Below are 80,884 nucleotides of genomic sequence, written 5' to 3' on the forward strand. Positions count from 1 at the left end.
ACGCAGCGGGGTGCAGCTGCCCGCCGTCTCACTCGGTCTCTGGCACAACTTCGGGGACACCCAGCCGCTGGAGGTGCAGCGCGCGGTGCTGCGCCGCGCCTTCGACCGCGGCATCACCCACTTCGACCTGGCGAACAACTACGGCCCGCCGTACGGCAGCGCGGAGCGCAACTTCGGCACGCTGTTCGCCCAGGACCTGCGCCCGTACCGGGACGAGCTGTTCATCGCCTCCAAGGCCGGCTACGACATGTGGCCGGGCCCGTACGGCGACGGCGGCTCCCGCAAGTACCTGCTGGCCAGCCTGGACCAGTCGCTGGAGCGGATGGGCCTGGAGTACGTCGACGTCTTCTACTCGCACCGGTACGACCCCGAGACCCCGCTCGAGGAGACCATGGGTGCGCTGGACACGGCGGTGCGCTCCGGCCGCGCGCTGTACGCGGCGATCTCCAACTACCCGGCCGAGCAGCACCGCGAGGCGGTGGCGTTCCTGCGCGAGCTGGGCACGCCGATGCTGCTCAACCAGGCCAGCTACTCGATCCTGAACCGGGCGCCCGAGGACGAGGGCCTGCTGACCGCCGTCGGCGACACCCAGACCAGCCTGATCGCCTACTCCCCGCTCGCCCAGGGCCTGTTGACCGACCGGTACCTCACCGGGGAGGTACCGGTCGGCTCGCGGATGTCGGTCGGCCACTTCCTCAAGGAGCAGGCGCTGACCGGCGGCAAGCTGCGGCAGCTGCGCGCGCTGAACAAGGTGGCCGAGCAGCGCGGCCAGAGCCTCGCCCAGCTGGCGCTGGCCTGGGTGCTGCGCGACCCGCGGGTGGTGTCGGTCATCGTGGGAGCCAGCAGCGTCGCCCAGCTCGACCAGAACATCGACGCGCTGGACGGCGCTCCGCTGACCGCGGAGGAGCTGGCGGAGATCGACCGGCTCAGCCGCTAGGGCCTGTCCGGCGGATCTCGTCGGATCAGCGTGCGGCGTCGGGCGCCCGTCTGGGCGTGCGCCCGAGTCGGCCTCGTACTGGACGTACTTGGGCGATTCGGGCGTGCGTCCAGACGGGATGATCCGTCGTCGCACGCCCGGCAAGATCCGCCGGACAGGCCCTAGTACGGGTACGGTCCGGGGGGCGGGCGCCGCGGCCCCGCCCCCCGGACCGCGCCGACCGGGCGGGCCGGACCGGGCGCCGCCGGCCTCAGTTCACCGGCGTGTACTTGTAGCCGACCCGACGCACCGTCACGATGCTGTCCCGGTAGGGCGCGCCGAGCTTGCGGCGCAGCCGGGCCACGTGGACGTCGACCGTCCGGCCGTCGCCGACGTGGCCGTAGCCCCAGACGGCGGACACCAGGTGGTCGCGGGTGTGCACCCGGTGCGGGTGCCGGGTGAGATGGGCGAGCAGCTCGAACTCCAGGTAGGTGAGGTCGAGTTGGGCGCCGTCCACGTACGCGTTGCGGCGGTCCGGGTCGACGCTGATCCCGTTCGCGGCAGGCACCGCGGCGGGCACCGCGGCAGGCGCCGCCACCGGTGCGGACCGGACCGGGGCCGGGGCGGGCTGCTCCGGCTCGGGCGCCGGGACCAGCAGCAGGTAGCCGATCAGCGGGTGCCCGGGGGCGGCGCCCAGCTGGGCGCCGTACTGGGCGAGCAGCGCCTGCGGGAGCGCGGACTGCGGCAGTGCCGCGACCAGCGCCCCCTCGGGCAGACCGGTCAGCTGGGCCAGCGCGGCCGGTACGGCGGCGGGCTGCTGGGACGGCGCCGGGCGGGGCGGATGGACGGGCTCGCGCCAGCGGTCGCCGCCCGAAGGGACGGACCGGACCGCACGCAGGTGCGGGGTGGAGGAGGGGACGGGCAGGGTGGCCGTGGAAGAAGACATGGTGCCGCTCTTTCGCGCGTGACGACGGGGTGGAAGCGTCTGCGCGTCGAACCGGGGCCGTGCGGGCGGAACTGACGGGAGGTCAGGCCGCGGAGCGCCGGGACGCGCGAGGCGAACCCGGACACGTCTGGTCGAAGAGGTGCGGCTGTCGGGACGGCCAGAACGGCTCAAGGTCGTGGCGACCCTCAGCGCTGTCCTCGACAAGATTCATGAGCCCATTGAATCAGATGAACGCGGTGCTGCGCCCCAACGGGCCCCACCGCCTTGGATTGCGTCCCATTTCGCCGGATCCGTCCCCGGCGGTCAGCCGCGCGCGGCCCTGACCCGGTCCGCGGCGTGCTCGACCAGCCGGATCAGCAGCTCCTTGCCGTCCTCCCGGCTGCGGGCGTCGCAGAGCAGCACCGGCACCTGCGGGTCGAGGTCCAGGGCGGCCCGGACGTCCTCGGGTGCGTGCACCTCGGTGCCCTCGAAGCAGTTCACCGCGACCACGAACGGGATCCCGCGCCGCTCGAAGAAGTCGACCGACGGGAAGCAGTCGGCCAGCCGCCGGGTGTCGGCGAGCACCACCGCGCCCAGCGAACCGCGCGCCAGCTCGTCCCAGACGAACCAGAACCGGTCCTGGCCCGGGGTGCCGAACAGGTACAGCGCGAGGCCCGGCCGCAGGTCGATCCGGCCGAAGTCCATCGCGACCGTGGTGGTCCGCTTGGCCTCCACCCCGTGGGTGTCGTCGACCGGCCGGCCCAGCTCGCTCAGCTGCTCCTCGGTTCGCAGCGGCCGGATCTCGCTGACCGCGCCGACCAGCGTGGTCTTGCCGACGCCGAAACCGCCCGCCACCAGGATCTTCAGCGCCGCGTTGCCCCAAGGTCCCTGGCGCGAGGATTCGGTGGCCGTCGGAGCGTCGGTGCCCGTGGGGACGTCGGCGCCGGTCGGGGCGGAGGTCTCAGAGTGCGCGGAGGCCATTGATCACATCTCGCAGCAGGCGCTCGTCCGGAAGCTGGGCGAGCTGGACGGGTCGGGTGACGTCGACGAGCCGGGCGTCGTTCAGGTCGCCGAGCAGCACCCGCACGACGCTGACCGGCAGGTCGGTGTACGAGCCGAGCTCCGCGACGCTCAGCGGCTCGTCCCGGCACAGGGCCAGGATCGCGTGGTGCTCGGGCGCCAACGGATGGTCGGTGGCCGCCTGTTCGGCCCCGGCCACCGCGGTCACCAGGGAGATCAGGTCGAACAGACCGTCGTCGGCGGGCCTGGCCCGGCCTCCGGTCATCGAGAACAGCCGCACCACCGGGCCCGCGTCGTCGTCGAACCAGCGGTCGTCCACGGGCGTGCGGGGCGCGAACAGGTCGGGCACGGGCTCGGTGGCGGCGTCCTCGGTGCTCATCGGCTCAGTCATCTCCCCGGCGGAGCGGGCTCGGTGCGCGGCTCGGCGGACAGGTGCTCGCCGACCCGCTTCACCAGCAGGGCCATCTCGTAGGCGATCTGGCCGACGTCCGACTCGGCGTCGGCGAGCACCGCCAGGCAGCTGCCGTCACCGGCGGCCGTGATGAACAGGAAGGCCTCGTCCAGCTCGACCATGGTCTGCCGGACCCCGCCGACCTGGAAGTGCCGGCCGGCGCCCTTGGCCAGGCTGTGGAAGCCGGCCGCGACCGCCGCCAGGTGTTCGGCGTCCTCGCGGCCGAGGCCGCTGGACACCCCGGTGGCCAGGCCGTCGCTGGACAGGATCACCGCGTGCCTCAGGGTGGCCACCCGGCCGACCAGTTCGTCCAGGAGCCAGTCGAGGTCTCCGGACGACTGTGCTGCTGCGGTCATGATTCGGTTCCTTCCGCCGGTGCGGACTGTACGGGTGCCACGGGCTTTGCGTCTGCTGCCGGTGCTGCTGTCTTCTCTGGAACTGCGGGTGCTGCGGGTGCTGCGGGTCGTGCCGGTCCTGCGGGTGTTGCCGGTGCTGCGGATGCTACGGGTTCTGCGGGTCGCGCGGATGCTGTGGGTCGCGCGGGGGCCGCGGGCAGCGGCACCGGCCGGGCGGGGGCCGCCGGGAGGGCGTGCGGCACGGGGGCGGAGGGCAGCGCGATCCGCAGCCGGGCCGGACCGGGGATCCGCTCCGGCGGCCGGGCGGGCCGGCCCTCGCGGGCGCCGCCGGGCGGCTCGGGCTGCTCGCGGACCACGGTGAGCGAGGCCGGCTGGAGCCGGTCGCCGCGGCCGCGCTGGAACCCCCGCTGGAACGAAGCGAAGGTGGCCCTGGCCTCCTCCGGCGACCGCTCGCGGACCTGCTCGGACTGCTCGCCGCGGTCCGCGGCCGCGGCCTCCTTCAACTGCGGCGCCAGGCTGGCCTGCCGGATCCGGCGCGGCAGCAGGCCGCCCGCCACCGGCGGGGCGGCGTGCGCGGGGTTGGTCGGCACCACCCGTTCCTCGGGCGGGCTGTCCGCCCGCCGGTGCCGGCCGGTGCCGCCGTCGGCGGGGACCAGGACCGGGCCGCCGCCGGCGCGCCGGCGCGGCAGGCCGCCCGGGGTGCTGGCCGGCTGGACCGCCGAGGGCTTGGGGCCGCCGCCGACCCGGCGAGGGCCGGAGCGGACCGGTTCGTCGGCGCCCAGCGGGGCCGCCGCCGGCCGGCCGTGGCCGCCGTCACCGGCCGGTGCGGCCGCGGCCGCCGGACCTGCGGACTGGTCGCCGCCCACGTCCATCGCCGCGGCGAGCAGTTCGCGCGGGATCAGCACCACGGCGGAGGTGCCGCCGTACGGCGAGGGCCGCAGGTGCACCCGGATGCCGTGCCGCCGGGCGAGCCGGCTGACCACGAACAGGCCGAGCCGGTCGGTGTCGGCGAGGTCGAACTCCTGCTCCACCGCGAGCCGCTGGTTGATGTCCTCCAGCGCCTGCTCGCTGAGCCCGAGACCGCGGTCGTCGATCTCCAGGCAGAAGCCGTGCGCGACCACCTCGCCCTGCACCGTGACCTGGGTGTGCGGCGGGGAGAACACCGCGGCGTTCTCCACCAGCTCGGCGATCAGGTGGGTGACGTCGGCCACCGCGCTGCCCAGCAGCCCGGTGCCGGGGAACGGCCGGACGATCACCCGGGCGTAGTCCTCGACCTCGCCGACCGCGGCCCGCACCACGTCCACCATCCGCACCGGCTTGCGCCAGGCGCGCCCGGGCGAACCGCCGGAGAGGATGATCAGGCCCTCGGAGTGGCGCCGCATCCGGGTGGTCAGGTGGTCCAGCCGGAACAGGTCCTCCAGCTCGGCCGGGTCCTCGGTGCGCCGCTCCATCGCGTCCAGCAGGGTCAGCTGGCGGTGCAGCAGCACCTGGCTGCGCCGGGCCAGGTTGACGAAGACCGCGGAGACGCCGCGCCGCAGTTCGGCCTGCTCGACCGCCGCCTCGACGGCCACCCGCTGCACCTCGTTGAAGGCGCGGCCGACCTGCCCGATCTCGGCCGGGCCGAAGTTCAGCTCGGGCACCTCGGCGGCGGTGTCGACGGCCTCGCCGCGGCGCAGCCGCAGCATCACCGAGGGCAGCCTGGCGCCGGACATCTCCAGCGCCGCGTTGCGCAGCGAGACCAGCTCGCGGGCGAGCTTGCGGCCGATCCGGAAGGAGATGACGATCGACAGCACCACCGCGGCGAGGCCGACGGCGCCGGCGATGCCGCCGCGCACCAGCGAGTTCACCGCGTACGACCGGGCCCGGTCGGCGTTGGCCGCGTCCACCCGGGTGTTCAGCGTGGCGAGGTCGGCCAGCACCCGGTCGGCGGTGTCGTGCCAGGAGTCTCCCGCACTGCCCTTGGCCTCGGCGACACGGTTGTCGGCCTGGTCGAAGGCGCGTTCGGCGCGGGCCAGCGCGCTCCAGTCGACGCCGCTCTGCAGGTTCAGGTAGTCGCCGCGGTCCTGCGCGTTCAGTTCGGGCAGGTAGATCCGGAACAGCGCCTGCTGGCTGTGCATGCTGTCCAGGGTCGCCTGGACCTTGCGGTCGTCGGGGTCCCTGGTGAGCTGCAGCGCCTCCATGGCGGCGGCCTCGCGGGACAGGTACTCCCGGGCCCGGGACAGCTCGATCAGGACGGTGTCCTGCCGGGACAGGTCGCCGGTCTGGCCGGAGCCGAAGGCGGCCCGGAAGGTGAAGACCGGCTGGACCAGGTCGCCGTAGTCGGTGATGACCGTCTCCCAGCCGTCCTTGCCCTGGCCGGCCCGGCTGCGGATGCCGGCCAGCTGGTCCGCCATCGCCAGCACCTCGTGGAACTTGACCCGCTGGTCGGTGTCGAGCTTGCCGGCCTCGGCACTGCCCGACTGGTAGCGCAGCAGCTGCAGGTCCCGGTCGGTGACGGCCTGGGCCTGGAGGTAGGAGTCGGCGGCGGTCCGCGAGCCGGGGTCGGCGACCCGCAGGACGGCGGCCCAGCGCTCGGCCTGCAGGTCGCGGGCGTACTGGTCGGAGGGTGCGCCGAAGGCCCGGTAGGTGGAGGTGACGTCGAGCTGGCCCCAGACGTTCCAGGTGGTCACCAGCGTTGCGTACACCCACAGCCCGGTCAGTGCCGCGATGGGCACCATGAGCAGCGCGATGATCCTCGCGCGGATCGAGCTGCTGCGCAGACGCATGGGGTCCTCGGATGGGGTGGGCCAGGCGCGGACAGGGTGCGGGCGGGACGGCCGGAGGACGCCTCGCGGGGCAGGTGGGGACGGTCCGCCGTGGGGGCCGGGCCGCTGGATCTGCGTGAGCTTACTACTCCCTGACCACCTGTTCGAAGGGTGATTTGGCAATGTCACCGATGCTGCCGCGATCATCCGGATTTGCCTGTGATGTCCGATCCGTCCGGCCGGGCACCGGAGGCCGCCACAAGTGCCGTTCACCGGTTGGCACATGCCGATCACGATCAGGTCGGCGGCAGCTCTGGGCAGCGATCCGGCGATCGGGTAACTTCGCAGCAGTCCGCCCCCCGGCCGACCCCTGGCCCACCCCTGGGGGCCGTGGAACCGCTCGGACACCGGATCGGGGGCAGCGTGCGCGAGTTCAGCAGCCCGGCCCTGGCCGGGTCGGCGGCCGGCGGTCTCGCCGACACCGTGTACGACTCCGCGGAACGCACCCCGAGCCTGGTGCAGCTGTCCCGCTGGAGCGAGGGCCGCTGGCAGCCGGTGACGGCGCTGGAGTTCCGCGACGAGGTGCTGGCGCTGGCCAAGGGGCTGCTCACCCGCGGGGTCCGGTACGGCGACCGGGTCGCGGTGATGTCCGCGACCCGCTACGAGTGGACCCTCTTCGACTACGCGCTCTGGTCGATCGGCGCGATCCCGGTGCCGGTCTACCCGACCGCCGCCGCCGAGCAGGTCCGCTGGATCCTCGCCGAGACCCAGGCCGTCGCCTGCGTGGTGGAGGACGAGGACCACGCCATGACGATCGGGGCGATCTGCGACGCACTGCCCGACCTGAACGGCATCTGGCAGCTGGACCGCGGCTGCGTGGCGGCGCTGATGGAGGACGGCCGCAGCGTGCCGGACGCGCTGGTGCACCGGCAGCGCCTCGGCGTCGGCCCGGAGAACCTGGCGACCGTCATCTACACCTCCGGCACCACCGGCCGGCCCAAGGGCTGTCTGCTCACCCACGGCAACTTCGCCGCCGAGGCGGACACCCTGCTCGCGGGCTGGAGCGAGGTGTTCCGGGACAGCGGGAGCGTCCCGCCGGCGGTCCTGCTGTTCCTGCCGCTGGCCCACGTCTACGGGCGGGTGGTCCAGGTCGCGGCGGTCCGCGGCGGGATCCGGCTCGGCCACCACGCCAAGCTGACCACCGACTCGCTGCTGCCGGCCCTGGCCGCGTTCCGGCCGAGCTTCCTGCACGCCGTGCCGTACATCTTCGAGAAGATCCACCAGCGCGCCCGGGAGGCGGCCGAGAGCGACGGGCGCCTCGAACTCTTCGAGCAGGCCGCCGAGGTGGCGGTGGAGTGGGCCGCCGCCCGGGAGCAGCGCGCACTCGGCCACGGACCCGGCCCGAGCGCCCGGCTCAGGCTGCGGCACAGCGCCTACGACCGGATGGTGTACCAGCGGCTGCGGGCCGTGCTCGGCGGCCGGGTGCGCAGCGCGATGTCCGGCGGCTCCAGCCTGAGCCGGGAGCTCGGCCTCTTCTTCGCCGGGGTCGGCATCACCGTGTACGAGGGGTACGGGCTGACCGAGAGCACCGCCGCGGTGACCGTCAACCCGCCGGGGAAGCCGAAGTTCGGCACGGTCGGACCGCCCATCCCCGGCACCTCGGTCGCCATCGGCGAGGACGGCGAGGTCTGGGTCCGCGGCGCCACCGTCTTCGCCGGCTACCTCAACCACCCGGTCTGCACCGGGCAGGCGCTGTACGACGGATGGCTGGGCACCGGCGACCTGGGCGCGCTGGACGAGGACGGCTACCTCACCATCACCGGCCGCAAGAAGGAGCTGATCGTCACCAGCAGCGGGAAGAACCTGGCCCCCTTCGCCCTGGAGGAACGGGTCCGGGCGCACCCGCTGGTGGCCCAGTGCCTGGTGGTCGGCGACAACCGGCCGTACGTGGCCGCGCTGATCACCCTGGACCCGCAGGCACTGGCGCACTGGCTGAAGACCCGCGGCCGGGAGCAGCTCGACCCCTGGGCCGCCCTGGTCGACCCGGAGCTGCACGCCGAGGTGCAGCGGGCGGTGGCGGGCGCCAACACCACGGTGTCCCGGGCCGAGTCGATCCGCGCCTTCCGGCTGCTGCCCAAGGAGTTCGCGGTCGAGGACGGTCTGCTGACCCCGTCGCTGAAGCTCCGCAGGCATGCCATCGTGCAGCGCTACGCCGAGGACATCGAGGAGCTCTACGCCGGGTGACGGCCGTGACGTGGGGTGTCCCGGGGGCGTCTTGACGGGGCGTCCGGTGCGGTCCATTGTTTGCCCTCGGTCCGGGTGCGGCCTCACCGATCCCTTCCTCCCGCCCCTCCGGGAGCAACGATCTCTCCTCCCCCACACAGGAGTTGCTCCGTGTCCACAGTTCTGCGCCGCGCCGCGGCCTGCGCGGCGGGCGCCGCCCTGGCCGTCCTCGGGCTCACCGCCCCGGCCGCCCGGGCGGATCAGCCGCCCGCCGTCGATCCGGCCGCCGTCGACCTGCCCGCCGTCGACCTGGCCACCAATCCCGGGTTCGAGATCCCCACCCTGCCGCTGGGCGACTGGGGTTCGATCCCCGGCTGGACCTGCGGGGCGGGCGAGGCGACCGTGACCGGCGCCGCCCGCAGCGGGTCCTCGGCCCTGTCCGTGACACCGGCGGCCGAGGACTCCACCGGCGAGTGCGCCCAGACCGTCTCGGTCAGGCCCGGCTCCCACTACACCCTGTCCGCCTGGGTGCGCGGCTCCTACGTCTTCCTGGGCGCCACCGGCACCGGCCACGACGTCGCCCCGTCCTGGACGCCCGGCACCGGCGACGGCTGGCAGCGGCTCACCACCGCCTTCACCACCGGCGCGGACACCACCAGCGTCCGGCTGTACCTGCACGGCTGGTACGGCCAGGGGACGTTCGCGGCCGACGACGTCTCGCTGTCCGGCGCCGCCCCGGCGCCCGCGGTGGCCACCTGGAACGCGCCCACCACGGACCGGGTGGTCTTCTTCACCGTCGACGACGGCTGGCAGCCCACCGCGGACGCGGCCCGGCTGATCGCCGACCGCGCGCTGCCGGTGACCGCCTTCCCGCTCCCGATGGCGGCCGGCAACCAGCCCGACTACTTCCGGGCGGTCACGGCGGCGGCCGGGTCCTCGATCCAGGACCACAGCGTCTCGCACCGCGACCTGACCACCCTGAGCGCCGCCGAGCAGCAGGCCGAGATCTGCTCCGCCCGGGACGCCCAGGTGCAGCGGTTCGGCTCCGCCCCGACCATCTTCCGGCCGCCCTACCTGGCCTGGAACGCCGACACCCTGCAGGCCGCCGCCGACTGCGGGATCCGGTACGTGCTGACCGCGACGGCCGACTTCAGCTGGGGACAGTCCACCGTCTACCACGGCGGCCCGCTCCAGCCCGGCGACGTGGTGCTGCTGCACTTCACCGACACCCTCGCCACCGACCTGCAGCGGGCCCTGGACGCGGCCGACGCGGCCGGGCTGAGGCCGGCCGGGCTGGTCGACTACCTGCGCTGACCTTCCCCGGAACACGCGGACGGGTACGGGCCCGCCGTGGCAGTCGCTGCCGCGGCGGGCCCGCACCCACGGAACCGGGCGGATCAGACCCCGGCGGTGAAGGCCGGCAGGTAGCCGCCCGACTGGCCGGCCGCCTTCGGGTGGTAGCTCTCGTCGACCGGGAGCGTGGTGCTGTTCAGCCACACCGTGCCGCTGGCGCAGATCTCGTGGCCGGTGAAGAGACCTCTGACGTCCTCGAAGGTGAAGCCCGCGTTGGCCGCCCGCTTGGCGATCACGTCGTCCAGGGTGTCGGCGGCGCCGTTGATGGCGGCCCGCTTGGTGTCCCCGATGCCGAAGATGCAGCTTCCGCCGATCTTGTAGAGGTGGGGGTATCCGAGCACCACCACGTGCGCGTTCGGGGCCTTGCTGTGGATCGCCGTGTAGACCTGGTCGAGCTTGCCGGGCAGCGTGGTGGTGGCGTAGTTCTTCGCGGCGGCGACCGCGCTCAGGCAGGCGCTCTCGCTGTTCAGCACACAGGTCTGCATGGTGTCCGCGAAGCCCGCGTCGTTGCCGCCGATGGTGATGCTGACCAGGGTGGTCGAGGAGTCCAGCACCGACAGCTGGTTGTTGAGCACGTCACCGGTGCGCGCGCCCGAGCAGGCCACGAAGGAGAAGGCCGACGGCCCGTGGGCGTTCTTCCAGAGATAGGGGTACGCGTTGGTGCTGCGCTTGCAGCTGCCACTGTCGCTCAGGTAGCTGCCGGCGCCGACACCGGACGAGTACGAGTCACCGAGTGCCGCGTACCGGGCGGCCGCCGCGCTGGCGTCGGTGGCGGCGGTCAGCGTGACGAGGGAGAGGAGCACCGCCGCAAGGGTTGCGGGCAGGGCACGGCTACGGACATGGCGCATGAGCACCTCCGGTGGAGTGACGTGGGTCACATTCTGGATACCAGCCAGTAGCCCAACCGGATAGTGGTCATGCCAAAGTTGCCGCCGGGCGGAGCATGAATTTTCCCCTGGAGAACCTGGGAGTCGCCGAGTTGACGCTGTGGCGGAGTGGCGGTGCGTCAGCCGGACGGTCCCGGGCCGGTCCCGGGCCGGGGCCGCCGGACGGGTTCAGCCGAGCACGATCTCCAGCTCGAAGCCCTGACCGTCGATCAGGTGCACCGCCGTACCGGTGTCCACCCGCAGCTCCCACCCCGCCGCCAGCGCAGCCTCCACCGCCGCCCGCGAACCGTGCACCGCCAGGTGGTTCAGCCCGGCGCGCAGCCGCTGGTGCCCGCCGGGGAGCAGCGCCGGCGACTGCTCCACCACCAGGTACGCCGGGCCGAGCCGCCAGCTGCGACCGTGCTCCCAGCGCTGGAACGGCTCGCAGCCCAGCGCCAGCAGCACCGGGCCCCACTGCGCCTCGGTCAGCGCCAGATCATCGACCCAGAGCTCGACGTGGTGGAACAGCCCCGGGGCGGGGGCGGGGGCGGGGGTCGTCGGGGCGGGGACGGGAGTCGCGGGGGTGGGCAGGGACGCGGGCGTGGGCGCGGGGGTGGGGGTGGTCACGGCGGTCGGCTCCCGGGTCGGGCGGGGCTGGGCGTACGGGGGGTGATGGGGCGCGCGACGGGACGTCAGGGCCTGGGGCCGGGCCGGGTCTCGGCGAAACGGCAGCCGGCTGCGGGCAGTTCCTCGATGACCTCGTTCGCGAAGGCCGGTACACCCAGTCCGGCCACCGCGCAGGCTACCGCCGCCCGTGCCTGCCGCAGACCCGGCGCGCCCCAGCCGAGCAGCTCGACCGCCAGCCCGGGGGCGACCAGCAGCCTGCGGTAGTGGCGGCCGGACGCCGGATCGGGCACGGTCGGGCCGACCCGGCGCAGCGCGGCCGCCATCCGCACCCGAGCGCACTCGTGACCGCCGTTGGCCGAGCCGACCCGGTCGTAGAGGTAGCCCAGGTACAGCGGGCGGCCGATCTCCGCCTGTGCCTCCTCCGCCGACTCACGGGCCAGCGCGGCACCCGGATCCCCGCGATCCTCCGGTTCCAGCGAGCCACCGGGGAGGCTGACGATCCCGTCCTTCGGGTTGACCAGGGTGAGCACCCGGCCGTCGGGCGCGAACAGCCAGCCCCAGGACTGCTTCACCGGCAGCCCCGCCGGGACCGGCTCCCCCGGCCGCCAGGGCCAGCCCGCGGTGGGGCGACGCCGTACGCGGCCGAGCAGGTCGGAGATCTCCGCGCTGAACTCGATGCGTCCCATGCGTCTCCCTTCGGGGTGGGGTCGCGGGCGCTCCGGCCGGCGGTCGTCGGTCGTCGGGGGCCACGACCGGCGCCGGGCCACGGAGCCGGGTCGGTGGGGGCCGCCGCGCGCTCTGCCTGTTGATCTTCCCCGAACAGGCGGTCGATGAACAGCCCTGGACCGCCGCCCGGGGCACGGGCCGCACCACCCGGGACCGGCCGTGACCGGCCGCCACCGGACCGACGGCCGGGCCACCCGGGCCACCCGCCCCGCCCGCCCCGGCACCCGGCCGTCGCCGCCGCCCGCGGGCGCGCCGAGCAGAACCTCCGCCCGGTCCCGAGGTGCCACGACGCCCGGGCCCGCCGAAGCCACACCCGCCGGGCTCCACCGGCCCCGCCCCTGCCGGGACGCAGGTCGGCGCGACCACGGGCGTCGGCGGACCGGAGGCAGCCCGCCGGACTCAGCCGCCCCGCAACGCCCCCATGCCCCACCTGCACCGGAGACCGGCGTACCCGGCCGACCGCCGACGGGCCGACAGGCCTCCGCCGAAGGCGAGCCCCACCGGGCCTTCGGACCTCCGGCCGCGGCACCCCGCGGTACGCCGGCGGCGCCCGCAGGCCGAGGACAGCTCACCGGACACCGCCACTCCCACCCCGGCCGATCCCGCCGCACTCCCCGAGCGCAGCCGGAGGCCGAACCGCAGCCGGAGGTCCGGCCAGGAGGGGTCATCGCACCGGGCCACCGCCGCCCCCGATCGAATCGCCGGTGCAGGGGCGGCCGGGCCGACAAGTGGACGTGCGCTCGTTCCGCCGGAGCCGGCTCCGGTGCCCGGGCCGCACCGCCCACCGACCGCACGGACCGGATCCGATCGCCCGCCGATCGGGTCGGATCGGGCCGGCCCGGATCCGATCGGCGGGCGACCAGGGGCTTCCCCCACCGTTCGCGCGCCGCCGTGCGCCGCACGGACCCCGCCGCCGCGCACTCCCCCGGCTCCGGCGCGAGGCGCCGGTCACGGCGGCGCCTGGCCGGGGCCCGGCGGCGGGACGGGGAGCCGGAAGCCCGGGCGGACCCGCCCGGCCACGGCCGGCGCCGCCCGGGCCGGCGGCAGCGCCATCGGCCGCAGCGCGCCCCCGGCCACCGCCCAGCCCAGCACCTCCGCCCCGACGCCCGACGCCCCGCCCGCCCCACCCGCCGTGGCCGCCGCGCCCGCCCCGCCCGCCGACGGCACCCGGTACAGCAGCAACTCCCCCTCCGCCGGCCCGGCCAGCGCGGCCGCGAGCGTCACGCAGAACGCCTCCGTGGGCCGCCCCGCCACCGACAGCCGGCCCGGCGCCACCGACAGCTCCGTCTCCGCCGCCAGCTCCCCGGCCGCCCGGGACGCCGCTCGCAGCACGAGCCGGTGCCGCCCCGGGCCGGCCCCCGCCGCCACCGCCAGCAGCACCTCACCCGCGTACCCGAGCGCCGCGGACGCCCGGCCCGGCGCCCCGGCACCGCCGTCGGCCCGCCCGGCGGCGGCCAGCAGCGCGCTGCACCCGGCGAGCATCCGCAGCCGGTCGTCGTGGTCGGCGACCAGCGCCGGCAGCAGCTCGGCCAGCGGCTCGCCCCGGTAGACGAACGGCTCCCCCGGATGGTCCGGGTCGGCCGCGTACGCCGTCCGGGCGCCCGGCTCCGCCGGGTCGAGCAGGCGCTCGGCGCAGAAGTCCTGGTACCCGGCGGCGTCCAGCAGCCGCAGGTGGACCTCGAGGCCGAGGCCGCCGAGTGCCCGCAGCTGGCGCTCGGTACGGCAGAGGTACTGCGGGTGCGCTGCGGGCGGGTGCCCGGCGGCACCGAACACCGCCAGCGCCCGCAGCTGCTCGAAGTCCGCCGCCCGCGCGGCCACCGCGAGCGCGACGGGCTGCCGGAACGGCGCTCCGCACCGGCCCCGGCGGCGCCCGGCCCGCCCCGGGCCACCCCTGACCCGGTGCGCCGAACGGAACGGTCCGCTGCCGCGCTGCCTGGACATGGCCACTCCCTCCGTACCGCGCGGGCCGCCCCCGCACGGGTCGTCGCCGGACGGCCCGCGACGGCACCGCCCACGTCCGGGAACATACACAGCGTCACTGACAGTCCACGCTCCGCGAGCACCGGCGGGCCCGCGGGTGCCCGCCGCCCATATAACCCACGCCCCCGGCGGGCGGGGGCGGATCCGGCACAACGGCCGCGTTGTCGGTGGTTCCTGTGATACTCGGTGCTGGCCGGCCCTGTCCCGTCGGCCCCGCCGGACGGCGGCGACGCACAGGGAGCGGACGTGGCGAGCATGCGGGTGGTGGCCCGGTCGTGAGACTGCTGCACACCTCGGACTGGCACCTCGGGCGCTCGTTCCACCGCGAGAGCCTGCACGACGCCCAGCGCGCGTTCCTCGACCACCTGGTCGAGGTGGTCCGCACCGAGCGGGTGGACGCCGTCCTGGTCGCGGGCGACGTCTACGACCGCGCGCTGCCCGGCCTGGAGGCCGTCGCGCTCTTCGACGACGTGCTGTTCCGGCTGGCCGGACTCGGCGTCCCCACCGTCTTCATCAGCGGCAACCACGACTCGGCCCGCCGCCTGGGCGTCGGCTCCCGGCTGATCGACCGGGCCGGCATCCATCTGCGCACCGACCCCGACGGCTGCGCCCGGCCCGTCCTGCTCTCCGACGCGCACGGCCCGGTCGCCGTGTACGGGCTGCCCTACCTGGAGCCCGCGCTGGTGCGCGAGCGCTTCGGCCTGGACCGCGGCGGACACGACCGGGTGCTCGGCGCCGCGATGGACGCCGTCCGGGCCGACCTGGCCGCCCGCCCGGCCGGGACCAGGGCGGTGGTGCTGGCGCACGCCTTCGTCACCGGCGGCGAGCCCAGCGACAGCGAGCGCGACATCACGGTCGGCGGGGTGGCGAGTGTCCCCGCCTCGGTCTTCGACGGCGTCCACTACGCCGCCCTGGGCCATCTGCACGGCAGCCAGACCCTCGCCCCGCACCTGCGCTACAGCGGCTCCCCGCTGGCGTACTCCTTCTCCGAGGAGCACCACCGCAAGTCCATGTGGCTGGTCGACCTCGCCGCCGACGGCTCGGTCGAGGCCGCGCGCGTCGACTGCCCGGTGCCGCGCCCGCTGGCCCGGCTCCGCGGCACCCTCGCCGACCTGCTGGCCGACCCCCGGCACACCCCGCACGAGGGGTCGTGGGTGCAGGCCACCCTGACCGACCCGGCCCGCCCGGCCAACCCGATGGAGGAGCTGCGCCGGCGCTTCCCGCACACCCTGCAGCTGCTGTTCGACCCCGAGGGCGGCACCGGTGACGGCGAGGCCTCGTACGCGGCCCGGGTCAGCGGCCGGAGCGACCTGGAGGTCGCCGAGGGGTTCGTCCGGCACGTCCGGCCGGGCCGGGACGTCGACGCGGTCGAGCACGCCTGGCTGGTGGAGGGCCTGGAGGCGGTCCGGCGGAGCACCGAACGCGCTGCGGAGGACGCCCGATGAGGCTGCACCACCTGACGGTCACCGCCTTCGGCCCGTTCGCCGGTACCGAGCAGGTCGACTTCGACCGGCTCGCCGACAGCGGCCTGTTCCTGCTGCGCGGCGCCACCGGGGCCGGCAAGAGCAGCGTCCTGGACGCGGTCTGCTTCGCCCTGTACGGCGAGGTGCCCGGTGCCCGCAAGGGCAATCCGCTGCGCAGCGACCACGCCGCCCCCGACCGGCTGACCGAGGTCCGGCTGGAACTGACCCTCGGCGGCCGGCGGCTGGAGATCACCCGCAGCCCCGAGCAGCGCCGTCCCAAGCGCCGCGGCACCGGCTGGACGGTGGAGAAGCCGCAGACCCTGCTGCGGGAGGCGGTCGCCGACCCGGCCGGCGGGGCGCCCGCCTGGCGGGCGCTCAGCAAGTCCCACCAGGAGGCCGGTGAGGAGATCCGGCACCTGGTCGGGATGAGCCGGGACCAGTTCTGCCAGGTGGTGCTGCTCCCGCAGGGCGACTTCGCGCGCTTCCTGCGGGCCGACTCCAAGCAGCGTGCCGAACTGCTCGGCAGGCTCTTCGACACCCGCCGGTTCGAGCTGCTGGAGCGCTGGCTCGGTGACCAGCGCCAGCAGCAGGAGGCCGCCGTCCGCGAGGGCCGGCGACGGCTGCGCGAGCTGGCGGCCCGGGCCGAGGAGGCGGCCGGCCCGCTGGCCGAGCCCGCCGAGCAGTGGCTCCCGGCCGAGGACGGCCCGGCCGCCGGCTCGGCCGGCCTCGCCGACGCCGTCCTCGGCTGGGCCGCGATCCTGCGGGTCGGCGCCGCCGAACAGCTCGCCGTCGCGTCCGCCGCGCTGACCGGGGCCGAGCAGCAGCACGGCGAGGCCCAGCACCGGCGGCAGCGCGCCGCCGAGCTGGCCGACCGGCAGCGCCGCCACCGCGAGGCGGCGCTCGCCGCCGCCTCGCTGGCCGGGCGGGCCGAGGCGCTGGCCGGCGAACAGGACCGGCTGGCCGCGGCCCAGGCCGCGGTCGGGGTGGAGAGCCTGCTCCGGCTTCGGGCGGGCGCCGCCGCCGCGCACCGCACGGCCGCCGCGGGTGAGCAGCGGCTGCGCGCGCTGCTCACCGAGGAGGCGCTGCGCGCGGCGCCGGCCGCCGCGCTGGCCGAGGCCGAGCACGGTCTGCGGGCCACCCTCGGCCGCCTCGAGGCCGCGCAGGCGGACGAGGTCCGCCGCTGCCGGCTCGCCCGTGAACGCTCCGAGCTGGCCGAGGAGCGGGCCCGGGCCGAGGACCTCGCCGAGGACGCCCAGGAGTGGCTGGTCGACTACGACGGCCGCTTCAAAGTGCTGCAGGAGGAGCAGGCCGCCGCCCGGGCGGCCGAGGCCCGGGTCGAGCAGCTGGACCTGCGCCGGGCCGAGCTGACCGGCCGGCTCACCGCGGCCCGGCGGCGCGACGCGCTGCTGACCGGGCTCGCCGACGCCGAGCGCACCGCCCTCGACCTGCGCGGCCGTGCCCAGGACGCCCGGGCCCGGACCCTGGACCTGCAGGAACGGCGGCTGGCCGGGATGGCCGCCGAGCTGGCCGGTCAGCTGGCCCCGGGCGAGGCCTGCCGGGTGTGCGGCTCGGCCGAGCACCCGGCGCCGGCCCGGCCGGCCGGCACCCCGGTGACGGCGGCGGACGAGCGGCAGGCCAGGGCGGCCCAGCAGCAGGCGGAGACGGCGGCCGAGGCCGCCGAGGCCGCCCTGACGGCGCTGCGGGTGGAGGAGGCGGAGGCCGCCGGCACGGCCGGTACCCGCGCCGTGGCGGAGCTGGCCGCCGAGCTGGCCGGGGTCGAGCACGGCCGGGCCGAGGCGCTGCGGGCCGCCGACGGGCTCGGTCAGCTCGGGCAGCGGATCGACCAGCTGGCCGCCGAGCAGCGCACCCGGCAGGAGCGGCTGCGGGAGGCCGGCGAGCGGACCGCCGCGCTGTCCGCCCGGCTCCAGGCGCTCACCGCGGAGGGCGAGGAGCTGGACCGGCGGCTGGCCGAGGCCCGGGGTGACGCCCCGTCGGTCGCCGCCCGGGCGGCCGCGCTGGCGGGCCTTGCCGATGCGGTGGCGGCCGCGCTGGCCGCGGCGCACACCACCGAACGGGCCGCGGCCCGGCTGGCCGAGGCCGAGCTGGAGCTGGGTACGGCGGCGCTGGCGGCCGGGTTCGCCGGTGCCGGCGCCGCGGAGGCGGCCGTGCTGCCCGCCGCCGAGCGCGCCGCGCTGCGCGAGCGCCTGGAGCGGCTGGCGGCGGAGCGGTCCGCCGCCGAGGCCAGGCTGGCCGATCCCGAGCTGATGGCCGCCGCCGCGCAGCCGCCGGTCGACCAGGAGCTGGCGCAGGCCGTGCTCGGGCGGGCGACGGAGCGGCTGCGCGGGGCCGCCGCCGAGGAGAGTGCCGCCCGGGAGCGCACGGCCGCGCTGGCCCGGCTGGGTGCCTCGCTCACCGCGCTGGCCGCCGACCTGGCGCCCGCGCTGGACCGGTACGGCCGGATCAGCCGGCTGGCGGCGCTGGTGGCGGGCGCGCCCGCGGACAACGCGCTGCGGATGCGGCTGGAGTCGTACGTCCTCGCGGCCCGGCTGGAGCAGGTCGCCGCGGCGGCCAGCGACCGGCTGGTGAAGATGTCGGGCGGCCGCTACACCCTGGTCCACAGCGACGGGCTGGTCTCGGGCAACAAGCGTTCGGGGTTGTCGCTGCGGGTGGTCGACGCCTGGACGGGCAGCGAGCGGGACACCGCCACCCTCTCCGGCGGGGAGAGCTTCTTCGCCTCGCTGGCCCTCGCTCTGGGTCTGGCCGACGTGGTGACGGACGAGGCCGGCGGCATGCCGTTGGACACCCTCTTCATCGACGAGGGGTTCGGGAGCCTCGACGAGCAGACCCTGGAGGAGGTGATGGACGTGCTGGACGGCCTGCGGGAGCGCGACCGGGCGGTCGGCATCGTCAGTCACGTCGCCGATCTGCGCAGCCGGATCCCGGCCCAGCTGCTGGTGCGCAAGCACCGGCACGGTTCGACCCTCCGGCTGGCCGGGCGCGAGGACGCCTGAGCGGATCCCCGGCCCTGCGGACCGGGCCGGGTGGGCGGCCCGGGTGGGCGGACCGGGTGGAGCGGTCAGCCCGAGCAGGCGATCCGCTGGGCCTGCTGCCAGGTGCAGACCGGGCAGAGCGTGCTGCCCGGGTGGTCGGCGGGGTACTCGGTGGGCTCGCCGCACAGCACGCAGTCGGCGCGCGGGCCGGTGGGTGCCGGGTCGGAGGTCAGGCCTGCGGTCGGGTCACCGGCGGGCGCGAGTTCGCAGGCCGCGGCGCCGTCCGGGCGGGCGGTCGGCTCGGGGGTGTCCGGATCCGTCATACCGCCTTCCTACCCGCCGGGCCCGGCTGCCCGCAAGGAGCGGCCGGGCCCGGGCGGTCAGCCGGTCAACTGGTCAGCCGGTCAGCCGGTCAGCCGGTCAGCCGAGGAAGGACAGCCGGACCGAGCGGCGGGGGTTGTCACCGTTGGTGTCGATCAGCACCACGGACTGCCAGATCCCGAGCGCGAGCTGGCCGCCGATCACCGGGAGGGTGGCGTGCGGTGCGACCAGGCCGGGCAGCACGTGGTCCCGGCCGTGGCCGGGGCTGCCGTGCCGGTGCAGCCAGCGGTCGTCGGAGGGCAGGAGTCGGCGCAGCGCGTGCAGCAGGTCCTGGTCGCTGCCCGCGCCGGTCTCGATCACGGCCACACCGGCGGTGGCGTGCGGGACGAAGACGTTCAGCAGACCGTCCCGCCCGGCGGCCGCCCCGGCCAGGAAGGAGGTGCAGCGTTCGGTGATGTCGACGGCAGCCTCGTCGGAGCCGGTGGTGATCTCGAAGACGATGGAGTGGAAGGTGTCTGCCATGGCGCCATCCTGACGGATCGTCGTCCGGGCGGGCGGCGGTGTCCGCGGCGTGGCGCCCGGCCCGACCGGACCCGGGTACGACCGGGAGGGGGATGGCTGCGTCCTGCTGCCATCCCCCTGGACCTGCGGCGCGCCCGGCGCCGAGGCCTGGTCTAGCCGCGGCTGCCGAAGAGGCTGCGGCGGAGCCGGCGCAGCGGCGTCAGCAGCCGCACCCGGGCTGTCCGCCGACGCGCGGTGGAGGTGCCGGCGCCGCGCGGCGTCAGCTCCCTTATCAGCCCGAGGGCCTCCGCGGTGTCCACCGCCGAGAGTGCGGGCGCGCCCAGCACGGCGAGGTGACGCTCGATCCGGCGGCCGGTCGTGCCGACACCGCACTGGATCGCCGGCACTCGCGCCCGGGTCCGTGCTTGCATGTGTTCCATCAATTTCCCACCCCTACGAGGCGCCAGGGCCGTGAGGCGAAGACTATCCGTGTGAGACGGAGTCCGTGCAACCGTCCTGGTGTTCTGCCACCGTATCGTGCGACAGGAACTGACACATCACCAGGTGTCCGTGGCCTGGGTCACGAGTAGGCATCGAAGCCGGCCGGCCGCGCTCCGGCCGCGCGCTCTCTTCGCAGGTCGCGCCGGGCGCACCCGGGTGTCGCGGGTCCGCGGCGCGCGCCGGAGGCCCTCTTCCCTTTACCCCCGGGCACCTGGTAATGCTCCGGTTGTCACCGGATCTCCACTACTGGAGCTGCACCTCCGGACCGTCCGGGAGCTCCGGGGGGTCCAGCAGGGCGGAGACCCCCACCCCGGAGAGGCCGAGCCCGGTGAAGCCGGCCAGCACCAGGACCACCAGCCAGGCGCCCGGGCCGTCCCAGTCGACCTGGCCGCCGTGCAGGACCAGCCCGGTCAGGCCGAGCAGTCCGCTGACGACCAGCGCGGCCATCCCGTTGCGCACCCGGCGCAGCTCCGCCTCGCGCCAGCCGAGCAGCAGGGCGACCCCGAAGGCGACGCACCAGGCGCCGAGCGCCCGGACGTCCAGCGGCCGGGCGGCCCACGGCCAGTGCCGGGCCGCGGGGTCCGGCAGGACGTACAGCAGCAGTCCGGTGACCGTGACGGCGAGGCCGCTGGTGACGATCGGACCGGCCACCCACCAGGGCAGCCGGGGCGCGCGCGGCGGCTTGGGGCCGGCCGTCCGCCACTGCGCGCCGAGCGCGACCAGGCCGATCAGCGGCGCCAGCAGATGGACGCCGAGCCAGGTCCAGGCGGCGGCGAAGGCGGGCAGCGTGCCGCCGGTGAGGTGCAGGGTGCGGCGGCCGAGCAGGCTGGCGCCGAGCATGAGCAGCATGAACAGGGCGCTCGCGGCGGTGGCGACCCGGACCTTCTCCCAGGTCCTGGCCCGCAGCGCGAGCACCAGCATGGCGCAGGAGCCGCCGTACCCGGCCCCCAGCAGCGCGGCGGTGACCGGTGACATCCGCCAGGCGAACAGGGCGTCGGTGGACCCGCCGAAGAAGGTGAGGGCGAGGAAGACCGCGCCGGCGGCGACCGCCAGCGGCCCGAGCATCAGCAGCCTCAGCACCGGGCTGACCGGCCTGGCGGGCAGCGGCGGCCGGCCCATGGGCGCTCCTTTATGAGACTTCGCGTCAATATAGGAGGGTGGGGACACCTGCGGCAATGGTTGGGACATCATTCAGAAACTGAACACATCCGAGGGATTGACTCCACCGAAACCTCCAAGCAGTATCTGTATCAGCACCGTTTCGAGGGACATCACCCCAAGATCCGGAAGTAATGTGTTCGACATATGAATAGTCTTCCGACACTGCAGTGAGTCACTGCTTGGCCGTCTCGACGCTGCGACGGTTCGACTCTCCCGCAGTGAACGGGACCGGCGGTCGGCCGTTGAGGGTCGGCCGGACCGCCACACCGGACTGCCGGTGCCGCCGCTCGCACGGCGCGGCACCGGCGGTCGCGTTTCGCGTTCCCCCGACCGCCGCGTCCGCGGTGATCGAACGCGCAGCCGGGCTCGCTAGAGTTGGCCGTACCGGCGCACCTGCCGACAGCCACCTGCACCCGTCGCGGAGAACCCACGCGTGAGCCCCCTGTTGAGCATCGTCCTGCCGGTCCACGGGGTCGAGCGCTACCTGCCCGGCTGCCTCGACTCGCTCTCCGCCACGGCCGCCCGGCCCGGCGAGGTCGAGGTGATCGCGGTCGACGACCTCTCCCCCGACGGCTGCGGCGCGATCCTGGACGCCCACGCCGCCGGCGACGACCGCTTCCAGGTCCTGCACCTCACCGAGAACCAGGGCCTCGGCGGCGCCCGCACCGTCGGCCTCGCCGAGGCCTCGGGCCACTACGTCTGGTTCGTGGACAGCGACGACTCGCTGCCGCCGGGCAGCCTGGACGCCGTCCTCACCGAGCTCCGCCGCGAGCAGGAGACCGAACGGGCCGGCGGCCGGCCCGCCGACGTCCTGCTCACCGACTTCACCCACGTCTACCAGGACGGCAGCACCGAGCCCAACCCCTGGCGGCACCTGCTCGCCGGCTCCCCGCTGGTCGAGGGCTGCACGCTGGCCGAGCACCCCGCCCTGCTCACCGCCGTGATGTCGGTCTGGAACAAGGTCTTCCGCCGCGACTTCCTGGAGGGCCTCGGCGTCTCCTTCGGCCGCGGCTACTACGAGGACATCTCGGTCACCTACCCCGCGCTGCTCGCCGCCGGACGGCTGCGCTACCTCGACCGCCCCTGCTACGCCTACCGGCGCGGCCGCCCGGGCGCCATCACCGCGACCGCCTCCCCCAAGCACGCGGACGCCTTCGCCCAGTACGACGCGATCTTCGCCTTCCTCGGCCGGCACCCCGAGGTGGGCCCGCAGCTGCGCACGCTGGTGTTCGACCGCACCGTCAAGCAGGCCCTCACCGTCCACGACACCCCCGGGCTGGTGCCGACCGGGATGCGCGCGGAGTTCTTCCGCCGGATCGGCGAGCACTTCGAGCGCCACCGCCCCGACGGCTACCGCTTCCCCGGCGGGGTGCGCGGCCTGCAGTACCGGCTGGTGGCCCGCGGCGCCCGCCGCTCGTACGAGGAGCTGCGGCGCGGCGGCCGGCTGCCCGGGTCGGTCCGGCGCGGCACCCGCGCGGTGGCGCCGGCGGTCCGCAAGGCGGTCCGCGGCAGTGCCCGCTTCACCGCCTACAACACCTTCCGCCGGCTGCCCGTGGACCGGAACCTGGCCGTGTACGCGGCCTACTGGCACCGCGGGTACGCCTGCAACCCGGCCGCCATCTACGAGAAGGCGCGCGAGCTGGCGCCGCAGGTGCGCGGCGTGTGGGTGGTGGAGAACCGCGCCCGGGCGGCCACCCTGCCGGCCGGCGTGCCGTACGTCATCCTCAACACCCCGGCGTACCTGCGGGCGATGGCCACCGCCAAGTACTTCGTCAACAACGTCAACTTCCCGCACACCATGGCCAAGCGGCCCGGCACGGTGCACCTGCAGACCCAGCACGGCACCCCGCTCAAGACCATGGGCATGGACCTGCGGGACTACCCGGTCGCGGCCGACGGCATGGACTTCGAGCGGCTGCAGGAGGCGGTCGACCGCTGGGACTTCCTGGTCTCCTCCAACCCGCACACCAGCGAGCACTTCGCCCGCGCCTTCCCCGGCCGCTACGAGATGCTGGACACCGGCTACCCGCGCAACGACCGGCTGGCGCTCGCCACCCCCGAGGAGTGCGCCGCGCTGCGCGAGCGGCTCGGCATCGAGCCGGGCAGCACAGCCGTGCTGTACGCCCCCACCCACCGCGAGGCGCAGGGCGGCTACGTACCGCTGGCCGACCTGCGCGAACTCGCCCGGCAGCTCGGCCCGGGCTTCACCCTGCTGGTGCGCACCCACTACTTCCACGACGGCGGCGCGGGCGACCTGACGGCCGGTCCCGAGGACGCCAGGATCCTGGACGTCTCCGACCACCCGGTGGTGGAGGACCTCTTCCTCGCCTCGGACGCCCTGGTCACCGACTACTCGTCGATGATGTTCGACTACGCGGTGCTGGACCGTCCGATCGTGGTGTTCGCCCCGGACTGGGACGAGTACCGGCGGGCCCGCGGCGTCTACTTCGACCTGATGGCCGAGCCGCCGGGCGCGGTCGCCACCGACCAGGAGCAGCTGGTGGCGGCGGTGCGGGCCGGCGACCCGGAGCCGGACGCGCGGGCGGCGTTCCGCAAGCGGTTCTGCCCCTGGGACGACGGCCGGGCGGCGGAGCGGGTGGTGCGACGGGTGTTCCCGGTCCGGGACTGACGGTCCGGGACCGACCGTCCGGGGTCAGGCCTACGGGCCGAGTTCGAGGTACTCGGCGACCAGGCCGTCCGGGTGCCGCAGCTGCCGCCCCCGGCCGTGCGGCTTCGCCGGCAGCTCCCGGACCAGCTCGGCACCCTGGGCCAGCAGCAGTTCGGTGGTCCCGGCCAGCGAGTCGACCGTGAACACCACGCCGACCTCGCGTTCGGCGGCGAGCGCCTCCTCGGCGCCGCTCAGCACCAGCACCGGTCCGACCACCGTGACGGTCAGGCCGGTGGCCTCGACGGTCCGGGTCGGGCCCGCCGCGGCACCGGTGACGGACTGGTAGAGACGGACCGTCTCGGTGTGCCGGTCGGGCGCGGTGCGGACCGGGACCAGGGCAGTACGGATCGGCATGGCCACCCCCCGTGGCTCGGCGCGGTTCGGTGCTCCGCCGGTACACGCTAACCCGCCACGGGCCCGCCCGGTCCGGCTTCCGCCGGATCCGGCACCCGCCGGCCCGGGCGGTGCCGACGGCACGTCACGGCCCGCGCCGTGGGCGCCGCGTGGCCGGCCCTGTGCGGGGCGTGACGGGAATCGCACCGGTCCACCGGCCGGAAGGAGTGGACGGGCCCGGGGGGCGGTGTCGTAATCTGCCAGCTGACCTCGGTCCGGGTACGGCCGAGCCCATGTGTCGGCCGGCCGGGGAGGGCCCATGATCAACCTCATCACCAAGCTCGTGCTCAAGCCGCTGGCGAGGACGGTGTACCGCCCCGTCATCGAGGGGCTGGAGAACGTGCCGCGCAAGGGTGGGGTGATCCTGGCCAGCAACCACCTCTCGTTCATCGACAGCGTGGTGATCCCGCTGACCGCGCCGCGCCAGGTGTTCTTCCTGGCCAAGGCCGAGTACTTCACCGGCACCGGGCTCAAGGGCGCCATCGTCCGGTCCTTCTTCACCAGCGTCATCAACGCCGTCCCGGTCGAGCGCGGCACCTACCGGTCGGCGGCCGCCTCGCTGGAGCAGGCGCTGGACATCCTGAAGGACGGCAAGGCCTTCGGCATCTACCCGGAGGGCACCCGGTCGCTGGACGGCCGGCTCTACCGCGGCAAGACCGGGGTGGCCTGGCTGGCGCTGACGGCGGGCGTCCCGGTGGTGCCGGTGGCGTTGGAGGGACCGCAGGACATCCTGCCGGTCGGCCGGCGGATCCCGCGGGTCCGGCAGGTGACGGTCCGTTTCGGCGAGCCGCTGGACTTCTCCGCCCTGCACGGCCAGGCCCGCTCGGCCAAGGCCCGCCGGCAGGTCACCGACGAGGTGATGGCCGCCATCCAGGAGCTGTCCGGCCAGCAGACCGCCGACAGCTACAACGAACTGCCCAAGGCGGCCTGAGCCGGCGCCGCCCCGCCGCCCAGGAACTCCCGCAGCAGCGCGCCGACCTCCCCGGCGCCCGCGGCGGGCAGCGAGTGGTGCGAGGCCCCGGACAGCGTCGCCAGCCGGACGTCCGGCAGCGCCCGGGCGCCCGCGGCGACCTTCCCGAGATGGTGTGCGCGGCTCCGCCCGGCCAGCAGCACCAGGGTCGGCACGTCCAGCGCCCGCAGCGCCGCCGGGCCCGGCCGCCGGCCGATCACCGGCTTCGGGCGCGGCAGTTCGACGGCGCCCAGGGCGAACTGGCGCTGCCAGTCCTCGTCGACCACGGCACCCGCGCACTCCCAGGCCAGGAACGCGCGGACCCGCTCCGCGCTCGGGCGGGCCAGCCTCGGCAGGGCGTGCAGCAGGTAGCCGGGCCGCAGTCCGGCGAAGCAGCGGGTCGGGTCGAGCAGCACCAGCCGGCCGATCCGCCCGGGGTCGTGCAGGGCGTGGCCCAGCGCCTGCCAGGCGCCGTAGGAGTGGCCGCCGAGGTTGGTGCGGTGCAGGCCGAGGCCGTCGAGCACGGAGGCCAGCCAGGCCGTCAGGTCCGCGGGCCGGGCGAGCGGACGGTCCCCGGCCACGCCGCGGCCGGCGTCGCCGGGCGGGTCGACGGCGTACACCCGGTACCGGCCGCCGAGTTCGGCGGCCAGCGCGCCCCAGACGGTGGCCCCGGCGCCGCCGCCGGGCAGCAGCACCAGCGGCTCACCGTCCTGCGGGCCGTGCGCCAGCACCCGGGTGGTGCCGTACGGCGAGCGGAGGTCGAGCGCGGCGGTGCCGGCCGGCCACTTGGCGAGCACGACCTCGTACGCGGTGTGGAAGTCGTCCACGGACATGGGGTCCCCGTTCCCTCGGTCGGCTTTCCCTCGTTGGCCGATACTCTCGGCGGCACATACTCTTGCTGGCCGATATTCTTGCTGACCAATACCTTCGATCACCAATACTCTCGCCGGGCGAGATACTTGGCAAGCGACAGAACGGACGGAAGGCGGGGCGGATGGACGACGGGAGCCGGGCGATGGGGCTGGTGCACCTGCTGCGCGCCCTGACCGTGGAGCTGGACCGGTTCGGCGGCGAGTTCGCCGCCCTGCACGGTCTGCACCCGACCGATCTGCGGGCCCTGATCGAGCTGCTGGACGCCGACCGGGCCGGCACGGCGGTCACCCCGGGCCTGCTGGGCGAGCGGCTCGGCCTCAACTCGGCCGGCACCACCGCCCTGGTCGACCGGCTGGAGCGGCTCGGGCTGATCCGCCGCAGCCGGGACACCGCCGACCGGCGGCGGGTGCTGCTGACCGTCGACGAGCGGGCGGTCGAGCTGGGCCGGTCCTTCTTCGGGCCGGTGATCGGTGAACTGGTCACCGCGATGGCGGGGTTCGACCCGGCCGAACTGGACACCGCCCGCCGGTTCCTCGGGGCGATGGGCGAGGCGGTGGCCCGGGCCCGCCGGGCGGACGGCGCCGCCGGGGCGCCCGGGTCAGGCTGAGACCGGGGCGCCCTCGCGGCGCAGCAGCGCGGCGTAGCGCCCGCCGAGCGCCAGCAGCTCGTCGTGGGTGCCGAGTTCGGCGATCCGGCCGCGGTCGAGCACGGCGATCTGGTCGGCGTCGCGGACGGTCGAGAGGCGGTGCGCGATGGTGATGGTGGTGCGGCCGGCCGCGAGGGCGTCGATGGCCTGCTGGACGGCGAGCTCGGTCCGGTTGTCCAGGGCGCTGGTGGCCTCGTCGAGGATCAGCACCGGCGGGTTGCGCAGGATGGTGCGGGCGATGGCGAGCCGCTGCTTCTCGCCGCCGGAGAACCGGTAGCCGCGCTCGCCGACCAGGGTGTCGTAGCCGTCCGGCAGGGCCGCGATCATGTCGTGGACCTGGGCGGCGCGGGCCGCCTCGACCAGTTCGGCGTCGGTGGCGTCCGGTTTGGCGAAGCGCAGGTTGTCGGCGACCGAGGCGTGGAAGAGGTAGGTCTCCTGGGAGACCACGCCGACCGTGTCGGCCAGGGTCGCGAAGGAGAGGTCGCGGACGTCGGTGCCGTCGATGGTGACCCGGCCGTCGGTCACGTCGTACAGCCGCGGGACCAGGTAGCTGAGGGTGGTCTTGCCGGAACCGGTCTCGCCGACCACCGCCAGCGAGCCGCCCGCCGGGATCTTGAGGTCGATGCCGGCCAGGGTGGGCCGCTCCTGGTCCGGGTGGTAGCGGAAGTCGACGCCGTCGAAGGCGACGTCGCCGCGGACCGCGGCCGGGCGGACCGGGTGCGCGGGTTCGGCGATCTCCACCGGCAGGTCGAGGTACTCGAAGATGCGGTGGAACAGCGCCAGCGAGGTCTGCACCTGCACGCCGGTGGAGAGCAGGCTGACGGTGGGCCGGAACAGTCCCTGCTGGAGCGAGACGAAGGCGACCAGGGTGCCGATCGAGACGATCGGGGCGCCGCCCGCGGCGGTCAGCCCGGCCGCCCAGTAGATCAGTGCGGGCATCGCGGCCATCACCACGCCGATGGTGGACATCCGCCAGCGTCCGGCCATGCTGGAGCGCACCTCCAGGTCGGCCAGCCGGTCGGACTGCCCGGTGAACTCGCGGGAGAGCGAGTCGGAGCGGCCCATGGTGCGGCCGAGCAGGATGCCGCTGACCGAGAGCGACTCCTGGACCGCCGAGCTCATCGCGGCGAGCTGCTTCTGCCGCTCGGTGGTGATCTTCTTGCGCTCGTTGCCGACCCTGCGGCTGATCCAGACGAACAGCGGGAGCAGGAGCAGCGAGACCACGGTCAGCCGCCAGTCCAGCGCGACCATGGCGGCCACACTGGCCACCACGGCGGTCAGGTTGGACACCAGCGAGGTGGCGGTGGAGGTGACGGTGGACTGCATCCCGCCGATGTCGTTGGCGATCCGGGACTGCACCTCGCCGGTGCGGGTGCGGGTGAAGAAGGCCAGCGACATCCGCTGCAGGTGGCTGTAGACGGCGGTGCGCAGGTCGTGCATGACGCGCTGGCCGACGGTGGTGGAGATCAGCGTCTGCAGCACGCCGAAGACGCTGTTCACCACGGCGGCCGCGATCATGCCGAGCACCAGCAGGGTGAGCAGGCCGGTGCGGCCCTGCGGGATCGCGGTGTCGAGCACGGCGCGCAGCAGGAACGGGGTGGCCACCGAGACCACGGCGGAGGCGGCGACCAGCAGCCCGACGACGGCGAGCTGCCAGCGGTAGGGGCGGAAGAGTGCGGCGATGCGGCGCAGCTGGGCGGGTGGCGCGGGCTCGCCCTTGGTGCGTTCGGGCGGGGTCCAGTCGGTTCCTCGGTCGGGTCGCAAGGGCAGCCTCCGTCGGGCGCGGGCGGGTGGGGAGCCAGCATACCGAGCTTGGCTCATGGTTAGCCAAACTAATAATGAGCTCCTGCCTATTCCGGCCGACCCCGGCCCCGCCCGCGCCTCCGCCCGCGCCCGTCCGCCTCAGTCGGTGCGGTAGGTGCGTGCCGCCTTGGCGGAGACGCCGCCGAGACCGCCGCTGGGCAGCAGCCGGGCCACCGCGACCGCCAGCTTGTAGCGCTTGCCGGGGACGGAGAGCGAGCGGCCGCGCGCGAGGTCGCGCAGCGACTCGTCGACCACCCGCTCCGCCGACAGCCAGCCCCAGGACGGCACGTTGCCGGTGCCCATCCCGGCCCGCTGGTGGAACTCGGTGCGGGTGAAGCCGGGGCACAGCGCCTGCAGCCGGACCCCGCTGCCGCCGAGGTCGCGGGCGATGCCCTGGGTGAAGCTCACCACCCACGCCTTGGTCGCCCCGTAGGTGCCGCGCGGCAGGAAGGCGGCGACCGAGGCGACGTTGACGATGCCGCCGCGGCCGCGCTCGCGCATCCCGGGCAGGGCGGCGGTGGTGGTCCGCAGCACCGCCTCGACGTGCACCTTCAGCATGTCCAGCTCGTCCTGGACCGGAACGTCGAGGAAGGCGCCGCGGTTGCCGAAGCCGGCGTTGTTGATCAGGATGTCGACCGGCCGTCCGCCGTCGCGCAGCCGCTCCTCGACGGCGCCGATGCCCTGGTCGGTGGCGAGGTCCGCGGGGAGCGTCTCGACCTGGACGCCGTACTTCTTGGCGAGTTCCTCCGCGGTGGCGGCCAGGCGCTCGCGGTCGCGGGCGACCAGGACCAGGTCGCGGCCGTCCCTGGCCAGGCGGCGGGCGAAGGCGGCGCCGATGCCGGCGGTGGCGCCGGTGATGAGAGCTGTCGTCATGGGGAGACCGTACTGGCTGGTAGCCGCGCCGCGCACCGGTGCGCCGACGCGGGCCGGCGCCGGACCACGGGGAGCGGTCCGGCGCCGGCCTGCGCGTACCCACCTGGGGTCAGGCGCGGTACGAGGCCCAGGAGTTGGTCATCCGGGTGACCTGGCCCGGGGTGAACTGGGTCATGCAGGAGTCGTAGGTGTAGTCCATGAAGTTGTGGATCGGGTCCACACCGGTGGAGCTGCAGGTGTTGCGGCCGGTCGGGCACTCGAAGGCCGCGCTGGCCTCGGCGGGGGTGTCGGCGACCGAGTCGCCGCTGCCGCTGCAGCCGCCCTGGAAGGTGTGGTAGAGCCCGAGCCAGTGGCCGATCTCGTGGGTGGCGGTGTCGCCCTCGTTGTAGTTGGCCGCCGAGCCGCCGGGCAGCGAGGTGTCCAGGATGACCACGCCGTCCATGGTCGGCTGCGAGCGGTAGGAGCTCGGGAAGGTGGCCCAGCCGAGCAGGCCGTCGCCGAGGCTGGCGGTGTACAGGTTGAGGGCGTTCGCCCCGCCCTTGTGCAGCGCGGTCTTCATCGCCTTCTCGGCGCTGGTGCCGTCGGTGATGCCGTTGTACCAGGCGGCCTTGTCGGTGTAGTCGGTGGCGGCCAGCTGGAACTTGAACGGCGTCGCGGTGTTGCCCGAGCCCTGGCCGCCGTAGGCCGCGTTGAGGACGGCGATCTGGCTGTTGATGGCGCTGGCGCTGAGCTTCCCGGTGGAGCCGCTGTGGATCACGTGGAAGTAGACCGGGATGGTGGTCGCGGCCAGGCCGCCGTCCACCATGCTCCGGGAGTCGGAGGAGCGGCGAAGCTGCTCGACGGTGGACTTCAGGTCCGCGTCCATCGCCTTGACCTGGCCGGCCGTCAGCGAGTTGGGGTCGTGCGCGGTGGAGCCCTCGGCCTGGCGCGCCGCGGCGTCGGTGTGCCCGGCCGGCTGGCCGTCCACGCAGGTGGACGCGGCGGCGGGTGCGGCGGTGGCCGCGGAGAAGGTGGCGGGCACGGCGAACTGGGCGGTGCCGAGCGCGGCGGCCAGCGCGGTGACGCCGAGGATCCGGTTGGCGATGCGCATGGCGGAGCGGGCAGGACGAGACATCTGCTCTCCCGTGGGGGTGTGGGGGGTGGCGGATTGGGGCCGCCGAGCAGAGGTTAAGCACTGCCGCCGTGTACGCGTCAGATCCGTTCCGGCCGCGAAATACTCCGGACAAATCCCCCAACTACCATAGGTTTACCGGCCATTGGGTCACCCCAGATGGAGGCTTTACATCCGGGCAACCCCACCGGAACATCGCCACCGTGGCCGGAAAACGCCCCCCGGACAGCACGGCGGGGTGCGGGGAGCCGGTCCCCGCACCCCGCCGCGCCGATCAGCTGCGGCGCACCGCCGAGTCGGCCTCGCCCCCGGCACCCACCGGGCGCAGCCGGTCCCCCGCCGTGGCCTTCAACTCCGGTGCCAGCCGGGCCACGTCACGCGCACCGACCGCCGCGATCAGGCTCGGCAGCACCCAGCGGACCGGCTGCATCCCGCGCAGCCAGGCCTGCGCGTAGACGTGCGCGGAACGCCGGGCGATACCGGCCACCAGCCGGTCGACCGCCGGGCCGAGCGGGTACGTCTTGCTGGCCGGCCAGGGCAGCCGGGCCCGCATCTGCCGCAGCACGGTGTCCTGGTCCGCACCGCGCACCATGTCGGTGTCGGTCCAGCTCAGGTAGCCGACGCCGACCTTGACGCCCTGGTGGGCGACCTCGGCGCGCAGCGAGTGGGCGAAGGCCTCGACCCCCGCCTTGCTCGCGCAGTACGCGGCCATCAGCGGCGCCGGGGTGATGGCGGCCAGCGAGGCGATCTGCAGCAGGTAGCCGCGGCTCTCCGCCAGCGCGGGCAGGAACGCCCGGGCGGTGGCCACGCTGCCCAGCAGGTTGACCTCGATCACCCGGGTGAACGCCCGGTGGTCGCTGTCCAGCAGCGGGCCGCCGATGGCGATCCCGGCGTTGGCCACCACGGTGTCGATCCGCCCGTACCGGTCCTTGATCTGCCCGGCGACGGCGGTCAGCGCCTCCAGGTCGGTGACGTCGGCCTCCCAGGACGAGGCCTCGGGCCCGCACTGCGCGGCGACCGCCTTCAGCTCCTCGGGCTCCAGGCCCACCAGCGCGACCCTGGCCCCCTGCTGCGCCAGCTTGCGGGCGGTCAGCGCGCCGACGCCACGGGCGGCGCCGGTCACCACGACCACCTGGTTCGCGATCGACGGGCTCATCCGACATCACTCCTCTGGTCCACGGAGACGAGATTGACGATCCGCCGGATCTCGCCGGCCACCTCGGCCGGCCGCTCGACCGGCGCCATGTGCCCGACCCCGGGCAGCTCCAGCAGGCCGCGCGGGTCGGGCAGGGCGGCCAGCATCCGGCGGGAGTGCACCGGCGGGGTGAGCCGGTCCCGGCTGCCCACCACCACGGCGGTCGGCACGGCCAACGCGGCCAGTCCGGCGGTGAGTTCGACCGTACCGAGCACCTGCGACCAGCTGTGCCGGGTGCTGGTCGGGCAGGCGTGCACCACCTCGGCGCAGGCCGCCACCTGGTCGGCGGTCGCGCCCGGGCCCATGGTGGCGTACTTCAGCACCGCCTTGCTGAGTCCGTTGACCGGGCCGAGCGGCAGCCTCGACTCCAGCACCAGCCGGTGCAGCGCCCGGCGCAGCCGCACCGGCCGGACGGCGGCCGGCACCAGGTCCAGCTCCGCCACCAGGTCGCTCGGGCCGGTGCTGACCAGCACCGCGCCGGCGGTCCGGGCGGCGACCTGCGCGCGGTCGGCGGCGGCCATCACGGTCATGCCCCCCATGCTGTGCCCGGCCAGCACGGCCCGCCGTCCGGCGGGCACCAGCTCGGTGAGCACCGCCTCCAGGTCGTCGGCCAGCTTGCCGGTGGAGTACCCGGCCGGGGTGGCGGGCCGGTCGCTGCCGCCGTGGCCGCGCTGGTCGTAGGCGATCACCCGGTGGTCGCCGGCCAGCCGGTGGATCACCGGCGCCCAGAACGCCACCGAGCAGGTCCAGCCGTGCGCCAGCACCACCACGGGGGCGCCGGCGGGGCCGTACGACTCGGTGTGCAGCCGGGTGCCGTCGGCGGAGCGCACCAGCCGGCTGTCGGCGGGGTCGGGCAGCGCGTACGGGTCGGCGGGCAGGTGCGGGCCGGCGGGGGTGTGCGGGCCGGCGCTCATGCCCGGGCCTCCTCGACGGCGGGGGACGTGGCCACGGCCGCGGCCGGACGCTTGATCAGCTCGTACTCGGCCAGGTCCACCCGGCGGGTGGCGCGCCGGAACGCACTGGTGGAGCCGGGCCACAGCACGGTGTTGCGGCCGGAGGCGTCCAGGTACCAGCTCTTGCAGCCGCCGGTGCTCCACACCGTGCGGTCCATCCGGTGCTGGAGCTCGAGGTTCCAGTGCCGCTGGGCCCGGGCGGTCGGCTGGAGGGCGGCGGCGCCGACGGCGTCCAGTGCGGCCAGCGCGTCGATCAGGTAGTTCAGCTGGGACTCGATCATCAGGATCATCGAGCTGTTGCCGAGGCCGGTGTTGGGGCCGATCACGAAGAACAGGTTGGGGAAGCCGCGGACGGTCGAGCCGCGCAGCGCCTCCATGCCGTCCTTCCACTCCTCGGCGAGCGCCCGGCCGCCGACGCCGAACACCCGCTGGGCGATGGGCATGTCGGTGACGTGGAAGCCGGTGCCGAAGACGATCGCGTCCACCTCGTGCTCGCTGCCGTCGGCGGCCACCAGGGTGGAGCCGCGCAGCTCGCGCAGGCCGGACGCGACCACCTCGGCGTTGGGGGCGGCGAGCGCCGGGTAGTAGGTGTTGCTGAGCAGGATCCGCTTGCAGCCGATCCGGTAGTCCGGGGTGAGCTTGGCGCGCAGCGCCGGGTCGGCGATCGAGCGGGCGATGTGCCGCACGGCCATCTGCTGGACCAGCCGCAGCGCGCCGGGGCGGCGGACGAAGGCGTCCACCTGCAGCTCGCGCAGCGCGAACAGGGTGGCCCGGCGCAGCCGGCCGGTCGGCGGGATCCGGGTGTGCAGCCACTTCTCCAGGGCGGAGATCTCCCGGTCGGCGCGCGGCAGCACCCAGCCGGGGGTGCGCTGGAAGACGGTCAGCCGGCCGACCTTCGGCTGGATCGCCGGGACGATCTGGGCGGCGGAGGCGCCGGTGCCGACCACCGCGACGCTCTTGCCGGTGAGGTCGTAGTCGTGGTCCCAGCGGGAGGAGTGGAAGACCTTGCCGGGGAAGTCCGCGAGACCGGGCAGGTCCGGGATCTGCGGGTCGGCGAGCGGACCGGCCGCGGAGACCACCGCGTCCGCGGTCCACTCGCCCCGGGTGGTGCGGATCCGCCAGCGGGTCCGCTCCTCCTCCCAGCGCAGTTCCTGCACCTCGGTGTCGAAGCGCAGGTGCGGGCGCAGCCCGAAGACGTCGGTGACCTTCTCCAGGTAGGCGCGGATGTCGGGCTGGCCGGAGAAGCTGCGAGGCCACTCGGGGTTGGGTGCGAAGGAGAAGGAGTAGAGGTGGGAGGGGACGTCGCAGGCGCAGCCGGGGTAGCTGTTGTCGCGCCAGGTGCCGCCGACCGAGGAGGCGCGCTCCAGGATGACGAAGTCGGTGATGCCGGCCCGGCGCAGCCGGACGCCGGCCCCGAGCCCGCCGAAGCCCGAGCCGACCACGGCGACCCTGACGTGCGGGGTCGTGGCGGGCGGCGGCGTGGCGGGCTGCTTGGTGCGAGGAACCATGCGGGCGGACCTCCTGGGCGAGGTGGGGGGTGCATGACCGGGGTGCATGACGGGATGCATGACCATTAGAACCTTGCCAGTAATCACTGGCACGATTGGCAGGGTAGTCCTTGCTGACAGTTCATGGAAGAAGCCCGACCGCACCGGTTCCGCCGCCGGCCCGCCCTATGCTGGCGGCGTGGCGGACATGGAGATCGAACGGGAGGGCTCGGCGGCGCGCCGGTTCCGGGTCGGGGAGCTGGCCGAGGCGGCCGGCATCACCGTGCGCACGCTGCGCTTCTACCGCGAGCGCAAGCTGCTCCAGCCGCCCCGCAAGGAGGGCCGGATCGCCTGGTACGGCGAGGAGCACCTGGCCCGGCTGCGGGTGATCGCCGAACTGCTGGAACGCGGGCACGCCCTCGGCGGCATCGCCGAGCTGATCGGCGCCGGGGAGAGCGGCCGCGACGTGGCCGAGCTGATCGGACTGCAGGACGCGATCACCGCCCCCTGGTCCGACGAGACCCCGGTCCACCTCGACTGGGCCGAGCTGAAGGCCTCCTTCGGCGACCAGCTGACCGAGGAGAACACCGCCGAGTCCATCGCCCAGGGCTACATCACGGTCGAGGACGACGGCATCACCCACATCAGCCGGCGGCTGATGGACGCCACCATCGCCCTGGTCGACGAAGGGGTGCCGCTCGCGGCCGTGCTCGCGGCCAGCCGCACCGCGCAGGAGCACGCCGACGCCATCGCCGAGTCCTTCATCACGCTGATCGCCGACCAGCTGCTGCAGCCGCTCGACCAGGTGGACCGGCTGACCCCGGCGGAGGCGGCCCGGCTGCGCGACCAGGTGCTGCGGATCCGGCCGCTGGCCCGGGCGGTCGCGGACACCCAGTTCACCCTGGCGATGGACCGCCGGGTGCGGGCCGAGTACGAGCGGCTCAGCGGCCACTGAACGGCCCGGCGCGGGAGCTTGCCGCGCGACGGCCCATCAAGTTAGGCTTACCTAAGCTCGGCCGGCCGGAGCCTCGCGGCCCCGGTCCAACGGCATCGGCGTCCGCGCGAGGGGTCTCGCGGGCGCCGGCGATCCCACGGCCCCGTCCGCCCGGTGACGGTCCATCAGGGCGGGCGGGGCCGTGGGCGTTTCGCACAGTCCCGGTTGGCTGCTCCTCCAAGCCGCCCTCGGACGACGCCCCGCCGCCGCTGGGCGATCCGACGCTTCCGGCCGCACCCGCCGCACCCGTACGGTCGAGGCTCACCCGCAGCTGCCGGACCAGCCAGGGCCGACGGACGGGAGGCGGGCACCCCGACGCGGCCGAGCCCGGGGGGTGGCGGCCGTGGCCGCTGTCGCAACGTTCCGCACCGCAGTCCGCCTGACCGGCCGCCGCGTCCTGCTCTGGTCGCTGCTCGGCCGGCTGCCCAACGCGATGTGCCCGATCGGCAGCCTGCTCCTGGTCAGCCACGACTCCGGCAGCGTGTGGCGGGGTTCGGCCGCCGCCGGCACGCTGGCGGTGGCCCAGGCGGCGGCCGGTCCGCTGGTCGGCCGGCTGGCCGACCGCCGCGGCCAGCGTCCGGTCGGCCTCACCGCCGCCGCCGTCAACGCACTGGCGATCCTCGCCCTGGTCGCCGCCTCCCGGAGCGGACTGCCGCTCTGGCTCCAGCTGGTGCCCGCCGCACTGATCGGCCTGTCGGTTCCGCTGGTCGGACCGCTCTCGCGCAGCCGCTGGGTCCGGCTGGCGGGCGGCGACCGGGCGGCCACCGGCGCCGCGATCTCGCTCGACGGCATCATGGACGAGATCAGCTTCACCGCGGGGCCGGCCGTGATCGGCGTCCTGGCGGCGCTGGCCGACCCCGCCGCCGGACTGCTGCTGGCCGCCGCCCTGGTCGGCATCTGCGGGACCCTGTTCGCCCGCCACCCCACCGCGCCGCCCGGTACCCCGCCCGCCCGCCGGCACGGCGGCGCCCCCCTGCTGACCGCACCCTTCGTGCTGCTGCTGGCCGGGATGGCCCTGCTCGGCGCCTGCTTCGGCTCGGTCCAGGTCGGCGTCACCGCCACCGCCGAGCGGCTCGGCCACCCCGGCGCGGCCGGCCTGCTGTACGGCCTGATCGGCCTGACCAGCTCGTTCGCCGGGGTGGCCACCGCGGCCCTGCCGGCCGGGTTCGCACTCGCGGCTCGGTTGAGGGCCGCCACCGTCCTGCTGCTCGCCTCCTCGCTGCTGCTGCCCGGCGCCGCCGGGATGACCGGACTCGCCGTCGGCGTCGGCTGCCTCGGGGTGGCCATCGCGCCGCAGATGATCACGATGTTCGGTCTGACCGAACGCGCCGTCCCCGCCGACCGCCTCGGCGAGGCGATGGCGGCGCTGGTCAGCAGCATCACGCTGGCCCAGTCCGCGGGCACCCTGCTGGCCGGATGGCTCGCCGACCGGTCCGGGGCCTCGGCACCGTTCCTGGTCACCTGCGCGGCGGCCGCCCTCGCCGCGGTGCTCGCCCTGACCACCGCCACCGAGGCCCGCTACCGGCGGCGCCCCGAGGCGGCACACCGCCCGCTGACCGGGGCCCGGTCGGGCTGAGGCCCGGCCGGCCGCCCCGGCCGCAGGTGGATGGCGGAAACCCGCTGTTCAGGGCCGGGCCGCCGCCGTAGGTTGGCCGGATGGCTCTCTCCGACTCCGTGCCCGCCACCGCCCGACCCGACCGCAGAGCGCTCGCCGCGGCGACCACCACGGTGGTGCTGTGGGCCTCCGCGTTCGTCGCGATCCGCGGCGCCGGGACGCACTTCGGCCCGGGCGCGCTCGCCCTCGGGCGGCTGCTGGCCGGGTCGGTGGCGCTGGTCGCGCTGCTGCTGCACCGGCGCGAGGGGCTGCCGCCGCGCGCGGCCTGGCCGGGGATCGCGGTCAGCGGGCTGCTCTGGTTCGGCGCGTACATGGTGGTGCTCAACTGGGGCGAGCAGCAGGTCGACGCGGGCACCGCGGCGATGGTGGTGAACATCGGCCCCGTGCTGATCGCCCTGCTCGGCGGCAAGCTGCTCGGCGAGGGTTTCCCGCCGCGGCTGCTCGCCGGGATGGCGGTCTCGTTCGCCGGCGCGGTGGTGGTCGGCCTGTCGACCTCGGGCGGCGGCTCCAGCTCGCTGCTCGGCATCGTCCTGTGCCTGCTGGCCGCGGTCAGCTACGCCGGCGGGGTGGTGGCCCAGAAGCCCGCGCTGCGGCACGCGTCCCCGCTGCAGACCACCACCTTCGGCTGCCTGGTCGGCACGGCGGCGTGCCTGCCGTTCACCCCGCAGCTGGTCGCCGAGGTCGGCACCGCCCCGCTGTCGGCCACCCTCGGCGTGGTGTACCTCGGCCTGTTCCCGACCGCGCTCGCCTTCACCACCTGGGCGTACGCCCTGGCCCGCACCACCGCCGGACGGATGGGCGCCACCACGTACGCGGTGCCCGCGCTGGTGGTGCTGATGGCCTGGGCCGTGCTCGGCGAGGTGCCGGCCCCGCTCGCGCTGGCCGGCGGTGCGCTGTGCCTGGCGGGCGTCGCCGTCTCCCGCCGCCGCTGAGCATCCCCGCGCCGGGTACCGGCGGATCACTCAGGCCTCCGGCGGGGCGCTCAGGCCTCCAGTCGGCGCACCCGCTCCTCGTCGGCGGTGCGCGGGCAGGTGACGCAGGCGTCGTCCGGGCGGATCGCGTAGTAGAGGCAGCAGCCGGCCCTGGTCCTGGTCCAGTGGGTGCGCCCGGCCGTGCCGGTCAGCCGGCGGAAGGCCCCGGCGCCCGGGAACGGCGGGGTGCCGCCCGGCAGGACGGCCTCGGCCGCCTCCACCGCCCGGTCCTCCTCCCCCAGCAGCCGGCCGAGGTACCAGATCCCGGAGACCAGGTCGTCGGCGGCCATCCCCCACAGGGCCCGCGGCCCGCGCCGGACGTACGGCTGGAAGGCCGCCAGGACCGGGCCGAGGTGCTCGGCCACGGCCGTGCGCAGCTCGGCCTCGCCGCCGGCCGCCCACTCGCCCGGACTCAGCGCGAGGCGGCCGTCGGACGGGTCCACCCACAGGTCCGTGGCGCGCAGGCGCGGCACCCGGCCCTCCAGGTACCAGGGGCCGCTGATCAGCAGGCAGGCGGCCCAGAGGTAGGTGTGCAGGGCGCGGGAGGCGGCGACGTGCTCGCGGGGGGTGCGGCCGTGCTCGGCGGCGATCCTCGCGCTCTCGGCGGCGACCATCTCCTCGGCCGCGCAGGCGAGGGTGTCGGCTCTGCGCCAGTTCCCGCCCGCCATCGGCCGCCGGGCGAGTTCGACCCGCAGCACGCCGTCGCAGGCGGCGAACAACAGCCGGTAGGTCTCGGCCAGTTCGTCCGTCCGGCAGGGCTGACCGGCCGTCAGTTGGAGCATCGGGACTCCCCATGAGCGCTAAGGTGAGGCTCACCTTAGTTCATATTCGACGGTCCATCGATCGCGCATCCGGGTGATGTCGCGATCAGGGTGTGCCGAAGGCCCGTTCCGGCCAGGATCCACGGGCCGTCCCACCCCTTCGGACCAGCAGCGAGGATCACCCATGCGGCTCTATCTGCTCGCGGTCAACCCGACCGACTCCGTCACCCTCGGCTTCCTCCCGGCCGCCGCCCGGCTGGGACTGGACGTCACCGTGCTCACCGACTGCCCGCGGCAGCACCGCGAGGCGTACGCGGACCTCGCGCACCCGCCCCAGGTGCTGGAGTGCGCGGTGCAGGACTTCCGCGAGGTGGTGGCGCTGATCTCGCGGCACCCGGCGCCCGACGCGGTGTTCAGCAACAGCGACCACCTGCAGACCCAGACCGCCCTGGCCGCCGCCTACTTCGGCCTGCCCGCCAAGGACTGGCGGGCCACCCTGCGGGCCAAGAACAAGGCCGAGCTGCGCCGGCACCTGGCCGCCGCCGGACTGGACGCCGTCCGGTCCGCCGAACTCGCCCCCGGCCAGGACCCGGCCGAACTCGACCTGCCGTTCCCGTGCGTCGTCAAACCCCGCGAGGGGGTCGCCAGCGAGGACGTGGCCCTGGTCGCCGACCACGCCGAACTCGCCGCCCGCTGCGCGCAGATCAGGCAGCGCCGGGGCCCGGCGGCCACCCTGCTGGTCGAGGAGTATCTGACCGGCGCCCTGCACACCCTGGAGACCCTCGGCGACGGCGACACCCGCCTGGTGCTCGGCGGCTTCCGGACCCGGCTCTCACCGCCGCCGTACTTCATCGAGGAGGTGCTGGAGTTCACCCCCGCCCACCCGCCGGCCGTGACCGCGCAGGTACTCGCCCAACTGGACGCGGCCGGGGTCGGACTCGGCGCCTGCCACACCGAGTTCGTGGTCCAGCCGGACGGCCGGGCCCGGCTGATCGAGGTCAACTACCGCGCCATCGGGGACCAGTGCGACCTGATGCTCCAACACCTGCTGGACATCCCGTACTTCGACCTGGTGCTGGCGGCCCACCTCGGCCGTCCGCTGCCGGCCGGGCCGCTCCCGGCCACCGGCCGCCGGGCCCGGGTCGAGGCGGTCTGCGCCGACCGCGCCGGGGTGCTGGCCGCGGCCCCGGCGGCGGCCGCCTGGGAGGCCGACGGCGTCCGGTTCAGCTACCGGCCGACCCGCGCCGTCGGCGAGCGGCACGAGCACTACCGCACCAACCGCGACTACCTCGGCATCGCCTGGGCGATCGGCCCCGACCAGGCCGCCGCCGACGACGCCGTCGCCGGGTTCCTGGCCGCCAACCGCTGGGAGGTCACCCCCTGACGCCCCCCTGACCGGCGGGCCCGCACCGCTCACCCGTCCGGAGTACACCGGAGCGGGCCGCCCGAGGTCCGCCGCCCGCCCCGCCGCGCGGGCCGGACCGGGCCGGACCGAGGCCGGGCCCGGCGCGCGCCCGCGACGGCGCCGCGTCACCGGCCCGCGCCGGGGAGCAGGATGGGAGCCGGACCCCGGAGCGAGAGGAACGGCAGCCATGGACTGGAAGCTCGAGGTGGTGGTGGTCCCCGTGGTGGACCTCGACCGCGCCAAGCGGTTCTACCAGGAGCAGGTCGGCTTCGGGCTCGACCACGACACCCGGATCGGCGAGCACAGCCGCGTGATCCAGCTGACCCCGCGCGGCTCCGGCTGCTCGATCGTGCTGGGCACCGGCATCCCCCAGTCCGTCCCCGGCTCGCTGCGCGGCCTGCAACTGGTCGTGGACGACGTCGCCGCGGCCCGCGCCGAACTGGCCGGCCGGGGCGTCGACGTCACCGAGGTCCGGCACCTGGACCGCAGCGGCGAGTGGCGGCCCGGCCCGGGCGAGCCGTGGAACTCCTTCATCTTCTTCGACGACCCCGAGGGCAACAGCTGGGTGATCCAGGAACGGCCCGCCGCCGCCTGACCGTGCGGCCGCCCGACCGGCGGTCCCGGTACAGGTCCGGCGCAGGTCCCGGCGCAGGTCCCGAGGCAGGTCCCGGCGCGGATCCGCACCGTACGGGGTGCGACAGTGGTACCCGGCGAAAGGAGCGGTCAGGTGCTGATGGAGAAGGTGGCGGAGATCCTCGCCGAGGCGTCGGCCGAAGCGGTGGAGCCCCGGTTCCGGGCACTGGCCGCCGGCGAGGTGATGGAGAAGGCCCCCGGCGAAGTGGTCACCGTCGCCGACCGCGAGGCCGAACGGATCATCACCCGGCGGCTGCAGGAACTGCTGCCGGTGCCCGTGGTCGGCGAGGAGGCGGTCTCCGCCGACCCCGCCCTCGCCCGGGCACTGCTCGCCGAGCCCGCCGTCTGGCTGGTCGACCCGGTCGACGGCACCTCCAACTTCGTCGCCGGGCGCCCCGAGTTCGCGGTGATGGCCGCCCTGGTCCGGGACGGGAACACCGTCGCGTCCTGGATCTGGCAGCCCGTCACCGGCACCGCGTACGCCGCCGAACTCGGCTCCGGCGCCTGGCGCGACGGGCACCGGATCCACCGCGAACCGGCCGGCCGGCTGCCCGAGAAGTGGCACGGCCTGCTCAAGAGCCGCTTCCTCGACCCGGCCACCCACCACCGGCTGCACAGCCGGGCCCGCGCCTTCGGCCGGCTGGAGGAGGGCCTGCGGTCGGCCGGCATGGAGTACCCGCTGCTCGCCGACGGCGGGGTGGACTTCATCCTGTACTGGCGCACCCTGCCCTGGGACCACGCCCCCGGCTCCCTGCTGGTGACCGAGGCCGGCGGGATCTCCGCCCGCCTCGACGGCACCGCGTACCGGCCGGAGCCGCCGGGCTGCGAGGACGGCCTGCTGGTCGCCGCCGACCCGGACCTGTGGGCACGGGCCCGCGACATCCTGCTCGGGCTCGACGGCTGACGGCCCGACGGCTCGACGGCTCGACGGCCGACCGGCCCGGCGGCCGTGGGGCCCGGAGCGGCTGCCGGACCCGCTACCAGACCACCGGCAGCCGCTCCGGCAGCCGCTTGATGAAGCCCGGGCGCCAGGCCAGCTGCTCGGCCGGCAGCGCCAGCCGCAGCTCCGGGAGCCGCCCGACCAGCGCGGTCAGGGCGATCCCGGCGTGGGTGCGGCCGAGCGCGGAGGCCGGGCAGTAGTGGCGGCCCGCCCCGAACGCCAGGTGCGGCCCCGCCGGCCGGTCGAAGTCGATCCGCTCCGGGTCCGGGAACACCTCCGGGTCGTAGTTGGCGCCCTCGACCAGCACCAGCACCAGCTCGCCCTGCTTCACCAGCACCTCGCCCAGCTGGACATCGGCCAGCGCGAGCCGCGGCAACGCGTCACCGATCGACAGGTTGTACCGGAGCAGTTCGTCGACCGCCCGGTCGATCACGGCCGGGTCCTGCCGCAGCCGGTCGGCCAGCTCCGGACGGCGGGCCAGCGCGATGATCGCGTGCAGCAGGAACGCCGAGGTGGAGACCGCCCCCGCACCGAACAGCGAGAGCGCCACCGTGGCCAGCAGTTCGTCACCGACGCGGTCCGAGTCGTCCGGTGAGCGGCGCAGTTCGGCGAACCGGCCGAGCAGCCCCTCGGTCGGCCCCGGATCGGCGGTGAGCCGGGCCGTCATGTAACCGAGGTCCTTGTACCAGTTGGGCGTCGAACCCTCGAACGGCGCCGGGCTGGTGATGAACGCGACGTCGATGCCGGACATCAGCCGGCGCCAGTCGTCGGTGGGCAGGCCGAGCAGCCGGCAGTGCAGCGCGGCGGAGTACGGCTCGGCGAAGCCGTCCCGCAGGTCCGCCGGCGGGCCCTGCTCCACCAGCACGTCCAGCAGCCGGTGCGCCTCGGCCTCCAGCCAGCCGCCCAACTCCCGGTCGGCGCGCGGGTTGAGGGTCTTCATCACGGCGTTGCGCAGACCGGCGCTGTTGATGTTGCCCATGTTGTTGACCACCTCCGGGGGGATGGTCAGCGCGTACTGGCGGGGCACCCCGGGGTTGGCGGTGTCCTTGAGGCTGAACCGCTCGTCCTCCAGCACCTTCTTGGCCAGCCGGTGGCTGCTGACCAGCCAGGCCTCGTCACCGGTCATGGTGCGGACCCTGGCGACGGGGTGCTTCTCCCGTAGCAGCGCCGCCTCCTCGGGCAGCACGTCGCCGCGGGCGGAGAGCGGGAAGGTGAACTCGGGTTCGGCGGTGGTGGTCATCGGGGTGCGCTCCTCTGTGAAGGGGGTGTGGGTCGTGCGGAAGGACCGGGGTGGGACCGGGGTTCTCAGGCCGCGAGCGGGTTCGCCGCGAGGCGGGGCCGGACCACCGCGTAGCCCTGGGCGGGTGCCGCGCGCAGGCCCTCGCTGCGGCCGAACAGCACCGGCGTGAGCGGGAGTTCGAGGTGGTAGCAGGAGATCGAGGAGGGCACGTCGAGCAGGGCGGGAGTGTCCAGGAAGAAGGGCAGCTCGGCGGCGATGTACGCGACCCCGGCGGCCAGTTGGGCCGGTGTCGGGGCGGCCGAATCCACCAGCCTGGCCTGCAGGAACCCCCGGGCCATCCCCTCGGTCGCGGCCCGCAGCACCGGGTCGCCGCCGAGCGCGGCCAGCACCGCGGCGTGCAGGCCGCGGTAGGCCGCCCGGTCGGTCAGCTCGGAGAGCGCGTGGGTGCGGACACCGTCGCGGTCCGCGTCCTCGACGGCCCGGCGGATCCGCCGCCGGGTGGCCTTGACCTCCTTGGCCGCGCGGCGTTCGGCCTGCTCCAGCGGATAGCCGGCGGCCTCGAACTGTGCCGCGACATGGAGATCGGCGTGCACCACGTCCACCGCCGCGAAGAACTCCCTGCCCCAGCATATGAGTTCGGCGAGTCGCTGATGACTGAAGTAGCTGTTGCCGGGGCTGACCCCGATCAGCAGGTGGTCTCCCCGCTCGAAGACCTCCCGGCAGCGGCCGGAGAACGGGACCGCCTCGAAGGCCCCGAGGGCGGTGATCCGAGTGGTCCGAGTGGTCCGAGTGATCGGAGTGGTCGAAGTGGCAGGGGTGGTCAGAAGTGTGTCGCTCATACCGCGGCCTCCGCGTCGCAGGGCTGGCTCCGCCGGCCGGCGGCGGCCGGGCACGGCGGAGAGGGTCGGGGCGGTGCAGGGTGGGTGAGGGGGTGCGGGCCGCCACGGCACACGGCGCCGGCCGGGATGAGGCCGGGACAGGGGGAACGGTGGCGGCGGACGCCGGACCGGGGCAGGGTGCCGCGCCGGACCGGCGGGAGGAACGGACCAGAGGCAGGGCCCGGCAGATCAGCCGGAGACGGCCCTGCCAGGCCGGCCCGAGGACCGTGGGGACGTGCCGGGGCGACAGGCCGAAGTGACCGCACGGACGCGGCGGCACATGGTGGATCCCCCTTGCGCCGCTAGTCCCTGGAAGCCGTGTGCTCCCGGTGTGGCGGCGGCTACCCGAAGTTACCGCCGCCGTTCCGCTTCCCGGCAAGCCAAGATCAGGGGATGGCGGAAAAGCGATTCGGTACGGCCGAAATCGACTGGACAATGGCCGGGAAAGTCTGTTCACGGAGACTTGTCAGCCGCCACGCCACCCGACGGTCACCGCAGGTCGGAGCCGGTACCGCCAGTGGACATTCCCCCAATTCCCCAGCCGTGAAAGGAGTTCCGACTGTGCCCTCAGCCGAATTCCGGGGTGCCGCCGGACCGTTCCACCGCGCGGCCGGCACGGACGATCCCGGCCAGCAGCGCCGCGGTGTCCTCGACGGTGGTGTGCGGGTTGAGCAGGGTCAGTTTCAGCCGCACCCGGCCGGGGCCGTCGCCCGGCAGCTCGGTCCGGCCGACCACGGCCCGGCCCGACCGCAGCAGCACCCGGCGCAGCTCCGCGTTGACCCGGTCGGCCACCGCCGGGTCATCACCAGACGGGCGGTAGCGGAACACCACCGTGGTCAGCACCGGTTCGCAGGACAGCTCGAGCGCCGGGTCGGCCTCGACCGCGCGGGCCGTCGCCCGGGCCAGGTCGTGGCAGGCGTCCACCAGGCGGCCGAGCCCGTCCCGGCCGAGGGTCCGCAGGGTGACGGCCAGCTTGAAGCCGTCCGGGCGGCGGGTGGTGCGCAGCGAACGGCCGAGCAGGCTCGGGTACCCGGCCCGCTCGTCGTCGGCCGGGTTGAGGTACACCGCCCGGCGGGCCAGCGAGGCGTAGCTCGCGGCCTCCCGCACCAGGAACACCCCGGCGGCGGCCGGCTGCCAGCCGAGCTTGTGGAAGTCCAGCGAGAGCGAGTCGGCCCGGTCGATGCCGTCCAGCAGCGGGGCGAGCCGGCGCGAGAACAGCGCCCCGCCGCCGTACGCGGCGTCGACGTGCAGCCAGGCGCCGTACCGGGCGGCCAGGTCGGCCGCCCGGTGCAGCGGGTCGACCGCACCGGTGTCGGTGGTACCGGCGGTGGCGACCACGGCGATCGGGGTGCAGCCGTCGCGGACCGCCGCGGCGAGCGTGTCGGCGAGCGCGGCCGGGTCCATCCGCAGCCCGCGGTCGACCGCGACGCCGAGTACCGCCCGTTCGCCGAGGCCGAGCAGGGCGGCGGCGCGCTGCACCGAGAAGTGCGCCGCCCGGGACGCCACGATCACCGGCCGGACCCCGGCGGGCAGACCGTGCAGCTCCACCTCGGCTCCGGGCGCGCCGAGGGTGCGGTCGCGGGCCAGCATCAGGCCGAGCAGGTTGGACTCGGTGCCGCCGGAGGTCACCACACCCGCGGCCGATCCGGGCGGATGGCCCACCAGTGCGGCGAGTTCGGCCAGCAGCTCGGTCTCGAAGGCGGTGGCGGCCGGGGCCTGGTCCCAGGAGTCCTGGGACGGGTTGAGCGCGCCGACCGCCAGGTCGGCCGCGACGGCGACGGCCAGCGGCGGACAGTGCAGGTGCGCCGCGCACGCCGGATCCGCCGGGTCGGCGGCGCCCTGGGCGAGGTGGGTGGTCAGCCGCAGCAGCGCGTCCGGGTCCGGCTCGTCCCGGCCGTACCGCAGCACGCCCGCGAACTGCTCGGCCAGCCGGGCCGGTTGACCGGCCGGGATCGGCCCGCCGCGCTGTTCGGCGCCCACCGCCAGAGCCGTCAGCACGAGGTCCAGCAGCGGGCGGAGCGCGTCCGGACCGTGGACCCCGCCGGACAGGGCGGCGGGAGCCGCGGGGGCGGGAGGCGGAGGCTGGTCGCTCACCGGGGGACGTCAGGCGTCGAGGAGCGGGCCGCGGACTCGATCGCGTCGCAGAGCCGGTCCAGCACCGCCTCGGTCTGCTCGTCGCTGATGGTGAGCGGCGGCAGCAGCCGCAGCACCGCGTCGTGGCGGCCGCCGAGTTCGACGATCAGGCCGCGCTCCAGGCAGGCCTGCCGGACCCGGACGGCCAGCGCCGGGTCCGGCGGCAGCGCGCCGCAACTGTCCGGCCCGGCCGACGGATCGACCAGCTCGACCCCGATCATCAGCCCCCGCCCGCGGACGTCGCCGACCGCCGGGACCCTGCTCTTCAGCCCGTCCAGCCGGGCGGTCATCCGCGCCCCGACCAGCTCGGCACGCGCCACCAGCCCCTGCGCGGCGACGTACCGCAGGGTGGCCGCGCCCGCCGCCATCGCCAGCGTGTTGCCGCGGAACGTGCCGGTGTGCGCGCCGGGCTGCCAACCGTCGTACTGCTCGCGGTAGACCACCACCGCCAGCGGCAGGCTGCCACCGATCGCCTTGGACAGCACCATCGCGTCCGGCAGCACCCCGCTGTGCTCGACCGCCCACATCGCACCGGTCCGGCCGACCCCGGTCTGCACCTCGTCCACGATCAGCGGGATGCCGCGCTCGGCGGTGATCCGGCGCATCTCCCGCAGCCACGCGTCCGGCGCGGGCACCACGCCGCCCTCACCCTGGACGGCCTCCAGGATCATCGCGGCGGGCGGCAGCACCCCGCCCGACGGGTCGTCCAGCAGACGTTCGGTGTACGCGGCGGACAGCTCCGCGCCCCGCTCGCCGACCCCGAACGGGCAGCGGTACGGGTACGGGTAGGGCAGCCGGGTGACCTCGCCGCCGCTCGGCAGCGGGGACTTGACCGCGACGCTGCCGGTGACCGCGAGCGCGCCGGCCGTCATCCCGTGGTACGCGCCGGTGAAGGCGAGCGCGCCGCGGCGGCCGGTGGCCGTCTGCATCAGCTTGAGCGCCGCCTCGACCGCGTCGGTGCCGGCCGGGCCGCAGAAGTGCACCCGGGCGCCGGCCGCGAACTCCGGCGGGAGACTGGCGAACAGGGCGGAGGTGAAGTCGTCCTTCTCGGCGGTGGCGAGGTCCAGCAGGTGCAGCGGGGCGCCGCTGTCCAGGGTCCGGCGGATCGCCTCCAGCACCACCGGGTGGTTGTGACCGAGCGCCAGGGTGCCCGCGCCGGACAGGCAGTCCAGGTAGCGGCGGCCGTCCGCGCCCTCCACGGTCATGCCGTTGGCGCGCACCGGGACGATCGGGAAGGACCGGGCGTACGTCCGGGCGGCCGACTCGCGGATGCGCTGGCGGCGCAGGATCGCGTCGCCGGCGGGGGCGGTGGTGTCGACGGTGGCGGCCGTGTCGACGGCGAGGGTCACAGGCTGGCTCCCTTTGGTTAGGTAAGCCTAACTTTACCGACCGCGCTGCGGCGATCCCGCACCGCCACCGAACTCCACCCGACCGGGTGATCCCCGGCCGCCGGGGCAGCGCGCGGAGCGGAGCGGCCTTGCGCGCGGGCACCGTCGACCGGGACAACGAGCGGGAGCGTCCGGGGACACGGGGGGCGGGCGGGCGATCGGGGGCGGACTCGGGCGCGGGGGGCGGATTCGGGGGCGGGGGCTGGCGCGGGGCGGGCGCGGGCGCGGGCGCGGGCGGTGGTGCGGCGACTACGCTGCGGGGAGCACCGATCGAGGGAGTACGCCGTGTCCGACGCAACCGCCGCCCGGCCCGGGGACGGAACGGGCGAACTGGCCCGGACCCGGGAGTTCTTCGCGGCACGCGCCGCCGGCTGGGACGCGAAGTTCCCCGACGACGGGCCGCGCTACGCCCGGGCCATCGCCGAACTCGGCATCAGCGCAGGCGACTTCGTGGTGGACGCGGGCTGCGGCACCGGGCGGGCGCTGCCCCTGCTGCGGGCCGCCGCCGGGCCGCACGGCACCGTCCTGGGCGTGGACCTCACACCCGAGATGATCGACCTGGCCCGTGCCCACCGCGGCAGCGCCGACCTGCTGGTGGCCGACTGCGCCCGGCTCCCGCTGCGCGACGCGGTCGTCGACCTGGTCTTCGGCGCGGGCCTGATCTCCCACCTGCCCGGCCCCGGCACCGGCCTGCGCGAACTGGCCCGGATCACCCGCCCCGGCGGCCGCCTCGCCCTCTACCACCCGATCGGCCGCACCGCCCTCGCCGCCCGGCACGGCCGCCGGATCACCCCGGACGACCTGCGGGCCGAACCCAACCTCCGCCCGCTGCTGGACGCCTGCGGCTGGGAGCTGACCGCGTACACCGACACGGACGAGCGGTACCTGGCGGTGGGGGTGAGGGGTGGGGGCGGCGCCCGCGCGAAGGAGCGGGACCGGAGCGGGGGCGCCGCGGTGTAGCAGCGGGGCAGGTCGTCGGGGGCGGCGCCGGGTACGGGCCTACCGGCCCGCGCAGTTCCCCGCGCCCCTGAACAGACCCGGCCCGGGCCGGAAGGCGGGAGCCGTACCCGGAGTGCGGGTGGGCACCCTTCCGACGCGCGCAGTTCCCCGCGCCCCTGAAGAACGCCCCCTCAAGCAAGCCCGCCCAGCGCCCCGGGGGGTGGGGGTCAGATGTCGGCGTTGCCGCTGATGGCCCAGGCGAGGCCGGTGGCGGGGTCCTCGAGGGTGAGGTGGAGGTAGCGGACCTCGTCGGTGGGTTCGGCCCAGGTGAAGCAGCGGAGGCGGGCGACCAGGGAGTCGATCTCGGGGCGGGACGGGCGGGGGCTGCCGGTCATCGCGGCGAGGACGCGCCACAGGGCGAGGCGGCCGTCCGCCGCGCCTTGGGCGGGGTGTTCCGAGCCGACCCGGACCAGGGCGGGGTAGGCGGCGGCGAACGGCAGGTGGCCGCCGTTGACGCGGCCCGGGGGTGCGGTGCGGGCGGCGGCGTCGCGGCCGGTGCCGCGGACGCAGGAGACGGTGGCCCACGGGGCCAGGACGGCCAGCAGCCGGGTGGCGGCCAGGCCGCGGACCGGTTCGCCGGGGGCGGGCAGGTCGACCTGGCCGAGGCCCTCGCGGGTGGCGGGCAGTGCCGCGGGCACCCGCAGGGCGCCGCCGTCCCTGAGGTACTCGGGGACCAGGCCGCCCTCCTGACGGCCGGCCGCCTCCCAGCCGGCGAGGGTCAGCGGGACGCCTTCCGGGTCGGGTTCGGCGTCGGCCGTGAGGTCCTCGCCGAGCAGCACCCGGGTGTGGGTAACGAGCCGCCGGACGGGCGCGGCGTCGAGCAGCGGGGCCAGCCGCCGCCAGGGGTGACGGGTCGCCAGGACCTCCCACAGCGGCCCGGCGTCGTGGTCGGCCGGGCCGGCGGCGGTGTCCGGTCCGCCGTCCGGGTCGAACAGCCGGGCGGCCAGCTCGGGCGGCGCGCCGTACGCGATCAGGTGACCGAAGGGCGCCGCCTCGGCCGCCCCCACCGCCTGCCCGTGCCGCGCCACGGCCGCCGCCCGGGTCCGCCGGTAGGCGTCGAGCAGCTCCGGCCAACGGCTCTCGTCGGCGAGCGCGGCCAGCCTGCGGTGCTGATAGGTGATCACGTTTGGAGCGTACGACGCCGGTCCTCGCATCGGCCGACAGCGGGCCGGTTCGGTGCGTCGCCCACGCACCGGTGCCGCGGGCGCCTTCCGGCCGGCGGCCGGGCGCCGCCCGGGCCCCGGGTCACTGCGGCGGCTTGCCGCCGGTCAGGACCCAGCGGACGTCGACGAAGCCGCTCTGCTGCTCGGTCAGGCGGCCGCCCTTGACCTGCTGGAAGGTCACCCAGGTGTTGGTCAGCCGCGGGGACTCCGCGCTCGGCAGCATGTCGCCCTGGCCCCAGTTCAGCGGCGGGGTGACACCGCCGGTGTCGATCGAGTCGCCGCTGTCCAGCTGGGCCCGCATGCCCTTGGCGGTGAGCGGCTGGCCGGCCGAGGAGATCCGGTCGACGGCCTGCAGGAAGGTCTGGTAGGCGACCCAGGTGGTCTGGACGGCGAGGTCCGAGGTGTCGATCGGCCGGCCGCCGGCGCCGGCCGCGTTGCCCGCGGTGCTGCGCAGGTCGTCCCAGACCTTTGACGACTCGGGCGGGTACCAGCCGGTCGCGAAGGACCCGTTGAGCGGGCTCTTCGCGCCCCCGGTGGTGTCGATGACGGCCTGCTGGATGCTGCCGATCACGGAGGCCAGCTGGGTGCGCTTGGGGGCCAGCTGACGGTAGGCGTCGAGCAGGAGCAGGGTCTGCTCGGGTCCGAGCGCGACGGTGACGCAGTTGCCGGACCGGTCGTCGCCGATCGCCTTCTGGGCGACCGGCAGGACGGCGGCCGCGTTGGCCGCGTTCTCCGGCACCTTGACGTCGGCGAGCTTGATCCCGGCGGGCGAGATCGCGCCGGAGAGGTAGCGGGTGAGGGTGTCGCCGATGCCGTTGTCCGGGCGGACCAGGGCGACCGCCTTGCAGCCGGCCGCGGCGAGCTGCCGGCCGCTGCCCGCGATCAGGGTCGGTGTCCCGCCGGCCACCGGGTAGGACAGCGGGCTGCTGAACTCCGAGCCGGAGAGCCCGTAGCCGCCGAGGTAGGGGATGCCGGCCTCCTCCAGCAGCGGCATGAAGGTGTCGCCGTACTGGCTGTACGAGCCGATCACCGCGACCGCGTGGGCCGCGATGGCCTGGTGGGCGCAGTCGGTGACGCCGGCGGCGGTGTTGTGCTCGTTGCAGGTGAGCACCTTGAGCTTGTGTCCGGCCGGGCCGCCCTTGGCGTTGACCTCGCGGGCGATCTCCTCGGCGAGGGCGGTCACCCCGGGGCGGTCGGCGGAGCCGGTCCCGGACGGGGCCCAGGTCATCACGGTGAGCGGGCCGTCGCTGTCGGAGGCACCGGCCGGGCCGCCGCAGGCGGCTGTCGCCAGCAGCGCCGGGAGCAGGGCCGCGGTGGCCGCCAGGGCGGCGGCCCGGCGCCGCGCGCGGCCGCGGGGGCCCGCGTCCGTCCGCCGGGCAGCCTCGCCGGGTCGGTCCCCGGGCGCCACGGTCCGCCTGCTCATGCTGCCTGCCCTCGTCGGTCTGCGGGCGGCGCGGGAGCGCGCTCGCCCGGCCGACAGCCAAACGGCACCGGCACACGATCAGGCCGACACCGCGCGAACACCGGGCGGACGGCGTCGAAACAAACAGGGTTGTCCGTACAGGTTTGACCCGGGTCACGCCGCCTGACCGACCTTCAACCGAGGCTGGTGGCGGCCGAATTCCTAACCCGCGACCTCCGCCAGCAGCCGGGCGGCGTGCACCCGTCCGGCGTGCTCGACCAGGCTGATCAGTACGCTCTTGCCGGAGTCGCGGCGCCGGGCGTCGCAGAGCACCACCGGCGTGGCCGGGTCCAGGTCGAGGGCCGCGGAGACGTCCTCGGCCCGGTGCACCCGGCTGCCCGCGAACTGGTTGACCGCGACCACGAACGGGATGCCGCGGTGCTCGAAGAAGTCGACGGCGGGGAAGCAGTCGGTCAGCCGCCGGGTGTCGGCGAGCACCACGGCTCCGAGTGCCCCCTGGGCCAGTTCGTCCCAGAGGAACCAGAACCTGTCCTGTCCGGGGGTGCCGAACAGGTAGACCGACAGGCCCTCGCGGATGGTGATCCGGCCGAAGTCCATCGCGACCGTGGTGGTGGTCTTCCGTTCCACCCCGCCGAGGTCGTCCACGCCCCGCCCGGCGGCGGTGAGTTGCTCCTCGGTGCGCAGCGGGCGGATCTCGCTGACGGAGCCGACGAGGGTGGTCTTGCCCACCCCGAACCCACCAGCGACCAGGATCTTCAGGGCCAGTACCGGGGTGTCGGCCGGGCGCGGGTGCGCGACCGGTGCGGGGGTACCGGGCGGTGTCGGGTCACAGTGCGCGGAGTCCATGGACGATCTCCTGGAGGATGTGTGCGTCGGGCAGCAGGGCCGGCGGTACGGGGCGGCCGACCCGGATGTGGCCGGCGTCCAGCAGGTCGCCGAGCAGCACCCGGACCACGCCGAGGGGGAGGTCGAGTTCGGCGGCGATCTCCGCGACGGAGAGCGGTTCGCCCCCGCAGAGCTCGAGGATGACGGCCTGCTCGGGGCCGACCGGCGGGTCGACGCCCGCCGGCACCTGCCCGGTGACCAGCGCGATCAGGTCGAACTCCGGTCCGCCGGCTCCGGTCCGGCCCCGGGTCACGGCGTACGGTCGGACCATCGGGCCGGCCTCCTCGTCGTACCAGCGGTCGGGCGACGGCACATCAGGTGGTCCGGGCGGGGGCCCGGGTGGGGAGCCGGGCGGGGGCCCGGGCGGGGAGCCGGGTGGCCGCGGGGGCGGCAGGGGTGGCGGTACGGGTGGGCGGCGCGGCGGGTACGGCACCCCGCTCAGTCCCCGGCCGCACTGCGCGGCGGCGTGCGGAGGTGCTCGCCGACGCGGCGGACCAGCCGGGCCATCTCGTAGGCGATCAGGCCGAGATCGGCCCCCGCGCCGGCGAAGACGGCCAGGCAGCTGCCCTCGCCGGCGGCCGCGACGAACAGGAACCCGTGCTCCAACTCGACCATGGTCTGGCGGACTTCGCCCGCCTCGAAGTGCCGCCCGGCGCCCTTGGCGAGGCTGTGGAAGCCGGAGGCGACGGCGGCCAGGTGCTCGCCGTCCTCGCGGCCGATCCCGGCCGAGGTGCCCATCGCCAGGCCGTCGGAGGACAGCATCACCGCGAACCGGGCCTCGGCCACCCGGGCGACCAACTCGTCCAGCAGCCAGTTGAGTTCGCCCACGGGGCGGGTGGTGCCGATCATCGGTGCTCTCCTTCCGGTCCGATCGGGCGGACCGAGGCGGTGGGGCCGGTGGGGGTGCCCGGGTCGGCGGCGACCCGGTGCGGGGCGAGGCCGCGGACCCAGCCCTGCCGGTAGGCGGACATCGCGGCCCGGGCCTGTTCCGGATCGCGGTCGAACGGTGCGGGCCCGCCGCTGCGGGGGCGCGGGCCGGACGGGGTGCCGCGGAGCTGCGGCGCGAGGCTGGCCTGGCGGACCCGCTTGGGCAGTTCGGCGTCCCCGGCGTCCCCTGCGTCCGCGGGCGCTCCGGGCGGTTCGGCGGCCGGGTCCGCCGGGGCCGCCGGGGCCGCGGGCGGTGCGGGGGCCACCGCCGGGCGGGCGGTCCGCCCGGCGGCGGCCCGGAACGGGGTGGGCCGCAGCACCCCGGGTTCGGAGCCCCGCGCGCCGAACGGCAGCGCGGTGGCGGGCGGCCGGACCGGAGCCGTCCCCGGCCGCCCGGCCGGGAGCGGGGTCCGGGCCGGTACGGCGGCCACCGGGCCGGGCCCGCCGGACGTTGCGGTGGACGGCCCGCCGGACGACGCGGTGGCGGCCGGGGCGGCGGGGCGCACCGCCGGTTCCGGCGTCCGGAGCAGGGCGGTGGGCAGCAGCACCACGGCGGTGGTGCCGCCGTACGCGGACGGCCGCAGGGCGACCCTGACCTCGTGGCGCTTGGCGAGCCGGCTGACCACGAAGAGGCCGAGCCGGTCGCTGTCGAACAGGTCGGTCTGCTCGGTGGCGGCGATCCGGCGGTTGGCGTCGGCGAGCGCCTCCGGGCCCATCCCCAGGCCCCGGTCCTCGATCTCCAGGGCGTAGCCGGTGCCGACCGGTTCGCCGTGGATGTGCACCTTGGTGTGCGGCGGCGAGAACCCGGTGGCGTTCTCGACCAGTTCGGCGACCAGGTGGGTGAGGTCGGCGACGGCGGTGCCGGCCAGCGCCACCGGCGGCAGCCGGTGGACCTCGACCCGGGCGTACTCCTCGACCTCGGCGACGGCGGCCCGGACCACGTCCACCAGTGGGACCGGCCGTCGCCAGGCGCGGCCGGGGGCGGCGCCGGAGAGGATGATCAGGCCTTCCGCGTGGCGGCGCATCCGGGTGGTCAGGTGGTCGAGCCGGAACAGGTCGTCCAGTTCGGCCGGGTCCTCGGTCCGGCGCTCCATCGCGTCCAGCAGGGTGAGCTGCCGGTGGACCAGGACCTGGCTGCGCCGGGCGAGGTTGACGAAGACCCCGGAGACCCCGGAGAGCACCTCGGCCCGCTCCACGGCGGCGGTGACGGCGGCCCGCCGGACGGTGCCGAGCGCGCCGTGCACCTGGCCGATCTCGTCGTCCCCGTGCGGGCTCAGCGGGGCCTCGGTCTCCACGTCGATCTCCTCGCCGGCGCGCAGCCGCCGCATGGTGGCCGGGAGTTGGCGGCCGGCCAGTTCCAGGGCGGAGTTCCGCAGGCCGATCAGCTCGGCGACCAGTCCGCGGCCGATCTGCACCGAGATCAGCAGCGAGGCGACCACCGCGCACAGGCCCAGCAGCACGGCGGCACCGGCCGGGGTGAGCAGGCCGACGGTGTACGGGTCGGCGCGTTCCAGGGCGGCGGCGGTGGCCGCGGACTGGACGTCCGCCAGCCGGCGGGCGGTGCTGTCGGCGGCGACCACCCACCGGTCGGGGGCGACCGCGGCGGCCGCCGCCCGGCCGTCGGCGGAGGTGCGGACGGCGTCCTCGAAGCGGACCAGGTCCTGGTGGTCGCCGTCTTGGACGAGCGCCACCAGGGCGGCCCGGTCGGCGGGCCGCAGGTCGCCGGCGGCCGTCTGCTCGAACAGCCGGCGGGCGTAGGCGGCCGCGCCGAACTCGCGGAGCTGGTCGTCGGGGAGGCGGCCGAGGGCCTGGCCGGGCCGCAGCAGCGCGTCCTCGCGGGCGAGCAGTTCGCGGGAGCGGGCGAGTTCCAGCAGCACCCGGGCGTCCGAGCCGCCGGGCCGGTCCGCCTCGGCGGCGACCGCGCCGGTGACCTCCAGCGCGCGGTCCACCGCGGTGCCGTAGGCGCCGTAGGCGTCGGCCCAGGTGACGGTCCTGGCCAGCAGCCTGGTCCGCAGACCGGCGAGGCCGGCGACCGCGGCGGTGAGCGCGTCCACCCGGTCGGCGGTGGCGGCGCCGAGGCCCTCGGCGTCGGCCCGGTTGTAGCCGGGGGCGAGGGCGAGCGGGGCGGCGGCCCGGTCGGTGGCGGCGGCGGTGTCGCGCAGCGTGCTCTCCCGGACCGGGCCGGGGGCGGCCAGCAGTTCCCCGGCGGCGGCCCGTTCGGCCTGCAGCGCGGCCACGGTGGCCTCGACCGGGACGCGCAGCGCGTGGTCCACGGACCGGACGCGGCGCAGTGCGGCCACGTCCTGGGCGGTGGTCACGGTGGCGAAGGACCACAGCGCGATCACCGACACCACCGGGACCATCAGCAGCGCGAGGATCTTCGCGCGGACGGTGCGGGGCCGCAGCGCCGGGCCCGGCGAGGGCCGGGGGACGGCCCGGGCCGGGGCCGGGCGGCCGGTCCGCTCCTCGCGGGCCGGCGGGCCGGCGTGGGCGCCCCGGCGCTGGCCCCCGGTGCCGGGCCGGACGGGGCCGCGCGCCGCGCTCGGGGAGGCCGTCGGCGCGCTGCGGGAGGTGCCGCGGCGTACGCGCATGGGTGGCTGCCTTTCGGGGTGGCGGTGGGTGGGCGGGCTCAGGCGGCGCGGTCGAGTCCGGTGGCGCGCAGGTCCTCGACGGCGAGTTCGCCGGCCTCCCGGTAGGCGGCGCGTTCCTGGGCGCTCGGGGAGAGGGCGACGAACGCGGAGGTGAGGAAGAGGAAGGAGCCGAGGCCGACCGCGAGCGGGAAGATGAACTGCATCGGGGTGGCGCCGTCCAGGGCGGTGCGGGCGGGGTCCAGGTGGGCGTGGACCGCGGCCATGCCGGTGTAGTGCATGCTGCTGACCGCGAGTCCCATCACCAGGGCGGCGCCGCCGGCCGCGGGCAGGGTGCGGATGGTGAGGGTGGCCCAGAGTGCGGCGGTGGCGGCGCCGATCGCGATCACGACGGACAGCGCGACGGTCCCGGGTGCGTAGGAGAGGGTGCCGTGCAGGCGGACGGCGGCCATGCCGAGGTAGTGCATGGCGCTCACGCCGACGCCGGTGACGGTGCCGCCGGCCAGCAGGGCGCGGCCGCGGTGGCGGCCGTGGCCGACCGCGAGGACGCCGAGGCCGACCACCAGGACGGCGACCAGCAGGCTGAGCAGGGTGAGCGGCACGTTGTAGCGCAGTTCGGTGCCGTCCACGGTGAATCCGAACATGGCGACGAAGTGCATCGTCCAGATCCCGGTGCCGATCGCCGCGGCCGCGGTGAGCAGCCAGTTCCGCCGCGAGGGGCCGGTGGCGGCGAGCGCCCGCAGGGTGCAGCGCAGGCCGAGCGCGGCACCGGTGCAGGCCATCAGGTAGGAGAGGGTCGGGGTGAGCCAGCCGACGCTCAGGTGGTCGATCGTTCCCATCGGGGCCTCCGCACGTCGGGTCATATGCCCGGCGCATGTGCGCTTTCGTTCTCGGATGCGCTGGACGCTACCGAGCGTTGAAAGATGCTCACCCGAACATGCGAAAAGCCGCCCGTGCCAAGGGTCGGCTGTGCTCGAATGGTGCCCCCCTGTGGGCGGCGCGCGGGCCCCGCCGTTGTGCGCCCCCGCGTGCGACGGCCGCGCGGAACGGCCGAGGGCGCACGGACAACACGCCCGTACGCCCCGCCCGCGTCACCCCCGCCTGGTCAGGCCTATCCGCACCGGGCCGCCGATCTCCAGCGTGATCCCGTGCGCGAGCCGTATCTCGGTGTCGACCGCCGAGACCTCGAACTCCCGCAGCAGCACCGCCAGTCCGAGCACCGACTCGAGCATCGAGAAGTGCTGGCCGATACAGGCCCGCGGACCGCCGCCGAACGGGAACCACGCGTAGCGGTGCCGGCGCGCCTCCCGTTCGGGGGTGAAACGCTCCGGGTCGAAGCGCTCCGGGTCCTCCCAGTGGTCGGGGTGGCGCTGCGTCACGTACGGGGCGACCAGGACGTCCGCACCGGCCGGGATCGCGACACCGTCCACCACGCAGGCCGCCGCCGCGCGCCGGCCGATCACCGGGGCCGCCGGGTAGAGCCGCATCGCCTCCTTGAGCACCCGGGTCAGGTACGGCAGCGACGCCAGGTCCTCGGCGGTGGGCGGGCGGCCGCCGGCCAGCACCGCGCGCGCCTCGGCCCTGGCCCGCTCCTGCTGCTCGGGGTGGCGGCCCAGCAGGTGCAGCGCGAAGGTGAGCGAGGTGGCGGTGGTCTCGTGGCCGGCCAGCAGGAAGATCAGCACCTGCTCGCGCAGTTCGGTGGCGTCCAGCGCCTCGCCGCCCTCGCCGCGCGCCTCGGCCAGCAGTCCGAGCAGGTCGTCCGAACCGCGCCCGGCGCGGCGGGCGATGATGTCGTCGCAGACCCGGTGGAGCGCCGCCTCGGCGGCCGCCGCCTCCCGGTTGCCCGGGGTCGGCCAGCTGCGCGGGGTGCGCAGCGGGGACAGCGCCCGCCCGCGCACGTGGCGGCCGAGGACCGGGAAGGCCGTGCGCACCACGTCGATGGCGGCCTCGACGTCGGCGCCGAACAGGATCCGGGCGACCGTGCGCAGCGCGAACCGGGACATCTCGTCGGCCGCGTCCACCACCGCGCCGGGCACCCGCGCCCAGCGTTCGGCCAGCAGGGCGGACTCGGCGGCGACCGCCCGGGCGTAGCCGTCCACCCGGCGCCGGGTGAACAGCGGCTGGACCAGCCGCCGCTGGCGCAGGTAGTCGGCGTCCTGGGAGGTGAGCAGCCCGTTGCCGAAGGACTGCCGGATCTCCTGGTAGAAGGCGTTCTCCTTGCGGAAGTTGGCGGCCTGGGTGGCCAGCACCTGCTGGGCGCCCTCCGGGGAGAAGACCATGTGGAACTCGGCCCGCAGCCCGGGCGGTCCGGCCGAGAACCGGACCACGTCGCCGTGGTCGCGCCGGGCGTCGAGGTACGCCCGCAACGGGTCCCGTTTGAGGTCGAGCATCGAGCCGAGGAGCGGGAGACCGGGCGGGCCGGGAGCGCGGGTGGCCGGCATGACACCTCCGAGCTGGAACGGATGTACGTATCCGCACCACGCTAACTGACGGTTCGTCACCGCAGAAGAGCGCGCCCGGCGCCCGCCGGCCGGCCCGGTCACTCGAACTCGGTACCGCCCTTGCGGGTCAGGTACGCACCGCTGACCACCTTGGCGATGGCCCGGCCGCCGAGCAGCGGGCTGTGCCGCTCGGTGACGGGACGGACCACCACGCCCTCGCGCAGGTGCAGGTCGCGCCCGGAGACGGTCTCCCGGCCGTCGGCCAGCGCCAGCACCCGGTCGGCGTCGAACGGGCCGCTCCACAGCCGGGGCACCAACGGCAGTTCCCCGTCCAGCAGTTCGGCGGCGTCCAGCCAGCGCAGCCGGCCGTCGACGACCGCCGAGACGTCGAACACCGCGTACCCGGGCAGCTCGCCGCCGCCGGCCGCACCGTACGCCAGGTCCTGCACCCCGGTGCCGAACACCTCGCCGAAGACGCCCACCCGGTCGGCGCCGAGCCGCTCGGCCAGCCGGGCCGCCGCCTCGGGGACGCCGTGCGCGCGCACCGCCCGCCAGTAGAGGTTGCGCCCGTCCTCCTTGAGCGCCAGGGACTGGGCGCCGATGCCCTTGGAGGACACCTGCACCTCGCCGCTGCCGGCGTGGAAGGTGAGCAGGCAGCAGGTCCCGTGCAGCTTCTCGGTGACCACCACGGGCTCGCCGGGCTCGAAGACGTCCGGGAAGCGCTTGAGGTTCTCGATGTCCACCCAGGGCAGCAGGTCCGGGGCCGGTTCCACGTCGCCGCTCATCGAGGACGGGACCGGCGGCACCCACTTGACGATGCCGAGCAGTTCGGCGAGGTCCGCGCCGGAGTCGAGGGCCTGCGCCAGGTCGTCCTCGGCGACCGCGCGCGGGCGGCAGACGATGCCCTGGGAGAGCTCGCCGCGCAGCCGCACGGCCCGGACCCGGTCGGCGCGGCTGCCGGCCAGCCGGCCGGTCAGGCCGAGCTCCTCGATCAGCGCGGGCGGCAGCACCGCCTGCTCCGGGATGTACACGGCGAGGTCCCCGGTGCGGAAGGCGCCCTTGGCGACGACCGCGCGGTAGAGCCCGACCTGGGCCAGTTCGAGGGCGTCCGCGTTGGGGTGCTCATGGATCGTCAGCCGTTCGGCGGTGACGCGCAGTGTCGACATTCCGGGTACTCCTCCCCGTCCGGGCGCGGCCCTCGGCCGCGCCGTGCGGACACTCTCCCGGGCGGGCCACCGCGGTGGCCAGGGATTTTCGGCTTGCGCTATCGCACATGCGATCATCCGGGGCCGGTGGTCCTGGCCTGTGCGATGAAACAGGGGATTTTTCGGCGGTATTTGCGACAGTATGATCAGCGTTGCCGCCGTACCCCCGCGCCGTACCCCCGGCGCGGCAGAAGGGGAAATCCCATGAGCTCCATCAGACTCCGCGCCGCGCTCGCCGCCGCCTCCGTGCTCGCCCTCGCCGGCGGGCTCACCGCCTGCGGCAGCGACGCCGCCACCCCGGCCGCGACCGCGTCGGCGCCCGCCGGCAGCTCCACCGCCTCCGCCGCCCCCAAGGCGACCGGCGCGCTGACGGTGTTCGCCGCCGCCTCGCTCAAGGAGTCCTTCACCGAGCTCGGCAAGAAGTTCGAGGCCGCCAACCCCGGCGCCAAGGTGACCTTCAACTTCGGCGGCAGCTCCGCCCTCGCCCAGAGCATCAACTCCGGCGCCCCGGCCGATGTGTTCGCCGCCGCGAGCCCGGCCACCATGAAGACCGTCACCGACGCCAAGGGCGCCGAGAGCTCCAAGGTCTTCGTCCGCAACACGCTCGCCATCGCGGTGCCCAAGGGCAACCCCAAGCACATCACCGGCCTGGCGGACCTCACCGGCGTCAAGGTCGCGCTGTGCGCCAAGGAGGTGCCCTGCGGCTCGGCGGCCGTCACCGCGCTCGCCGCGGGCAGCGTCAACCTGACCCCGGTCACCCTGGAGCAGGACGTCAAGGGCGCCCTCACCAAGGTCGAGCTGGGCGAGGTGGACGCCTCCCTCGTGTACAAGACCGATGTGAAGGCCGATGCTGCGAAGATCGACGGCGTGGACTTCCCCGAGGCCGCCAAGGCCGTGAACGACTACCCGATCGCCGCGCTCACCAAGGCCCCCAACGCCTCGGCCGCCGCCGCCTTCGTCGCCTACATCCAGTCCGCCGAGGCCACCCAGGTCCTGACCGCGGCCGGCTTCCAGACCCCGTGACCCTGTCCGGACCCGTGCGCAAGGCAGCACCGGACACCGGCGGAGCGCCGGCGGCCACCCCCCGCCGAAACTCCCACCCCACCCCCCCACCACCGCTGCTGCCCGCGCTGCTCGGCCTGGTGTTCCTGGTCCTGCCGCTGGTGGGGCTGCTGGTCCGGGCGCCGTGGAGTTCGCTGCCCGAGCAGCTGACCAGCACCGAGGTGTGGGAGGCGCTGCGGCTGTCGCTGATCTGCGCCACCTCGGCGACCGTGGTGTCGCTGGTGCTCGGGGTGCCGCTGGCCTGGCTGCTGGCCCGTACCGAGATCCCCGGCCGCCGGGTGATCCGCGCCCTGGTCACCCTGCCGCTGGTGCTGCCACCGGTGGTCGGCGGCGTGGCCCTGCTGCTGGTGCTCGGCCGCAACGGCATCGTCGGCCGCTGGCTCGACTCGGCCTTCGGCATCACGCTGCCGTTCACCACCGCCGGTGTGGTGGTCGCCGAGGCCTTCGTGGCGATGCCGTTCCTGGTGATCAGCGTGGAGGGCGCGCTGCGGGCCGCCGATCCCCGGTACGAGGAGGCGGCCGCCACCCTGGGCGCCTCCCGGCTGACCGCGTTCCGCCGGGTCACCCTGCCGCTGATCGCCCCCGGCATCGGCGCCGGCGCCGTGCTGGCCTGGTCCCGGGCGCTCGGCGAGTTCGGTGCCACCATCACCTTCGCCGGCAACTTCCCCGGCCGGACCCAGACCATGCCGCTGGCCGTCTACCTCGCCATGGAGCGCGACCCGGAGGCCGCCATCGCGCTCAGCCTGGTCCTGCTCGCGGTGTCCGTCGCCGTCCTCGCCGGGCTGCGCGAGCGCTGGCTGTCGACCACCTGATCCGGCCCCCTCCCCCAGGAGCCCGCACCATGACGCCGCCGCCCGCACCCGACGCCCGCCCCGCGCTCGACGCCCGGCTGCGGGTCGACCGCACCGCCTTCCGGCTCGACCTCACGCTGACCGCCTCCCCCGGCGAGACGGTCGCCCTGCTCGGCCCGAACGGCGCCGGCAAGTCCACCGCGCTGCGCGCCCTGGCCGGACTGCTGCCGCTGAGTTCCGGTCACCTCCGGCTGGACGGCGTCACCCTGGAGGAGCCGGCCACCGGACTGCACACCCCCGCGGAGGAACGCCCGGTCGGTGTGGTGTTCCAGGACTACCTGCTGTTCCCGCACCTCAGCGCGCTCGACAACGTCGCCTTCGGGCTGCGCTGCCAGGGCCTGCGCAAGGCCGCCGCCCGGGCCGCGGCGCAGCCGTGGCTGGAGCGGATGGGCCTGGCCGAGCACAGTGCCGCCAAGCCCGGCCGGCTCTCCGGCGGCCAGGCCCAGCGGGTCGCGGTGGCCCGCGCACTGGCGGTCCGCCCCCGGCTGCTGCTGCTGGACGAGCCGCTGGCCGCGCTGGACGCCCGCACCCGGCTGGACGTCCGCTCCCAGCTCCGGCGCCACCTGGCGGAGTTCGAGGCGGTGGCGGTGCTGGTCACGCACGACCCGCTGGACGCGATGGTGCTGGCGGACCGGCTGGTGGTGATCGAGGACGGCCGGCAGGTGCAGTCCGGCACCCCCGCCGAGATCGCCCGCCACCCGCGCACCGACTACATCGCCCGGCTGGTCGGCCTCAACCTCTACCGCGGCACCGCCGCGGGCCGCACCGTCACGCTGCCCGACGGCGGCCCGGAACTGGTCACCACCGAGGAGCTCACCGGCGAGGCCTTCGTCGCCTTCCCGCCCGCCGCGGTCACCCTGCACCGGGAGCGGCCCGACTCCAGCGCCCGCAACGTCTGGCCCGCCACCGTGGACGGCCTCGACCTGCACGGCGACCAGGTCCGGGTCGACCTCTCGGGCGCGCTGCCGATGGCCGCCGACCTCACCCCGGCCGCGGTCGCCGACCTCGACCTCGCCCCGGGCTCCGCGGTCTGGGCCGCCGTCAAGGCCGCCCAGACCCGCGCCTACCCGGCCTGATCCCCGGCCCGGTCCCCGGCCGGGTCGGCGTACGGGGCGTCCAGCACCGCCAGCAGGCCCGGGTGGATCAGTGCGCCCGGCAGCCGCGGGTGCGGGGCGAGGATCCGGGCGGCCCGCAGCGCGGCCAGCGCCGGCGCCGGATCGTCCGGGATCCGGCCGCGCAGCCATTCGGCCGACAGCGCCGGGGCGTAGCGCAGCTGCCCGAGCACGGCGAGCGCCGCCGGATCACCCGCCACCCGCTCCTCGGCCGCGCCGAGCAACTCCCGGAAGGCGGCGATGGTCGCGCACCGGTGCCGGGCGGTCTGCGTCACGGCGCGGGCGAACAGCTCGCCCCAGCGGGCCCAGTCACCGTCCGCCGCCGCGACGATCGCCTCGTCCTGCGCCGCGTGGTGGACCTGCGCCCAGCCGTCCAGGTCGAGCAGCAGGCCGGGCAGCAGGCCGGTGCCCACCAGGTCGCACTGGGCGACCAGCCGGGCGATCCGGCCGTTGCCGTCGGGGAACGGGTGGACGGTGAAGAGCCGCAGCATGCCGAACGCGGCGGCGTCCAGCGCCGGGGAGGCACCGGCGACCGCCCACCGGTACCAGCGTTCCAGCTGGCCGTGCAGCGCCCGGCCGGGCGCCACCGCGATCACGAACCGGCTCCCGTCCGGCCAGCTGACCCGGGCGGTGGTGCGCCGGAACCCGCCCGGGCCCGGGATGTCCGGGTCGGCCGCCACCAGCAGGCGGTGCAGCTCGGCGAGCGCGTCCGGGGTGAAGCACGGCCGGCGCCCGGGGCGTTCCAGCAGCTCCGCGCGGACCGAGCCGACCGCCAACCGCCCGGCCGCGACGCGCTGTTCGGCGGCCGAGGCGAGCTGCCCGGCCAGCCGGGCCGGGTCGGTGCCGGCCACCAGGGCGTGGTGCAGCCGCGCCCGCGGCCGCGGGCGGTGGAACAGGTCCGGGTCACCGAGATACCCGGCGGCGGCCCGCAACCCGGCCAGCGCGGCCAGCGCCTGCTCGCGCGCCGCGGCGGGCACGGCCTCGGCGCCCGGGGGCGGCACGACGGGCCGGACCCGTCGTGCCGCCCCGGGCGGTGCTGAGGTCATCAGCACGCGTGGTCGGTGACCACACCGGTCGGCGCGGTCACGTTGACGTAGTCGACGTGCTGGTGGCCCAGGAAGTCGTACGTGGTGATCTGGTACACGTTGGTCTGGATCTCGACGAACACCCCCAGGCTCTGGCCCGGGTTGAGCGTGGCGTCCAGGGTGTGCGTGCGGGTCACCGAGGTGTTGACCTCGGCGCCGAGCGAGGCCTTCAGCGCCGTGAGCGCCTCCGAGGAGATGCTGGCCGTGACCTTGAACGAGGTGTTGTACTGCACCGACGTGGACAGCCGCTCGGGGATGGTGTTGGTGTTGCGCCGGCAGAACTCCTGGTCCTCCCAGGTCTGGCCCTTGCTGTAGACGACCGCCGTCGCCCCGCTGCCGCCGCCGCCCCCGGGGAAGATGACGCCGGGGCCGGGGCCCTCGGGCTGCGGGTGGCCGATGACCACGATCGTGTCGTCCGGGTCGGTGTTGTCCCACGGGTCGCAGGACGTGTAGCAGTCGCTGGCGAAGGCCGCCTGCGGCAGGGCGATCGCCGGGACGGCGGTGAGCACGGTGACCCCGAGGGCGACGGCGCCGAAGGCCTTCCTGAGCTGCATGGGTGACTCCACGGTAGAGGTGCGAGGGTGCGGGGGTCGCGGCCCGGGGGCCGCCCCGCCGCGGACGAGTCTCGCCGCGGCTCCGCTCCCCCGACATCCGTAGACCTACGCAACCGGACTACCGAACTCCGGGCCGTACCCGCCGGCGTGGGCGCCCGGCGCCGTGCGGATGCGGACGCGGGAGCGGCCCGCGCCGTCGGCCCGCGCCGTCAGCCCGCGCCGGACGGGCGGTGCAGGAGCCGCGCCAGGGCGAGCCGGGAGCCGACACCGAGCTTGCGGTAGGCGCTCCCGAGGTGGGTGTCGACCGTCCGCGGGCTGAGCACCAGCCGCTCGGCGATCAGCCGGCTGGGGAGCCCGGCCGCGGCGAGTTCGGCCACCTCGCGTTCGCGCGCGCTCAACCCGGCGACCGGGCTCGGGGCGGACGAGCCGGGCGGCCCGGCCGCGACCAGTGCCGCACGCATCCTGGCCCCGTCCTCGCACAGCCGCAGCGCCCCGCACCGCCGCGCCCCCTCGATCGCCTCGTCGAGCTGGCCGAGCGCCGCCGCGGGGCCGTGTGCCCGGGCCGCCGCCGGGGTGGCCGCGAGTACCGTCCAGGCGTGCAGGACCGGCATCCGCAGCGTGCGGAACGCGCCCGCCGCCGCGGTCGCCAGCTCCGCCGAGCGCCCGTGGTCGCCCTCGGCCGCCGCGAGCGCGGCGCCCGCGCGGTCGGCCTGGGCCTGCTGGAAGGCCGGCCGGCCCAGCCCGCCGGCGGCGGCGTCGGCGGCGCGGGCGCTGCGCCGGGCGAGACCCAGGTCACCGCTGTGCACCGCCGCCGTCGTCATCAGCGCCAACAGCGAAGGGCGGGAGGCCGGTTGGAGCGGTGCGAGGTCCTCGCCGCCGCCCTCCAGCAGGGTGCGCAGGCAGTCCTGCGGGTCGCCGCCGACCAGCCGGGCCAGGGCCAGCAGTCCGAGCGCGGAGCCGCCCCACCAGCCGGTGCCGGGCACGGTGTGCCGCAGGCCCCGCTCGGCCAGGGCGACGGCCTCCGGGGTACGGCGCGCGGGCAGCGTCCAGAGCAGCGCGGAGGCGCGCATCGCCATCGCCAGCCCGACGGCGTCGGGGGCGCCGAGCTCGGTGCCGAGCCGCTCCGCCTCCCGGGCGTGCCGCTGCGCCAGGTCGAGCCGGCCGGCCCAGTTCTCCAGCGTGGACAGGCCGATGAGGTGGTTGACCGCCACGTGTTTGTGCGCGCCGCCGCCCGCGACGGCGAGGCCGCGGCTGAGGTGGCGGTGGGCGTCGGTGAAGCGCTCCAGGTAGAGCTCGGCGCAGCCGAGCAGGGCCAGCACCTCGGGGGCGCGGCCCGCCACCGTGTCGGGCCGGGCGTCGACCAGGTGCCCGCAGCGGACGACCTCGGGCCCGACCCGGGCGAGGTCGCCGGCGTAGCTGTCGCAGAAGGCGGCCAGGACGCGCAGCGCCGTCCGGTCGTCGGGGTCGGACCCGAGGTCGTCCGCTGCGGCAGCGGCGGCCTCGTGGGCGAGGGTGCGGACCTCGGCCGCGGTGCCGCGCAAGGCGTGCACCAGGCCGTGGTCGAAGACCAGTTGGACGGTGTCGGCGGGCAGTGGGGCGGGCAGCGGCCGGGGCAGGGTGTCGATGACGGTCCGGGCCATCGCGTCGGCCTCGGCGTAGCGTCCGAGCAGGCGCTCCACCTCGACGCAGACGGCCAGGGCCGCGGTGCGGCGCGGTTCGGGCAGGCCGCCGGGCGTGCGCAGGAGTTCGTGGGCGAGGGTGCGGGCCTGCTCCAGGCGGCCGGCGGCGGTGAGCGCCCGGCAGCGTTCCAGGCCGAGCGCCACCCGGGGTTCGGCGCCGGGACCGGCGGCCGGCAGGGCGGCGAGCGCGGCGCCGAGCCAGCGGGCCGCGGTGGCGGGCGCCGAGGCGTAGACCTCGGCGGCGCCTTCGGCGAGCACGGTGACCAGGTCGGGCCGGTCACCGCCGAGCAGGGCGTGCTCGGCGTGCCGGGCCCGGGCGGCGGCGCCGGCGTGCCGGGCCTCCAGCAGGGCGAGGGCCCGGCGGTGGGCGTGCAGCCGCGCACCGGGGGCGATCCGGTGGTGCACCAGGTGGCCGAGGACGGGGTGACGGAAGCTCAGGTCGCCCGCCGGGCCGCCGGGCCTGAGCAGGTCCGCGCGGGTGAGCTCGGCGACCGCCTCGGCGGTGCGGTCCGGATGGTGCCCGGCCACCTGGGCGAGCTCACCGAGCAGAAACGTTTCGCCGAGGACGGCGGCGGCCGCCAGCACCTCCGTCGCCACCACCGAGAGCGCGTCGAACTCGGCGATCAGCGGCGCCGCGGCGCGCAGCAACGGGCCCGCGGCCCCCGCCGCCCGTTCGGGCCACAGCTCGGGGTCGGCCCCGGCGGCCAGCAGGACGCGCAGGATCCGCGGGTTGCCCGCGGCGGCGGCGCGCAGCCGTTCGGCCTGGTCGGCCCCGCGGGCCGCGCGCCCGTCGGCGGCGGCCTCGGCGAGGACGGCGGCGACGGCGGCGGCATCCAGCGGCGCCGGCTCGATCCGGTGCAGGGTGCCCGCCTGCTGGGCCTCGTCGAACGCGGCGAGCAGGGCGGGCGGGGCCTGCCGCGGACGGTGCGCCAGCGCCAGCAGGTACGGCGGCCGCTCACCGACCAGCCGCTCGGCCAGCCGGACCGAGGCGGGGTCGCCGTGGTGGAGGTCGTCCAGGATCAGGACCGCCCCGGGGCCGCACCCCCCGTCCGGCGAGCGCAGCGCCCGCAGCAGGTCGCGGTCGGCGGCGGTGTCCCAGGACGGCCCGCCGGGCCCGGGCGCTCCGGCGTCGTCCCAGGCGTCGCGGAACAGCTGGTACGGCTTCGCGTCCTCGGGGCGGGCCCGGGCTCGCAGCACGGCGGCGCCGCGGTCGGCCGCCAGCCGGGCGAGCCGGTTCAGCAGGGCGGTCTTGCCGATGCCGGGATCGCCCGCGATCTCCAGTACCGCGCCGCGACCCGCACCGAGCTGCTCCACCGCCCGTGCGAGCACGGCGAGTTCGTCCTGCCGTCCGGGTAATGCCGAAGCAGCCGACACGGCCGCCCCCTCTCCGCCGCCCTCCGGGACCACCTGCGGGGATGCTAGCGATCTTCACAAGAGCTTGACAAGGCTCGCCCGTCGGTCGCGGCGCCCCGGCCGGGCCCACCGGGTCGCGCCCGGCGCGCTAGGCCGTGTCTGACAATTCCCGCCGGGCGCCCGACGCCGTGCATCCCGCCTGGACGCACCGACGAAGCGCCCAAGTACGACCCAGTACGAGGGCGCTCCGCCGGCACGCCCAGCCGGGCGCCCAGCGCCGCGCGCTGATCCGACGCGAATTGTCAGACACGGCCTAGGCTGGCGGGCATGCCGCAGACCGTTCTGCCACCTCCCGCCGCCTGAGCGGGCGGCCAGGCCACTGAGGACCACTCCCGGGTGATCACGCCCCGGGCCGGTCGGTGCTGCCCGCGTACGGGACCCCAGCAACCGACCCCTTTCGTCTTCGGTGGGAGAACCACACCATGTCGGCTTCCCGTGCCCTGCCCGTCGGGCGGGCCCTGCTCTACCTCGTGCTGTCCGCGACCGCCTGGGGGACCGCCGGCGCGGCCGCCGCGCTGCTCTACGGCCACAGCGGCCTCGGCCCGATGGCCCTGACCTTCTGGCGCTCGGCGGGCGGGGTGGCCCTGCTGCTCGCCGTCCGCCGGTCCGCCGGCCGGCCGGTGCCGGCGGGCCGCCCTGCCCGCGTCCCCCGCCCCGCGCGGCTCACCCGGATCCTGGTGAACGGTCTAGGGCTGACCCTGTTCCAGGCCGCGTACTTCCTCGCCGTCCAGCGGACCGGGCTGGCGGTCGCCACCGTCGTCACGCTGGGCGCGGCACCCGTCATGATCGCCTCCGGGGCCCGGCTGACCATGGGTGAGCGGCTCGGCGGCAGCGGGCTGCTGGCCGTCGGCGGCGCGCTCGGCGGGCTGGCGGTGCTGGTCCTCGGGGACGGCGGCAGCGGCCGGGCCGACCTGACGGGCATCGGCTGGGCCCTGCTGTCGGCCGCCGGGTACGCGTGCATCACGCTGTACACCCGGCGGCTCGGGCGCAGCGGCGGCGGTGACGGCCCGTACGCGACCACGCTGTGGTCGTTCACCGTCTGCGCCGTGTGCATGCTGCCGTTCGCGGCGGCGGAGGGCCTGTGGCCGGACCCGGCCGGGCTCGGCCGCACGCTCGCGCTGCTGGCCTACCTCGCGGCGGTGCCGACGGCGCTCGCGTACGGGCTGTACTTCGCGGGGGCGGCCGTGGTGCGGGCCACCACCGCCTCGGTGGTGGCCCTGATCGAGCCGGTCAGCGCGACCGTGATCGCGGTGCTGCTGCTCGGCGAGCGGCTCACCGCGGCGACGGCCGCCGGGACCGGCGTGCTGCTGGTGTCGGTCGCCGGGCTGGCGCTGGCCGAGGCCAGGCCGGCGCGCCGGGCCCGGCCGGCCTGACCGGCCGCCCCGTACGGCAGCCGTACGGTCAGCCCTCCCGCAGGGCCGGGTGGTCCGCGACGACGGTGCAGCTGCCGGGGGCGATCTCGGTGAAGCCGGCGTCGCGGACCAGCGGCAGGCCGCTCGCCGTGAGCTCCGCCCAGGCCGCCGGGGTGGCCGTCCGCACGGCCAGCGCGAAGCCCGACTCCGCCCACTCCTTGCGCTGCCCGCCGTCCAGCCGCCACCAGGCGAGCTGGGCGGCGTGGCCGGTCTGCGCCATGGTCTTGCCCGCGCTCATCTCCAGCTCGGGGTTGAGCCACAGCACGGGGGTGCCGGGCTGCGGCTCGGCGGGCTCGCCGGCCTCCTCCAGGTCGGTGCCGGAGACCTGCAGCTTGGCCAGCTCCTTCGGCCAGCCGTCCAGCGGCACCGGCGGGAACACCCGGACCTCGGCGGTGGCGCCGGTGACGGTGATGCCGGGCAGGTCACCGGCCTTGCGCCACTCGCCGCCGCGGGCCCGGCGGACCACCTTGCGGATCCGGGCGTCCTCCCAGGCCGCGACCCGCTCGGACCACTCGCCGTCGGCGCCGGTCACCCGCGGGTCGGCGAGCAGGGTGAGCACCGCCCGCGCGGAGGTCTCCAGGGCGTCGGTCCTGGCGGGCGGGTCGGTCCGCTCCAGGCGGACCACCAGCGGGAGCACGAACTGCTCCCTGCCGTCCCGGTCGGCGGGCTCGTCGGGGGTGCCGGGTGCGTCGAAAGGTGAACTCACCCGACCAAGAATGCCAGGGGTCAGCGGCGGTGGCCGCGCCCGGGGTCGCGCTCCTCGGCGTCCTCGTAGGACAGGAACCAGCCCTCCGGGTGGGTCGCGGCCAGCAGCTGCTCGGTGCGCTGGAGGGCGTCGAGCTCGGCATCGCCGTCGTCCGGGCCGAACACGCCGAACAGTTCGTCCGCGCAGCCGTCCCAGTCGTAGTCGTACAGGTCGGCGGGCAGGTCGCCCATCATGTCCGCGACGGACTCCGGCTGGGCGCCGAGCAGGGCCCGGGCGTCGGCCAGGGCCATCCGCAGCGCCAGCTCCTCGGCCAGGCACCGGGGCAGCGGCCACTCGCCGAGTGCGAGGTCGTCGGCCAGGTCGTCGAAGGTCCGGGCGAGCGTGCGGCGCCAGGCCCGGTGCAGGTTCCAGGTGCGCTGCGGCAGCCGGGAGAAGACCGCCCAGTCGCTCTCGTCGGCGTCGGTGACCGGCTCGTCGAGGTGCTCGTCCAGGTCGTCGTAGGCGGCGTCGGCGAGGCCGATCAGCTGGGTGTGCAGGAGGCAGGCGGTGCGCGGGGTGAGGGTCCAGTCGCCGCCGTCGCCGTCGTCGGTCTCGAGCGGGAACAGCTCGGCGAAGTCCGGCGCGAAGTCGTCGGTGATGCTGATCTCCAGCGTCCCGCCGAGCGCCTCGATGCCGGGGATCGCCGCGACCAGCCGGTCCGGGTGGAGCAGGGCGCCCAGCGCGGCGTTCGGGTCCTCGGAGACCTCGCGCAGCAGCTCGGCGCGCTGCCCGTCCGGGTCGATCCCGGTGAAGTCCAGCTCCCCGACGGCGGCCTGCGCGGCGGCGCGCAGGGCCGGCCAGTCGGTGATCCGGATGCCGAGCACCACCGTCGCCTCGATGTCCTGCGCGCCGGACTCCTCCGCCGCGCCCGGCCCCTGCGGATGATCGCTTCGCTCGCCCATGCGCCTACAGTACGGCCCCCGGGGGCCCCGGATCACCGGTGCGTACCGGGTTCTTCGGGCGGCCGTCCGCCGCCGTGGCGCGGTGGGCCGTCCGGCGCGTCAGCGGGGAGATGCGGCGTTCATCGGCAAGGGTGGTGCGATGAGCAATCTTGACGACTACGGCGGCGGGCAGCGCCCGTCCGACAACGTGCTGGTGGTCACCACCAACGACGTGCCCGGGTACCGCGTCGAGCGGATCATCGGCGAGGTGTTCGGCCTGACGGTGCGCAGCCGGCACCTCGGCTCGCAGATCGGCGCGGGCCTGAAGTCCCTGGTGGGCGGCGAGCTGAAGGGGCTGACCAAGACCCTGGTGGAGAGCCGGAACCAGGCGATGGAGCGGCTGATCGAGCAGACCGCCGCGCGCGGCGGCAACGCGGTCCTGATGATGCGCTTCGACGTCACCGAGGCCGCCGACCTGGGGACCGAGATCTGCGCCTACGGCACCGCCGCGGTGATCTCCCCGCTGGGCTGACGGGCCGCCGGGCCCCGGGGCCGGGTACCGCCGCGCCGGCGGTGCCCGGCCCCGGCCCGCGCCCGGGCCGGGTCGCCCCGCCGCCCGGGCGTAAGCGCGCCCATAATGCGGACCATGTCACCTCACCGCACCCCCGCCCGTACGGTCCGCGCGGCCGCCGCCGGACCGGCGGCGGTCCTGCTCGCGCTGCTGACGGGCTGCGGCTCCGGGGCCGCCCCGGCGCCCGAGCCGGCCCCGGCCGCGATCGGTTCGCTCTCGGTCCGGAGTCCGCGCTCGCACCTGGAGCTGACCGACGCGGTCCTGCACCGGTCGCCGTCCGGCGGGGCCGAACTGACCGTGACCATCCGCAACGAGGGTTCGACGCCCGAGCACCTCAGCCAGGTCAGCACGGCGGCGGACGGGCGGGCGACGCTCCGGGGCAGCACCGGACCGGAGAACGCGCTCAGCCCGGCCGGCGTGCTGATCCGGCCCGGCGAGAGCGCGGTCTTCGGCGGCGACGGCCCCGGGATCGCCTTCCCCGCCCCCGCTCCCGCCGGATCGGCCGCCGCCACCCCCGCCGGGTCGGCCGAACCGGCCGTCGACACCGTCCTGATCTTCGGGGTGGCCGGTCTGGTGCACCTGCGGGCGGCGGCCGGCTGAGCGGGAACACGCCGAACCGCCCCTATGTTTCACCACCGTGACTGTTTACGGTGCAACCAGTGAGCGGGCGGCGGCCGAAGCGCCGACCGAGGTCGACGTCGTGGTGGTCGGCGCCGGACAGGCCGGGCTGTCGGCCGCCTACCACCTGCGCCGCCGCGGCTTCGAGCCGTACCGCGGCTTCGTGGTGCTGGACGCCGACCCCGCGCCCGGCGGCGCCTGGGCGCACCGCTCGCCCTCGCTGCGGATGGCCACCGTGCACGGCTTCCACGACCTGCCGGACTTCGAGCTGCCCGCGCCCGACCCGGCGGCGCCCGCCCGCGAGGTGGTGCCCGGCTACTTCGCCGCGTACGAGGCGCAGCACGCGCTGCCGGTGGTCCGCCCGGTGCGGGTCGGCGCGGTCCGCCCGGCCGCGGACGGGCGGCTGCTGGTCGAGTCGGACGCCGGCCGGTGGTCGGCGCGGGCCCTGGTCAACGCGACCGGTACCTGGACCAGGCCGTTCCTTCCGCACTACCCGGGACACTTCGCCGGACGGCAGCTGCACTACGCCGAGTACCGGGGGCCGGAGTCCTTCGCCGGGCAGCGGGTGGCGGTGGTCGGCGGCGGCGCCTCCGCGATCCAGGTGCTGTCGGAGGTGGCCGAGGTGGCCGGGACGCTCTGGGTGACCCGCCGTCCGCCGGTGTACCACGAGGGGCCGTTCACGCCGGAGTTCGGGCGCGCGGTGGTGGCGCAGGTCGAGGAGCGGGTGCGGCTCGGGTTGCCGGTCCGCAGCGTGGTCAGCGTGACCGGGCTCGGCCCGTCCGTCGCGTACCGGCGCGCGCAGGAGCTCGGGGCGCTGGAGCGCCGGCCGATGTTCGACCGGCTGACCGAGCACGGGGTCGCCTGGGGCGGGCACGAGGAGCGGGTGGACGCGATCGTCTGGGCCACCGGCTTCCGTCCCGAGGTGAAGCACCTGGCGCCGCTGGGGCTGCGCGGCCCGGGCGGCGGCGGCATCCGGATGGAGGGCACCCGGGCCGCCGCCGACCCGCGGATCCACCTGGTCGGGTACGGGCCGTCGGCCAGCACGGTCGGCGCCAACCGGGCCGGCCGGGCGGCGGTCAACGAGATCGTGAAGCTGCTCGGCGAGCCCGCCCTCGCGGTGCGCTGACCGGGCCGGTCAGGCCCGCAGGTTGCCGAACGCCGTGCTGACGAACGCCGCCAGCTTCGTGCGCACGGTGTCGTCGACGGCGGGGTCGGGCACCCCGTCGTAGTTCACCAGGAGGGTCGCGGTGATCTCCAGATTGCTGTCGCGCGCGACCAGTTGGTGGATCGGCCCGTCGTCGGACCCGGCGGTGTTCCGGAACCGGAACGCCTCCCGCCCGACGCCCTTGACCTCGTCGACCTTGCCGCCGATGGCGTGCTGGGGCTGGTTCTCGGTCCGGTCGAAGGTGAAGGTCTTCCTGGCGAGCGCGACGTCCGGGAGGTAGATCACCTCGACGGTGACCAGGCCGCCGTCGACGCCGTCCCGGCCGTCGAAGTACGACTGGCTGCAGGACGCGGCCGGTGCGCCGCCCGCGCTCCGGGAGGAGGGTTCGGCACCGCGGTGGCGCTCACCCATCGGATCCGTCAGCTCGCCGAACGGCAGATCGTCGCAGATGTCGGTCTTCGCGGTGAAGTCCCCGGGCCCGTCCTTCTCCGGCGCCGGGTCCGATCCGCAGGCGACGGCCAGCAGCACCGACATCAGCGCCAGCGCACGGTACGGCAGAGAGTTTCGCATCCGTTCTCCCCCCAGGGTCGGGACGGTCTGCGTTCACTCAACCACACTGCGCTTCATCTCAGTTGACGAATGCTCAGTTTCATCCGCGGAGGACGGCCGGGGAGTCGCGCGGCCCGGCCGGGATCAGCGGTCGTAGTCGACCGTGACCTTGTCGGAGACCGGGCGGGCCTGGCAGGTCAGCACGTAGCCGGCCGCCAACTCCTTCTCCTCCAGCGCGAAGTTGCGCCGCAGATCGACCTCGCCCTCCACCACCAGCGCCCGGCAGGTGCCGCACACCCCGCCCTTGCAGGCGAACGGCAGATCGGGCCGGGACCGCTGGGCGCCGTCCAGCAGCGAACGGTCCCGGGGCAGCGCCAGGGTGGACGCCCGCCCGTCGAGCACCAGCGTCACCTCGCTCAACTCCCCGTCCGGGACCGCCTCGACGCGCTCGGTGACCGGCTCGTCCTCCGCGTGGAACAGCTCCTGGTGCACCCGCTCGGCGGGCACCCCGAGCCCGGTCAGCAGCTCCTTGGTCCCGAGCACCATCCCGTACGGTCCGCAGAGCCAGAAGTGGCCCACGGCCTCGAGCTGCACCAGGGCGGCGAGCAGCGCGCCGACCCGCTCGGCGTCGAGCCGCCCGCTGAGCAGCTCGGCGTCCCGGGTCTCCCGGGACAGCACGTGCAGCAGCTGGAACCGGCCGAGGTGGCGGTCCTTCAGGTCGGCCAGCTCGTCGGCGAACATCACGGTGTCGCTGCGGCGGTTGCCGTACAGCAGGGTGACCTTGGACTCCGGGTGCGCGGCGAGCACGGAACCGGCGATGGAGAGCATCGGGGTGATCCCGGAACCGGCCGCGATCAGGACGTGCTCCGCGGGCTCCGCCAGGTCCGGTCCGAACAGCCCGCTGGGCGGCATGACCTCGACCCGCTCGCCGACCCGGGCCTCGCGCACCAGCCAGCGCGAGAACAGGCCGCCGGGCACCTCGCGCACCGCGATCCGCAGCGGGCCGCCCACCGCGGAGCAGAGCGAGTAGGAACGGCGTTCGTCGGCGCCGTCCACGATCCGGCGCAGGGTGAGGGTCTGCCCCGGGCGGAACGCGAAGTCCTCGGCGAGCGCGTCCGGCACCTCGAAGGTGACCGCGACCGCGTCCTCGCAGAGCGGCTCCAGGGCCGCGATCCGCAGCTCGTGGAACGTCGGTCGGCGGACGGCCATTCAGATCTCCTTGATCCGGTCGAAGGGCTCCCGGCAGGACCGGCAGCGCCAGAGCGCCTTGCAAGCGGTGGAGCCGAAGCGGGACAGCTCCTCGGTGTCGTCGCTGCCGCAGTTCGGGCAGTGCACCAGGTGCCGGGTCGGGCCGAGCCGCAGCAGGCCCGGACCGGCGGTACGGGCGCCGGTGTGCGGCGGGGCGATCCCCGCCTCGGCCAGCTTGCGGCGCCCGGCCTCGGTGATCAGGTCGGTGGACCACGGCGGGTCGAGCCGCAGCCGGACCCGGACCTCGGCGAACCCCGCGGCGTGCAGCCGGCCGGACACGTCCGCGGCCATCTCGGCGACCGCCGGGCAGCCGGAGTAGGTCGGGGTGATCCAGGCGGTGACCGCGTCACCGTCCTGGTCGACCTCGGCCAGGATGCCCAGGTCGGCAAGGGTGAGCATGGGCAGCTCGGGGTCGGGGACGGCGGCCGCCACCTCCCAGGCGCTGACCCCGGTGGTCACCACGTCGCCCCCGGGTGGGCCCGGGCCAGCACCTGGAACTCGGCCAGCAGCGGGCCCAGCGCCTCGGTGTGCACGCCGTCCCGCCCGGCCCGGCCGCCGACCCGCGCCAGCGGCGGGGTGGTGGGCACGGTCAGACAGGCCTCGCCGATCACGGCGGCCAGCTCCGCCAGCACGCCCTCGCGCAGCTCCGCCGGGTCCACACCGAGCCGCAGCTCCACGGCGTGCGGGGTGAACAGCTCCTCCAGCAGCGGCCAGACGGCGTCCAGCCCGGCCTGCATCCGGGCCGCCGAGTGGGCGGTGCCGTCACCGAGGCGCAGGGTCCAGGAGACCGCGTACTCGTGGTGGTAGGCCAGTTCCTTGGCGCCACGGGCCGCGATGGCCGCCAGCACCGGGTCCGGATGGGTGCTCAGCCGCAGGTAGAGCGCGTGCCGGGCGGTGGAGAACAGCAGCAGCCGGGCGATCGAGAACGCGAAGTCCCCGTTCGGCGCCTCGACCAGCCGGACGTTGCGGAACTCGTGCTCCTCGCGCCAGTAGGCCAGGTCGTCCTCGCTGCGGCCGCTGCCGTCGGCCTGGCCGGCCCGGGTCAGCAGGTGGCGGGCCTGGCCGAGCAGGTCGAGGCCGAGGTTGGCGAGCGCCACCTCCTCCTCCAGCTCGGGGGCGCGGGTGCACCACTCGATCAGCCGCTGGGCGAGGACCAGCGCGTCGTCGCCCAGCATCAGGCAGTACGCGGCGAGGTCGGCGCCGTCCACGCCGGGCGGCACCGAGGTGTCCACGCCGAGCAGCGGGTCGGCGAAGCCGGTGCCGTACGCCCAGCGGGCCTCGCCCTCCGGGTCGGCGCTCGCCTCGGAGAGGTGCAGGTAGACGTGGTCGTCGGTCATGGTCTGCGGTCCCCCGTCAGATGTGCGGGACATCCTCGGGGATGTCGTAGAAGGTCGGGTGGCGGTAGACCTTGTCGCCGCTGGGGGCGAAGAAGGGGTCCTGCTCGTCCGGGGTGGAGGCGGTGATCGCGTCGGAGCGGACCACCCAGAGGCTGACCCCCTCGTTGCGGCGGGTGTAGAGGTCGCGGGCGTTCAGCAGCGCCATCCGGTCGTCCGGCGCGTGCAGCGAACCGACGTGCACGTGGTTCAGGCCGCGCCGGGGGCGCACGAACACCTCGTAGAGCGGCCAGCCGGCCCTGGTCTCAGTCACGATCGGCTCCACGCTCGGCTCTCCGCTTCTGTGCGTACGCCAGGGCCGCCTCGCGGACCCAGGCCCCGTCCTCGTGGGCGGCCCGGCGGCGCTCGACGCGCTGCTCGTTGCACGGGCCCTGCCCCTTGATCACCTGCTTCAGCTCGGACCAGTCCGGCTCACCGAAGTCCCAGCTGCCGCGCCCCTCGTTCCAGCTCAGCGCCGGGTCGGGCAGGGTCACCCCGAGGTGCTCGGCCTGCGGGACGGTCATGTCGACGAACCGCTGCCGCAGGTCGTCGTTGCTGTGCCGCTTGATCCGCCAGGCCATCGACTGCGCGCTGTTCGGCGAGTCGCCGTCCGGCGGGCCGAACATCATCAGCGACGGCCACCACCAGCGGTCCACCGCGTCCTGCACCATCCGGCGCTGCGCCTCGGTGCCGCGCATCAGCGTCATCAGCAGCTCGTAGCCCTGCCGCTGGTGGAAGGACTCCTCCTTGCAGATGCGCACCATGGCCCGGGCGTACGGCCCGTAGCTGCACCGGCACAGCGGGACCTGGTTGCAGATCGCCGCGCCGTCCACCAGCCAGCCGATCACGCCGACGTCGGCGAAGGTCAGGGTGGGGTAGTTGAAGATCGAGGAGTACTTCTGCCGGCCCGAGATCAGCTTCTCGGTCAGCTCGGAGCGGTCGATCCCCAGCGTCTCCGCGGCCGCGTACAGGTAGAGGCCGTGCCCGGCCTCGTCCTGCGCCTTGGCCAGCAGGATCGCCTTGCGGCGCAGCGAAGGGGCCCGGGTGAGCCAGTTCCCCTCCGGCTGCATGCCGATGATCTCCGAGTGGGCGTGCTGCGCGATCTGCCGGATCAGCGTCGCCCGGTAGGCGTCCGGCATCCAGTCCCGGGGCTCGATCCGCTGCTCGGCGGCGATCACCTCGTCGAAATGCGCTTCCAGACCCGGCTCGGCCAGGCCCGTCGCCTCTGTCGCCGTCAATGCACCCACCTCCCGACTGACCGTTCGGTCGGTTCCATTGTGTACGCCGGTGGCACCCCGTGACAAGGCGCCCGGCCGGGGTGCTCGGCGGGGGTGCTCGGCGGGGTGTTCGGCGGGGGTGCTCGGCGGGGTGTTCGGCGGGGACGTTGGGGGCGGCGGGTGCGGCACCCCGCCGGCCCGGGAGCACGGGCTGCCCGGGCCGGGGAGGGACGCCGTACGGGGTCGGAACGGTCGGTGGACCCGGCCGGTCGGAGCCGGCCGGGTCGGACCCGGCCGGTCAGACCCGGTCGCGCAGGCGTGGCAGCGGAACGGCCAGCAGGGTCGTCAACAGGGCGATCCGGGGAGCCACCTGATCGGTGCGGATGTGCTCGTGCCGGGCGTGCGCACCGGCACCGACCCCGCCGAGACCGTCCAGGGTGGGCAGCCCGCGCGCGCCGGCCGCATTGGTGTCGCCGGCGCCGCCCGCCGGGGCACCGTCCACCTGCTGGCCGAGGGCGGCGGCCAGCGACCGCACGTGCCGCAGCAGCAGGTTCCCGGACCGCTCCGGCCAGGCCGGCCGGCTGGAGATCACCTCGGCCCGGACCCGGGCCCCGGGCCGCAGCGCGGTCAGGTGCTGCAGGGTGTCGAGGGTGCTGCGCTGCGCCTCCGCGGTGGCGAACCGCAGTCCGAGCTCGGCCTCGGCCCGCCCGGCCACCACGTTGGCACGGGTACCGCCGGTGATCCGCCCGGCGTTGAGTTCGGTCCCCGGCTGCCGGACCAGCCCGCGGACGGCGACCAGCTGGTCCACCAGCTCGTCGACGGCCGAGACGCCGAGCGCCGCGTCGTTGCCCGCGTGCGCCTCGCGGCCGGTGACCGTCAGCCGGACCCGGGAGGAGCCGCGGCGCGCGGTCTTCACCCGGCCGTCCGGGTGCGAGGGCTCCAGGCCCAGCACGGCGGCGGCGCCCCGGAGGTGGCGCTCGACCAGGATCCGGCCGCTCGGGCTGCCGACCTCCTCGTCGGAGACCACCACCAGGCGGACCGTGCGGTGCGGCCGCTGCCCCAGGTCGGCGAGGAGTGCGAACGCCCCCTCGATCAGTGCCAGCCCGGCCTTCATGTCCAGTACGCCGGGGCCGCTGAGCAGCCCTTCGGACTCCTCCACCGGCCAGTCCGCGAGGGTGCCGACCGGCCACACGGTGTCGTGGTGGCCGACGACCAGCAGATGCGGGAGGTCCGCCCGCCGACCGGGCCACTCCACCACCAGATGGTCGCCGGCCGGGCCGGGCTCACGGACGACCTCGGCGCCGGTGGCCCGGAAGCCCGCGGACAACTCCTCCGCCAGCGCGTCCAGCCGCGGGGCGTCCCCCGACGGGGACTCCATCCGGGCCAGCTCCGCACACCGCCGCCGGACCCCGCCGGCCAGCGTGCGGGCCCGGCTGCCGAGCGCCTGCGGCAGACCAGGGAGCGCCGCCGTCGCGGCGGAGCCCGGCTGGGCCGCCCCCACCGCGCCCGGGCCGGGTGCCGCCGCGACGGTGATCGCGCCGGTGACAGCGCCGGCTGCTGCGGCGGTGACCCCGGTGGCGGCTTCGGCGGTGAGAGCCGCGACGGCTGCGGCGTCGGCCCGACGGGCGGGCCGGGGGGCGGCGCCGCCGTTCCTACTGTCGCCGTCCGGCGCACCATCCCCCGGCTGCCGATCGACGGAGGCGCCACCGGAGGCGGGCGCGGAACCGGTGACCGCCGCGTCGACGGTGTGCGCGGTCATCGGGCACCTCCCGTGCCGACGGTACTCAGCGGATGCGCCGCACCCGCGAAGACCGCGCTGCGGACGGACCGGCGGACCCCGGTGCGCCGGCACCGGAGTGCGGTGCGCTCGAGTCCGGTGCGCTCGAGTCCGGTGCGCTCGAGTCCGGTGCGCTCGAGTCCGGTGCGCTGCGCTCCGGTGCGGCGGCAGGACGCCGGGCTTGGCAACGTCAGGTGGTGCGACCTCGGGTGCGACCTCGGGCTGGGCAACACTGCGTCCTCCTCGCTCGGTCCGGTACCCCGGCTCGGCCCGGGGCCCGCGGACGTCGGCCTCGATACCTCGGTGCGGACGGGCACCGGTGCAGGGCGGGCCGAGAAGCGAGCCTAGAAGATTCGTTCGTCTCCCTGCGAGGTGGCCCGGGTGTTCCACGTCCATCGCGGCCGGTGGCGGGGGCACCCCTCGGGGAATCTCCGGCAGGGGCGGCCGCGCCGAGGCCTGGCGCGGAGCGCGGGTGCGGCCGACGGATCGCACCCGTCTCCACCATGGACCTCGCCCGGCGCTTCAGCACCGCGAACCGCCTCGGCGGGCCCGACTCCACGCCTGATGGGTGACGCGGCTTCGCGGTAACATGTTCGCACTGTCGAATGACAGATATTGAAATCTGTCATCCCACATGCCATAGTTGTCATCAGTCACCCCTCATCCGATGTCCGTCATTCGATGTCCGTCATTCGATGTCCGTCATTCGATGGCCGTCATCCGACGGCCGTCATGCATCCCCAGCCCCACCAGCCCACGGAGCCACCTCATGACCACCGCTCTTGCCCGCACCCCCCTCGGCGCCACCGGCCTCACCACCTCCGTCCTCGGCCTCGGCCTGATGGGCATGTCGGACCTGTACGGCCCGGCCGACGAGGCCGAGTCCATCGCCACCATCCACGCCGCCCTGGACGCGGGCGTCACCCTGCTCGACACCGGCGACTTCTACGGCATGGGCCACAACGAGCTGCTGCTGCACGAGGCGCTGCGCGGCCGCGACCGCGCCGCCGTCGAGATCAGCGTGAAGTTCGGCGCCCAGCGCGGCCCGGACCGGAGCTGGCTCGGCTACGACGCCAGCCCCGCCGCCACCAAGTCGGCCCTGGCGTACACCCTGCGGCGGCTGCGCACCGACTACATCGACGTCTACCGCCCCGCCCGCCTCGACCCGAACGTCCCGATCGAGGAGACCGTCGGCGCCATCGCCGACCTGGTGAAGGCCGGGTACGTCCGGCACATCGGGCTGTCCGAGGTCGGCGCCGACACCCTGCGCCGGGCCGCCGCCGTGCACCCGATCAGCGACCTGCAGATCGAGTACTCGCTGATCTCCCGCTCGCTGGAGGCCGAGGTCCTGCCCACCGCCCGCGAGCTCGGCATCGGGATCACCGCGTACGGCGTGCTCTCCCGCGGGCTGCTCAGCGGCCACTGGCAGAGCGACCGGGAGATCGCCCCGAACGACTTCCGCGGCTACAGCCCTCGTTTCCAGGGCGACAACCTGACCCACAACCTGCGGCTGGTCGAGGCGCTGCGGTGGATCGCCGACGCGAAGGGCGTGAGCGTCGCCCAGGTCGCCATCGCCTGGGTCGCCTCGCGCGGCTCGGACATCGTCCCGCTGGTCGGCGCCCGCCGCCGGGACCGGCTCGCCGAGGCTCTCGGCGCACTGCGGGTCGAGCTGTCGCCGGACGACCTCGCGGCCGTCGAGGCGGCCGTCCCCGCCGGGTCCGCCGCCGGTGACCGGTACGCTGCCGCACAGATGGAGCACCTGGACAGCGAGCGCTGATCACCCCCGGCTCACCGCTCGTGAGAACCGCACGTTAGGACGTACCCCGCCGTGACCACGGAGAGCACACTCACCCCCGAGCAGATCCTGAGCGCGGCCGAGGACGTCCTGCGGCGGTTCGGTCCGGCGAAGGCGACCGTGGTGGACATCGCCCGCGCGCTCGGGGTCAGCCACGGCAGCGTCTACCGGCACTTCCCCAGCAAGGCCGCGCTGCGCGAGGCGGTCACCCAGCGCTGGCTGGACCGCGCGCACCACAGCCTCGCGGCGATCACCGTCGAGCGCGGACCGGCGGCCGAGCGGCTGCACCGCTGGCTGGCCACGCTGTTCGCGGCGAAGCGGGCCAAGGCGCTGGAGGACCCGGAGCTGTTCGCGACCTACATGACGCTGGTCGGCGAGCTGAGCGACACGGTCGAGGCCCACGTGGAGACCCTGGTCGGCCAGCTCGCGGACATCATCCAGGACGGCATCCACCAGGGCGCGTTCCGGCCCACCCACGTCCGGACCGCCGCCCGCGCGGTGTTCCAGGCGACGGCGCACTTCCACGACCCGGCGCACTCCGCCGAGTGGGGCCGGCCCCAGGCCGATGCCGACTTCGAGGCGGTCTGGACGCTGATGCTGCACGGCCTCAAGGGTTCCTGACCCGAGCCGGACACCGGCCGGTGCGGGGACCGAACCCGTTCGCGCCACGGCGCCGGGGACGCCAGGACCAGCGGCCGGACCGCACCCGCCAGCAGTACCCCGCGCCCACCCGGCTCCCCCACCCGACCACCCCGACCCCGGCCCCGGGCGCCGCTCCGGACCCGGCTCCGTACACCGCTCCGGACCCGGCCCCCGGCCGGGCCCCTGGCCGCGGACCGACGACACCGCGATGGCGCTGACCTTCCTCGGGCACCTGGCCGAGCACGGCGAGGCACGGCCGGACGGGCTCGCGCGGGCCTTCGCCGCCCGTGACACCGCCGACCCGGACCGGGGCCACGGTCCGTCGATGCACCGGGGTGCTGCGGCAGATCGACGGCGGCGCGCACTGGCACACCGTCACCACGACGGGCCGGGCCCGGGGTGGCGCCGTCGTGCGCGCGCAGCGCGCCGCCCGTCAGGGCCTGTCCGGCGGATCTTGTCGGATCGGCGTGC

71 protein-coding genes (1 of these 71 only partly in view) are annotated in these 80,884 nt (G+C 75.5%); 24 read left to right on the plus strand and 47 right to left on the minus strand.

Going from position 1 to position 80,884, the window contains the following annotated elements; translation table 11 throughout:
* Positions 1-937, plus strand: partial view of an aldo/keto reductase gene (locus AC2TEW_RS06985; RefSeq protein WP_484622453.1) — the 3' portion only. The gene continues 56 nt to the left of window position 1, outside the view; only the last 937 of its 993 coding nucleotides appear in the window; its start codon lies off the left edge, out of view; it ends in the stop codon at positions 935-937.
* Positions 938-1,187: 250 nt separating this feature from the next.
* On the opposite strand, the gene AC2TEW_RS06990 is transcribed toward AC2TEW_RS06985, so the two are convergent.
* The 5 genes from AC2TEW_RS06990 to AC2TEW_RS07010 all read right to left on the minus strand — a co-directional run bounded on the left by AC2TEW_RS06990 (position 1,188) and on the right by AC2TEW_RS07010 (position 6,433).
* Positions 1,188-1,862 carry a winged helix-turn-helix domain-containing protein gene (locus AC2TEW_RS06990; protein ID WP_484622454.1) on the minus strand — a complete coding sequence of 225 codons (675 nt, stop codon included), beginning with the start codon at positions 1,860-1,862 and terminating at the stop codon, positions 1,188-1,190.
* Positions 1,863-2,165: 303 nt separating this feature from the next.
* Positions 2,166-2,822: a GTP-binding protein gene (locus AC2TEW_RS06995; RefSeq protein ID WP_484622455.1), complete on the minus strand. Its 657-nt coding sequence runs from the start codon at positions 2,820-2,822 to the stop codon at positions 2,166-2,168.
* Positions 2,803-3,240, minus strand: coding sequence for a DUF742 domain-containing protein (locus AC2TEW_RS07000; protein ID WP_484622456.1), 438 nt, complete (start codon positions 3,238-3,240; stop codon positions 2,803-2,805). Before AC2TEW_RS07000 ends, AC2TEW_RS06995 begins: the two co-directional genes overlap by 20 nt.
* 8 nt (positions 3,241-3,248) lie before the next feature.
* Positions 3,249-3,668, minus strand: coding sequence for a roadblock/LC7 domain-containing protein (locus AC2TEW_RS07005; protein ID WP_484622457.1), 420 nt, complete (start codon positions 3,666-3,668; stop codon positions 3,249-3,251).
* On the minus strand, positions 3,665-6,433 hold the full coding sequence (locus AC2TEW_RS07010; RefSeq protein WP_484622458.1) for a sensor histidine kinase: 2,769 nt from the start codon (positions 6,431-6,433) through the stop codon (positions 3,665-3,667). Before AC2TEW_RS07010 ends, AC2TEW_RS07005 begins: the two co-directional genes overlap by 4 nt.
* Positions 6,434-6,835: 402 nt before the next feature.
* Between AC2TEW_RS07010 and AC2TEW_RS07015 the strand changes: the two genes are divergently transcribed.
* Together AC2TEW_RS07015 and AC2TEW_RS07020 are read left to right on the plus strand one after the other, a co-directional pair.
* A complete protein-coding gene (locus AC2TEW_RS07015) occupies positions 6,836-8,656 on the plus strand; it encodes an AMP-dependent synthetase/ligase (protein ID WP_484622708.1) in 1,821 nt (606 codons plus the stop codon).
* A 150-nt stretch (positions 8,657-8,806) separates the two neighbouring features.
* Entirely contained in the window at positions 8,807-9,949 is a 1,143-nt protein-coding gene (locus AC2TEW_RS07020; RefSeq protein WP_484622459.1) for a polysaccharide deacetylase family protein, read from the plus strand.
* An 83-nt stretch (positions 9,950-10,032) separates the two neighbouring features.
* On the opposite strand, the gene AC2TEW_RS07025 is transcribed toward AC2TEW_RS07020, so the two are convergent.
* The 4 genes from AC2TEW_RS07025 to AC2TEW_RS07040 all read right to left on the minus strand — a co-directional run bounded on the left by AC2TEW_RS07025 (position 10,033) and on the right by AC2TEW_RS07040 (position 14,148).
* On the minus strand, positions 10,033-10,836 hold the full coding sequence (locus tag AC2TEW_RS07025; protein WP_484622460.1) for an SGNH/GDSL hydrolase family protein: 804 nt from the start codon (positions 10,834-10,836) through the stop codon (positions 10,033-10,035).
* A 207-nt stretch (positions 10,837-11,043) separates the two neighbouring features.
* Positions 11,044-11,481, minus strand: coding sequence for a VOC family protein (locus AC2TEW_RS07030; RefSeq protein WP_484622461.1), 438 nt, complete (start codon positions 11,479-11,481; stop codon positions 11,044-11,046).
* A gap of 65 nt (positions 11,482-11,546) precedes the next feature.
* The gene (locus tag AC2TEW_RS07035) at positions 11,547-12,167 is read right to left on the minus strand and encodes an NUDIX hydrolase (protein WP_484622462.1); all 621 of its coding nucleotides are present in this window, start codon (positions 12,165-12,167) and stop codon (positions 11,547-11,549) included.
* A 988-nt stretch (positions 12,168-13,155) separates the two neighbouring features.
* A complete protein-coding gene (locus AC2TEW_RS07040; RefSeq protein ID WP_484622463.1) occupies positions 13,156-14,148 on the minus strand; it encodes a DUF8829 domain-containing protein in 993 nt (330 codons plus the stop codon).
* Between the two features lie 314 nt (positions 14,149-14,462).
* Between AC2TEW_RS07040 and AC2TEW_RS07045 the strand changes: the two genes are divergently transcribed.
* Entirely contained in the window at positions 14,463-15,632 is a 1,170-nt protein-coding gene (locus AC2TEW_RS07045) for an exonuclease SbcCD subunit D (protein ID WP_484622464.1), read from the plus strand.
* Positions 15,629-18,661: an AAA family ATPase gene (locus AC2TEW_RS07050; RefSeq protein WP_484622465.1), complete on the plus strand. Its 3,033-nt coding sequence runs from the start codon at positions 15,629-15,631 to the stop codon at positions 18,659-18,661. Before AC2TEW_RS07045 ends, AC2TEW_RS07050 begins: the two co-directional genes overlap by 4 nt.
* Before the next feature lie 65 nt (positions 18,662-18,726).
* On the opposite strand, the gene AC2TEW_RS07055 is transcribed toward AC2TEW_RS07050, so the two are convergent.
* The 4 genes from AC2TEW_RS07055 to AC2TEW_RS07070 form a co-directional block, all read right to left on the minus strand.
* Complete coding sequence (locus AC2TEW_RS07055) at positions 18,727-18,963, minus strand: hypothetical protein (RefSeq protein ID WP_484622466.1); 237 nt, start codon at positions 18,961-18,963, stop codon at positions 18,727-18,729.
* A gap of 97 nt (positions 18,964-19,060) precedes the next feature.
* Complete coding sequence (locus AC2TEW_RS07060) at positions 19,061-19,483, minus strand: YjbQ family protein (RefSeq protein ID WP_484622467.1); 423 nt, start codon at positions 19,481-19,483, stop codon at positions 19,061-19,063.
* Between the two features lie 152 nt (positions 19,484-19,635).
* Positions 19,636-19,902 (minus strand): hypothetical protein, encoded by a 267-nt coding sequence (locus AC2TEW_RS07065; protein WP_484622468.1) that lies wholly within the window; start codon positions 19,900-19,902, stop codon positions 19,636-19,638.
* Between the two features lie 304 nt (positions 19,903-20,206).
* On the minus strand, positions 20,207-21,082 hold the full coding sequence (locus AC2TEW_RS07070; RefSeq protein ID WP_484622469.1) for a hypothetical protein: 876 nt from the start codon (positions 21,080-21,082) through the stop codon (positions 20,207-20,209).
* A 475-nt stretch (positions 21,083-21,557) separates the two neighbouring features.
* Between AC2TEW_RS07070 and AC2TEW_RS07075 the strand changes: the two genes are divergently transcribed.
* Positions 21,558-23,753 (plus strand): bifunctional glycosyltransferase/CDP-glycerol:glycerophosphate glycerophosphotransferase, encoded by a 2,196-nt coding sequence (locus tag AC2TEW_RS07075; protein ID WP_484622470.1) that lies wholly within the window; start codon positions 21,558-21,560, stop codon positions 23,751-23,753.
* A 30-nt stretch (positions 23,754-23,783) separates the two neighbouring features.
* Here AC2TEW_RS07075 and AC2TEW_RS07080 read toward each other — a convergent pair whose 3' ends face one another.
* Positions 23,784-24,146, minus strand: coding sequence for a hypothetical protein (locus AC2TEW_RS07080; protein ID WP_484622471.1), 363 nt, complete (start codon positions 24,144-24,146; stop codon positions 23,784-23,786).
* A gap of 298 nt (positions 24,147-24,444) precedes the next feature.
* Between AC2TEW_RS07080 and AC2TEW_RS07085 the strand changes: the two genes are divergently transcribed.
* Positions 24,445-25,116, plus strand: a complete 672-nt coding sequence (locus AC2TEW_RS07085; protein WP_484622472.1) for a lysophospholipid acyltransferase family protein — start codon at positions 24,445-24,447, stop codon at positions 25,114-25,116.
* Here the strand turns inward: AC2TEW_RS07085 and AC2TEW_RS07090 are convergent.
* A complete protein-coding gene (locus tag AC2TEW_RS07090) occupies positions 25,089-25,967 on the minus strand; it encodes an alpha/beta fold hydrolase (RefSeq protein WP_484622473.1) in 879 nt (292 codons plus the stop codon). The genes AC2TEW_RS07085 and AC2TEW_RS07090 overlap by 28 nt on opposite strands.
* A 161-nt stretch (positions 25,968-26,128) precedes the next feature.
* Between AC2TEW_RS07090 and AC2TEW_RS07095 the strand changes: the two genes are divergently transcribed.
* On the plus strand, positions 26,129-26,614 hold the full coding sequence (locus tag AC2TEW_RS07095; RefSeq protein ID WP_484622474.1) for a MarR family winged helix-turn-helix transcriptional regulator: 486 nt from the start codon (positions 26,129-26,131) through the stop codon (positions 26,612-26,614).
* Here AC2TEW_RS07095 and AC2TEW_RS07100 read toward each other — a convergent pair.
* The 6 genes from AC2TEW_RS07100 to AC2TEW_RS07125 all read right to left on the minus strand — a co-directional run bounded on the left by AC2TEW_RS07100 (position 26,606) and on the right by AC2TEW_RS07125 (position 34,096).
* The gene (locus AC2TEW_RS07100; RefSeq protein WP_484622475.1) at positions 26,606-28,417 is read right to left on the minus strand and encodes an ABC transporter ATP-binding protein; all 1,812 of its coding nucleotides are present in this window, start codon (positions 28,415-28,417) and stop codon (positions 26,606-26,608) included. The two genes, AC2TEW_RS07095 and AC2TEW_RS07100, sit on opposite strands and share 9 nt — an antisense overlap.
* A 138-nt stretch (positions 28,418-28,555) precedes the next feature.
* On the minus strand, positions 28,556-29,329 hold the full coding sequence (locus AC2TEW_RS07105) for an SDR family NAD(P)-dependent oxidoreductase (RefSeq protein ID WP_484622476.1): 774 nt from the start codon (positions 29,327-29,329) through the stop codon (positions 28,556-28,558).
* Between the two features lie 109 nt (positions 29,330-29,438).
* The gene (locus tag AC2TEW_RS07110) at positions 29,439-30,443 is read right to left on the minus strand and encodes a zinc metalloprotease (protein WP_484622477.1); all 1,005 of its coding nucleotides are present in this window, start codon (positions 30,441-30,443) and stop codon (positions 29,439-29,441) included.
* A gap of 271 nt (positions 30,444-30,714) precedes the next feature.
* A complete protein-coding gene (locus AC2TEW_RS07115) occupies positions 30,715-31,596 on the minus strand; it encodes an SDR family oxidoreductase (RefSeq protein WP_484622478.1) in 882 nt (293 codons plus the stop codon).
* Complete coding sequence (locus AC2TEW_RS07120; protein ID WP_484622479.1) at positions 31,593-32,549, minus strand: alpha/beta fold hydrolase; 957 nt, start codon at positions 32,547-32,549, stop codon at positions 31,593-31,595. The genes AC2TEW_RS07115 and AC2TEW_RS07120 overlap by 4 nt, the downstream gene beginning before the upstream one ends.
* Positions 32,546-34,096, minus strand: coding sequence for a flavin-containing monooxygenase (locus tag AC2TEW_RS07125; protein WP_484622480.1), 1,551 nt, complete (start codon positions 34,094-34,096; stop codon positions 32,546-32,548). The genes AC2TEW_RS07120 and AC2TEW_RS07125 overlap by 4 nt, the downstream gene beginning before the upstream one ends.
* Positions 34,097-34,283: 187 nt before the next feature.
* Between AC2TEW_RS07125 and AC2TEW_RS07130 the strand changes: the two genes are divergently transcribed.
* From AC2TEW_RS07130 to AC2TEW_RS07140, 3 genes are all read left to right on the plus strand, one after another.
* Positions 34,284-35,030, plus strand: a complete 747-nt coding sequence (locus tag AC2TEW_RS07130; protein ID WP_484622709.1) for a MerR family transcriptional regulator — start codon at positions 34,284-34,286, stop codon at positions 35,028-35,030.
* Positions 35,031-35,412: 382 nt separating this feature from the next.
* Positions 35,413-36,645 carry an MFS transporter gene (locus AC2TEW_RS07135; protein ID WP_484622481.1) on the plus strand — a complete coding sequence of 411 codons (1,233 nt, stop codon included), beginning with the start codon at positions 35,413-35,415 and terminating at the stop codon, positions 36,643-36,645.
* 80 nt (positions 36,646-36,725) lie between these two features.
* Positions 36,726-37,616, plus strand: coding sequence for a DMT family transporter (locus AC2TEW_RS07140; RefSeq protein WP_484622482.1), 891 nt, complete (start codon positions 36,726-36,728; stop codon positions 37,614-37,616).
* Positions 37,617-37,666: 50 nt separating this feature from the next.
* On the opposite strand, the gene AC2TEW_RS07145 is transcribed toward AC2TEW_RS07140, so the two are convergent.
* Positions 37,667-38,437, minus strand: coding sequence for a (2Fe-2S)-binding protein (locus AC2TEW_RS07145; RefSeq protein ID WP_484622483.1), 771 nt, complete (start codon positions 38,435-38,437; stop codon positions 37,667-37,669).
* Between the two features lie 163 nt (positions 38,438-38,600).
* Here AC2TEW_RS07145 and AC2TEW_RS07150 point away from each other — a divergent pair, with 163 nt between their 5' ends.
* The 3 genes from AC2TEW_RS07150 to AC2TEW_RS07160 all read left to right on the plus strand — a co-directional run bounded on the left by AC2TEW_RS07150 (position 38,601) and on the right by AC2TEW_RS07160 (position 41,358).
* On the plus strand, positions 38,601-39,800 hold the full coding sequence (locus AC2TEW_RS07150) for an ATP-grasp domain-containing protein (protein ID WP_484622484.1): 1,200 nt from the start codon (positions 38,601-38,603) through the stop codon (positions 39,798-39,800).
* 208 nt (positions 39,801-40,008) lie between these two features.
* Entirely contained in the window at positions 40,009-40,416 is a 408-nt protein-coding gene (locus AC2TEW_RS07155; protein ID WP_484622485.1) for a VOC family protein, read from the plus strand.
* A 138-nt stretch (positions 40,417-40,554) separates the two neighbouring features.
* Complete coding sequence (locus AC2TEW_RS07160) at positions 40,555-41,358, plus strand: inositol monophosphatase family protein (RefSeq protein WP_484622710.1); 804 nt, start codon at positions 40,555-40,557, stop codon at positions 41,356-41,358.
* A 73-nt stretch (positions 41,359-41,431) separates the two neighbouring features.
* Here AC2TEW_RS07160 and AC2TEW_RS07165 read toward each other — a convergent pair whose 3' ends face one another.
* The 4 genes from AC2TEW_RS07165 to AC2TEW_RS07180 all read right to left on the minus strand — a co-directional run bounded on the left by AC2TEW_RS07165 (position 41,432) and on the right by AC2TEW_RS07180 (position 46,994).
* A complete protein-coding gene (locus AC2TEW_RS07165) occupies positions 41,432-42,634 on the minus strand; it encodes a cytochrome P450 (RefSeq protein ID WP_484622486.1) in 1,203 nt (400 codons plus the stop codon).
* Between the two features lie 65 nt (positions 42,635-42,699).
* Positions 42,700-43,473 carry a tRNA-dependent cyclodipeptide synthase gene (locus AC2TEW_RS07170; RefSeq protein WP_484622487.1) on the minus strand — a complete coding sequence of 258 codons (774 nt, stop codon included), beginning with the start codon at positions 43,471-43,473 and terminating at the stop codon, positions 42,700-42,702.
* A gap of 606 nt (positions 43,474-44,079) precedes the next feature.
* Positions 44,080-45,606 carry a pyridoxal phosphate-dependent decarboxylase family protein gene (locus tag AC2TEW_RS07175; protein ID WP_484622488.1) on the minus strand — a complete coding sequence of 509 codons (1,527 nt, stop codon included), beginning with the start codon at positions 45,604-45,606 and terminating at the stop codon, positions 44,080-44,082.
* Complete coding sequence (locus AC2TEW_RS07180; protein ID WP_484622489.1) at positions 45,603-46,994, minus strand: diaminobutyrate--2-oxoglutarate transaminase family protein; 1,392 nt, start codon at positions 46,992-46,994, stop codon at positions 45,603-45,605. The genes AC2TEW_RS07175 and AC2TEW_RS07180 overlap by 4 nt, the downstream gene beginning before the upstream one ends.
* A gap of 324 nt (positions 46,995-47,318) precedes the next feature.
* On the opposite strand from AC2TEW_RS07180, the gene AC2TEW_RS07185 reads away from it, so the two are divergent.
* A complete protein-coding gene (locus AC2TEW_RS07185) occupies positions 47,319-47,993 on the plus strand; it encodes a class I SAM-dependent methyltransferase (protein WP_484622490.1) in 675 nt (224 codons plus the stop codon).
* A gap of 206 nt (positions 47,994-48,199) precedes the next feature.
* Here AC2TEW_RS07185 and AC2TEW_RS07190 read toward each other — a convergent pair whose 3' ends face one another.
* From AC2TEW_RS07190 to AC2TEW_RS07230, 9 genes are all read right to left on the minus strand, one after another.
* Positions 48,200-49,156, minus strand: coding sequence for a hypothetical protein (locus AC2TEW_RS07190; protein ID WP_484622491.1), 957 nt, complete (start codon positions 49,154-49,156; stop codon positions 48,200-48,202).
* A gap of 121 nt (positions 49,157-49,277) precedes the next feature.
* Entirely contained in the window at positions 49,278-50,618 is a 1,341-nt protein-coding gene (locus AC2TEW_RS07195; protein ID WP_484622492.1) for an ABC transporter substrate-binding protein, read from the minus strand.
* A gap of 201 nt (positions 50,619-50,819) precedes the next feature.
* Entirely contained in the window at positions 50,820-51,464 is a 645-nt protein-coding gene (locus AC2TEW_RS07200; protein WP_484622493.1) for a GTP-binding protein, read from the minus strand.
* Positions 51,445-51,774: a DUF742 domain-containing protein gene (locus AC2TEW_RS07205; RefSeq protein ID WP_484622494.1), complete on the minus strand. Its 330-nt coding sequence runs from the start codon at positions 51,772-51,774 to the stop codon at positions 51,445-51,447. The genes AC2TEW_RS07200 and AC2TEW_RS07205 overlap by 20 nt, the downstream gene beginning before the upstream one ends.
* A gap of 167 nt (positions 51,775-51,941) precedes the next feature.
* Entirely contained in the window at positions 51,942-52,352 is a 411-nt protein-coding gene (locus AC2TEW_RS07210; RefSeq protein WP_484622495.1) for a roadblock/LC7 domain-containing protein, read from the minus strand.
* A complete protein-coding gene (locus tag AC2TEW_RS07215; protein WP_484622496.1) occupies positions 52,349-55,021 on the minus strand; it encodes a sensor histidine kinase in 2,673 nt (890 codons plus the stop codon). The genes AC2TEW_RS07210 and AC2TEW_RS07215 overlap by 4 nt, the downstream gene beginning before the upstream one ends.
* Positions 55,022-55,059: 38 nt before the next feature.
* Positions 55,060-55,857, minus strand: a complete 798-nt coding sequence (locus AC2TEW_RS07220) for an MHYT domain-containing protein (protein WP_484622497.1) — start codon at positions 55,855-55,857, stop codon at positions 55,060-55,062.
* Between the two features lie 252 nt (positions 55,858-56,109).
* Positions 56,110-57,459: a cytochrome P450 gene (locus tag AC2TEW_RS07225; protein ID WP_484622498.1), complete on the minus strand. Its 1,350-nt coding sequence runs from the start codon at positions 57,457-57,459 to the stop codon at positions 56,110-56,112.
* Positions 57,460-57,557: 98 nt separating this feature from the next.
* Positions 57,558-58,625 carry an RNA ligase (ATP) gene (locus AC2TEW_RS07230; protein WP_484622499.1) on the minus strand — a complete coding sequence of 356 codons (1,068 nt, stop codon included), beginning with the start codon at positions 58,623-58,625 and terminating at the stop codon, positions 57,558-57,560.
* A 243-nt stretch (positions 58,626-58,868) separates the two neighbouring features.
* Between AC2TEW_RS07230 and modA the strand changes: the two genes are divergently transcribed.
* From modA to AC2TEW_RS07245, 3 genes are read left to right on the plus strand one after another with little or no spacing between them, the layout of a single operon-like run.
* Entirely contained in the window at positions 58,869-59,687 is an 819-nt protein-coding gene (gene modA / locus AC2TEW_RS07235; RefSeq protein ID WP_484622500.1) for a molybdate ABC transporter substrate-binding protein, read from the plus strand.
* A 14-nt stretch (positions 59,688-59,701) separates the two neighbouring features.
* The gene (locus tag AC2TEW_RS07240) at positions 59,702-60,538 is read left to right on the plus strand and encodes an ABC transporter permease (protein ID WP_484622501.1); all 837 of its coding nucleotides are present in this window, start codon (positions 59,702-59,704) and stop codon (positions 60,536-60,538) included.
* A gap of 29 nt (positions 60,539-60,567) precedes the next feature.
* The gene (locus tag AC2TEW_RS07245) at positions 60,568-61,653 is read left to right on the plus strand and encodes an ABC transporter ATP-binding protein (protein WP_484622502.1); all 1,086 of its coding nucleotides are present in this window, start codon (positions 60,568-60,570) and stop codon (positions 61,651-61,653) included.
* Here the strand turns inward: AC2TEW_RS07245 and AC2TEW_RS07250 are convergent.
* The 3 genes from AC2TEW_RS07250 to AC2TEW_RS07260 all read right to left on the minus strand — a co-directional run bounded on the left by AC2TEW_RS07250 (position 61,641) and on the right by AC2TEW_RS07260 (position 66,381).
* On the minus strand, positions 61,641-62,735 hold the full coding sequence (locus tag AC2TEW_RS07250) for a Fic family protein (protein ID WP_484622503.1): 1,095 nt from the start codon (positions 62,733-62,735) through the stop codon (positions 61,641-61,643). The genes AC2TEW_RS07245 and AC2TEW_RS07250 overlap by 13 nt on opposite strands.
* On the minus strand, positions 62,735-63,328 hold the full coding sequence (locus tag AC2TEW_RS07255; protein WP_484622504.1) for a DUF6426 family protein: 594 nt from the start codon (positions 63,326-63,328) through the stop codon (positions 62,735-62,737). The genes AC2TEW_RS07250 and AC2TEW_RS07255 overlap by 1 nt, the downstream gene beginning before the upstream one ends.
* Positions 63,329-63,537: 209 nt before the next feature.
* Positions 63,538-66,381, minus strand: a complete 2,844-nt coding sequence (locus AC2TEW_RS07260; protein WP_484622505.1) for a LuxR C-terminal-related transcriptional regulator — start codon at positions 66,379-66,381, stop codon at positions 63,538-63,540.
* 461 nt (positions 66,382-66,842) lie between these two features.
* Between AC2TEW_RS07260 and AC2TEW_RS07265 the strand changes: the two genes are divergently transcribed.
* Entirely contained in the window at positions 66,843-67,793 is a 951-nt protein-coding gene (locus AC2TEW_RS07265) for a DMT family transporter (protein ID WP_484622506.1), read from the plus strand.
* Positions 67,794-67,821: 28 nt separating this feature from the next.
* Here AC2TEW_RS07265 and AC2TEW_RS07270 read toward each other — a convergent pair whose 3' ends face one another.
* Both AC2TEW_RS07270 and AC2TEW_RS07275 read right to left on the minus strand, forming a co-directional pair.
* Positions 67,822-68,538, minus strand: coding sequence for an aminoacyl-tRNA hydrolase (locus AC2TEW_RS07270; RefSeq protein ID WP_484622507.1), 717 nt, complete (start codon positions 68,536-68,538; stop codon positions 67,822-67,824).
* Between the two features lie 20 nt (positions 68,539-68,558).
* On the minus strand, positions 68,559-69,479 hold the full coding sequence (locus tag AC2TEW_RS07275; RefSeq protein ID WP_484622508.1) for a hypothetical protein: 921 nt from the start codon (positions 69,477-69,479) through the stop codon (positions 68,559-68,561).
* Between the two features lie 139 nt (positions 69,480-69,618).
* On the opposite strand from AC2TEW_RS07275, the gene AC2TEW_RS07280 reads away from it, so the two are divergent.
* The 3 genes from AC2TEW_RS07280 to AC2TEW_RS07290 all read left to right on the plus strand — a co-directional run bounded on the left by AC2TEW_RS07280 (position 69,619) and on the right by AC2TEW_RS07290 (position 71,773).
* Complete coding sequence (locus AC2TEW_RS07280; protein WP_033820842.1) at positions 69,619-69,990, plus strand: YbjQ family protein; 372 nt, start codon at positions 69,619-69,621, stop codon at positions 69,988-69,990.
* A gap of 114 nt (positions 69,991-70,104) precedes the next feature.
* Positions 70,105-70,629: a hypothetical protein gene (locus AC2TEW_RS07285; RefSeq protein ID WP_484622509.1), complete on the plus strand. Its 525-nt coding sequence runs from the start codon at positions 70,105-70,107 to the stop codon at positions 70,627-70,629.
* A gap of 37 nt (positions 70,630-70,666) precedes the next feature.
* On the plus strand, positions 70,667-71,773 hold the full coding sequence (locus AC2TEW_RS07290; RefSeq protein WP_484622510.1) for a flavin-containing monooxygenase: 1,107 nt from the start codon (positions 70,667-70,669) through the stop codon (positions 71,771-71,773).
* A gap of 9 nt (positions 71,774-71,782) precedes the next feature.
* On the opposite strand, the gene AC2TEW_RS07295 is transcribed toward AC2TEW_RS07290, so the two are convergent.
* The 7 genes from AC2TEW_RS07295 to AC2TEW_RS07325 form a co-directional block, all read right to left on the minus strand.
* Complete coding sequence (locus AC2TEW_RS07295) at positions 71,783-72,382, minus strand: hypothetical protein (protein ID WP_484622511.1); 600 nt, start codon at positions 72,380-72,382, stop codon at positions 71,783-71,785.
* Positions 72,383-72,505: 123 nt separating this feature from the next.
* Positions 72,506-73,570: a 1,2-phenylacetyl-CoA epoxidase subunit PaaE gene (gene paaE / locus AC2TEW_RS07300; protein ID WP_484622512.1), complete on the minus strand. Its 1,065-nt coding sequence runs from the start codon at positions 73,568-73,570 to the stop codon at positions 72,506-72,508.
* Positions 73,571-74,071 carry a 1,2-phenylacetyl-CoA epoxidase subunit PaaD gene (gene paaD / locus AC2TEW_RS07305; protein ID WP_484622513.1) on the minus strand — a complete coding sequence of 167 codons (501 nt, stop codon included), beginning with the start codon at positions 74,069-74,071 and terminating at the stop codon, positions 73,571-73,573. It lies immediately after the preceding gene.
* Entirely contained in the window at positions 74,065-74,946 is an 882-nt protein-coding gene (paaC, locus tag AC2TEW_RS07310; RefSeq protein WP_484622514.1) for a 1,2-phenylacetyl-CoA epoxidase subunit PaaC, read from the minus strand. Before paaC ends, paaD begins: the two co-directional genes overlap by 7 nt.
* Positions 74,947-74,962: 16 nt before the next feature.
* The gene (gene paaB, locus AC2TEW_RS07315) at positions 74,963-75,256 is read right to left on the minus strand and encodes a 1,2-phenylacetyl-CoA epoxidase subunit PaaB (RefSeq protein ID WP_033820836.1); all 294 of its coding nucleotides are present in this window, start codon (positions 75,254-75,256) and stop codon (positions 74,963-74,965) included.
* Positions 75,249-76,220: a 1,2-phenylacetyl-CoA epoxidase subunit PaaA gene (gene paaA / locus AC2TEW_RS07320; RefSeq protein WP_484622515.1), complete on the minus strand. Its 972-nt coding sequence runs from the start codon at positions 76,218-76,220 to the stop codon at positions 75,249-75,251. Before paaA ends, paaB begins: the two co-directional genes overlap by 8 nt.
* Positions 76,221-76,497: 277 nt before the next feature.
* Positions 76,498-77,958, minus strand: coding sequence for a M20 family metallopeptidase (locus AC2TEW_RS07325; RefSeq protein ID WP_484622516.1), 1,461 nt, complete (start codon positions 77,956-77,958; stop codon positions 76,498-76,500).
* Between the two features lie 787 nt (positions 77,959-78,745).
* Here AC2TEW_RS07325 and AC2TEW_RS07330 point away from each other — a divergent pair.
* Positions 78,746-79,753: an aldo/keto reductase gene (locus AC2TEW_RS07330; RefSeq protein ID WP_484622517.1), complete on the plus strand. Its 1,008-nt coding sequence runs from the start codon at positions 78,746-78,748 to the stop codon at positions 79,751-79,753.
* A gap of 51 nt (positions 79,754-79,804) precedes the next feature.
* Positions 79,805-80,392 carry a TetR/AcrR family transcriptional regulator gene (locus tag AC2TEW_RS07335; RefSeq protein WP_033818611.1) on the plus strand — a complete coding sequence of 196 codons (588 nt, stop codon included), beginning with the start codon at positions 79,805-79,807 and terminating at the stop codon, positions 80,390-80,392.
* Positions 80,393-80,884 lie beyond the last annotated feature (492 nt).

Source organism: Kitasatospora sp. NEAU-CNBT7, assembly GCF_057220535.1.

Bases quoted from the DNA above. Each gene is read 5' to 3' on its own strand.
- AC2TEW_RS06990 (WP_484622454.1), bottom strand. From the start codon at position 1,862: ATGTCTTCTTCCACGGCCACCCTGCCCGTCCCCTCCTCCACCCCGCAC.
- AC2TEW_RS06995 (WP_484622455.1), bottom strand. From the start codon at position 2,822: ATGGCCTCCGCGCACTCTGAGACCTCCGCCCCGACCGGCGCCGACGTC.
- AC2TEW_RS07000 (WP_484622456.1), bottom strand. From the start codon at position 3,240: ATGAGCACCGAGGACGCCGCCACCGAGCCCGTGCCCGACCTGTTCGCG.
- AC2TEW_RS07005 (WP_484622457.1), bottom strand. From the start codon at position 3,668: ATGACCGCAGCAGCACAGTCGTCCGGAGACCTCGACTGGCTCCTGGAC.
- AC2TEW_RS07010 (WP_484622458.1), bottom strand. From the start codon at position 6,433: ATGCGTCTGCGCAGCAGCTCGATCCGCGCGAGGATCATCGCGCTGCTC.
- AC2TEW_RS07025 (WP_484622460.1), bottom strand. From the start codon at position 10,836: ATGCGCCATGTCCGTAGCCGTGCCCTGCCCGCAACCCTTGCGGCGGTG.
- AC2TEW_RS07035 (WP_484622462.1), bottom strand. From the start codon at position 12,167: ATGGGACGCATCGAGTTCAGCGCGGAGATCTCCGACCTGCTCGGCCGC.
- AC2TEW_RS07040 (WP_484622463.1), bottom strand. From the start codon at position 14,148: ATGTCCAGGCAGCGCGGCAGCGGACCGTTCCGTTCGGCGCACCGGGTC.
- AC2TEW_RS07050 (WP_484622465.1), top strand. From the start codon at position 15,629: ATGAGGCTGCACCACCTGACGGTCACCGCCTTCGGCCCGTTCGCCGGT.
- AC2TEW_RS07055 (WP_484622466.1), bottom strand. From the start codon at position 18,963: ATGACGGATCCGGACACCCCCGAGCCGACCGCCCGCCCGGACGGCGCC.
- AC2TEW_RS07060 (WP_484622467.1), bottom strand. From the start codon at position 19,483: ATGGCAGACACCTTCCACTCCATCGTCTTCGAGATCACCACCGGCTCC.
- AC2TEW_RS07065 (WP_484622468.1), bottom strand. From the start codon at position 19,902: ATGGAACACATGCAAGCACGGACCCGGGCGCGAGTGCCGGCGATCCAG.
- AC2TEW_RS07070 (WP_484622469.1), bottom strand. From the start codon at position 21,082: ATGGGCCGGCCGCCGCTGCCCGCCAGGCCGGTCAGCCCGGTGCTGAGG.
- AC2TEW_RS07080 (WP_484622471.1), bottom strand. From the start codon at position 24,146: ATGCCGATCCGTACTGCCCTGGTCCCGGTCCGCACCGCGCCCGACCGG.
- AC2TEW_RS07085 (WP_484622472.1), top strand. From the start codon at position 24,445: ATGATCAACCTCATCACCAAGCTCGTGCTCAAGCCGCTGGCGAGGACG.
- AC2TEW_RS07090 (WP_484622473.1), bottom strand. From the start codon at position 25,967: ATGTCCGTGGACGACTTCCACACCGCGTACGAGGTCGTGCTCGCCAAG.
- AC2TEW_RS07095 (WP_484622474.1), top strand. From the start codon at position 26,129: ATGGACGACGGGAGCCGGGCGATGGGGCTGGTGCACCTGCTGCGCGCC.
- AC2TEW_RS07105 (WP_484622476.1), bottom strand. From the start codon at position 29,329: ATGACGACAGCTCTCATCACCGGCGCCACCGCCGGCATCGGCGCCGCC.
- AC2TEW_RS07110 (WP_484622477.1), bottom strand. From the start codon at position 30,443: ATGTCTCGTCCTGCCCGCTCCGCCATGCGCATCGCCAACCGGATCCTC.
- AC2TEW_RS07115 (WP_484622478.1), bottom strand. From the start codon at position 31,596: ATGAGCCCGTCGATCGCGAACCAGGTGGTCGTGGTGACCGGCGCCGCC.
- AC2TEW_RS07120 (WP_484622479.1), bottom strand. From the start codon at position 32,549: ATGAGCGCCGGCCCGCACACCCCCGCCGGCCCGCACCTGCCCGCCGAC.
- AC2TEW_RS07125 (WP_484622480.1), bottom strand. From the start codon at position 34,096: ATGGTTCCTCGCACCAAGCAGCCCGCCACGCCGCCGCCCGCCACGACC.
- AC2TEW_RS07130 (WP_484622709.1), top strand. From the start codon at position 34,284: ATGGAGATCGAACGGGAGGGCTCGGCGGCGCGCCGGTTCCGGGTCGGG.
- AC2TEW_RS07140 (WP_484622482.1), top strand. From the start codon at position 36,726: ATGGCTCTCTCCGACTCCGTGCCCGCCACCGCCCGACCCGACCGCAGA.
- AC2TEW_RS07145 (WP_484622483.1), bottom strand. From the start codon at position 38,437: ATGCTCCAACTGACGGCCGGTCAGCCCTGCCGGACGGACGAACTGGCC.
- AC2TEW_RS07150 (WP_484622484.1), top strand. From the start codon at position 38,601: ATGCGGCTCTATCTGCTCGCGGTCAACCCGACCGACTCCGTCACCCTC.
- AC2TEW_RS07155 (WP_484622485.1), top strand. From the start codon at position 40,009: ATGGACTGGAAGCTCGAGGTGGTGGTGGTCCCCGTGGTGGACCTCGAC.
- AC2TEW_RS07160 (WP_484622710.1), top strand. From the start codon at position 40,555: ATGGAGAAGGTGGCGGAGATCCTCGCCGAGGCGTCGGCCGAAGCGGTG.
- AC2TEW_RS07165 (WP_484622486.1), bottom strand. From the start codon at position 42,634: ATGACCACCACCGCCGAACCCGAGTTCACCTTCCCGCTCTCCGCCCGC.
- AC2TEW_RS07170 (WP_484622487.1), bottom strand. From the start codon at position 43,473: ATGAGCGACACACTTCTGACCACCCCTGCCACTTCGACCACTCCGATC.
- AC2TEW_RS07195 (WP_484622492.1), bottom strand. From the start codon at position 50,618: ATGAGCAGGCGGACCGTGGCGCCCGGGGACCGACCCGGCGAGGCTGCC.
- AC2TEW_RS07200 (WP_484622493.1), bottom strand. From the start codon at position 51,464: ATGGACTCCGCGCACTGTGACCCGACACCGCCCGGTACCCCCGCACCG.
- AC2TEW_RS07205 (WP_484622494.1), bottom strand. From the start codon at position 51,774: ATGGTCCGACCGTACGCCGTGACCCGGGGCCGGACCGGAGCCGGCGGA.
- AC2TEW_RS07210 (WP_484622495.1), bottom strand. From the start codon at position 52,352: ATGATCGGCACCACCCGCCCCGTGGGCGAACTCAACTGGCTGCTGGAC.
- AC2TEW_RS07215 (WP_484622496.1), bottom strand. From the start codon at position 55,021: ATGCGCGTACGCCGCGGCACCTCCCGCAGCGCGCCGACGGCCTCCCCG.
- AC2TEW_RS07220 (WP_484622497.1), bottom strand. From the start codon at position 55,857: ATGGGAACGATCGACCACCTGAGCGTCGGCTGGCTCACCCCGACCCTC.
- AC2TEW_RS07225 (WP_484622498.1), bottom strand. From the start codon at position 57,459: ATGCCGGCCACCCGCGCTCCCGGCCCGCCCGGTCTCCCGCTCCTCGGC.
- AC2TEW_RS07230 (WP_484622499.1), bottom strand. From the start codon at position 58,625: ATGTCGACACTGCGCGTCACCGCCGAACGGCTGACGATCCATGAGCAC.
- modA (WP_484622500.1), top strand. From the start codon at position 58,869: ATGAGCTCCATCAGACTCCGCGCCGCGCTCGCCGCCGCCTCCGTGCTC.
- AC2TEW_RS07245 (WP_484622502.1), top strand. From the start codon at position 60,568: ATGACGCCGCCGCCCGCACCCGACGCCCGCCCCGCGCTCGACGCCCGG.
- AC2TEW_RS07250 (WP_484622503.1), bottom strand. From the start codon at position 62,735: ATGACCTCAGCACCGCCCGGGGCGGCACGACGGGTCCGGCCCGTCGTG.
- AC2TEW_RS07255 (WP_484622504.1), bottom strand. From the start codon at position 63,328: ATGCAGCTCAGGAAGGCCTTCGGCGCCGTCGCCCTCGGGGTCACCGTG.
- AC2TEW_RS07265 (WP_484622506.1), top strand. From the start codon at position 66,843: ATGTCGGCTTCCCGTGCCCTGCCCGTCGGGCGGGCCCTGCTCTACCTC.
- AC2TEW_RS07275 (WP_484622508.1), bottom strand. From the start codon at position 69,479: ATGGGCGAGCGAAGCGATCATCCGCAGGGGCCGGGCGCGGCGGAGGAG.
- AC2TEW_RS07280 (WP_033820842.1), top strand. From the start codon at position 69,619: ATGAGCAATCTTGACGACTACGGCGGCGGGCAGCGCCCGTCCGACAAC.
- AC2TEW_RS07285 (WP_484622509.1), top strand. From the start codon at position 70,105: ATGTCACCTCACCGCACCCCCGCCCGTACGGTCCGCGCGGCCGCCGCC.
- AC2TEW_RS07295 (WP_484622511.1), bottom strand. From the start codon at position 72,382: ATGCGAAACTCTCTGCCGTACCGTGCGCTGGCGCTGATGTCGGTGCTG.
- paaE (WP_484622512.1), bottom strand. From the start codon at position 73,570: ATGGCCGTCCGCCGACCGACGTTCCACGAGCTGCGGATCGCGGCCCTG.
- paaC (WP_484622514.1), bottom strand. From the start codon at position 74,946: ATGACCGACGACCACGTCTACCTGCACCTCTCCGAGGCGAGCGCCGAC.
- AC2TEW_RS07325 (WP_484622516.1), bottom strand. From the start codon at position 77,958: ATGACCGCGCACACCGTCGACGCGGCGGTCACCGGTTCCGCGCCCGCC.
- AC2TEW_RS07330 (WP_484622517.1), top strand. From the start codon at position 78,746: ATGACCACCGCTCTTGCCCGCACCCCCCTCGGCGCCACCGGCCTCACC.